The organism is Flavobacterium cheongpyeongense (assembly GCF_003202435.1).
Classification (GTDB): domain Bacteria; phylum Bacteroidota; class Bacteroidia; order Flavobacteriales; family Flavobacteriaceae; genus Flavobacterium; species Flavobacterium cheongpyeongense.
The window spans coordinates 57,672-156,672 of the sequence record NZ_QJHK01000012.1 but is presented as its reverse complement, the minus strand read 5'-3'; the positions used below and the strand labels follow the sequence as shown (position 1 = coordinate 156,672).

General features: G+C 34.0%; 91 protein-coding genes and 2 tRNA genes (1 of these 93 running past the window's edge). 54 read left to right on the top strand and 39 right to left on the bottom strand.

All coding sequences use genetic code 11. The features are described 5' to 3' along the window. The first annotated feature begins 212 nt into the window (after nt 1-212). The 4 genes from DMB65_RS14330 (at nt 213) to DMB65_RS14315 (ending at nt 1,961) form a co-directional block, all read left to right on the top strand. A complete protein-coding gene (locus tag DMB65_RS14330) occupies nt 213-743 on the top strand; it encodes an alpha/beta hydrolase (RefSeq protein WP_165834945.1) in 531 nt (176 codons plus the stop codon). 25 nt (nt 744-768) lie between these two features. Continuing rightward, nucleotides 769-1,227, top strand: coding sequence for an SRPBCC family protein (locus tag DMB65_RS14325; protein WP_110307324.1), 459 nt, complete (start codon nt 769-771; stop codon nt 1,225-1,227). Between the two features lie 101 nt (nt 1,228-1,328). Beyond that, nucleotides 1,329-1,700 (top strand): hypothetical protein, encoded by a 372-nt coding sequence (locus tag DMB65_RS14320; protein WP_110307323.1) that lies wholly within the window; start codon nt 1,329-1,331, stop codon nt 1,698-1,700. A gap of 78 nt (nt 1,701-1,778) precedes the next feature. Beyond that, the gene (locus DMB65_RS14315; protein WP_110307322.1) at nt 1,779-1,961 is read left to right on the top strand and encodes a hypothetical protein; all 183 of its coding nucleotides are present in this window, start codon (nt 1,779-1,781) and stop codon (nt 1,959-1,961) included. A gap of 259 nt (nt 1,962-2,220) precedes the next feature. On the opposite strand, the gene DMB65_RS14310 is transcribed toward DMB65_RS14315, so the two are convergent. Continuing rightward, nucleotides 2,221-3,582 carry a hydroxymethylglutaryl-CoA synthase family protein gene (locus tag DMB65_RS14310; protein ID WP_110307321.1) on the bottom strand — a complete coding sequence of 454 codons (1,362 nt, stop codon included), beginning with the start codon at nt 3,580-3,582 and terminating at the stop codon, nt 2,221-2,223. 362 nt (nt 3,583-3,944) lie between these two features. On the opposite strand from DMB65_RS14310, the gene DMB65_RS14305 reads away from it, so the two are divergent. The 5 genes from DMB65_RS14305 to DMB65_RS14285 all read left to right on the top strand — a co-directional run bounded on the left by DMB65_RS14305 (nt 3,945) and on the right by DMB65_RS14285 (nt 9,435). Beyond that, complete coding sequence (locus tag DMB65_RS14305; RefSeq protein WP_110307320.1) at nt 3,945-4,610, top strand: succinate dehydrogenase cytochrome b subunit; 666 nt, start codon at nt 3,945-3,947, stop codon at nt 4,608-4,610. Nucleotides 4,611-4,625: 15 nt separating this feature from the next. Continuing rightward, on the top strand, nt 4,626-6,626 hold the full coding sequence (locus tag DMB65_RS14300; protein ID WP_110307319.1) for a fumarate reductase/succinate dehydrogenase flavoprotein subunit: 2,001 nt from the start codon (nt 4,626-4,628) through the stop codon (nt 6,624-6,626). Between the two features lie 82 nt (nt 6,627-6,708). Then, nucleotides 6,709-7,455, top strand: a complete 747-nt coding sequence (locus tag DMB65_RS14295) for a succinate dehydrogenase/fumarate reductase iron-sulfur subunit (protein ID WP_110307318.1) — start codon at nt 6,709-6,711, stop codon at nt 7,453-7,455. A 103-nt stretch (nt 7,456-7,558) separates the two neighbouring features. Then, nucleotides 7,559-8,596 (top strand): hypothetical protein, encoded by a 1,038-nt coding sequence (locus DMB65_RS14290; RefSeq protein ID WP_110307317.1) that lies wholly within the window; start codon nt 7,559-7,561, stop codon nt 8,594-8,596. A 71-nt stretch (nt 8,597-8,667) separates the two neighbouring features. Further along, a complete protein-coding gene (locus DMB65_RS14285; RefSeq protein ID WP_110307329.1) occupies nt 8,668-9,435 on the top strand; it encodes an amidohydrolase in 768 nt (255 codons plus the stop codon). Here the strand turns inward: DMB65_RS14285 and DMB65_RS14280 are convergent. Then, the gene (locus DMB65_RS14280) at nt 9,432-11,123 is read right to left on the bottom strand and encodes an Ig-like domain-containing protein (RefSeq protein WP_110307316.1); all 1,692 of its coding nucleotides are present in this window, start codon (nt 11,121-11,123) and stop codon (nt 9,432-9,434) included. The two genes, DMB65_RS14285 and DMB65_RS14280, sit on opposite strands and share 4 nt — an antisense overlap. Nucleotides 11,124-11,305: 182 nt before the next feature. Between DMB65_RS14280 and DMB65_RS14275 the strand changes: the two genes are divergently transcribed. From DMB65_RS14275 to DMB65_RS14255, 5 genes are all read left to right on the top strand, one after another. Then, entirely contained in the window at nt 11,306-12,310 is a 1,005-nt protein-coding gene (locus DMB65_RS14275; RefSeq protein ID WP_110307315.1) for a hypothetical protein, read from the top strand. After that, nucleotides 12,270-14,627: a hypothetical protein gene (locus DMB65_RS14270; RefSeq protein ID WP_110307314.1), complete on the top strand. Its 2,358-nt coding sequence runs from the start codon at nt 12,270-12,272 to the stop codon at nt 14,625-14,627. Before DMB65_RS14275 ends, DMB65_RS14270 begins: the two co-directional genes overlap by 41 nt. Nucleotides 14,628-14,638: 11 nt before the next feature. Further along, nucleotides 14,639-15,043, top strand: a complete 405-nt coding sequence (gene mce / locus DMB65_RS14265; protein ID WP_110307313.1) for a methylmalonyl-CoA epimerase — start codon at nt 14,639-14,641, stop codon at nt 15,041-15,043. Between the two features lie 137 nt (nt 15,044-15,180). Continuing rightward, a tRNA-Ile gene (locus DMB65_RS14260) sits at nt 15,181-15,254 on the top strand. A 157-nt stretch (nt 15,255-15,411) separates the two neighbouring features. After that, a complete protein-coding gene (locus tag DMB65_RS14255) occupies nt 15,412-15,621 on the top strand; it encodes a hypothetical protein (protein WP_110307312.1) in 210 nt (69 codons plus the stop codon). A gap of 33 nt (nt 15,622-15,654) precedes the next feature. Here DMB65_RS14255 and DMB65_RS14250 read toward each other — a convergent pair whose 3' ends face one another. Continuing rightward, a complete protein-coding gene (locus DMB65_RS14250) occupies nt 15,655-16,245 on the bottom strand; it encodes a riboflavin synthase (RefSeq protein ID WP_110307311.1) in 591 nt (196 codons plus the stop codon). Between the two features lie 57 nt (nt 16,246-16,302). On the opposite strand from DMB65_RS14250, the gene pdxA reads away from it, so the two are divergent. The 6 genes from pdxA to accC all read left to right on the top strand — a co-directional run bounded on the left by pdxA (nt 16,303) and on the right by accC (nt 21,348). Further along, nucleotides 16,303-17,352, top strand: coding sequence for a 4-hydroxythreonine-4-phosphate dehydrogenase PdxA (gene pdxA / locus DMB65_RS14245; RefSeq protein WP_110307310.1), 1,050 nt, complete (start codon nt 16,303-16,305; stop codon nt 17,350-17,352). A gap of 106 nt (nt 17,353-17,458) precedes the next feature. Further along, the gene (locus tag DMB65_RS14240) at nt 17,459-18,001 is read left to right on the top strand and encodes a YceD family protein (RefSeq protein WP_110307309.1); all 543 of its coding nucleotides are present in this window, start codon (nt 17,459-17,461) and stop codon (nt 17,999-18,001) included. Between the two features lie 9 nt (nt 18,002-18,010). Further along, on the top strand, nt 18,011-18,205 hold the full coding sequence (gene rpmF / locus DMB65_RS14235; protein ID WP_031455170.1) for a 50S ribosomal protein L32: 195 nt from the start codon (nt 18,011-18,013) through the stop codon (nt 18,203-18,205). Between the two features lie 173 nt (nt 18,206-18,378). Continuing rightward, nucleotides 18,379-19,377, top strand: a complete 999-nt coding sequence (locus tag DMB65_RS14230) for a beta-ketoacyl-ACP synthase III (RefSeq protein WP_110307308.1) — start codon at nt 18,379-18,381, stop codon at nt 19,375-19,377. 23 nt (nt 19,378-19,400) lie between these two features. Then, on the top strand, nt 19,401-19,889 hold the full coding sequence (gene accB, locus DMB65_RS14225) for an acetyl-CoA carboxylase biotin carboxyl carrier protein (protein ID WP_110307307.1): 489 nt from the start codon (nt 19,401-19,403) through the stop codon (nt 19,887-19,889). Nucleotides 19,890-19,998: 109 nt separating this feature from the next. Then, nucleotides 19,999-21,348, top strand: a complete 1,350-nt coding sequence (gene accC / locus DMB65_RS14220) for an acetyl-CoA carboxylase biotin carboxylase subunit (protein ID WP_110307306.1) — start codon at nt 19,999-20,001, stop codon at nt 21,346-21,348. Nucleotides 21,349-21,731: 383 nt separating this feature from the next. On the opposite strand, the gene DMB65_RS14215 is transcribed toward accC, so the two are convergent. After that, nucleotides 21,732-22,982 (bottom strand): OmpA family protein, encoded by a 1,251-nt coding sequence (locus DMB65_RS14215; RefSeq protein WP_110307305.1) that lies wholly within the window; start codon nt 22,980-22,982, stop codon nt 21,732-21,734. Nucleotides 22,983-23,537: 555 nt separating this feature from the next. Here DMB65_RS14215 and DMB65_RS14210 point away from each other — a divergent pair. From DMB65_RS14210 to DMB65_RS14195, 4 genes are all read left to right on the top strand, one after another. After that, entirely contained in the window at nt 23,538-23,834 is a 297-nt protein-coding gene (locus DMB65_RS14210) for a hypothetical protein (RefSeq protein ID WP_110307304.1), read from the top strand. Between the two features lie 25 nt (nt 23,835-23,859). Then, complete coding sequence (locus DMB65_RS14205) at nt 23,860-24,150, top strand: hypothetical protein (RefSeq protein WP_110307303.1); 291 nt, start codon at nt 23,860-23,862, stop codon at nt 24,148-24,150. Between the two features lie 17 nt (nt 24,151-24,167). Beyond that, the gene (locus DMB65_RS14200; RefSeq protein ID WP_110307302.1) at nt 24,168-24,461 is read left to right on the top strand and encodes a hypothetical protein; all 294 of its coding nucleotides are present in this window, start codon (nt 24,168-24,170) and stop codon (nt 24,459-24,461) included. 126 nt (nt 24,462-24,587) lie between these two features. Beyond that, a complete protein-coding gene (locus DMB65_RS14195) occupies nt 24,588-25,937 on the top strand; it encodes a sigma-54-dependent transcriptional regulator (protein ID WP_110307301.1) in 1,350 nt (449 codons plus the stop codon). Here the strand turns inward: DMB65_RS14195 and DMB65_RS14190 are convergent. Beyond that, nucleotides 25,934-28,375 (bottom strand): hybrid sensor histidine kinase/response regulator, encoded by a 2,442-nt coding sequence (locus DMB65_RS14190; protein ID WP_110307300.1) that lies wholly within the window; start codon nt 28,373-28,375, stop codon nt 25,934-25,936. The genes DMB65_RS14195 and DMB65_RS14190 overlap by 4 nt on opposite strands. Before the next feature lie 137 nt (nt 28,376-28,512). Next, nucleotides 28,513-30,414, bottom strand: a complete 1,902-nt coding sequence (locus DMB65_RS14185; protein ID WP_110307299.1) for a S9 family peptidase — start codon at nt 30,412-30,414, stop codon at nt 28,513-28,515. 138 nt (nt 30,415-30,552) lie between these two features. On the opposite strand from DMB65_RS14185, the gene DMB65_RS14180 reads away from it, so the two are divergent. The 4 genes from DMB65_RS14180 to DMB65_RS14165 all read left to right on the top strand — a co-directional run bounded on the left by DMB65_RS14180 (nt 30,553) and on the right by DMB65_RS14165 (nt 33,813). Beyond that, a complete protein-coding gene (locus DMB65_RS14180) occupies nt 30,553-31,665 on the top strand; it encodes an NAD(P)/FAD-dependent oxidoreductase (protein WP_110307298.1) in 1,113 nt (370 codons plus the stop codon). Then, a complete protein-coding gene (gene mtgA, locus DMB65_RS14175) occupies nt 31,665-32,432 on the top strand; it encodes a monofunctional biosynthetic peptidoglycan transglycosylase (protein ID WP_110307297.1) in 768 nt (255 codons plus the stop codon). The genes DMB65_RS14180 and mtgA overlap by 1 nt, the downstream gene beginning before the upstream one ends. Next, on the top strand, nt 32,419-33,378 hold the full coding sequence (locus DMB65_RS14170) for a lipid A deacylase LpxR family protein (protein ID WP_110307296.1): 960 nt from the start codon (nt 32,419-32,421) through the stop codon (nt 33,376-33,378). The genes mtgA and DMB65_RS14170 overlap by 14 nt, the downstream gene beginning before the upstream one ends. Nucleotides 33,379-33,483: 105 nt before the next feature. After that, nucleotides 33,484-33,813 (top strand): YegP family protein, encoded by a 330-nt coding sequence (locus DMB65_RS14165; RefSeq protein ID WP_110307295.1) that lies wholly within the window; start codon nt 33,484-33,486, stop codon nt 33,811-33,813. Nucleotides 33,814-34,036: 223 nt separating this feature from the next. On the opposite strand, the gene DMB65_RS14160 is transcribed toward DMB65_RS14165, so the two are convergent. Then, the gene (locus DMB65_RS14160) at nt 34,037-34,600 is read right to left on the bottom strand and encodes a DUF6642 family protein (RefSeq protein WP_110307294.1); all 564 of its coding nucleotides are present in this window, start codon (nt 34,598-34,600) and stop codon (nt 34,037-34,039) included. Nucleotides 34,601-34,769: 169 nt separating this feature from the next. Here DMB65_RS14160 and DMB65_RS22165 point away from each other — a divergent pair, with 169 nt between their 5' ends. After that, nucleotides 34,770-34,946: a hypothetical protein gene (locus DMB65_RS22165; RefSeq protein WP_165834943.1), complete on the top strand. Its 177-nt coding sequence runs from the start codon at nt 34,770-34,772 to the stop codon at nt 34,944-34,946. 38 nt (nt 34,947-34,984) lie between these two features. Here DMB65_RS22165 and DMB65_RS14155 read toward each other — a convergent pair. Next, nucleotides 34,985-35,058 (bottom strand) — tRNA-Ala (locus DMB65_RS14155). Between the two features lie 104 nt (nt 35,059-35,162). On the opposite strand from DMB65_RS14155, the gene DMB65_RS14150 reads away from it, so the two are divergent. From DMB65_RS14150 to DMB65_RS14140, 3 genes are all read left to right on the top strand, one after another. Continuing rightward, complete coding sequence (locus DMB65_RS14150) at nt 35,163-35,927, top strand: enoyl-CoA hydratase/isomerase family protein (protein WP_110307293.1); 765 nt, start codon at nt 35,163-35,165, stop codon at nt 35,925-35,927. Between the two features lie 161 nt (nt 35,928-36,088). Further along, on the top strand, nt 36,089-36,541 hold the full coding sequence (locus DMB65_RS14145; RefSeq protein WP_110307292.1) for a 6-pyruvoyl trahydropterin synthase family protein: 453 nt from the start codon (nt 36,089-36,091) through the stop codon (nt 36,539-36,541). 86 nt (nt 36,542-36,627) lie between these two features. Then, nucleotides 36,628-37,371 carry a UDP-2,3-diacylglucosamine diphosphatase gene (locus DMB65_RS14140; RefSeq protein ID WP_110307291.1) on the top strand — a complete coding sequence of 248 codons (744 nt, stop codon included), beginning with the start codon at nt 36,628-36,630 and terminating at the stop codon, nt 37,369-37,371. On the opposite strand, the gene DMB65_RS14135 is transcribed toward DMB65_RS14140, so the two are convergent. The 8 genes from DMB65_RS14135 to DMB65_RS14100 all read right to left on the bottom strand — a co-directional run bounded on the left by DMB65_RS14135 (nt 37,368) and on the right by DMB65_RS14100 (nt 45,058). Next, the gene (locus DMB65_RS14135; RefSeq protein ID WP_110307290.1) at nt 37,368-37,724 is read right to left on the bottom strand and encodes a hypothetical protein; all 357 of its coding nucleotides are present in this window, start codon (nt 37,722-37,724) and stop codon (nt 37,368-37,370) included. The two genes, DMB65_RS14140 and DMB65_RS14135, sit on opposite strands and share 4 nt — an antisense overlap. 162 nt (nt 37,725-37,886) lie before the next feature. Further along, entirely contained in the window at nt 37,887-39,167 is a 1,281-nt protein-coding gene (locus DMB65_RS14130; protein ID WP_110307289.1) for an MFS transporter, read from the bottom strand. Then, nucleotides 39,157-40,857 carry a single-stranded-DNA-specific exonuclease RecJ gene (gene recJ / locus DMB65_RS14125; protein WP_110307288.1) on the bottom strand — a complete coding sequence of 567 codons (1,701 nt, stop codon included), beginning with the start codon at nt 40,855-40,857 and terminating at the stop codon, nt 39,157-39,159. Before recJ ends, DMB65_RS14130 begins: the two co-directional genes overlap by 11 nt. A gap of 86 nt (nt 40,858-40,943) precedes the next feature. Beyond that, entirely contained in the window at nt 40,944-41,288 is a 345-nt protein-coding gene (locus DMB65_RS14120) for a HopJ type III effector protein (protein ID WP_110307287.1), read from the bottom strand. Nucleotides 41,289-41,336: 48 nt separating this feature from the next. After that, nucleotides 41,337-41,921, bottom strand: a complete 585-nt coding sequence (locus DMB65_RS14115; RefSeq protein ID WP_110307286.1) for a hypothetical protein — start codon at nt 41,919-41,921, stop codon at nt 41,337-41,339. Next, nucleotides 41,905-43,149: an ATP-binding protein gene (locus DMB65_RS14110; protein ID WP_110307285.1), complete on the bottom strand. Its 1,245-nt coding sequence runs from the start codon at nt 43,147-43,149 to the stop codon at nt 41,905-41,907. The genes DMB65_RS14115 and DMB65_RS14110 overlap by 17 nt, the downstream gene beginning before the upstream one ends. An 83-nt stretch (nt 43,150-43,232) precedes the next feature. After that, entirely contained in the window at nt 43,233-43,949 is a 717-nt protein-coding gene (gene rsmI / locus DMB65_RS14105) for a 16S rRNA (cytidine(1402)-2'-O)-methyltransferase (RefSeq protein ID WP_110307284.1), read from the bottom strand. An 89-nt stretch (nt 43,950-44,038) separates the two neighbouring features. Next, nucleotides 44,039-45,058, bottom strand: a complete 1,020-nt coding sequence (locus tag DMB65_RS14100) for a hypothetical protein (protein ID WP_110307283.1) — start codon at nt 45,056-45,058, stop codon at nt 44,039-44,041. A gap of 231 nt (nt 45,059-45,289) precedes the next feature. Between DMB65_RS14100 and DMB65_RS14095 the strand changes: the two genes are divergently transcribed. Next, on the top strand, nt 45,290-45,880 hold the full coding sequence (locus DMB65_RS14095) for a thymidine kinase (RefSeq protein ID WP_110307282.1): 591 nt from the start codon (nt 45,290-45,292) through the stop codon (nt 45,878-45,880). 29 nt (nt 45,881-45,909) lie between these two features. Continuing rightward, nucleotides 45,910-46,329, top strand: a complete 420-nt coding sequence (locus DMB65_RS14090; RefSeq protein WP_110307281.1) for a hypothetical protein — start codon at nt 45,910-45,912, stop codon at nt 46,327-46,329. Nucleotides 46,330-46,404: 75 nt separating this feature from the next. Here DMB65_RS14090 and DMB65_RS14085 read toward each other — a convergent pair whose 3' ends face one another. From DMB65_RS14085 to DMB65_RS14065, 5 genes are all read right to left on the bottom strand, one after another. After that, a complete protein-coding gene (locus tag DMB65_RS14085) occupies nt 46,405-47,091 on the bottom strand; it encodes a zinc metallopeptidase (protein WP_110307280.1) in 687 nt (228 codons plus the stop codon). Between the two features lie 298 nt (nt 47,092-47,389). Then, complete coding sequence (locus tag DMB65_RS14080) at nt 47,390-47,980, bottom strand: hypothetical protein (RefSeq protein WP_110307279.1); 591 nt, start codon at nt 47,978-47,980, stop codon at nt 47,390-47,392. Then, nucleotides 47,967-48,440 (bottom strand): RNA polymerase sigma factor, encoded by a 474-nt coding sequence (locus tag DMB65_RS14075; protein WP_110307278.1) that lies wholly within the window; start codon nt 48,438-48,440, stop codon nt 47,967-47,969. The genes DMB65_RS14080 and DMB65_RS14075 overlap by 14 nt, the downstream gene beginning before the upstream one ends. Nucleotide 48,441: 1 nt before the next feature. Further along, entirely contained in the window at nt 48,442-49,287 is an 846-nt protein-coding gene (locus tag DMB65_RS14070) for an alpha/beta fold hydrolase (protein ID WP_110307277.1), read from the bottom strand. 467 nt (nt 49,288-49,754) lie between these two features. Then, the gene (locus DMB65_RS14065) at nt 49,755-52,790 is read right to left on the bottom strand and encodes a leucine--tRNA ligase (protein WP_110307276.1); all 3,036 of its coding nucleotides are present in this window, start codon (nt 52,788-52,790) and stop codon (nt 49,755-49,757) included. Between the two features lie 409 nt (nt 52,791-53,199). Here DMB65_RS14065 and DMB65_RS14060 point away from each other — a divergent pair, with 409 nt between their 5' ends. The 4 genes from DMB65_RS14060 to truB all read left to right on the top strand — a co-directional run bounded on the left by DMB65_RS14060 (nt 53,200) and on the right by truB (nt 55,980). Then, on the top strand, nt 53,200-54,075 hold the full coding sequence (locus tag DMB65_RS14060; protein ID WP_110307275.1) for a cell division protein FtsX: 876 nt from the start codon (nt 53,200-53,202) through the stop codon (nt 54,073-54,075). A gap of 82 nt (nt 54,076-54,157) precedes the next feature. After that, nucleotides 54,158-54,406 (top strand): DUF3098 domain-containing protein, encoded by a 249-nt coding sequence (locus DMB65_RS14055; protein ID WP_110307274.1) that lies wholly within the window; start codon nt 54,158-54,160, stop codon nt 54,404-54,406. A 90-nt stretch (nt 54,407-54,496) separates the two neighbouring features. Beyond that, nucleotides 54,497-55,294 (top strand): undecaprenyl-diphosphate phosphatase, encoded by a 798-nt coding sequence (locus DMB65_RS14050; RefSeq protein ID WP_110307273.1) that lies wholly within the window; start codon nt 54,497-54,499, stop codon nt 55,292-55,294. Beyond that, complete coding sequence (gene truB, locus DMB65_RS14045) at nt 55,294-55,980, top strand: tRNA pseudouridine(55) synthase TruB (protein ID WP_110307272.1); 687 nt, start codon at nt 55,294-55,296, stop codon at nt 55,978-55,980. Before DMB65_RS14050 ends, truB begins: the two co-directional genes overlap by 1 nt. Nucleotides 55,981-56,348: 368 nt before the next feature. On the opposite strand, the gene DMB65_RS14040 is transcribed toward truB, so the two are convergent. Further along, nucleotides 56,349-56,966 carry a thioredoxin family protein gene (locus DMB65_RS14040; protein WP_110307328.1) on the bottom strand — a complete coding sequence of 206 codons (618 nt, stop codon included), beginning with the start codon at nt 56,964-56,966 and terminating at the stop codon, nt 56,349-56,351. Between the two features lie 184 nt (nt 56,967-57,150). Here DMB65_RS14040 and pyrH point away from each other — a divergent pair, with 184 nt between their 5' ends. From pyrH to DMB65_RS14025, 3 genes are all read left to right on the top strand, one after another. Continuing rightward, entirely contained in the window at nt 57,151-57,858 is a 708-nt protein-coding gene (gene pyrH, locus DMB65_RS14035) for a UMP kinase (RefSeq protein ID WP_110307327.1), read from the top strand. Nucleotides 57,859-57,933: 75 nt separating this feature from the next. Then, a complete protein-coding gene (gene frr / locus DMB65_RS14030; RefSeq protein ID WP_110307271.1) occupies nt 57,934-58,497 on the top strand; it encodes a ribosome recycling factor in 564 nt (187 codons plus the stop codon). A gap of 118 nt (nt 58,498-58,615) precedes the next feature. Then, nucleotides 58,616-61,111, top strand: coding sequence for a DUF5686 family protein (locus DMB65_RS14025; protein WP_110307270.1), 2,496 nt, complete (start codon nt 58,616-58,618; stop codon nt 61,109-61,111). A gap of 187 nt (nt 61,112-61,298) precedes the next feature. Here the strand turns inward: DMB65_RS14025 and DMB65_RS14020 are convergent, their stop codons facing one another. The 4 genes from DMB65_RS14020 to DMB65_RS14005 all read right to left on the bottom strand — a co-directional run bounded on the left by DMB65_RS14020 (nt 61,299) and on the right by DMB65_RS14005 (nt 65,550). After that, a complete protein-coding gene (locus DMB65_RS14020) occupies nt 61,299-63,569 on the bottom strand; it encodes a cation:proton antiporter (protein WP_110307269.1) in 2,271 nt (756 codons plus the stop codon). Nucleotides 63,570-63,680: 111 nt separating this feature from the next. Further along, complete coding sequence (locus DMB65_RS14015) at nt 63,681-64,400, bottom strand: LytR/AlgR family response regulator transcription factor (protein ID WP_110307268.1); 720 nt, start codon at nt 64,398-64,400, stop codon at nt 63,681-63,683. Then, the gene (locus DMB65_RS14010) at nt 64,363-65,124 is read right to left on the bottom strand and encodes a sensor histidine kinase (RefSeq protein WP_110307267.1); all 762 of its coding nucleotides are present in this window, start codon (nt 65,122-65,124) and stop codon (nt 64,363-64,365) included. Before DMB65_RS14010 ends, DMB65_RS14015 begins: the two co-directional genes overlap by 38 nt. A 96-nt stretch (nt 65,125-65,220) precedes the next feature. Then, entirely contained in the window at nt 65,221-65,550 is a 330-nt protein-coding gene (locus tag DMB65_RS14005) for a DMT family transporter (protein WP_110307266.1), read from the bottom strand. Between the two features lie 177 nt (nt 65,551-65,727). Here DMB65_RS14005 and DMB65_RS14000 point away from each other — a divergent pair, with 177 nt between their 5' ends. From DMB65_RS14000 to rpoN, 4 genes are all read left to right on the top strand, one after another. After that, nucleotides 65,728-68,094 carry an efflux RND transporter permease subunit gene (locus tag DMB65_RS14000; protein ID WP_110307265.1) on the top strand — a complete coding sequence of 789 codons (2,367 nt, stop codon included), beginning with the start codon at nt 65,728-65,730 and terminating at the stop codon, nt 68,092-68,094. A gap of 327 nt (nt 68,095-68,421) precedes the next feature. After that, nucleotides 68,422-69,615, top strand: a complete 1,194-nt coding sequence (locus DMB65_RS13995) for a carbohydrate binding domain-containing protein (RefSeq protein ID WP_110307264.1) — start codon at nt 68,422-68,424, stop codon at nt 69,613-69,615. 334 nt (nt 69,616-69,949) lie between these two features. Beyond that, nucleotides 69,950-71,395: an asparagine--tRNA ligase gene (asnS, locus tag DMB65_RS13990; protein WP_110307263.1), complete on the top strand. Its 1,446-nt coding sequence runs from the start codon at nt 69,950-69,952 to the stop codon at nt 71,393-71,395. Nucleotides 71,396-71,485: 90 nt separating this feature from the next. Beyond that, nucleotides 71,486-72,946: an RNA polymerase factor sigma-54 gene (gene rpoN / locus DMB65_RS13985; protein WP_110307262.1), complete on the top strand. Its 1,461-nt coding sequence runs from the start codon at nt 71,486-71,488 to the stop codon at nt 72,944-72,946. Nucleotides 72,947-73,051: 105 nt separating this feature from the next. Here rpoN and DMB65_RS13980 read toward each other — a convergent pair whose 3' ends face one another. The 3 genes from DMB65_RS13980 to DMB65_RS13970 form a co-directional block, all read right to left on the bottom strand. Continuing rightward, entirely contained in the window at nt 73,052-73,522 is a 471-nt protein-coding gene (locus tag DMB65_RS13980; RefSeq protein ID WP_012022648.1) for an Lrp/AsnC family transcriptional regulator, read from the bottom strand. Between the two features lie 138 nt (nt 73,523-73,660). Beyond that, nucleotides 73,661-74,410, bottom strand: a complete 750-nt coding sequence (locus DMB65_RS13975) for a uroporphyrinogen-III synthase (protein WP_110307261.1) — start codon at nt 74,408-74,410, stop codon at nt 73,661-73,663. A 14-nt stretch (nt 74,411-74,424) separates the two neighbouring features. Then, nucleotides 74,425-75,102 carry a DUF4271 domain-containing protein gene (locus DMB65_RS13970; RefSeq protein WP_110307260.1) on the bottom strand — a complete coding sequence of 226 codons (678 nt, stop codon included), beginning with the start codon at nt 75,100-75,102 and terminating at the stop codon, nt 74,425-74,427. 107 nt (nt 75,103-75,209) lie between these two features. On the opposite strand from DMB65_RS13970, the gene DMB65_RS13965 reads away from it, so the two are divergent. From DMB65_RS13965 to DMB65_RS13955, 3 genes are read left to right on the top strand one after another with little or no spacing between them, the layout of a single operon-like run. After that, nucleotides 75,210-75,935 carry a polyprenol monophosphomannose synthase gene (locus DMB65_RS13965; RefSeq protein WP_110307259.1) on the top strand — a complete coding sequence of 242 codons (726 nt, stop codon included), beginning with the start codon at nt 75,210-75,212 and terminating at the stop codon, nt 75,933-75,935. A 10-nt stretch (nt 75,936-75,945) separates the two neighbouring features. Continuing rightward, nucleotides 75,946-77,286, top strand: a complete 1,341-nt coding sequence (locus tag DMB65_RS13960; RefSeq protein WP_110307258.1) for a dihydroorotase — start codon at nt 75,946-75,948, stop codon at nt 77,284-77,286. Between the two features lie 6 nt (nt 77,287-77,292). Next, nucleotides 77,293-77,811, top strand: a complete 519-nt coding sequence (locus tag DMB65_RS13955) for a DUF4296 domain-containing protein (RefSeq protein WP_165834941.1) — start codon at nt 77,293-77,295, stop codon at nt 77,809-77,811. Here the strand turns inward: DMB65_RS13955 and DMB65_RS13950 are convergent. Then, complete coding sequence (locus DMB65_RS13950; RefSeq protein ID WP_110307257.1) at nt 77,806-78,807, bottom strand: NAD-dependent epimerase/dehydratase family protein; 1,002 nt, start codon at nt 78,805-78,807, stop codon at nt 77,806-77,808. The genes DMB65_RS13955 and DMB65_RS13950 overlap by 6 nt on opposite strands. 181 nt (nt 78,808-78,988) lie before the next feature. Between DMB65_RS13950 and tyrS the strand changes: the two genes are divergently transcribed. Further along, nucleotides 78,989-80,284 (top strand): tyrosine--tRNA ligase, encoded by a 1,296-nt coding sequence (gene tyrS, locus DMB65_RS13945; RefSeq protein ID WP_110307256.1) that lies wholly within the window; start codon nt 78,989-78,991, stop codon nt 80,282-80,284. On the opposite strand, the gene DMB65_RS13940 is transcribed toward tyrS, so the two are convergent. From DMB65_RS13940 to DMB65_RS13925, 4 genes are all read right to left on the bottom strand, one after another. After that, entirely contained in the window at nt 80,285-81,265 is a 981-nt protein-coding gene (locus DMB65_RS13940; RefSeq protein WP_110307255.1) for a LuxE/PaaK family acyltransferase, read from the bottom strand. 145 nt (nt 81,266-81,410) lie between these two features. Then, the gene (locus DMB65_RS13935) at nt 81,411-81,746 is read right to left on the bottom strand and encodes a T9SS type A sorting domain-containing protein (protein ID WP_110307254.1); all 336 of its coding nucleotides are present in this window, start codon (nt 81,744-81,746) and stop codon (nt 81,411-81,413) included. 108 nt (nt 81,747-81,854) lie between these two features. Continuing rightward, nucleotides 81,855-83,045: a hypothetical protein gene (locus DMB65_RS13930; protein WP_110307253.1), complete on the bottom strand. Its 1,191-nt coding sequence runs from the start codon at nt 83,043-83,045 to the stop codon at nt 81,855-81,857. Nucleotides 83,046-83,221: 176 nt separating this feature from the next. Continuing rightward, nucleotides 83,222-86,011 (bottom strand): TonB-dependent receptor, encoded by a 2,790-nt coding sequence (locus tag DMB65_RS13925; RefSeq protein ID WP_110307252.1) that lies wholly within the window; start codon nt 86,009-86,011, stop codon nt 83,222-83,224. A 233-nt stretch (nt 86,012-86,244) separates the two neighbouring features. Here DMB65_RS13925 and DMB65_RS13920 point away from each other — a divergent pair, with 233 nt between their 5' ends. From DMB65_RS13920 to DMB65_RS13910, 3 genes are all read left to right on the top strand, one after another. Then, nucleotides 86,245-86,928, top strand: a complete 684-nt coding sequence (locus tag DMB65_RS13920; protein WP_110307251.1) for a response regulator transcription factor — start codon at nt 86,245-86,247, stop codon at nt 86,926-86,928. A 179-nt stretch (nt 86,929-87,107) separates the two neighbouring features. Continuing rightward, nucleotides 87,108-88,187, top strand: coding sequence for a sensor histidine kinase (locus DMB65_RS13915; protein ID WP_110307250.1), 1,080 nt, complete (start codon nt 87,108-87,110; stop codon nt 88,185-88,187). A gap of 167 nt (nt 88,188-88,354) precedes the next feature. Continuing rightward, nucleotides 88,355-89,653, top strand: a complete 1,299-nt coding sequence (locus DMB65_RS13910) for a porin (protein WP_110307249.1) — start codon at nt 88,355-88,357, stop codon at nt 89,651-89,653. 1 nt (nt 89,654) lies between these two features. Here DMB65_RS13910 and DMB65_RS13905 read toward each other — a convergent pair whose 3' ends face one another. The 3 genes from DMB65_RS13905 to DMB65_RS13895 form a co-directional block, all read right to left on the bottom strand. After that, nucleotides 89,655-90,725 carry a glycosyltransferase gene (locus DMB65_RS13905; protein ID WP_110307248.1) on the bottom strand — a complete coding sequence of 357 codons (1,071 nt, stop codon included), beginning with the start codon at nt 90,723-90,725 and terminating at the stop codon, nt 89,655-89,657. A gap of 318 nt (nt 90,726-91,043) precedes the next feature. After that, on the bottom strand, nt 91,044-91,511 hold the full coding sequence (locus DMB65_RS13900) for a hypothetical protein (RefSeq protein WP_110307247.1): 468 nt from the start codon (nt 91,509-91,511) through the stop codon (nt 91,044-91,046). A 62-nt stretch (nt 91,512-91,573) separates the two neighbouring features. After that, nucleotides 91,574-95,005, bottom strand: coding sequence for a hypothetical protein (locus DMB65_RS13895; protein WP_110307246.1), 3,432 nt, complete (start codon nt 95,003-95,005; stop codon nt 91,574-91,576). A 188-nt stretch (nt 95,006-95,193) separates the two neighbouring features. On the opposite strand from DMB65_RS13895, the gene DMB65_RS13890 reads away from it, so the two are divergent. Continuing rightward, on the top strand, nt 95,194-96,285 hold the full coding sequence (locus DMB65_RS13890) for a hypothetical protein (RefSeq protein WP_110307245.1): 1,092 nt from the start codon (nt 95,194-95,196) through the stop codon (nt 96,283-96,285). A 12-nt stretch (nt 96,286-96,297) separates the two neighbouring features. Continuing rightward, entirely contained in the window at nt 96,298-96,894 is a 597-nt protein-coding gene (locus DMB65_RS13885; RefSeq protein ID WP_110307244.1) for a hypothetical protein, read from the top strand. 658 nt (nt 96,895-97,552) lie between these two features. Here the strand turns inward: DMB65_RS13885 and DMB65_RS13875 are convergent. Then, nucleotides 97,553-98,812, bottom strand: a complete 1,260-nt coding sequence (locus DMB65_RS13875; RefSeq protein ID WP_110307242.1) for an aspartate kinase — start codon at nt 98,810-98,812, stop codon at nt 97,553-97,555. 101 nt (nt 98,813-98,913) lie between these two features. Beyond that, nucleotides 98,914-99,001 carry the 3' portion of a GNAT family N-acetyltransferase gene (locus tag DMB65_RS13870; RefSeq protein WP_110307241.1) on the bottom strand. Its footprint extends 389 nt past the window's final position, so 88 of the gene's 477 nt are visible here — the last part of the coding sequence; the start codon falls outside the window, past its right edge; its stop codon occupies nt 98,914-98,916.

The window sequence follows — 99,001 nt, the reverse complement described above, 5'->3', positions numbered from 1 at the left end:
TTATATTTTCCATTTATTGAATTCTAATGACAATACTAAAAAACAAGCTAAAGCAAGATAGAACCTCGTTAAGTATCTAAAAATATACAATATTTAACAAAACGAAATTATTTATCGGACAACAATGTTTTCAAAATAATAGTGCGGTTACTGTAGAAAACACAAATGACTATTATTTATTTACACCTAAAAAAGAATTCAAAAACGTTTTGATGTTTTATCCCGGAGCAATGGTAGAAACAGAAGCCTATGTTCCCCTTTGCAGAAAACTTTCAGAAAAAAACATAAAAGTATATTTGATAAAAATGCCGTGGCGTCTTGCCTCAGGAGGCTACAATAAACCCAAAGAGTTACATCTCTTCACTGAGGATTCGAAAACGTATATTCTTGCCGGACATTCACAGGGTGGAAAAATGGCAGCAGAGTTTGTTTATGAAAATCCTAAATTAATTGATAAACTGATCTTGATTGGAACTTCTCATCCAAGAGATATTTCTCTGTCAAGTGCTGAAATCCCAATCTTAAAAATTTACGGTTCAAAAGATGGCGTGGCAGATGAAGGATCTATTTTGAAAAACAAATCGAAATTACCCGAAACTGCCAAATTTTTAAAGATAGAAGGAGCAAATCATTGTCAGTTTGCTTATTATGGTTTTCAGCTTGGAGATGATAAAGCGGATATTAGCAGAGAGCAACAGCAGAAGCAAACTTTAATGGAGATATTGAAATTTATAAATGAATGATTTTGTGTAATTAAACAATCAAAACATGACTTCAGAAAATATTTCAGCAAAACCGGAAAACGAAATCATATCCACAAGAGTTATAAACTTTCCAAAAGAGCTTGTTTATTCGGCATGGGCAGATCCTGATCATTTAAAAAATTGGTGGGGACCAAAAGGATTTACAAATACCTTTACCGAATTCGATTTTCGTCCCGGAGGTAAATGGAGTTTTATGATGCATGGTCCTGAAAAAGGAAATTATCCTAACGAATGTGAGTTTACAAGAATAGAAAAACCAAGTCTCATAGCCTGGAAACGAATTTCAAAACCGCTTTTTCAGGTGGCCGTGTCATTTGAAGCGGTTTCAGATAATGAAACAAAAATTGTTTTTAAAATGATTTTTGATACGCCGGAAGAGTGTAATAAATTAAAACCTTTTGTAGTCGATAAAAATGAAGAAAACTTTGATAAACTCGAAATTGAGTTGTCAAAAATGAAATAGCAGAATCAAATTTATAATTGATTGAAATATAAAGCGTATTTATTATTCTTAAACAATAAGATGTAAATTTGGCTATAGAAATTCCTGCAAACACATACTAATTGAATAAATATCTAAAATACCTGATTTCTCTCTTTCTGGCTTTTGTACTGATTGCGAATGATGGTACTTTAGATTCTCAGGCAAAATCAGCAGATTATTACCAGTCTTCCTATGTAATTCTCAAACGGGAATTAGATTTTAAGAATTCCCGATTATATGTTTTAGGTCGATTTATTTCCCGGGTACAAGCTTCGTTTTCAATTCCTCTGCCGTCATTGGAATTTTCAGATGTTTGTAGTTTTCAAATTCGGATTCTTCTAAAATTACGAACACTTCTTTATCAACATATCAATTCATTTATAAAACAATCTGTTTTTCTAAATGAATTACTTACCTCAAACAATTTATATAAAAGTTTATACAGCGCTTAGAGAATTTCTTTCCTAAGAATTTATGCGCTTCAACGCATAAGATGATTCAATAATGTATAATCATTAATCATTTACAAAATGTATAAACACAAAAACAAAACACGTTTGGAGAAATCCAGACGACCACTTCTTTGGATAAAAAGAAAACTGATTGTAATTATGACTGCCTTTATGCTCGGAATGTCAAACGGAATGGATATGGAAGATAGAACTATGAAAGGAAATCACATACATACAGAACAACAGGATAAGAAGGATTGATTATTGTTGTTGTTCTTTTTGTCATTTCGACGAAAGGAGAAATCACACTAGTAATTCGACAAAGATTATCTAGACGAAAAGTATGTCATCCCGAGGAACGAGGGATCTTCGCAAGTAGCTCGACAAAGATTGGCGATTTTGATTGCAGAGTTTCTTGTGTGATTCCTCGTCCCTCGGAATGACAAGATTGTGATTAATAAAAAAAACCGAAGCAATTAAACTTCGGTTTTATTGGAATTTGGAATTTTAAAATTAGAGTTTAATCCACCCATTTGTAATATCTCGCCCCAATTAAATTAGGAATTTCTTTTTCGATTCTATCTAAAACCCATTCGTTTTTAGGTGTTCGGACACTTTGTTTTTGTTCTTTCTTGTGAAGACTTTCGTAAGTTTCAAAACCTATTTCTGTACTTTCTTGCAGATTTTCAAAAAGTTTGGTTTTGGCTAAAGCCGATTGCCACTCCGGCTGAATCGTCCCTTCAAAAACTTTCGATTTCGATCCGCTTCCATAAGCTAAAAAACCGAATTTATTTCCGGAGATTTCTTTTTTACTATCATAAAAATGTGCCAAGGTTGACAATAGTCCCATGAAAATAGAACCTGTATAAAGATTTCCAATCAAAGAAGAAGCTAATTCTGCAGGTTGTAATTTCTCGGTAACGAATTTTCGGTACTCATCAGATTTTGCTACTTCTTTAATTTTGTTTTGATAATCAGCAGACTCGATGTTTTCTGTAATGATTTTAGCAGCATGATCTAATGCGTAGATTTCAGATAACATTCTGCGTCCCTGAAAAGAATACGGAAGGTGCATGATGATGCTGTTCCAGGAATTGTATAAAGTATCGGTTGAGTTTTTCAATTTTTTGAATGAAAAGTAAGCAGATCGCGTACGATCCATATAACACTGATTGGAATATTGTCCATCAAAAACAGGCTGGTCTTTGTGGATTTCGATTTCGGCTTCTAAATTGTCAAACCAGGAATCGTTATTTGTATTCTTTGTGATTGCTTCTTTTGAAAGGTTTCTGTACGGTTTGAAAAAGTCGAAAACGCCTTTTGTGCTGGTTGCCCAATTATCATCAAAAGCAATAATTTTTGGATCTGAAGTGACTAACATTGCAACTGCTCCTGCGCCTTGTGTATATTCTCCGGTTGAATTTAAATCGTATTTTGCAAAATCAGTCGTAACCACAATGGCTTTTTTGGTAGGATTCAGTTTTACAAAGTCAATACAGTTTTGCAAAGCATCGACACCACCGATACAGGCAAAAGTAAAATCGACAACATCGCATTCTGCCAGCATATCCTCACCAAATTTCTGTTCCATTAAATTAATTAAATAGGAAGCAATGGGTTTTGAACTGTCAATACTGCTTTCGGTACCAACGTAAATCCGACTGATTTCGTTCAGGTTTATCTTATTGTCAATAATAAGTCTGGTTAAAGCATTCGCTCCAAAAACCACAGCATCCTGATGAACGTCTGGTAAAGTCATTTTCAGTAATCCTAGACCCTTTTCCAGTTTTTCGGGTTCAATATTTCTGGCTGTTGCCAAAGTTTTTATGGGTAAATGTATGTTGGCTACATCAAAAGAGATAGCATCAATTCCTGTTTTCATTCTCATTTTTTTTGAAGCGGGTAAAGGTAAAGTTTATGGAGTGGAATGACAATTTTTTAAGAGTATAAAATTCTCGTTTAAAGACACTTTTTTAGAAAACCAGTCAAAACTTTGATTAAAATAATAATTTAGTAAATTTTTGTTATTTTTTTCGTGCATGTATATTTTAATAAATAAACGAGGTTAATTGTGTATTTAAAATTTTTTATAATAAATAAATGCATTATTTGTTTTTTTTATACGTAAAAGTACGTATACGTAGTCTATTTTAAAATGATTATAAATAACAACGAAATGGTTGTAGTTGATTTCTAATTGCGCTATTTTTGCTTAATTTTTTAAAACAAACTACTTAAACACTTATGGCACAATCTGCACTATTGAATGCTTCCATCTTAAAGAAAGTGGCTATGGCTCTTTCGGGAATATTCTTAATCACGTTTTTAGCGCTGCATGTTACCTTAAACTTTATTTCTATTATCAGTGAAGATGTTTTTAATACGGCTTCACATTTTATGGGTTACAATCCGCTAATACAATTTGTAATGCAACCAATTTTGGCTTTCGGGGTAATTTTCCATTTCATAATGGGATTTATACTAACTGCTCAAAACAGAGCTGCTAGACCTATTGCTTATGCAAATTACAACGGAGCTGCAAACGCTTCATGGAGTTCCAGAAATATGATTATTTCCGGATTGGTTATCTTGGCTTTCTTAGGATTACATTTTTATGATTTTTGGTTTCCTGAGGTTGCCTACAAATATATTGCAGGAACTGAGCCTGATGCTACAAGGTATTATGGAGAGTTAGTTCATAAATTTCATGACCCGATTCGTACAGGATTATACTGTATTTCTTTTATCCTTTTAGGATTCCATTTATGGCACGGATTTGCATCTTCTCTTCAGTCAGTGGGGATGCACAATAAATATTCAAGGTTTTTAGCAAAAGTAGGTTACTGGTTTGCAGTTGTAGTTCCGGCTGCTTTTGTAATTATCGCCTTATTTCATCATTTCAACCAATAATTAATATCAATTATAATGGCATTAGATTCAAAAATTCCAAATGGTCCTATAGCGGATAAATGGACAAATTATAAAGATCATATTAATTTAGTAAACCCTGCTAACAAACGTAATTTAGATATTATCATTGTTGGTACAGGATTGGCCGGAGGTTCTGCTGCGGCAACTTTAGCTGAATTAGGGTATAACGTAAAAGCATTTTGTTTTCAGGATTCACCTCGTCGTGCGCACTCTATCGCAGCACAAGGAGGGATTAATGCTGCAAAAAATTATAAAGGTGACGGTGACTCGGTTTACAGATTGTTCTACGATACTGTAAAAGGAGGTGACTACCGTGCACGTGAGGCAAACGTTCACCGTTTGGCCGAAGTTTCTGCAAATATTATCGACCAGTGTGTGGCTCAGGGGGTACCATTGGCTCGTGAATATGGTGGACTTTTGGATAACCGTTCATTTGGAGGAACTTTGGTTTCCCGTACATTTTATGCACAGGGTCAAACAGGGCAACAGTTATTGTTAGGAGCTTATTCTGCAATGAACCGTCAGATTGGTCGTGGTAAAGTAAAAATGTACAACCGTCACGAAATGCTCGATTTAGTAATTGTTGATGGTAAAGCGAGAGGTATTATTGCCCGAAACTTAATTACCGGAGAAATAGAAAGGCATTCTGCTCACGCTGTAGTAATTGGATCCGGAGGATACGGTAACGTATTTTTCCTTTCAACAAATGCTATGGGATCTAATGCGACTGCAGCCTGGAAAATTCATAAAAAAGGAGCATTTTTCGCTAATCCTTGCTACACACAAATTCACCCAACCTGTATTCCGGTTTCCGGAGATCACCAGTCAAAACTGACTTTGATGTCTGAGTCGCTGCGTAACGACGGACGTATCTGGGTTCCTGCAAAATTAGAAGATGCTCAGGCAATCCGTGAAGGAAAGAAAAAAGCAACCGATTTATCTGAAGAGGAAAGAGATTATTTCTTAGAAAGGAGATATCCTGCTTTTGGTAACTTAGTGCCTCGTGACGTTGCATCCCGTGCTGCAAAAGAAAGATGTGATGCCGGATTTGGAGTAAACAAAACCGGAGAAGCAGTTTACTTGGATTTCGCAGCAGCGATCAAAAGATACGGAACAGAAGCAGCATACGTAAAAGGTTTAGATGCTAATGATGCTGCTTTAGTAACTAAATTAGGAACTGAAATTGTAAAAAGTAAATACGGGAACTTATTCCAAATGTATTTAAAAATTGTTGACGAAGATCCTTATGTAACGCCAATGATGATTTACCCGGCGGTTCACTACACTATGGGAGGTACTTGGGTTGATTATAATTTAATGACTACCATTCCTGGATGTTTCTCAATCGGAGAATCTAACTTCTCTGATCACGGAGCAAACAGACTTGGAGCTTCTGCTTTGATGCAGGGCTTAGCCGACGGATATTTCGTACTACCTTATACCATTGGGGATTATTTAGCTCCGGATATTAAAATGGGACCAATTTCTACAGATTTACCTGAATTCGTAGAAGCTGAGAAAAATGTAAAAGAGCTAATTGATAAATTTATCAATAATAAAGGGACACATTCTGTAGATCATTTCCATAAAAAATTGGGGAAAATTATGTGGGATAAAGTTGGAATGGCCCGTAATGAAAAAGGATTAAACGAAGCTATTGAAGAAATTGCCGCTTTACGTGAAGAGTTTTATAAAGATGTAAAAGTGCCTGGAACTGCAAACGAATTTAATCAGGAACTGGAAAAAGCAATCCGTGTTGCCGATTTCTTAGAATTAGGGGAATTGTTCGCAAAAGATGCTTTACACCGTAATGAGTCTTGTGGAGGTCACTTCCGTGAAGAATACCAGACAGAAGAAGGGGAAGCACTTCGTGATGACGAAAACTTTGCGTACGTAGCAGCCTGGGAGTACAAAGGAAAACCAAGTGATGCCGTATTACACAAAGAACCTCTGGTTTACGAAAACATTAAATTAGTACAGCGTAGTTACAAATAGAATTTGGTCAAAAGTCCAAAGTCCAAAGTCTTAAAGTGTTAGACTTTCGATTTAGACTTTATGACTTTTAAACTTAAAAAAGATGAAACTTACATTAAAAATATGGCGTCAGAAAAACGCCCAGGATAAAGGAGGAATCGTTGATTACCCAATTGACGGAATCGAACCGGATATGTCTTTCCTTGAAATGCTTGACGTTCTTAACGAAAAATTAATCAACAAAGGAGAAGAACCGGTAGCATTTGACCACGACTGTCGTGAGGGAATCTGCGGAATGTGTTCTTTATTCATCAATGGAGAAGCACACGGGCCAGACAGAGGAGTAACGACTTGTCAGTTACACATGCGTATGTTTAAAGATGGTGATACGATTTTTATCGAACCATTCAGAGCAAAAGCGTTCCCTGTAATTAAAGATTTAGTTGTTGACAGAAGTTCTTTTGACAGAATTCAACATGCAGGAGGATTTATCTCGGTAAATACTTCAGGAAATACAATTGATGCCAATACCATTCCAATTAATAAAGCCGATGCAGATAAATCATTTGATGCTGCAGCGTGTATTGGTTGTGGAGCTTGTGTTGCCACTTGTAAAAACTCATCAGCAATGTTGTTCGTGGGTGCAAAAGTATCTCAATATGCTTTGTTGCCACAAGGTAAAGTTGAGGCTACTGAACGTGTACTAAACATGGTTCACCAAATGGATTTAGAAGGTTTTGGTAACTGTACCAACACCGGAGCTTGTGAAGTAGAATGTCCTAAAGGAATTTCTCTTGAAAATATTGCACGTATGAACCGTGAATATTTAGCGGCAAGCTTAAAAGGATAAGTAAATAAAACTTCGTTATAGAAAAGAGGCTGTCTAAATGGTATGGACAGCCTCTTTTTTGTTATTTTTAACCATATAAATAATTGTAAACAAAATCATTTAAATGAAAAGTATTTTACTCGTAATAATGCTTGTTCTAAGTGTTAAAAATTATGCTCAGCTAGCAGTTACTCCATCAGAACGAGGTGCTAATGAAGAATTTAAAAAAGGGCAATTAGAAAATTTTAAAAAAACAACAACAGTTTTTGTTTTACCGACTACGTACAAAAAAGAAGAATATGAAAAAGTTTTAAAAGAGGTTTGGACTGTTACCTCTTTTAAAGTGGTAGATTTTAAAGATTTTAAGCATTTAGATTTTGTGAACGGGAGTTACTCGTTTGCTGAAATTTTTGGTGATCTTTTAAGAACTTCAAGTGGGACGATGTATCTTCATACTAATTTAGGTATAAAAGTTTTAAGTAAAGAAAAGTTTGAAAAAGAGTTTCGAAAGCTCCAAATCGATGACAAAAAATACGATAAGAAATTAAGAGATCTTATTAATGAAAATTTATCATATGTAGCAAGAATTCCACTTTGTCCTACTAATGAATTTTTAAGGAATGCTTTAGGGTCTTTGGATCTTATGAAATTAAAATTTCCCGATGAAAAAATGGAAAAATTATATGAAGAAATGTATACTAAAGTAAGTTTTACAAATACGAACTTAGGAATGCTTAAAAATTATTTTCAACAAATTGATCAAATTATTACTAAAGAAGAGCATTGTGGACTTTATGATAATTTTGTTAATCCGAAAATAAAAAATTTAAAAGAAAGTATACTTTATATTCCTGAAGTTTATATGATGAAATATGATGCATGGAGATTTAGTGAAGCGCTTAGAGATGAAAAAGAGATTAAGAAACTTTTAGAAGATTATAAATATAAGTTTCAGTTTATAAAAGATAAAGATTTGGAAAATAAAATTTTAGATAATGAAGATGTTTATTATTTAAGATATGTTAGTATGAATGGGAATAAATATTTACAAATTGTAAATGCTAAATCTGGTGATCCTGCATATTATGTTTATGATGCGATGAGTTATAATTTAAAAGATGATGATTTTAAGAAAATTAATAAAGCTGTAGAAGCTAAATGATTTTAAATTGTAAAGAAAACGCATTCATTAATTTGGATGCGTTTTTTTATCTTTATATGAAAATAAACAAAATGAAAATAGCCCTTATACAATCTGATCTTGTTTGGGAAGATGCTCAGGTAAACAGAATTAATTTAAATGCTAAAATAGGCAAAATATGCGATGATGTTGATTTGATTGTCCTTCCGGAAATGTTTTCAACAGGATTTACCATGAAAGCTTCAGAAGTGGCTGAGACGATGCAGGAAAAAACTGTTCAATGGATGAAAGAAATGGCTGAAGCTAATAATTGTGCTATTGCAGGCAGTTTAATAATTTCAGAGAACAAAGAATACTATAATCGGTTATTGTTTGTTTTCCCGTCAGGAGAAATTCAATATTATGATAAAAGACATTTGTTTACTTTGGCTGGAGAAGATAAAGTGTATACAGCAGGAAGCAAAAAACAAATCGTTTATTATTTGGGCTGGAAAATTTGCCTGCAGATTTGTTATGATTTGCGTTTTCCTGTATTTGCCAGAAATGTAGAAAACTATGATTTACTCCTGTATGTAGCCAACTGGCCTAAGGTAAGGATAAATGCGTGGGATATTCTGTTGAAAGCCCGTGCAGTAGAAAATCTTAGTTACACAATTGGAGTTAACAGAATAGGTTTGGATGCGAACAACCATCAGTACAATGGTCATTCTCAGGTGATTGATTTTCTTGGGAATCCAATTTTGGAACCACAAGAAAATGAAGGTGTTTTTATAGTAAATTTAGATAGAAATATCATGTTGGAAACCCGAAAAAAAGTGGATTTCCTTAGTGACAAGGATGTGTTTGAAATTAAAGACTAAAAAGCAGTTTTCTTTCTTTTCTTTTCTGCTTTTTGCTTGTCTTCTTCTTTCTTTTTTTCTAATGCAGGGTCGAAAGGGATACTTAAATCCAAAGATTCAATTTTGTCCCAATTCGCATGCAGGTCAATTTCTTCCTGATAATAAAAAACTTCTTCGGCATATTTTTTTTCTAAATAATTACCGGGGTCGTATTTTTTATTTTTATTGTCATCATAAATTATCCGGACTGAATATACACTTGGCTCTAAAAGCAAAAAATCAAATTTAGTCTCTGATTCTGAATACGCACTAGCCAGTACAACATCACCTTTTTTATTAGTTAATTCAACGATAATCGGGAAACGTTTTACATTTTGTAAATTTAGCGTAAGATTTCCGTATTCTTCTATTTCACGTGTGTTCAGCTTATAGGATAAAGTGTCATTCGGTTTTTCATTAAGATCGGTTAAAGCACCTGGCAAAAAAGTGAAATTATATTTTTGTGCGGGTTCTTTTTTAAAATCGAAATATAGTTTTTGTTCAAACTCATCATATTCTGTTGTGTAAGGAACAGCTGTTGAATCTTTATTCACTAATTGTATTTTGGACTTATCAAATTTGACAAGCGGCGTAGCAGATTCAAGCGTAAATTTGTCTCTGAAATGAATAATACCATTTTGTAAAGCAGTAATATTCAGAGAGTCTTTTTTCTGGTTTTTGATTTTAAAAGTAAACTTTTTTTCGTAGTTATCCTTACTTACTTCCATTGATAATGAATCAGCTTTTATGGGTTTGTACCAAACCTGTAGCGAATCTTTTTTAGGGAATTGAGTTATAATGGTTTCAATGACATCATTGCCGTTTTTAAGTACAATTTTAGGTTTCGAATCTTTGAAGTTTTGTTTCCCTTCATACGGAAGCAATAATCGGTTCCCCGATGCCTGTATAGGTTTGAAAACTTTTAAAGGAAGTCGTTCTTTAAATAATTCCAACTCAAAAACAGTGTCGTTTGGTATTGTTATATACTGTTTTAAAAAACCAATTTTGTCTTCTTTCGGGTTGAATTTATTATTATTTCCTTTGTCTTTTAAAGCTACCAGAAGATATTTTCCCGCTTTTAGGTTTTCTAATCGAAAAGTTGTTAAGCTGTCTAAAGTATTCGTTATATAACGTGGGTTTTCTTTATAAATAACAGAATCCTTAAATTTGTCATTAACCTCATACAACATTACAGTTACAAAATTATCGGCAGTTTTGTCGTAAGAATCTTTGATTCTTCCGTTGAGGGCAAGAGAATCAATATAGGTCCCAGTCGAGAAAACATATTTGAATTGATTATAAGGATTTCCTTCGTTATTATCCGTAATACTTTGCCCAAAATTAAGACTGTAAGTGGTGTTGGGCTGTAAAGTATCTAAAATCTTTATATTAATAAACTTACTTGCATTTGTAGGTGTAATAACAGGAGGGTTTTTCATTGGCGGTGAAATAATCAACTGTTTATTGGCATTTTTAAGTTTTACATATTCATCAAATGTCAGAATGATTTCATCAGCCTTAAAGTCAGTACTGAAATTTTTAGGCGAACTTGATTTTAAAATAGGAGCAAGTGTATCTTTTAAACCTCCGGTTATGCTGCCGCGCTTGGCGCAGCCTATCATCAAAAATATCAATAAAAAACTAAAATATTTTAAGCTGTTTTTCAACATAACGATTTGTGATTTAATTCCACAAAATAACAACTATATTTGCTTTAATTGAAATTTTTTATCGTTTTATTAGGTTTTAAAATTGGCCTTAAAATTGATTTTAATTCAAGAAAAAGATGTAGCAGTAATTTATAAGCGGGATATAATTTCTTACATTTGGTCTCCAATTTAATTTACAGGTTTTGAAAAAGAGTTTCGTTTTGGTTTTACTGTTTTTTTTACTGATTTCATGTAGTGAAAATAACAAGCCAATTGTTTCTTTTTATTATTGGAAAACCATTTTCAAATTGTCTGAAACAGAAAAGGAAACGCTCCGTGAAAATAATGTCCGTAAAATTTATATTCGCTATTTTGACATTGATTTACATCCAAAAGATACAAATCCGATTCCTTTAAGTCCAATTCATTTTAAGGAAACGATGAAGGATTTTGATGTTGTACCTGTAATTTATATCAAAAATAAGGTAATGCTGAAACCTGAAATTGATGTTAAAGATTTAGCAAAAAAAACCGTTGGACTGATAAACGAGATCAATTCTAAAAATAAAATTTACAGTAAGGAAATTCAAATCGACTGCGACTGGACCCTCAGCAGTAAGGATAATTATCTGGAATTTATTGAGGTATTCAGGGAGATTTCAAAGAAGAAAATTTCAGCAACAATTCGGCTTCATCAGATTAAATATTTTAAAAAAACTAAAATACCAAATGTTGATTCCGGTGTTTTGATGTATTACAATATGGGGACAATCGCAAATGATTCTTCAAACTCTGTTTATGATAAGAAAATTGCAGAACGTTATCTGAAAAGTTTGAAAAAATATCCTCTGCATCTTGATTTTGCTTTGCCAATATATTCCTGGGCAGTTCATATCAGAAATCAAAAGGTGATTGGGCTTCGTTCAAAAATGAGTATTTCGGAACTCAAAAGAGATGTGAATTTCAAACAAATAAATTCCAATTTTTTTAAGGTGATACATTCTAATTATAAAAATGGCATGTTTTATGAAGAAAATGATGTGCTCAAAATCGAAGCTGTTTCATCAGAAGATTTAACAGAAATGGCAGAAGACCTATGTGAATGTGCTGCCCAAAAGCCAAACGAAATTATTTTTTACGACTTAGACGAATTCAATATAAAAAACTATGAAAAGAATATTTTTAAACAAGTTGTTTCTTGCTTCTAGCGGCATTTTACTTTTTGCTTACAGTATTATTTACGCTTGCGCAGATGGTTATGACTGGGATTATTTTGGTTATAATTCAAATTTTACCCCAGAAACATTTGCAGATAAATCGTATTCGCCGCTTTTTTTATCTGGTGATATTTTCTACGGAATTAGGTTTGATAGTGAACACAATTCTCGTTTTAATGACAACATAAAATCAGATTGGGAAACGTTTTTAAAAGGAAAAGCAGATGCTCCAACAGTAAAATATTTCATGATTGGTCTGGATGACGAGAGGTCGTATGAAAAACGAGATAAACGACCAGAAAATAAAGTTGAGATTGAGCAGCTTCATGTTTTTTATAAAACCAAAAAAGAGAATAAAGCTTCGCTGAAATGGGGTAAAAAAATTAGTTTGAAAGATAATAAAATAAAGAGCTTTATTGAATTTCTATATTTAGCTCAAAAAATAGAAACTGTTTCTTTAGGCGATAGTTATTGGAGTTATGAGCCGGTTGTCGCCAAAACATTTGATGATGCAAAAATGATTCAGTCGATCGAGAATGTTTACAATACGACCTCAGATCCCTTTCTGAAAAACCGATACTGGTTTCTGACAATGAAGGCGCGTTTTTATAGTAAGGACAAACAAAAAGCGATTTTATTTTTTAATAAAACTGAAGCTAATGTTGTTAAAAATACCTTGTATTATCGTGCACTTGCTTATGTGGCGGGTATCAATTATAAGCAAAAAAAATATGCAGTTTCTAATTATTTGTATGCAAAGGTTTTTGATAAATGCCCGGAAATGAGAGTGGTAACGGCATATTGTTTTAATCCAAAAAGCGAATTCGACTGGAATAAATCATTGGCAATGGCCAAAAATAATAAAGAGAAAGCAGCTCTTTGGGCAATTCACGGTTATCATAAAGATGAAAAGCAAGGTATTGAAAAGATTTATGAATTAGATCCAAAAAGTGAACACTTAAATTATCTGGTAACTCGTATAGTTAATAAACAAGAGGAGAGTATAAACAATTCCTTTACGCAGGATGCAGGGGGAAATGTTTCAATGAAGCAACAATCAATTGCAGAAAACAGAACTGAAAATTATGCGAAACTGGATAAGAATGCATTTGATTTAATTGCTAAAATTTCTGCTGCAGGAAATACCCAAAGACCTTATTTGTGGGATATTGCATTAGGATACCTGCAAACATTAAAAGGGGATTATGAAAATGCCGACAGAAATTTTGATAAAGCTGAAAAAACACTTCCGAAAACAGAATTGGCAGGTTATCAGTTAAGGTTATTGCGGTTTGTGAACAATATGAGTAAAATCGATAAACTTACAGATAAAAATGAAAAAACAATTCTGGCAGATTTGAACTGGCTTTACAATGAACTTCCAAAAACTTATAAAGGACAGGATTTTCGTTATCAAAATGCATCTTCATGGAGCAGAAATTATTTGTCTGTACTTTATAGAGCAAAATCTGATCCGGTGATGGAAGAGATATTCCGTGAATCGCGTTACAGTTATTGGAATGATGGGAATGCTTTTTATGATAATGAAAAAAACCTGCAGGCTATAAAAACATTTTTATCCAAACCAAATAAAACCGAAATAGAGAAAATAGGCGCAGGAATTTATAATTTAAAGCTAAAAGATATTAATAATTTTCAGGCTGTTCAGGCGACCTTTCAAAATAAAATTTCAGAAGCAATTGGATTTATGCAACAGACAGATTCTGTTCAATATCAAACTTTTTTAGGGAATCCGTTCAATGGAAATATTAAAGACTGTCACGACTGCGATCACGCTGCTTATCAAAAAAAGAAATACAGTTACCTCGATTTTTTAAATACAATAAAAATAATGCAGGAAAAACTGGCTCAAAAAGAGGATGTTTACACCAATAGTTTATTGCTTGGAAATGCATTTTACAACATTACCCATTTTGGTAACGGAAGAACTTTTTATGAAATAACGATAATAGGTTACGGATCAAGTCCGTATTCTTTTAGGGATTCGATGGAACAAATGATAACCAATTGCGATTTGCCAAAAATGTATTATCAAAAAGCATTTGAAGCAGCAACGACTAAAGAGCAAAAAGCAAAATGTATTTATTTAATGTCAAAATGTGAGCGCAATCAATATTACAATGATAAATATAATAAAGTCAATAGCTGGTGGGAAATCCAGGAAGATAAAGTTAATTTTATTGCCTGGAACGGATTTAAAACGTTGCAAAAGGATTATTCGGATACAAAATATTATCAGGATGTAATTGCAGAATGTGGTTATTTTAATACATACGTCAATCAATAAATTGTTAGGATATGGTAAATAAAATTGAACATATTGGAATTGCAGTAAAAAACATAGATGATGCCAATGTTTTATTTGAAAAACTATTAGGTGTTCCGTCGTATAAAACGGAAACGGTAGAAACAGAAAGTGTGGTAACTTCTTTTTTTCAGACAGGAACCAACAAAATTGAACTTTTAATGGCTACTGACCCCGAAAGTCCAATTGCAAAGTTTCTGGAGAAAAAAGGAGAAGGAATTCATCATATCGCTTTTGATGTAGATGATATAGAAACTGAAGTAATCCGATTAAAAAAGGAAGGTTTTGTTTTGATAAACGAGCATCCAAGGCCTGGAGCAGACAATAAAATCGTTGTTTTTTTACACCCTAAAAGTACAAACGGTGTTTTAATCGAGCTTTGTCAGGAAATAACGTAAGTTTTGATGTTTTAATAATTAACTGATAATCAATTTGGTTTTAAAGAAGAATTGTTAATATTTAAATTAAAGACAAATGAGGTCTTAAAATATTTGGAACGAATGAAAAATAGTAGTAATATTGCAAACTCTTAACCGGTCCTATAGCTCAGCTGGTTAGAGCACCTGACTCATAATCAGGTGGTCCCTGGTTCGAGCCCAGGTGGGACCACAAAAAAGCTTCATAGATTTGTGAAGCTTTTTTTGTATGATAGTTTTTTTTCAATAAAAAGCAATATATTTGTTCCGGATTTTATGAAAGAACCACGCTTTGTTAATCCATTAAATCAAATTTAAGGTAAACTAAGATTTAAAATATTTCGTTTTTTATGAAAATGATGAATAAGATTTTGACTGTTGTTTTTTTACTATTAGGTAATTTTACTGTTTTTGCTCAGCCCCCTGGTCCTGGTAATGGTCCTCCTCAGCCTCCTGCTCCAATTGATGGTGTTGGTTTGTTGATTCTGGTGTTGGCGGCAATTCTATTAGGAATGTATGTAATATATAAGCATAAATTAAAAACAAAAGCTTCAGAATAAACTGAAGCTTTTGTTTTTGTAAATAAGTTTTGTTTATTTGTTGAGTGAGTAAAGTCTCGCAATATATTTCCCTACTACATCAAATTCTAAATTAATCTTTGTTCCGATCTGGAAACTTTTGAAATTTGTATTTTCAAAAGTATAAGGTATTATAGATACACTAAATTCGTTTGACTTAGAGTTTACTACTGTTAGGCTGACCCCATTTACGGTTATTGAGCCTTTTTCGATTGTAATATTGTTAAGGTTTTTGTCGTATTCAAAAGTATAATTCCAGCTTCCATTGGCTTCTTCAATTTTCAGACAGGTTCCTGTTTGGTCTACATGGCCTTGTACAATATGTCCGTCAAGACGGTCACCAAGTTTCATTCCTCTTTCTAAATTAACAATGTCGCCCGTTTTCCAGTCGCCAATATTGGTTTTCAAAATGGTTTCCTCAATTGCAGTTACCGTATAAAAAGAATCTTTTATGGCAATAACCGTTAAGCAGATTCCGTTATGAGATACACTCTGGTCAATTTTTAATTCGTTTGTAATGGATGAATCAACGGTTATGTGCAGATTGTTTTGGTCTTTTTGTATTTCGTGAATCCTTCCTAAGGTTTCTATAATTCCTGTGAACATTGTTGGTTTTATTTACTAAATTTGCACATCAAAATTAGTAATAAATAATTGGAGCTCATGAATAAAAAAGCAGAAAATATAATTGTTGGGATTTCGATTGGGGATTTAAACGGTATTGGAAGCGAAGTTATATTAAAAACATTCGAAGATTCCCGTATGTTGGAATTATGTACGCCAGTTATTTTTGCAAATGCCAAAATACTTTCTTTCGTAAAAAAAAGCTTTACATCAGCAGTTCAGTTTCACGGTGTTGACAGATTAGATCAGGTTGTGCCCGGAAAAGTAAATGTTTTTAATCTTTGGCGGGAAAGTGTTGATATAAATTTAGGGGCAAACGATGAGAAAATAGGGCAGTACGCTATAAAATCTTTCGTAGCTGCTACAAAAGCACTAAAAGATGGGGAGATTGATGTTTTAGTGACTGCACCGATAAATAAATATAATATTCAATCAGAAGATTTTAAATTTCCGGGACATACAGATTATTTGGGTCGGGAATTAGAAGGGAATGCATTGATGATGATGGTTCATGATGATTTGAGAGTTGGCCTGCTGACAGATCATGTTCCTTTAAATGAAGTTTCTTCTCATTTGACAGAAGAATTAATAACAAGAAAAATCGAAACAATCAGAAAGTCTCTGATTCAGGATTTTAGTATTGTGAAACCTAAAATTGCTGTATTGAGTTTAAATCCACATGCAGGTGATGGCGGTGTGATAGGAAAAGAAGATGATGTTGTATTAAAACCTGCATTAAAGAAAATATTTGATGCCGGAACTATGGTTTTTGGTCCTTTTCCTGCAGATGGTTTTTTTGGGAGTGGTCAGTATGAAAAATATGACGCTGTTGTGGCTACCTATCACGATCAGGGTTTGATTCCTTTTAAAACGTTATCATTCGGAAAAGGGGTAAATTATACTGCTGGGTTAAATAGGATTAGAACCTCACCGGATCACGGTACGGCTTATGATATAGCAGGTAAAGACATGGCGGATTATAATTCGTTTAAAGAGGCTGTGTATCTGGCAATAGATGTTTTTCGTTCACGTAATCTATATAAAGATATTAGTGCAAAACCACTAAAAATAAAAGAAAAACAGTTATAAACAAAAAAAGGTGAATAAGATTATTAGTTTTATAATAATTTTATATCTTTGCACCCCAATTCAGGTATCTGAGTTTTAGAACCTAATTGTAAAAATTGATGTTGAAATGCGCAAATCAAAAGAATTTTTAATTCCTTTCGTTGGATTAAAGCTGGGAAAACACCATTTTGAGTATCAAATAAATAAGAAGTTCTTTGAGGACTTTGATTATGATGAATTTCAAAGTTCAGCTATCAAAGTCAGTTTAGTTTTAGATAAAAAAGCTAATATGCTGGAACTGGATTTCAAACATAAAGGGACTGTAAATGTTCCTTGTGATTTAACCAGTGAAGATTTTGATTTGCCTGTAAAAGGAAAGATGAAGCTTATCGTTCGTTTTGGTGACGAGTTTAATAATGATAATGAAGAGCTGCTAATTTTACCTCATGGAGAATTTGAATTGGACGTATCGCAATATATTTATGAAATGATTGCGCTGTCTGTTCCGCTAAAACGGGTTCATCCAGGTGTGAAAGACGGAAGTCTGCAAACCGAAGCTCTCGCAAAGCTAAATGATTTAAAGGTCAAAGAAACAAAAGAAGAAAGTAAACAAGAAGAAGATATTGACCCGCGTTGGGACAAATTAAAGAAACTATTAACGGATAAATAATATAGTAAAATGGCACATCCTAAGAGAAAAATCTCGAAAACAAGAAGAGATAAGAGAAGAACACATTATAAAGCTACAGTAGCTCAAATCGCTACATGTCCTATTACAGGAGAAGCACATTTATACCACAGAGCTTACTGGCATGAAGGTAAAATGTATTACAGAGGGCAAGTTGTTATCGATAAATCTGAAGCGGTTGCTTAATACGTTTTTGTAAATGATATTAGAACTCTCACTATGTGAGAGTTTTTTTTGTTGGTTATAATTTTCTTTTTTAAGGAAATTTACGACAATACGTTTAGAATTTTTTTTGTAATTTTCAAGTCTTTTAAAAATTTTTCAAATACGTTGTATTTGAGAGGAAATAATAGAATATAATGAATACAATCACAGCCGCAATTACCGCTGTTGGAGCTTATGTTCCAGACTTTGTGCTTTCAAACAAAGTACTAGAAACAATGGTCGATACTAATGATGAATGGATTACTACTCGTACCGGGATAAAAGAAAGAAGAATTTTAAAAGATGCTGACAAAGGGACTTCGTACCTAGCCATAAAAGCAGCACAGGATTTAATAGCAAAAGCGAATATTGATCCTTTGGAAATTGATATGATTATCATGGCGACAGCTACACCAGACATGATGGTCGCTTCTACAGGTGTTTATGTGGCAACAGAAATTGGGGCAACAAATGCATTTTCATACGATTTACAGGCAGCATGTTCCAGCTTTTTATATGGAATGTCAACTGCAGCTGCCTATGTTCAATCGGGAAGATATAAAAAGGTGTTATTAATTGGTGCTGATAAAATGTCATCAATCGTAGATTATACAGACAGAACAACTTGTATTATTTTCGGAGATGGAGCCGGAGCTGTTTTATTTGAACCAAATTATGAAGGTTTAGGCTTACAGGATGAATATTTGAGAAGTGATGGTGTAGGACGTGATTTTCTAAAAATTCCTGCAGGAGGGTCTTTGATTCCTGCGTCAGAAGAGACAGTGAAAAACAGGCAGCATAATATCATGCAGGATGGTAAAACTGTTTTTAAATATGCAGTAACCAATATGGCTGATGCCAGTGAGTTGGTTTTAAAAAGAAACAACCTGACTAATGAAGATGTAAACTGGTTAGTTCCGCATCAGGCTAATAAGCGAATAATTGATGCTACAGCTGGCAGAATGAATCTTGAAGATTCAAAAGTATTAATGAATATCGAAAGATATGGTAATACAACTTCTGGAACTTTGCCATTAGTATTGGCTGATTTTGAGCACCTGCTTAAAAAAGGAGATAATGTTATTTTTGCCGCTTTTGGTGGTGGATTCACTTGGGGATCTATTTACCTGAAATGGGCTTACGATAAAAAATAAATTAAAACTAAAAACGAATCATTATGGATTTAAAAGAAATTCAAAACCTAATCAAATTTGTTGCAAATTCGGGAGTTGCAGAGGTTAAGTTAGAAATGGACGATGTAAAGATCACTATTAGAACAACTTTGGAAACAAATGTAACTGAGGCTACTTATGTGCAGCAGTTGCCTGCTCAGGCGGCATTACCACAAGCAGTCGCACCTCAACAAACTGCGCCGGTAGTTGTAAACGTAAATAGTGAAGCGGCTGCTCCTGCTGAAAATTCTAAATTCATTACTATAAAATCTCCTATTATCGGAACATTCTATAGAAAACCATCACCAGACAAACCCGTTTTTACAGAAGTAGGAAGTACTATTGCAAAAGGTGATGTTCTGTGTGTAATTGAAGCAATGAAATTATTTAACGAAATCGAATCAGAAGTTTCAGGTAAAATTGTAAAAATTCTTGTAGATGATATGTCTCCTGTAGAATTTGACCAGCCTTTATTCTTAGTTGATCCATCATAAATAAATTTAGATTTTAGATTTTAGATTTTAGAATGGTTTTCGTAAATTTTTTGTTAATCATCTAAAATTATCTAATTATCAAATTGTCTAATTATCTAATTAAAATAAGATGTTTAAAAAAATATTAATTGCGAATAGAGGAGAAATTGCACTTCGTGTAATTCGTACTTGTAAGGAAATGGGAATTAAAACTGTAGCAGTTTACTCTACAGCCGATGCAGAAAGTTTGCATGTTAAATTTGCTGATGAAGCGGTTTGTATTGGTCCTCCTCCGAGTAACTTGTCGTATTTAAAAATGTCAAATATCATTGCTGCTGCCGAAATTACCAATGCAGATGCAATACACCCGGGTTATGGATTTCTTTCAGAGAATGCTAAATTCTCAAAGATTTGTCAGGAACATGGGATCAAATTTATTGGTGCAGCTCCTGAAATGATTGACAGAATGGGAGATAAAGCTTCTGCAAAAGCAACGATGAAGGCTGCAGGAGTTCCATGTGTACCAGGCTCTGACGGATTATTAGAATCTTTTGAGCAAACACAAAAATTAGCTAAAGAATTTGGTTATCCGGTCATGCTTAAAGCTACTGCCGGTGGTGGTGGAAAAGGAATGCGTGCTGTTTGGAAAGAAGAAGAATTATTGAAAGCATGGGAAAGTGCTCGTCAGGAAGCTGCTGCAGCATTTGGAAATGACGGTATGTACATGGAGAAACTTATTGAAGAACCGCGTCATATTGAAATTCAGGTTGTTGGGGATTCATATGGAAAAGCGTGTCACCTTTCTGAAAGAGATTGTTCTGTGCAACGTCGTCACCAAAAATTGACAGAAGAGACACCTTCGCCTTTCATGACAGATGAACTTCGTACTAAAATGGGAGAAGCTGCCGTAAAAGCTGCTGAATTCATTAAGTATGAAGGTGCAGGAACAGTAGAATTTTTAGTGGATAAACACAGAAATTTCTATTTCATGGAAATGAATACCCGTATTCAGGTAGAGCATCCAATTACAGAACAGGTTATTGATTATGACCTGATCCGTGAGCAGATTATGGTCGCTGCAGGTATTCCAATTTCAGGCAAAAATTATTTACCGGAATTACATGCTATAGAATGTCGTATTAATGCTGAAGATCCTTATAATGATTTTCGTCCTTCACCGGGAAAAATCACTACGTTACATATGCCAGGAGGACACGGTGTACGTTTAGATACTCATGTTTATTCTGGTTACAGTATTCCGCCAAATTACGATTCTATGATCGCTAAGTTAATTACAACAGCTCAGTCCCGTGAAGAGGCTATTAGCAAAATGCGAAGAGCTTTGGACGAGTTTGTTATTGAAGGTGTGAAAACTACAATACCTTTTCATAGACAATTAATGGATGATCCAAGATATATTGCAGGCGATTATACAACTGCTTTTATGGATACTTTCAAAATGAATCCTATAGAAGAATAAATTTATTTCAGTATATTTTATAAACCGCACATTTCTGTGCGGTTTTTTTATATATGATTATGAATTTAGAATTCAAATCAGATCCTAAACTAATATTACGCTATACAAAATATGTAAGTTTATAAATAAAATAGATTGATTTATAAAAACAAAAAAGCTCCCAAGTTGGGATGTGCTTTTAAAATTATTTAGTTGCGGGATAATTAATTACAAACTCCAAGTAGTATAAAAAACTTTGTGTTAATCTTTTATTTTGAAGTAGCCCTTCTGCTGGTTTTCTGGCTAATCCTATGCCTGTACATAAAAGAAAAAGAGGGGCTTTGAGCCCCTCTAAAAATAAATTTATACACTATAAATTGCATAGTATAAAGTGTCTAATAGTTCTATTCTTTTATTTTAAAAGTAACTCTTCTTACTAATTTTCTCGCTGTAGCAGAATCTTTATCGACAGAAGTATCTACACCACCACTAATAACATTTATTCTTTCAGCCGCAATTTTTGCTTTCAGTAGAATATCTTTTACGCTGTTAGCTCTTTCAATAGCTAATTTTTCATTGTATAAAGCATTACCAATTTCATCAGCATAACCAGTAATCTCAACAGAAGCTGAAGGGTTGTTTTTTAAATAGTTTAATACAAAATTAATACCATCCATAGAAGAATCAGTAGGTGTAGATTTGTTGAAATCAAAATAAGCTGCAACATAACCTCCGTTAACTAATTTAGTTATGGATTCACTATCGCTTATTGGAGCGCTGGATTTATTTGAATAAGTTTTCTTTAAGTAATCCTCTAATTCATCAGGTATACCATTATTGTTCAAATCAACAGCTCTTCCTTTAGAATCCACCATAAGTCCGGCAATAGTATTAGGTTCTAAATCTAAATAATCGGCCACACCATCTTTGTCACTGTCGATTAACATTTTTTCAAGATTGTCAATTCTTTCTCTTTGAGCAATTATCTCGTTATCAGTAAGAGTAACCCAGTCAGCATGTTTTTCTTTTTTTCCAAGGTATAATGTTAAACCGATAGTGCCATTAAACAAAACTCCGTTGAAGCCTTTTTCTGTAGTTACTGCAGCTGCATCATATGTATAGCGTTGAAAAGCATTCATGATGGTTGAAAAATCTCCAGTAAGAACCAATTTGTTGGATAGTTTAACCTGTCCCGTTACACCAATAATAAAATTAATCACTCTGTCATTTAATGAAGAGTTTTTATCCTCAAAGTAAGCGGCTCCAAAACCGGTATGTCCTAATAAACCAATTGTTTTGGTCCAACTCTCGAAATTCATGATTCTTCCTAAATTGGCTACGCCCTGAATATCAAATCTATAATATTTGGTATCAAAAGGAGTTGTGTTTTTTTGTTCCTGAAAACTATTGTAGCCAAAATCAGCTTTAAAACCAAATTTATTATTGAGCATATAGCGTACTCCCAAATCAACAACATAAGGACTTATAGTTGAAGTGTAATATTTCATCGGTTTTTGCGGCTTGTTAAACCCGCCTGCAAATTCGATAGACCATTTGTTGAAATTCCCATCAGTTAAACTTTCTCCAGTGCTTGTTTGAGCATTAGTTATTGTGACTGTTACAAGTAAAACAAGTAATAGTATGATTTTTTTCATTTTATATTGCAATTTTAAAATTCCGTGCAAATTTACAATATAATTTTTAACATTTTAATATAGGTAATACAATTATGCTGAATTGTTAGTAAATATGTTAAAAAAGTATTTTAAATCGTAGTTTGGTCTAGTTATTCTATTCGCAACCTTCTTTTGTTAATTAAAATGGAATCAATAAACTTCTGCTTTTCAGGTGTTTGTTCTGTAAAGTAAGCTTAATATGTTAATTGAACTGTTTTTTAAAAATTTATATTCATATCAGATTTTACTCTAAGGCCAAAAAAAGTAGTAAGTCCAATTTTGTTTCTACATATACTTATAGTTTAAGATCTGGATATAATACAATTACTTAAGATGATACACTTTTGTGTGTACTTTTTACACACTAATTTTCAAAAAATACACAGTTATCTTCTCTGAAAAAAAAAGTTTTCATTTGTTAAGTTGTTCAAAAATAGTTGTTTATCTGTTTTTGGATGTGTAATTTTAGTTGCGGCATGATAATTTCATTATTTAAAGTGTAAACAACTATCAATAATTTAAAATATACACATTATGAAAAATTTATTTTTATCAGCCGTAATCGTTTTGGGAGGTTTAACTTCATTTGCTTCAACCTCTTCAGTTTCAAATACTATTGTAAAAACAATTTCAATTCAGGACGAATATACCGAAGTTAAATTAGAAGAAGTTCCTGTCGCAATTACAGATGCTCTTAAAAAAGCATACCCAGATGCAGTACTTTCAAAAGCATATAAAAATGAAAAATCTGAATATAAATTAGATGTTACTGTTGGCGACAAAGTAGGAAACCTGTTTGCAAATGCAGATGGAACGTGGATTAAAAAATAATTAAGTAACTTTAAATAAACTTATTATGAGAAGGCTAATCTTATCAACAGCAATAGTTTTAGGAAGTTTGTCAATTCAGGCATTTGCGCCTGTTGGAATTAGCGTTAATTCAGATATTATTCAGGACGAATATACAGAAGTCATTCCAGATACAATACCGGCAGCTGTAAAAGCAACACTAGAAAAATCTTTTCCCAATACTAAACTCGAAAAAGCATATAAAAACGCAAAAAATGAGTACAAATTAGAAATTTCAACCGGAGATAAGAAGTATATTGTTTTTACAGATGCATTAGGAAATATAATTAAAAAATAATTTTAAAAAACAGCATTATGAAAAAGTTAGTATTATCAGCAGCGATCATTTTTGGGAGTTTATCAATTTACGCAACAACTACTAAAGTTGGGCCTGTACAAACGATTGTAAAATTCCAATCAGAGTATAAAGAAATAAAAGCAGAAGAAGTTCCGGGAGTTGTGACAAAAGCACTGGAAGCAGCTTATCCGGGAGCAAAACTCGAAAAAGCATCTGTAAACGAGAAAAAAGAATACAAATTAGATATAGCAGTTGGGGATCAAAAGGCTACTGTATACTCGGATGCCAATGGTAACTGGTTAAAAATATAATTAGGTGAATTAGATTTATGTTTTTGGTGAAAAAGAGATTGCATTTAGCAGTCTCTTTTTTTTGCATAATTTTATGAAAATACTGTATTATTAGTGGTATTTTAGCAAAAAAGTCCCCAAAATGCGATGCTAAAGATATTATTAATTGAAGACGATATTTCATTTTGTAAATTATTAGAAAAATTTCTGATAAAGAAAACCTATGAGGTAAGAATTGCTTTTTCAGCTACCGAGGCCAGATTATGTATCAAAAAAGAATCGTTTGACTTAATTTTGACAGATCTTCGCCTGCCTGATTGCGACGGGATTGTTTTAATGAAAGAAATTAAAGAATCTTATCCACAAATTCCGGTGGTTTTAATGACGGGCTATTCTGATGTAAGTACGGCTGTAAAAGCCATTAAAAATGGTGCTTCAGATTATATATCGAAACCCTTCAATCCTGATGAGGTATTGTTGGTGATTACAAATGCATTACAGACTTCAACTCCTGTAGTTGAAAAAGAAACAAAAAAGGAGAAAAAAAATCCTGCGAAGCAAAATAATACTGCAGAAAATGATTTTGTAAAAGGAATTTCGGTTGCATCCAAAAAATTACTGGAACACATTAAATTGGTTAGTCCCACAGATATGTCTGTTTTGATCATTGGAGAAAGCGGTACCGGTAAAGAAATTATCGCAAAAAGCATACATCAGCAAAGTCATCGTAAAAACAATAATTTCATTGCAGTTGACTGTGGAGCCATTCCGAAAGAACTGGCAGCAAGTGAATTTTTCGGTCATTTAAAAGGATCTTTTACCGGAGCGATAAGCGATAAAACAGGTTATTTTGAAGCAGCTAACGGAGGGACTATTTTTTTGGATGAAATAGGAAATCTTTCTTATGAAAATCAAATTCAGCTACTAAGAGCCCTACAGGAACGCAAAATCAAACCTGTTGGCAGTAATAAAGAAATCAATGTTGATATTCGAATTATAACGGCGACGAATGAAGATTTACGTGAAGCAGTTAAAAATGGTGATTTCCGCGAAGATTTATACCACAGGATTAATGAGTTTTCAATTCAATCACCTTCACTGACTGATAGAGCAGAAGATTTAATGATTTTTGCCGATTATTTTTTAGAAAAAGCAAATCAGCAATTAAACAAAAATATTATTGGATTTTCATCTGAAGTAGTGGCTATTTTTCAAAAATACAGCTGGCCGGGCAATTTACGGGAACTCCAAAACTGTATCAAAAGATCAACGCTTTTATCTCAGGGTGCTTTTATTGAAACAGATGTTTTGCCTGCCGAGTTTTTTCAGACAGAAAAACAAAGTAATTTGGATAGTTTTTCTTTATCTGATAATGAAAAAGAAGCTATCATTCATGCTTTGTCCAGAACACAAAACAACAAAACAGAAGCAGCAAAGCTTTTGAAGATAACACGAAAAACGCTTTATAATAAACTGAAACATTATAATCTCGATTAAATATTTTCTGTTTCCAATATTTCAAAAAGCGAATCAATTTTGCTTTTTAAAGTTTTAAAAATACCTTCAACATCAGAATTTTCTAAATCATTTTCTTCCAGTATTTGCAAAATCCTTCCTATTTCATGTGCCTGAATTTGCCTGAACATAGGTGCAATTCGATGAGCTATTGTGTTTATTTCGGCAATGTTTTTTTCTTTAACAGCATTTTCTAAAACTTCTAAATTTAGTTTTGTGCTCGCTATAAATGATAAGATGAATTCTTTTGAAGATTCTGTATCATGGCCTAAAAATTCTTTTAGTGTTTTTAACGAATATGTTTTTGAAGAAATTTCTTCTTCGGTTTTTACAATTTTGTCATCAGAGTTTATAGTGTTGTCTAAAATGCGCTGAATGGTTTCAAGCAGTATTTTTGGGGAATATGGCTTTTTTATGACCGTTGAAAAACCTGCTTTCGCATAGACTGAAAAATCCAAATCTGTTCTTCCGGTTATGGCAATAACAGGTTGGTTTTTATAAAATGTACTGCTTTGGGTTTTTATTTTTTCAAAAAACAAAAACCCGTCGATTTCCGGCATTTGAATATCTGTAATAATGAAATCAAAATCAGTGTTTTGAATTGATTTCAAGGCTTCTGCCGGACGGCTAAATGAGTAAACCTCATGACCATGTTGTTTTAAAATAGTGCTGGTTAGGCTTAATAAATTAGTGTCATCATCCAGAACAATAAACGTTAGTTTTTTTGAATGGTGAATGACTTCTTTTTCTGTTTTATCAGCCAGGTTTTCAGTTGTGTAGTGAAGTAACGGAAGTTTAATTTCAAACGTACTTCCTTTTCCAAACGTACTTTCAAGTTTTAGGCTGCCTCCTAAAATCGAAATGATTTTTTGACATATTGACAACCCTAAACCGGTTCCGCCGTATTTTTTTTCAATGCCTTCATTGGCCTGAGCAAATTCTTCAAATACTAATTTTTGATTTTCTTTTTCGATTCCGATACCTGTATCTTGTATTCTTATTTGGAAAAAGTCGCCTTCCGGGTCAAGATGGGTGCTGATTTTAATAAAACCTTCTTCTGTAAATTTGTATGCATTCCCGATAATGTTGCTTAAAATTTGTTTCAACCGAAACGGATCACCCACAATTTTACTATTTAGTTTTTCATCAATATCAATGATAAGTTCTATCTTTTTTTGTTTATAAACGGTCTGGATACTTTTAGCAACTTCGTCAATAATTTCAGGTAACAGAAAGGGCACTTTTTCAATAGTTATTTTTCCGGCCTCTATTTGAGAAAAATCAAGTAAATCCTGAACCAGTTGCGTAATATATTCAGAAGAGTTTTTGATATTCTTAATAAAATACGACTGTTTTATATTAACATCAGAATTTCCCAAAAGTTCTGAGTAACCTACAATTGTACTCAATGGTGTTTTTAAATCATGGCTTACTGTAGAAATAAGCTGTTCACGGCTCTTAAGCAGGTTTTTGGTTTTGAAATTGGCAATTTCTAATTGTTTTTTATACAATTGCGATTTCGAATAATCACTTACAATGATAATTGAAAACAACACCGTAAGCAATAAGCCAATAATAGCAGAAACAGTCACAATTTCGTTTACTTTTTTAAGTGATCTTTCTTTAAGTGAATTGTTTTTTATAGAGTTTATTATAATTTCTCTTTCAATAATCCGAAGCACTTTTCGGAGTTGGTCAGAGATTGCAATTTCGTTTTTAAGGAGTTTGTTTTCTTCAATATTCAGGGATTCTTTTTTCTTTTCTGCCTTTAGCTTAACATTGCTCAAAAGCTTTTTCGAATTGGCCAGAATAGAATCAGAAGCTTGTTTGCTTAAAGTATTGGTACTGTCATCCGGAATATTCTTATTTAAATAATCCACATATTTTTGAAGGACATTTCGTTGATAACTGCCTAAATCATTGGGGTTTTTGGTGAAATCCTGAAGTTCCAGCTTTCTTAGTTTAAACTCCATTTTGGTAATTTCATTGATAGCAGTATTTACAGAAACCTCGTCATCAGCCTTGTTTTTGATGCTTTTTAATTTTCTGATATTTTCTGTTTTTTCAGTCAGTAAATAATTGACGCTGTCTAATAGGACTTTTTCATATTGTGAATTAACAACCTGTTTTAAGGTATCAATTCTTGATTTTAAGGAATCTGTTTCAATGAGATAGCTTTTAAAATCTTTTTCAGAGTTAGTCTGGATTGTTTTGCGGGCCAGGCTTTCCGTTTTATAAACGTTCGAATAAAGTTTACTGACTCTTACTATTTTTGTTTTTTCAAAAGCAATTTTATCTTCTAATTTGTTGTAGACTACATTTTCAGAATATAAAAACCATCCCACAGTAGCTACCAAAGCTACTAATGCAACATAACTAAAAAGAATCTTAATGGGCATATAGCTTTTTCTGCTTTCCATAAATTGTATGAAAGAGTTTGTTTTTTGAAACGGTTACTGCAATTTATTCAATATTTTCTGTTTTAAAAAGCCAAACTTTCTATAAAAAATTAGCCACAGACCATACATCTGTGGCTAATTATTGTTTTAGTTTTTAATTAAAGGGTTTCGTTGAGCCATTTAAAAAATTCGTTTTGCCAAACCTGAGCATTCTGAGGTTTTAAAACCCAGTGATTTTCATCCGGGAAATAGAGCAAACGACTTTTGATGCCTCTTAGCTGAGCCGCCTGAAAAGCTTCCTGACTTTGTCCGATTGGCACGCGGAAATCTTTTCCTCCCTGAACAATTAAAATGGGTTTATTCCAGTTCCCAACCAAAGTTGCGGGATTAAATGTGGTGTACGCTTTTTGCGCAATCGCATTATCTTTTTCCCAATAAGCACCACCAAAATCCCAATTGTTAAAGAAAACCTCCTCGGTTGTTCCAAACATACTTTGTGTGTTAAAAACACCATCATGAGCGATAAATGTCTTAAAACGGTTTTTATGAATTCCGGCTAAATAAAATACAGAGTACCCTCCATAACTTGCCCCAACACAACCCAAACGCCCTTTGTCAACGTAATTTTCTTTGGCTACATCATCAATTGCAGAAAGATAGTCATCCATAACCTGACCTCCCCAGTCCTTACTGATCTGTTCGTTCCATTCAACCCCGTGACCCGGCATTCCGCGACGGTTAGGTGCTACAACCACATAACCTTTAGCAGCCATTAAAGAGAAATTCCAACGGAAAGAATACGATTGTGTCAATGCAGCTTGTGGACCACCCTGACAGAATAATAAAGTTGGATATTTTTTTGAAGCATCAAAATTTGGAGGTAAAATCACCCAAACCAGCATTTTCTTCCCATCGGTAGTAGTAACATAACGTTTCTCTGTTTTGCTTAAAGTGAGTGTTTTGTATGTTTCGGTATTTACATTTGATAATTGTTTCCAAGTGTTTTTCTTCAAATTGTAAGAAAAAATTTCTGCAGCATGATTCATGTCTGTTCTGGTTACAATAATGTTATCTTCTGAAAAACCAATTAAATCATTTACGTCAAAATCCCCATTGGTAATTTGATGTACCTGAATTGCAATTCGGGTCGCCCCAGGAAAATTAACTTCAAAAAGTTGTTTTGTACCATCAACAGCTGCTGTAAAAAACACTTTTTTACCATCTTTACTCCAGATAAAACTATCTACAGTACCATCCCAATTAGCGGTTAAGTTTTGTTTGATGCCTTTGAATTCAACAATAATATCATTTTTGTCAGATTCATAACCATCGCGTTTCATTTGCAGCCAGGTCAGGTTTCCAGTTGGAGAAAATTGCGGGGCTGTATCATAACCTAAGTTGCCTTCGGTTCTGTTTACTGTTTTTTGAGTTTCCAGATTGTACTCGTAAATATTGGTATCAGTAGAAATTGCGTAAGCGGTTCCTGCTTTTTTCTTGCACACATACAAAATACTTTTACTGTCCGGAGACCAAATGTAATCTTCGTCTCCGCCAAAAGGTTTTTGAGGAGAATCGAAGTTTTCGCCTTTTAGAATGTCAATTCCGGTTGCATCTTCTTTGTTTTCCTTATAAAAAACGTGATTGAATTTGCCTTCGTTCCAGGTATCCCAATGACGATAATCCAGACCATCATAAATTTGGGCTTCGGATTTGTCAAGGTTTGGGTAGAAATCTTTACCTAAGACTTTTTCCAGTTTCACCTCTTCATTGTAAACTAAAAATTTTCCGTCAGGGGAAATGTTTTTATCTGCCAGAACATCTTTGGTATCCCTGATCTCTGTTGCATTTCCACCATTTACAGGCAAAATATAATATTTCGAATTGGATTTGTTTTCTTCAACAGAAGGAGTTGAAACCTTAAAAACAATATTTTTAGCATCTTTTGAAAGTCCAAGTGGTGTTACTCTTCCTAATTTCCATAACAATTCCTGTGACATTACATTTTGTCCGATAGCATTTAAACTCATCATTAATAAGGTTATAAATAATACTTTTTTCATAATAAAAAATCTAATTTTCGTAGTGCTAAAAATACAACATTTGAAACCTTATTAGTTAAATTCTGAACCTTAATAATTGTTAAAATTGAAATTTATTTTTTGGAACAAAAAATCAGTATTTTTATAAAAAATTGATAAATGGAATTAAGTTATTGGGAACTAAAAAACTGGTTCACAAATGTAGATTATACCATAGTTGGAAGCGGAATTGTAGGTCTTCATACCGGATTGCGCCTACGCGAAAGATTTCCGTCAGCAAAAATTCTCGTTTTAGAAAAAGGAATATTACCTCAGGGTGCGAGTACCAAAAATGCCGGTTTTGCCTGTTTCGGAAGCCTTTCTGAAATTATGGATGACCTGAAAACACACACCGAAGAAGATGTGGTTCAACTCATAGAAAAACGCTGGCAGGGATTACAATTGCTTCGAAAAAGGGTAGGAGATACCGTAATAGATTTCAGGCCTCATGGCGGATATGAATTGTTTTTGAAAGATGATGAGAGCGCTTTTAACGAATGTATGGCAAGACTACCGTTTATCAATGAAATTTTGAAGCCACTTTTTAAAGCAGAAGTTTTTACCAAAGAAATTGACCGATTTGGATTTCAAAACATAAATGAGTATTTGATTTTTAATCCGTTTGAGGCACAAATCGATACCGGAAATATGATGCAGGAATTGCTTAAACAAGCTGTTGCTGCCAATATTTTAATTTTGAATCAGCAAACCGTAACTTCTTATGCTGATGCAGGAAACCATGTTGAAGTTGTGCTGGGGGATTTTAGTTTTAAAACACAAAAAATACTTTTTGCGACAAATGGTTTTGCAAAAGTGCTGACTCAGGGAGCCGTTCAACCAGCCAGAGCTCAGGTTTTAATTACAGAGCCAATTTCTAATTTAGATATAAAAGGTACCTTTCATTTAGATCGCGGGTATTATTATTTCAGAAATATTGGAGACAGAATTCTCCTTGGCGGAGGAAGAAACTTAGATTTTGCAACAGAAAATACTACCGAATTCGGTCAAACCAAAATTGTACAAAATAAATTGGAAGATTTACTGAAAAACGTAATTTTACCAAATCAGGATTTTCAGATCGCCCATCGCTGGAGTGGCATTATGGGAGTCGGAAACAGTAAAAAACCTGTTGTTTTGCAACTGTCTGAAAACGTGTTTTGTGGCGTTCGTTTAGGCGGTATGGGAGTCGCAATAGGCAGTTTAATAGGAACAGAATTAGCAGATTTAATATAATGGCAACTAAAAAACCAATACCCAAAAAAACAACTGCAGGTAAATCGAAACCTGCTTCTAAGAAATCAAACCGCTCTTGGGGACAAAAAATCAAATGGTTTTTCATTAAAGCCGCCTTATGGTTTTTCGGGCTTTCGATTGCATCAGTTGTACTATTCAAATACGTTCCGGTGTTTTTTACGCCACTTATGGTGATACGGGTAATCGAGAACAAAATGTCTGATAAAGAAGTGTATTTCGATCATAACTGGGAACCAATAGAAAAGATTTCCAAGAATCTTCAAAAAGCCGTTATTGCCAGTGAAGACGGAACTTTTTTATACCACAACGGTTTCGATTTCAAAGCGCTCCAAAAAGCCTATAAAAGCAATTCACGCGGGCGCAGGATTCGTGGTGGAAGTACCATTTCGCAACAAACAGCCAAAAATGTTTTTCTCTGGCAGGGAAAAAGCTATTTCCGTAAAGGTCTCGAAGCTTATTTTACCGTTTTAATTGAACTTATTTGGGGCAAAGAACGGATCATGGAAGTTTACCTCAACAGCATTGAAATGGGTGATGGCGTATACGGTGCTTATGCAGCAACAGAGTATTGGTACAGACGTGACGCTTCGAGTCTGACACCAATGCAGGCAGCCGGTATTGCTGCTATTTTGCCCAATCCACGTAAGTTTAAGGCAACAGGGTCTTCAAGTTATATCAACAGACGAAAAGAAAGAATTGTTCGGGAAATGCGAGCCGTTGGTAAAATAAATTATGAGAGTAAGTAAAAAAGGCTTCTTTCAGCTTTTGGTGCTGACATCGGTTTTAGGTTTTTCTCAGGGTAAAACTTCAGAATTGGGTTTTATCACGGATAATGATTTGTACACTTCATTTAAAAATGATATGTATTATACCAATGGACTGGAGTTTTTTTACAGGTTTTTGTCGAAAAACAGCAACGAAAAAATCAATAAAAAAATTACCGAATTCAGAATCGGGCAATATATTTATAATCCGAGATTTATTAATCAGGAAGCAGTAACAATTAACGACCGCCCTTTTACTGGGTATCTTTTTGCAGAAGCAGGACGTAGTTTTTTCTACCAAAGCGAATCGGTTTTGAAAACTGACTTTCAGATTGGTTATATGGGGGCTAATGCCTTGGGTAAAGAAACGCAGGAAAATTTCCATAAGATCATTGGATATAAAAAAGTATATGGCTGGGAAAATCAGCTTCATAATGCATTGGCACTACAGGTGCATATAATGTATTCGAAAAAACTATTTTCAAAAAAACACCACGATTTTATTGATGCCCACTTTCAGTCTGAAGCCAGTTTGGGAACGATCTTCACAGGAGTTTCCACAGGGGTTTTAGCCCGATTTGGTTTAAAAAAATTACTGCCCATCTACGATTCTAACCTGCATGATGCTTCGGTAAGTTTTGAATCGCAACATACTATTCGTGAATTTTACTTTTATGCCATGCCTGGTGTTAATTATCAATTTTATGACGCAACGATTCAGGGCAGCATGTTTAATGATACAAGTCCGTTGACTTTTGATTTGCAACCCTTGCGGTTTAATGCCGAAGCCGGTTTTAAATACCGTCATAATAATTTTAATATTTCGTATTCTTTCATGTACCGCGGAAAAGAATTAAAAGACCCGGATACGAATACCAATACAGGCTATTTTTACGGATCGATTCGATTGGGATTTTTATTGAAGTAGTTTATAATTCAATAATTTAAGGGTAATCGTAAAAATGTATTTCTAAGTTTTGTAATTTTATAGAAGCAAAATAAAAATATTTTTAATTTAAATCAAAAAAACAGTATGGGCAAATTTGTCATTACCAAGAGAGCTAACGGGGAGTTTCAATTTAATTTAAAAGCCGGCAACGGACAGACCATCTTAACAAGCGAAGGGTATTCCAGTAAAGCAGCTTGTTTAAACGGAATAGAATCTGTGAAAACAAATTCGCAGGATGATTCGAAATTTGATAAGAAAGAATCTTCAAATGGAAAGCCTTATTTTAATTTAAAAGCATCAAACGGCCAAATCATAGGTGCAAGCGAAATGTACGAAAGCACGGCAGCCAGAGATAATGGTATTGCCTCGGTAAAAACAAATGCACCGGAGGCTGCAACTGATGACCAGGCGTAAAGTGATTTGTAATGATAGAATTGAAAGGCTCTCTTAATTGAGAGCTTTTTTATTGGCGGAGGGCTTAAAAAGATAAAATTTCTAAGCTAGCCCTGATGGAAGGGGCATCCTTTTGTGCCGGGGTTCGGCAGAAAAGATTACTTCGTCAGTTCACTATAGGCTTGGGTAAAACGGATAGCGGGACAAAAACTTCTTTTTGAGAACAGATAATCTGTTCCTGAAACTAATAATACAGCCTAAAATCAAGCAATTTACAAAGATCATAATGCTTTTCGTAAAGTGTTTCTACGATTTCAATAAGGTCATCTTGTTCCTGGCATAATTTGAAAAAGGCCTTATCAACAGAACCCGTGCTGGTAAATTTGTTAGAAAAAGTTCCGTAGCCGGAAATTGCACGTGCCCCTGTAATGTCCAGAAAATATTGCGCTTCCTCTTCATTAAGATCCAGTATTTTTGAATTGGCAAAATGCAGTATTTTACCTTTCATTTTGCCTTCAAAGATTTCGGCAATCTCCTCAAGGCTGTAATAGTAATTATTCAGGCAAATAGTATTGGCTTCGCCTTTCATTACCAGGTAGATAATTTCGTAATCCTTAAAATTATGATCGTCATAGAGTAACGTATTCAGGCTCTCTTCCAGTCCTTCGATAGTATCACAGGTTTTGTAAATACTCGAAATGCCCTGATTAAAGGCCAGTTTTTCTAAGCTTTTAACAACCTCAGTAGCGATGTCGTTTTCTACATCTAAAACGCCTTCAAGGCAGAAAATAAATTGATCAGAATCCATGACGATTGGTTTATTATAGTCGGGTTTGATTTTATCCCTGACAGCAATTTAATTATAATAGTCCGGATATAAAAGGCTCTTAAAGGAGTTTAACATAATGGAGAGGTTTAACTTTTAGATAATATTCCGGGATTTTAAAAGTTGTATTTTTGATTTAAAAATTAGGGTTATGGAAATCAACTGGATAGTATTAGGCGCTTTTGCTGCGGGATTAATAGTTTTGATTTTGTTTATGATTAAAAAAAATCAAAAAGAGAAACAGAAACTGACAGAGTTTCTAAACAATGACTATAAAAAATCTGAAGAAGACGAACCGGATTTTGAAGATACTGCTAATGAGAAATAAAAAAAACTCAGGTCTTTTGAACCTGAGTTTCTAGTTTGTGGAGAATACCGGATTCGAACCGGTCACCTCTTGCCTGCCAGGCAAGCGCTCTAGCCAAATGAGCTAATCCCCCAATTCCACAGCAAATAAAGTCAATTAATTTTCAAAAAACAAATTTAAGACAGTTTCAGGCAAAATATTTTTCAAAACCGTAACTTTACGTTTAAAACTATTTTTATGAGTTCTGAAAAATTAAACGGAAGTTTACAAACTTCCTTCAAAAATACAGTCGCAACCCTTCAGTTCGGACATCCCGCAAGTAACTCTTTTCCTCGTAAATTACTGGATCGACTGACAGCCGAAATCAATTTATTAAGCCGAAATGAAGCCGTTTCCGTTATTATTCTGCAAAGCGAAGGTTCAAAAGTATTCTGTTCCGGAGCATCGTTTGATGAACTTCTGAAGGTACAAAACGAAGAGCAGGGAACCGAATTTTTCTCTGGTTTTGCGCATTTGTTAAACGCAATGCGAAACTGTACCAAACTCATCATCGGACGGGTTCAGGGAAAAGCCGTTGGAGGAGGAGTTGGTATTATCGCCGCCTGCGATTACGTTTTGGCAACACCCGAAAGTGCCGTGAAACTCTCCGAACTTGCTATTGGCATCGGACCGTTTGTCATCGAGCCTGCTGTTTCCCGTAAAATCGGTAAAGTGGCCATGACCGAAATGGCGTTGGCGGCCCACGAATGGAAACCGGCAAGCTGGGCCTTGCAAAACAGACTTTTTTCAGCTCTTTACAATGCCGATTTACTTGATGCAGAAGTCGAAAATTTTGCGCAAAAACTCAGTTTGTACAACCCCGAGGCTTTACTCGAAATGAAGAAAATTATTTGGGAAGGTACAGAACAATGGGAATCCCTACTTATCGAGCGTGCTAAAATTACCGGAAAACTGGTTTTGTCCAATTTTACAAAAAAAGCTTTATTGCAGTTTAAGAAGTAGTTTTTTCAGGAGCAATTTCCTGCTCTTCGCTGTATCTTTTGTGCCGAACACCGGCACAAAAGGATGCCGCTTCGATCAGGGCTAAAACCGAAATCGAGACGTTTTATCATTAAAAGAATATTTCTCGCTTCTATTTCCTAAATTTGCACAAAAAACAACCGATGAGTAATATCAGAATTACAAAACAATTTAGTTTCGAAACCGGACACGCTTTATACGGTTACGACGGAAAATGCAAAAACGTTCACGGGCACAGTTACAAATTATCGGTAACAGTTATTGGTTCGCCAATCACAGACCGGTCGAATGTAAAATTCGGAATGGTAATCGATTTTTCGGATCTAAAGAAAATTGTAAAAGAAGAAATCGTCGATCAGTTTGATCATGCTACTGTTTTTAACGAAACAACACCACATATTGAACTGGCAAATGAACTAAAAAACCGTGGTCATCATGTAATTTTGGTCGATTATCAGCCAACCAGTGAAAATATGGTGGTGGATTTTGCCAAAAGAATTGTGGCAAGATTACCTGACAGAATCCAACTTTTCTCCCTAAAACTTCAGGAAACCGATTCTTCATTTGCAGAATGGTACGCCTCTGATAATTTGTAAAAAGTAAAATGAGAGAAGCATGAAGCAAAATGGTTTAGTCTCACGTTTTACATCTCACAAAATACATCTCACAAAAAAAACAATAAATGAAAAAAATATATTTTGCTTCTGATCAGCATTTTGGGGCTCCAAGCCCGGAAATGAGTTTGCCTCGCGAAAAGAAATTCGTAGCCTGGCTTGATGAGGTGAAAGAAGATGCTGAAGCTATTTTTTTAGTAGGCGATTTATTCGATTTTTGGTTCGAATATAAAACGGTTGTCCCAAAAGGTTTTGTTCGTGTTTTGGGGAAACTGGCCGAAATTCGCGACAGCGGAATTCCAATTTATTTTTTCGTGGGCAATCATGATTTATGGATGAACGATTATTTTGAGACCGAATTGAATATCCCGGTTTATCATGACAATAAAGAATTTACTTTTTACGGAAAGACATTTTTAATTGGTCACGGTGACGGAAAAGGTCCCGGTGATAAAGGTTATAAAAGAATGAAAAAGGTATTTACCAACCCGTTTTCAAAATGGCTTTTTCGCTGGCTGCATCCGGATGTTGGTGTAAGTCTGGCGCAATACTTATCCGTTAAAAACAAACTGATTTCCGGTGACGAAGATGTCAAATTTTTGGGTGAAGAAAACGAATGGCTGGTATTGTACGCCAAACACAAACTCGAAACCAAACATTACAACTACTTTATTTTTGGTCACCGTCATTTACCGATGATTATTCCGGTTGGAGAAGACTCCAAATATGTAAATTTAGGTGACTGGATTGGATATTTTACATACGGTGTTTTCGATGGTGAAACTTTCGAACTAAAAAAATTCGAAAACTAATTTTTACCTGCTCCATACACATATTCATCAAGATCTAATCTAAACAAAGTCCCTTCAACTAAATCTTTTATTGATTTTATTTCTTTCATTGAAACCGCTAAATCAACCTGAGGCAAAGGGGTTTTAAGTAAAAACTTATGACAGCTGTTTTTTAGCTGACAAGATTCACAACAAGTATTTTCAATAAGGCTGTCTTCAATCAAATCACAAAACTGATTTAATTCGGCTATCGTAAGGTAGAATCCGGTTTCCCTAAAAACCAATTGTACTTTGTCTAATATTGTTTTGTTTTCCTTTTTCCAGTAAAAGGCAACTCCAAAATTGTTATAGTATATCTGCTCAATATCTTTCATTACAAAATCCTTTATTTCAACAAATATAAATATTATTTATATTAATTCTAAATAAAAAATTGATAAAATTGTGAAAAACTAAACCCTATACGTTATATAAGTTCATTTTAGTTTATCGTAATTTTTTATAAGAACTTACATAACATATATGATTTAAAAAAATTACTCCATATTTTGATGATCTTCCATGTCTTTTTGAAGATCTAAATTTCTAAAAGTTGGCGAAGCAGCTCCAAAACCTAAAACGGTTAACAAGGTCATGCTTCCTCCAAAAACTACCGAGGTCACGGTTCCCATTAATTTGGCTGTTAATCCGCTTTCAAAAGCACCTAATTCATTTGATGATCCAACAAACATTGAGTTTACAGCTGCAACACGCCCTCGCATATGATCTGGGGTTTTTAGCTGTAAAATGGTCTGGCGGATCACTACCGAAATTCCGTCGGCAACTCCGCTTAAAAACAATGCCACAACCGATAACCAGAAAATGGTCGAAATTCCGAACAGGATAATGCATAATCCGAAAACAAAAATAGCAATTAAGAGTTTCATTCCCGCTTTTTTATACAAAGGCACATAAGCCGAAATTAGCATCGTAATAAATGCGCCAATAGCTGGAGCGGCTCTTAATACTCCAAATCCTTCCGGTCCGACTTTTAAAATATCCTGAGCAAAAACAGGTAATAAAGCTACAGCACCACCAAAAAGAACGGCAACCATATCTAGTGAAAGAACACCTAATATCGTTTTGTTGTTGAACACAAATTTGATTCCTTCTTTCAGGCTTTCCATGACAGGCTCTCCAATCTTAGGATTTAAAATTGGCTTTTTGCTGATTTGTGAAAGGGCAAGCAAAGCAAAAACAGAACAGCCAAAAACAGAACACATCGACCAGTGAACGCCAATGTAATTAATTGAAAATCCTGCAACTGCCGGTCCTAAAACGGCTCCAATCTGCCAGACAGAACTGCTCCAGGTAGCCGCATTTGGATAAGCTTTTTTAGGGATAATTAAAGACAATAGTGAGAAAATCGTGGGCCCCAGAAAGGCACGCACCAATCCGCCTAAAAACACTAAAGCATAAATAGAATATAAAATAATATCTGCTGAAAATCCTCCGACTACCTTTGGCCAGGTCAGTAAAAACAATCCGAAACTAATTACGGAAAATCCAAGAATGCATTTTACCAATAAACTTTTTTTCTCACGCTGATCGACTATATGCCCGGCAAATAACGCCATCGAAACAGCCGGAATTACTTCCATCAATCCGATCATTCCAAGAGAAAGAGGGCTTTTAGTCAAACTGTACACTTCCCACTCAATTACAATGAACTGCATGGACCAGGCAAAAACCATGGCAAAACGCAACAATAAAAAAACATTAAATTCTCTATAGCGCAACGCCTGATACGGGTCGTTTTTCTTTTCTTTATTTTTCATTTGTTCTGATATCTTTCAGCATCAGCTGATTCGTAATAGTTTCGTTCCATTCGTTCTGAGCAATGGTATATACGAGCTGAAACGGAGTTTGATTATGTGTAATATTTATTTTTTTTCCGAGCCCAAAACCAATCGCAGCAATGCCTTCAGAGTTGTTTTGTTTGACAAAAAGTCTCAAATGTTCATCATCTGCACCTAAAGTTTTTGCATAGCCTGTATCTTTTACGTTTTTAGTCATAAAAACAGGTGTCATATTTTGTGGACCAAAAGGCTCAAATTGTTTTAAAATCCGAATTAATTTAGGGGTTATGTCAGAGAAATTTATCTCGGCATCAATTTCGATTTCCGGAGTGCGCATATCGGGATGGATCGTTTCTTCCACACATTTTTCAAAAGCAGCTTTGAAAGCCGGATAGTTTTCTGCTTTTAATGTCATTCCGGCTGCGTACATGTGACCTCCAAATTGCTCCAGATGTTCAGCACAGGCATCGAGTGCATTGTAAACATCAAAACCTTTTACAGACCGTGCCGAAGCGGCATATTTGTCGCCACTTTTAGTAAAAACCAATGTAGGGCGGTAATAGGTTTCGATCAGTCTGGAAGCCACAATTCCGATTACACCTTTGTGCCAGTCTTCCTGAAAAACCACGGTTGAAAAACGCTCTTCTTCCTGATTTTCTATAATTTGCTGAAAAGCTTCCTTGGTGATTTTTTTATCTAAATCTTTTCGGTCTGCATTGTATTGTTCTATTTCGGATGCAAATTGCTGTGCCTGTTCAAAATTAAATTCGGTCAACAATTCCACTGCATGATTGCCATGTTTGATTCTTCCTGCCGCATTAATTCTGGGAGAAATAATAAAAACAACATCCGTAATATCTAATGTTTTCTTTTTTACCTGATGAACCAAAGCTTTTATTCCTGGTCTTGGATCTGAGTTAATAACCTGTAATCCAAAATAAGCCAGTACACGGTTTTCTCCTGTAATAGGTACTATATCGGCAGCGATTGCTGTAGCCACCAAGTCCAGATACGGAACCAAATCTTCAATGGTTTCATTTCGGTTTTGACCTAAAGCCTGAATCAGTTTAAAGCCAACACCACAGCCGCACAATTCATCGTAAGGGTAGGAGCAGTCTTCTCTTTTTGGGTCTAAAACCGCTACTGCATCCGGAAGAGTTTCTCCGGGCCTGTGGTGGTCACAAATAATAAAGTCAATGTTTTTTGCTTTTGCATAGGCGATATGATCAACGGATTTAATACCACAGTCGAGTGCAATAATCAGTGAAAATCCGTTGTCGTCGGCAAAATCAATTCCTTTAAAAGAAATTCCGTAACCCTCATCATAACGATCCGGAATATAAGTCGCAATATTGGGGTAATGCGATTTCAGGTAAGATGAAACTAAAGAAACCGCCGTTGTACCATCTACATCATAATCGCCAAATACCAGAATGTTTTCCTGATTTTCAATCGCCAGTTCAATTCTGGCAACGGCTTTGTCCATATCTTTCATCAGATAAGGATCATGCAGATGTTCTAAAGACGGGCGAAAGAAATTTTTAGCATCCTCAAAAGTTTCAATTCCACGCTGAATCAAAAGTGTGGCTACAAAGTCTTCTACATTTAAGGCTTGTGCCAGATGCTTGATTTTTTCTTCAGAAGGTTTTGGTTTTAAGGTCCAGCGCATTATTGATTTGTGATTTTTGAATGTTGATTAACGATTTTTGATTGAATAAAGATGATTTTAAATCGAAATCAAAAATCTGAAATAATTTATTTTTGTTCCAAAGCATTCCCTTCAAACTGAATTCCTTCCCAGCCAAGGTTAATGAAATTTCGAATGTTTTGGTGGTTTGTCCCGTTTGGATCTTTTAGAACTTCTTCAAAATAGAAGGCGCCAAAACAAGCTAACGTTTCTTCTTTGCTTAAATTCTGCAATTTTGCGAAAGCAAATAATTTGCAGGAACCAGAATTTTCTCCGGCAGCATTATGTTGTGTTCCGTTTTGGAAAGCAGTTGGAGTAAAATTGTAACTTTCTTCGATTACTGCAATAGTTTCAGGAAATGTGATTTGGGTTGGAGTTTGTTTTACTTTTTCTAAAAAGGCGTTTATGCTCATGATTATTCTAATTGAATTTAGCTAAGTTATCTTTAATGTAATGATTTTTTAAATTTTTATAGTTTTTTTAGATTTTATAACTGCTTCATTACTAGGGCGTAAAATGATTTTGTATTTCTCTAAAATTTCTTCGCGAGTCATTTCACTTCTTGTAAAGAATGCTTCACTAAAACTTTCAATTAATTTAGGGAATGATACTATAGCATGAACTTTTTTGTTTTCTGGAATAATTTGCTTGTCTCTGAAATATTTTACTGTGCTGATTATCTGATGTATCATTGTGTTTGGATAATCTACTTTTTCATCTAAAGCTATTTTAAGATTTTCTGTATATTTAGTTTCAATGCATAATATCCAATCTGTTTCATTTAAAGTCTTTGGGAACAATATACATTCACATTGCTTAACTTGTCCTTGTGGAGTATTTACTCTTAATGCATTTTCTTTAAATGCAACATAGTGAATAAAGATGTTCCTTTCATTATATAAAATAACACAGTCGTGTTCAGGTCTTTCAGATAAGATTTCAACATCACCTCCATTAATTTTTTTATAGTCAATTACAAATATTTCTTTTGAATTTGTTTCACCATTGTTTTGAGCCCTTATGACTGCATTAATCTCTTGAATCATATTCGAAGTAATTAAGCATTTCGTAATACTCATCCATTATATCTTTTGTGATTTCGTTGAAATAATGTTTTGTGACAGTTTTTGTTGAATTATCTTTAACAGAAATTAATTGGCCATCTTTGACTTGCCAAATTGAAACAAGATCAGGGTTTATCCAAGATGCTTTGTTTTTGATTTCATCGATATCTTCATCAGTAATATTATCTTTAATATTATACCCCATAAGGCAATTATTAATTGCATAAAGTATATATGGACTGTGGGTAGTTAATATAAGAGAATGATCTCTTTTATCAGTCATTTTATGAAAAAGATAGTTTACCAAATCTCTTTGTGTTGTGGGAAATAAATTCTGTTCTGGTTCTTCAATTATAAAATTGGTAAAATGATAATTTTCTAAAGCTTTTGCTTTTTGGTACGAGTTAAAAATTTTTTTTATGTCATCATTATGTAGTTCAATATCTCCTAAATCGATTGGGCTTTCTCCATATTTTGAAAAGTCAATTATTCGAGTTAGATTTTTTAATAAATAATCTTTTAAAGCATCCTTCTCGTCAACAGAATTTGAAATATGTCTATTATAAATGTAATCTGTAAGATATTCTATTAAAATAATTAATGGAATAATAGATTGCAAACCACTTGAGCCTTCCCGTAATTGAATTTCTTTTTTGTTTTTTAAGACTAGCATATCTACATCACTTTCAGATTTACTGTAAAATTTGATGTCTAAATTTAAAATAGATAAATTATTACTTTTGTTAAATATTCTCTTGGCACTAAACCAATCATAAACAAAACTCATTATATTATCATTTGTTTCCTTGAATTTTGATAGATTGGGAATAACTGAAACAAAGTTTCTTTCTGAAGGAATATAAATATTTTTAGTTTTTTGATATACTTTATTTGTTTTCTTTTTTCTAAAGCTTTTTTTAAGCTTTTTTCCTTTATATGATATTGTTATAAAATCTGAGGAATACGAAAAATATGAGTTGTCATTGAAATAATTTTCACTTAGCCTATGAAATTCTAATAATTGTTCTTTGATGTCATAGTCAAAATTCCCATCTATTAAATATCTTTTTTCTGCCCATTGACAAAAACTAATAATTTTTGCTAATGTGCTTTTTCCGCTACTTTGAGGTCCCATCAAAATATTAACCTTGTTCAATTCAAAGATTACATCTGATATTGGGCCAATATTTTTTATTTCAATCCTAGTCATATTCTATCTGTTGATTAACAAAGGTACTACAATTTATTATACTGATTATTTAGGTTGTCATGAAGTTTAGACAGTAAAAAAAGTTAATTGTCATCCTTAGAATATTTACTTTTCTTAGCTTCTTTTTCTATTGTTTTTCCTGCAACCACCACAACAATTTCACCGCGTGGCGCTGTTTTTTCAAAATGGGTTAGTACTTCTTTTGCGGTTCCGCGGACATTTTCTTCGTGCATTTTTGATAATTCTCTTGAAACACAAACTTGTCTGTCTTCTCCAAAATACTGAATAAATTCGGCTAAAGTTTTGACTAATTTATGTGGAGAAACATACAAAATCATCGTTCGGGTCTCTTCGGCTAAAGCCAAAAATCGGGTTTGGCGTCCTTTTTTATCAGGCAAAAAACCTTCAAAAACAAACTTTTCATTTGGTAATCCGCTGTTGACCAAAGCCGGAACAAAAGCTGTTGCACCTGGAAGGCATTCTACTTCTATTTTATTTTCGACACAGGCACGCGTCAATAAAAATCCCGGATCTGAAATCGCCGGAGTTCCGGCATCTGAAATTAAGGCGATGGTTTCGCCAGCTTTCAAACGTGCAATTAAATTTTCGGTTGTTTTGTGTTCGTTGTGCATATGATGGCTGTGCATGTGCGTGCCAATTTCAAAATGCTTCAGGAGTTTACCGCTCGTTCTGGTGTCTTCGGCCAAAATCAAATCGACTTCTTTCAAAATCCGAATGGCTCTGAAAGTCATGTCTTCAAGATTACCAATTGGTGTTGGAACGATATATAATTTAGACATAGTTTTTATTTTATAACACGAATTGCAAGTGTTTTTAAAAATGTCACAGAGCAAGAATTCGTGTTAATTCGTGCAATCTGAGTTTTGTTTTACGAGAATTTTTTTTCAATAATTCCAAGAAAACGTTCTTCGTAATCTTCTTTTCCCTGCCAGTCGTTATAATCCGGTTTTACCATGGTATCGATAAAATCTTTTGCTTCGCTATAATCATTAAAAGTAAGTAATTGATTTAAAACTCGGCTGTAATCTTCGGTACTGTTTCCAAAAAGATTTTTTGTGAAAGCAATTCGGTCATTCAGATCAATGTGGAAGCCTTTGGCTAGTTTTTCGTTTAACGGAACAGTTTTAGGTTTTACTGGCTCTGCAATTGTAGTCTGAGCTGGTGCCTGTTTCTCTTGAAATTCATTTATTGTGACTGTGCGTGCAGGAGAGACCTCTTTAAAATCATCTACTTTCACAAATTGAGCATCGGCATAATTAGGCCCCAGAATGTCTTCAAAAGAAATCGAAACAGTATCTGGTTTTGTAGTGGTTTCTGCTTTTGTTTTTTCTATTATTATTTCTTCTTTTTCTAATTCAAAAGCAGGTTTGAAATTCAGGATTGGTTTTAAATCGCTTACTGTTTTAAAAGAAAGTTCTTCTGCTGGTTCTGTTTCTTTTTGAATTTCAGAAACAGGTTCTTCTATTTTTGCAGCAATTTCTTCGACTACTTCTACGGGAATATTCACTACGGTTTCCTGCTTTTCAGCGTTTACTTCCTGGTTTTTAGCAGCGATTTCTATCGGGGTTTCTTCGATGATTTCAGGTTCTGCAATAACTTCTGCCGTAATTGCAGTTTCTTCAACGGGAGCCGGAAGTGTTTCCTCAGCTTTAATTTCTACAGGAAGTGTTTCCTGTTTTTCAAAAATACTTTCAATTTGTGATTCTGTTTCCCTGTATCCTATGGTTGGTTTTATATCGTCGAAATTTTCTTCTACAAATTTCAAAACAGTTAATTTTTCATATAATTTCTGTGTTTCCAGATACAATTGATTGATATCGGATTTGTTTTTAAGTTTTAAAATTCGATGTGCAATGCTGATCAAATCGGCTTCCAGTTTTTTTTTCATAACTATTGAAATTATAATGAATAGGGTATTTTAGTATATTTTGACTCTTTTTTTAATTTGCGAAAGAAATCTGCTGAATATTTATTTTCTGTTAATAAACGTATACGAATCTTCGATTTGATAAAAATTATCTACTTTTGAAAAAGTGTAAAATCAGCAATTTTTCACATCAATTTATTACCAGTACAAAGTAATAAAAACTATTCATTTTTAAAGGTAGAAAAATACAAAATGTTTCTCGAAAATACAGTAAATCACAAAGAACAATTTGGCTGGATTGAAGTTATTTGTGGATCAATGTTTTCGGGTAAAACCGAGGAGTTAATCCGCAGATTAAAACGCGCCCAGTTTGCCAGACAAAAAGTCGAAATCTTCAAACCTGCTATTGATACCCGCTATCATGAGGAAATGGTCGTATCGCACGATGCTAACGAAATTCGTTCAACGCCGGTTCCTGCAGCTGCCAATATTGCTATTTTAGCGCAAGGCTGTGATGTTATCGGGATTGATGAAGCCCAGTTTTTTGATGATGAAATTATTACAGTCTGTAATGATCTTGCCAATCAGGGAATTCGGGTTATTGTTGCCGGACTGGATATGGATTTTAAAGGAAATCCCTTTGGTCCAATGCCCGGACTTATGGCAACAGCCGAATATGTGACTAAAGTTCACGCCGTCTGCACCAGAACCGGAAATCTGGCAAATTACAGTTTCCGAAAAACCGATAACGATAAACTGGTCATGCTTGGGGAAACCGAAGAATATGAACCGCTCAGCCGGGCAGCGTATTTTAATGCGATGAAAAAAATCCAGGAAAAATAAATTTTCAGTTCTATTAAAAATACCATAAAATGAGAAAACAGCATATTCTATTTTTAGCAATTATGGTAATTGCGGTGGGTATAGTAGGTTATTTTTGTTTTTTTCTTGCTGAAAATACTGAAGGAGTAAATAAAAAAGTAGTTGAATTGGTTGAAAAATACAATAAAAACTGCCCTTTGATTATTCAGGACGGAATTCGTTTAGACAGTGTAAATTTACCCGAAGAAAGAACTGTTCAGTACAACCTGACTTTGCTGAATGTTGTAAAGGAAACGGCTGAGGTAACTGTGATAAAAACAGAAATTGAAAAAAGCCTGATTACTACAGCAAAAGCAAATCCGGGACTCAAAGTTTTTAGTGATAATGATTATAAACTGGTTTATAGTTACAGTGATAAAAAGGAAGTGTTTTTATTTCATGTAAAAATATTTCCGGATCAGTATGAATAAGCTTTAAGTCCAAAATAAAAAACCCGACAGATTTAAAAACTTGTCGGGTTTGCCATAAATTATCTGATTAACAAATTAATTTCTTCTGTTTCCTGAGTAAATCGAAATATAATATAACAAGGTAGCAATTGAACCAATAGCCGCTACAACATAAGTTCTTGCAGCCCATTTTAAAGCATCTTTTGCACCGGCCTGCTCTTGCTGAGTCAGCATTCGTTTATTTTCCAACCAAGCCAGAGCACGGTTACTTGCATCATATTCTACAGGCAAAGTAATGATAGTAAATAACGTTGTTGCTGCGAAAATAACAATACCCACTAACAATAATTGAGGGAAAACTCTAATCATTAAAATTCCAGCCAGCAAAATCCATTGTACATAATTTGACGCTATACTTACAATAGGAACTAACGCAGAGCGCATCGACAGCCATTCGTAACCAATTGAATGCTGAACAGCATGACCACATTCATGTGCTGCTACAGCCGCTGCTGCTGCATTTCTGTGATTGTAAACGGCCTCACTTAAATTAACCGTTTTATCTGACGGATTATAATGATCTGTCAATTGTCCCGGCGTCGAAATAACCCGAACATCACGAATACCATTATCTGCCAGCATCTTTTCGGCAATTTCCTTTCCGCTCATACCGTTTTGCAATTGTAGTTTCGAATACAACTCGAACTTACTCTTTAACTTTGAACTCACCAGCCAGCTAATCAGCATTATCGCACCGGCAAGTATTAAATATTCTCTTCCCATATTTATATTTTTTAGTTTATGTTTTGTCTTGTAACGTCACAACAATTTACGAACCATTTTTCTAAAATGTCAAAATGACTCACAACTTTAGATTTTAATTATGAATTGTTTCGCAAAAAACTAAACACAAACGTATTACTCCAAAGAAATCTACACATTAAGTCAATCGAACCGTGAAATTCCTACGGAATGACAAACTTTGCACAAAACCAAAAAAAATCCAAACCCCAATCGTAAAATTGGAATTTGGACTCGAGCGATAGCGAACAGACGAAGCAATTTTAAAATATTGATTTTATTAATCCAATTGCTTATTTATATCTTCAAACTTTACAATCAGTTCATTAATTTTTGCCTGTTGTTTTTTAATTTGTTTCGGACGCATATAAAACCAGTTAAAACCAATCCAAAGCAAGGTTATGCCATATGTAATCAGCGCATAAAAAACGGTCATTCTTGAAGCGTATTCATACATATACAAACAAATTCCCGCAAGAAGTAAAACAAAGTACCAACTCAATATAGTAGACTGCATAAATTGTTGTTTTCTTTTAATTAAAATTAGTTTCTGCAAAAATTCCTGATTGGTTTGGTTTGTATCAATATCTTTATAAATACGCAATAAACCATTGTAAACTCCCACATACATTATCATTGCCACGATTGCCAAAACGATTCCGATTTTAGTCGAAATAAATTGCGGCTGATAATAGTACCAAATAAAAACAATAAAAGCAGATGTGGCAAAAAGCAGAATATTGGTTTTCCATAAACTTCTCAAACCTGCTTTTTTGAATTGTTTTAGCCTTGCCATCAAATCCTCTTTATTGGGCTGATTTACGGTTTGTTTTTTCCATAAATCCTTAAAGTCTATATTATTGTTGTCCATTTTCTTTGAATTTTTGAGTCAGTTTTTCTTTTATTCTGTGAATTTTCACTCTAACATTAGCTTCAGAAAGTCCAACGATTTTTGCAATTTCTGCCTGCTTTACATCTTCCAGTTCCAGTGAAATAATGATACGCTCTGTTTCGGGCAATTCGGCTATGCATTTGTACAAATACTGAATTTGTGGTTCAATTGAAGCTTGCTTTTCTTCCGAAAGATGAACAGGCAAGTCTGATTTTGGAAAACGTTTTTCTTTCTCGATCTGCCTTAAACAGGTATTAGAAGCAATCCTGAAAATCCAGGTTCCAATAGCCGATTCGTTTCTAAAAGTTTCCAGCTTCTGCCATACAATGATAAAAGTTTCCTGAGCCAAATCCTGAGCAGCATCATAATCATTTACAAATCCCATGCAAAGCCTGAAAATCCTGTCCCAATATGTTTTGTAGATTTCTTCGAATTCCATCTTACGATTTTAAAAAATGATTTAATTGTTCCAAATACCATGCTGTATCATCATACATTATAAAATGCAGGCCTTTGTTTGCGTATTTAAAATCAGCTGTTTTCAGGTTTTTATATTGTTCGTCGATTATAGGTTTTAAATTTATAAAATAAGACTCTAATAAAATTAACGACGGACATTTTATCTGTGCAATCCTGTTTCTCAAATCGGTATTATAAAAATCACAATACATTTGTCCGAAAGTGGTTCTGTCTGATTTTACACTCCAACCTACAACCAATTCCAGTTTTGTAGCATCCTGCAAAAGTCTCGGCATGGTTTGTTTCTGCATCTCATAAAACTGAGTTTCATTCATCGCCGTCATTTGGTTTACAGTTGAAGAACAATTATTGTTTTCTTTTGATTTGAAAGAAGGATCACTCAAAGCTGCCAGACACGGAAGTGCATCCACAACCACAATTTTTCCAATCAATTCCGGATAGTCTGCCGCAAGAGCAAGCGCCAGTCCACCACCCATACTGTGTCCAATAATTATTGGTTTTTCAATTTTATTGTTTTGGATATAATTAGCAATTTCTGTTTTCCAGTTTTCGAATGATGGATTTAACTGTGGTTTTACTCCCGCGAAACCAGCCATTGTAAATGTGTAGCAAGTAAAATCTTTTTCGAATGCGGTTTTGGTTTCGTTCCAGACTTCTCCGGAAGAAGCAAATCCCGGAATAAATAGTATAGATTGTTTTCCTTTTCCGGTTTTAAGAACTTCAAAAGGATATGATTTGGTTTGTGCAAAAACATTGAAACATAATACAGAAAATAAAAGGGCGATAATCAAAATATACTTTTTCATTTTAATAGTTTTAAGTTGTTAAATAATCGGATCCGTGCTTTGGATACGAGAACTATTAAAATGTTACAACTGAAATTAAAATTTCAATAAAAAAAATCCAAATTCCAATATTGAAACGGAAATTCTGACGTGATTTGCGTGCGGAGATTCCTCCTTCGTTGGAATGACAAACTGGGTGTTGGCTAGGGTTTAACGCAAGAACTTTGCATTTTTGTCATTCCGACGAAGGAGGACACGAGTGATAGCGAACTGGCGAAGCAATCTCCACAAGTAGCTCGACAAAGATTGGCGACATTGATTGCGGAGCTTCTCGCGAAGATTCCTCGTCCCTCGGAATGACAAACTATGTGTTTTAGAAAAAAATCTGTGAAAATTAGTATAATTGGCAGCAAAAAACACGCACAAAAAAAATTCCAAACCCCAACAAAAATTGGGATTTGGAATTTTCATGTTTGGAATTAATTTGGTTAGCCAACCAAATTAATAATCTTCCCGGGAACGATAATCACTTTGTTTGGTGTTCTTCCTTCTAATTGTTTTTGGGTTCTTTCGTCTTTCATAATGATTTCTTCGATTTGTGCTGCGGTTAAATCCAAAGGCAATTTGATCGTAAAACGCATTTTTCCGTTGAAAGAAACCGGGTATTCTTTTTCTGATTCCACTAAATGTTTTTCTTCAAAAATTGGGAAAGCCACTTCTGATATTGAAGTTGTATGTCCTAACTGCGACCATAATTCCTCAGCAATATGTGGTGCATAAGGCGAAATCACAATAGCCAATGGCTCCAAAATCGCACGAGAATGACAATTTTGAGAAGACAATTCGTTTACACAAATCATAAACTGAGAAACCGAAGTATTGAAAGAGAAACTCTCAATATCTTCTGCCACTTTTTTGATCGTTTTATGCAATGATTTTAAGTTGTCTTTTGTAGGTTCGTCATTGTTTACGATTAAACCGTTATCATCAAAATACAATCTCCATAATTTTTTCAGGAAACCAAAAACACCAGAAATACCAGCGGTATTCCAGGGTTTTGCCTGCTCTAATGGCCCTAAAAACATTTCGTACAAACGCAATGTATCAGCTCCGTATTCAGCACAAATATCATCCGGAGTTACGACATTGTATTTGGATTTTGACATTTTTTCGACTTCGCGGCCAACGATAAATTTTCCATTAACATCTATAAATTTAGCATCTGCGTAATCTTCTCTCCATGCTTTGAATTTTTCAATATCTAATTCATCTGAAGAATTAACAAAATTCACATCAACATGAATTGGAAAAGCCGAATTAGAAGCTCCATGTGCCGCTAAAACTGTTTCAATATTAATATCGTCCAAAACAGATTTATCATTAGATGATATTTCATCTAAAACTTTAATGCCTCTAACAAATTTCGGATCTATAAAAGGCTTATCTTTAGGTGACAATATTGTGTTGAAAGAATAAAACTCGTTAGTATCATTTCTCCTGTAAACATAAGCACTCGTCCCCAAAATCATTCCCTGATTAATCAGTTTCTTGAATGGTTCTTCGGTTGGAGCAAAACCTTTGTCTTTTAAGAATTTGTTCCAAAAACGAGAATATAATAAATGTCCCGTTGCGTGCTCGCTACCTCCAATATATAAATCTACACTTTCCCAATAAGCCAAAGCTTCTTTGCTTGCAAATTCGGTTTCGTTGTGTGCATCCATATAACGCATCCAATACCATGAACTTCCCGCCCAGCCTGGCATAGTGTTCAATTCTAGAGGAAAGATCGAAACATTATCAACCAAATCAGTATTGACAACTTTGTTTTGATTGGTATCCCAAGCCCAAACTGCGGCGTTTCCTAAAGGAGGCAAGCCGTCTTCGGTTGGTAAATATTTTTCAACTTCAGGCAAAATAATCGGTAAATGTTGTGCATCAATCATTTTTGGCAAACCATTTACATAATATACCGGGAAAGGCTCCCCCCAATAACGCTGGCGGGAAAAAACAGCATCACGCAAACGGTAATTTGTTTTTCCGGTTCCCTGTTCTATTTTCTCTAATTCAGCAATTACTTTTTGAGTCGCGTCTTTATAATTCAATCCGTTTAAGAAATCCGAATTTGCGATTTCAACGTTATCTTTTGAACCGTAAGCCGATTCAGAAATATCAACATTGGCGAAGATATTTTTGATTTCCTGCATTCCGTTCTGACCTTTAAAGAAATTAGCAAACGCATAATCTCTTTCGTCTCCACAAGGAACTGCCATTACAGCACCGGTTCCATAACCAGCCAAAACATAATCACCAATCCAAACCGGAATCGCTTCTTTTGTAAATGGATGTTCAGCATAAGCTCCCGTAAATACTCCAGAAATGGTTTTTACATCGGCCATACGCTCACGCTCAGAACGTTTTGCGGTTTTTTCGATATACGCTTCAACTGCATCTTTTTGTTCTGGAGTTGTAATTTTAGCCACCAAATCATGCTCTGGCGCCAAAGTCATAAAAGTCACTCCGAAGATGGTATCAGGACGGGTTGTGAAAACTTCGATAAAAGAGTCCTTAGTCCCTAGTCCTAAGTCTTCACTCTGGACTAAGGACTCTGGACTAAGGACTTTAAACTTAACCATCGCCCCAACAGATTTTCCGATCCAGTTTCTTTGCGATTCTTTGATAGATTCGCTCCAGTCGATATCATTTAGCCCCTGAAGCAGACGCTCGGCATAAGCAGAAATTCGCATACTCCATTGTGTCATTTTTTTTCTGATGACAGGATAGCCTCCACGCTCCGAAACTCCGTTTACGATTTCGTCATTTGCCAGAACTGTTCCTAAACCGGGACACCAGTTTACTTCGGTTTCGGCCAAATAAGTTAATCTGTATTGTAAAAGGATTTTTTCCTGCTCGTCTTTTGAGAATGAGTTCCATTCGCTTGACGAAAAAGCAATAATATTATCATCAGAAACTGCATTTACATTTGTATTTCCTTCTTTTTCGAAAATAGAGATCAGAGTCGAAATGTCTTCGGCTTTGTCAGAATCTTTATTGTACCACGAATTAAATAACTGAATAAAAATCCATTGTGTATGTTTGTAATAATCCGGATTTGAGGTACGTACTTCACGCGCCCAGTCAAATGAGAATCCGATTTTATCTAATTGTTTTCTGTATCCAGCGATTTGTTTTCCTTCTTTATCAACACCTCCATCAATGTTTACGCGAGTTGTATCTTCCGGACGCTGTCCGGTCTGAATCGCATATTGTTCTGCCGGCAATCCAAAACTGTCATATCCCATTGGATGCAAAACATTGAAGCCCTGATGTCTTTTGAAACGAGAATAAACATCTGAAGCAATATAACCCAGTGGGTGCCCCACGTGTAATCCCGCTCCGGATGGATAAGGAAACATGTCTAGCACATAATGTTTAGGTCTTTCAGAGTTATTTTTTGCTGCAAAAGTTTGATTTTCTGCCCAATACTTTTGCCATTTGGCGTCTATTTCGTTTGGATTGTATTTCATTTCTAAGTTACTAAGGTTGTAAGTTGCAAAGATACTAAGGCTTTCCTCTCTTTGTGACTGGATTATAAGTTGGCAAATTTACATTTATTACAGATTGTACCAAAGCTATTTCATTGGCAAACAAATAAAATAACAAATTACGTATTTTAATTAAGTAAAAACACGTACTATTGTACTGTGTGATTACAGCTATTCCGTAAAGTTGGCAAAAGCTTAATCAGTATAAATTAATGCGAACTTTGTGTTTTTACTGCAACTAAGTATAAAAATCTTTGCGGCCTTTGCGGTCAAAACATTTCTCTGGTGTCGTATTTCAATATCTAATCGTACATTTATAGTATAAAAGTTCGTTAATAACTTTAAAGAAAGAAATTCTTTGATTATTTTTACCACATAATTTAAGTAAACTATGAGTTCTAAATTTGATAGATTTCAAAAACGCAGGTTAATTTCCTCTTATTTTTCGGTTGTATTGAGTGTATTTTTGGTATTATTCCTTCTGGGTGTACTGGGATTATTCATTATCAATTCTAAAAAGCTGGCCAATGATTTTAAAGAAAAAATTGCTATGACGGTATTCTTTAAAAACGAAGCAACAGATAGTATTACCAAAGCTTTTGATGCCGAATTAAAAAGAGCTCCTTTTGCAAAATCGTATGTTTACGTTACCAAAGAAAAAGCGGCAAAAGAGCATACAGATATTATTGGAGAAGATTTTCTGACGTTTTTAGGTGAAAATCCGTTATTGAATTCTTACGACATTCATTTAAAAGCAGATTATGTAGAAAGGGACAGCATCTCAAAAATTGAAAGCAATTTGCGCAGGAACACGATGATCGAAGACATTGTTTATGATAAACAATTAGTAAACTTAGTAAACGACAACATCAAAAAAGTGAGTATGTGGATTTTAATTATCAGTGGTTTCCTTGCGGTAATTGCGGTTTTATTAATTAACAGTTCATTACGTTTGTCCATTCACTCTAACAGATTTATCATTAAGACCATGCAGATGGTTGGTGCTACTAAATCGTTTATTCGTAAACCTTTTGTAGTGCGTAGCGTAAAACTTGGAATGCTGGGTGCCGGATTGGCAATTGTGGCTTTGATAGCTCTTTTACTTTATGTAGAAAACAATTTCCCGGGATTAGGAATTTTAGAAGACAAAGCTTTAATTGGCTTAGTGTTGTTAGCGGTGTTCGGTTTAGGGGTTTTGATTACCTGGGTAAGTACACACTTTGCGACCCAACGATTCCTTAATCTAAGAACAGACGATCTTTATTAAAGAAGTATTCAGTCGCAGTTTTTAGTATTCAGTAATAATAAATAAAGCCTTCGACTTCGCTCAGGGTGACAAAAAAATAAAAATGAAAAATAATAAAGAAGTACAACAACAAAAACAGGAATTCCTTTTTGACAACATCAACTACAAAATTCTATTGATTGGAATTGGCGTTATCGTGTTAGGTTTTATTTTAATGTCTGGTGGCGGAAGTGATAATCCGAATGTTTTTAATGAGGATGTTTTTAGCTTTAGACGTATTCGTTTAGCTCCAACAACTGTCCTGATTGGTTTTGGAATCACGATTTATTCTATTTTCAAAAAATCTAAATAAATAGCTTTTCTGGATTTCAAATTAGAACGTCCTTCGACTTTACTCAGGATGACAAATCTGAAATCTGAAATCTGAAATCTAAAGTCCTCCATGAATACATTACAAGCTATCGTTCTTGCCATTATTGAAGGAATCACAGAATTTTTACCTGTTTCTTCAACTGGTCATATGATTATTGCATCTTCTTTTTTCGGAATTGCCCAGGAAGATTTTACCAAACTTTTTACGATTGTTATTCAGCTTGGCGCTATACTTTCGGTTGTTGTTTTATATTTTAAACGTTTCTTTCAGACACTTGATTTTTACTTTAAACTTTTAGTTGCATTTATTCCCGCCGTAGTTTTGGGATTATTGCTAAGTGATTTTATTGATGGTTTACTCGAAAATCCGGTTACAGTTGCAATTTCACTTTTAATTGGAGGATTCATTTTATTGAAAGTTGACGAATGGTTCAATAACCCGATTACTGTTGATGCTTCTCAGGAAATTACTTATTTACAAGCTTTAAAAATAGGATTGTTTCAATGTATCGCTATGATTCCGGGGGTTTCACGAAGCGGCGCCAGTATTGTAGGAGGTATGTCTCAAAAATTATCAAGAACAACTGCTGCTGAGTTTTCATTTTTCTTAGCTGTACCAACAATGTTAGGCGCAACGGTAAAAAAATGTTACGACTATTATAAAGCCGGATTTGAATTATCGCAGGATCAAACCCAGATATTGATTATCGGAAATATTGTAGCGTTTATAGTAGCACTTTTGGCTATTAAAACTTTTATTGGGTTCTTAACTAAAAACGGTTTTAAAGTTTTTGGTTATTACCGTATAATCGCCGGAATCATTTTATTGTTGATTCACTTTTTCATTCACCCGCTTACCATTATATAATGACACCCGAAGAATATTTAGACGGACAAGTCTTACTGATAGACAAACCTTTAAAATGGAGTTCGTTTCAGGCAGTCAATAAGCTAAAATATCTTTTAATTAATAAAGTCGGACTTCCAAAAAAGTTTAAAATTGGTCATGCCGGAACATTAGATCCTCTGGCTTCCGGTTTATTATTAATCTGTACCGGAAAATTTACCAAACGAATATCGGAACTTCAGGGTCAGGCAAAAGAATATACAGGTACTTTTTATATTGGTGCGACTACTCCATCGTATGACCTGGAAACAGCAATCGATCAGACTTTCCCAACGGAACATATTGATGAAGCTTTGATTTATAAAACCGTTAAACTGTTTTTAGGCGAAATCGATCAAAAACCACCTATATTTTCTGCAATTAAAAAAGATGGTGTTCGCTTGTATGAGCATGCCCGCGCAGGAGAAACTATTGAAATTGAAAGTAGAAAAACGACAATTCATGAATTTGAAATTACGAGAATTGCATTGCCGGAAATCGATTTTAGGGTCGTTTGCAGCAAAGGAACTTATATTCGCTCATTGGCTTACGATTTTGGAAAAGCAATGTATTCTGGTTCGCACTTAACTGTTTTGCGCCGAACTAAAATTGGTGATTACGATGTTAAAGATGCTATTGATATTATGATGTTTGAAGAAAGCATTTAAAGAATAAAAAAAAGCACATTACAAATAAGACGGGAGTAATGTGCTTAAACTAATTTTGGATAAAAATAATATTATTTCATACTTCACGCAGTTAATAATGCGGTATATTTTTTCCTCCAAACAAAAATCTTGAAAATAAATCATAGAACTTTTCGAATAACTTCTTCATAATAGTGAATTTTTTAATGGTTAATTAGTAAAGACACCTATAAAAAAAGCAAGTCAAATAATAGAAATGGGATCTATGGCAGCAAGATACAAAAATATAATTTAAAAAATAAATATTTTACTACTTTTTTAACATTATATTGTTTGTTTTCAGTGTATTAACAAATTTAAACTTTAGAGTTTCATAATATTTATAAAGGTTATAATCGATTATACCTGATGTTCTCCATCATATTGAGCAATTCTTCCTGAACCGAAATTCCTTTATCTGCTAAATACCACAATTGCAAATCGGTTTTGATTTTTTCATCCATAACACCAAAATCCCTTTTGTAATTTGCCATCAGCTCTGTCGCTCCTTTTGGTCTCGGTCCCCAGTGTGTCCGCACAATTCCGGCTTCTTTACAGATTACAATAACTTTTGGGATTGCTTTGCCCCCATTTGTTAAATACTGGTCCATTAATTCCTCATTTTGATCTCTTAAAACAATTCGAAGGTCAATTCTTTTCTCCGATGCTAGAGCCATCTTATTTAAGACAGGAAGTATTTGGGCAGCATCGCCACACCATCCTTCAGAAATAACCATCCAAATATAATGTTTGTCTAAATTTTGCAGTTTCGAAATTACATCTTCGGAAATTTTAATGGTTTTATCCAGACGATTCATTCTGGCTTCATTCAGACTGGTATAATGTGTAAGGCTTTCCGATTGTTCAGTACCGGTAGATTTTCCTTCTGATAATAAATCTTTTACTAATTTTCGATATTCAGGATAAGAATGACTATTGAATAATGCTTTGGCTACAATACTTTTCATATTTGTTTCGTTTTGATTCATAAAAATACATCTTTTGAAAAGATCGCTTAATGACTTTTATCACATTCAAAAAAATAAATCTTTAAAAGGGTAGAAATTTAATTAGAAAGAACAATTAATTTTTTAAAACACTATTTTAAAAAAACAGAATATGTCTATATTTGCACAAACAAACGCAACAGACATGAAATATAAAAGAATTCTTCTAAAACTAAGCGGAGAAGCCTTAATGGGCGATTTACAATACGGAATTGACCCGAAAAGATTAGCCGAATACGCCGAAGAAATTAAGCAAATTCACAGTAAAGGAGTAGAAATTGCTATTGTTATTGGAGGAGGAAATATTTTTAGAGGAGTTTCTGGAGTAAGTTCAGGAATGGACAGGGTACAGGGCGATTATATGGGAATGCTTGCTACCGTTATAAACGGAATGGCCTTGCAAGGTGCACTTGAAGATCAGGGAATGAAAACCCGTTTGCAGACCGCCTTGAAAATGGAATCTATTGCAGAACCATACATCAAAAGAAGAGCCGTTCGGCATCTTGAAAAAGGAAGAATTGTGATTTTTGGAGCAGGAACCGGAAATCCTTATTTTACTACCGATACAGCTGCTGTTTTAAGAGGAATCGAAGTCGATGCTGATGTCATCCTAAAAGGAACACGTGTAGATGGGGTTTACGATTGTGATCCTGAAAAAAATGCTTCAGCTGTAAAATTTGACTTTATTTCTTTTGATGATGTAATCAAAAAAGGATTAAATGTAATGGATACCACCGCTTTTACTTTAAGTCAGGAAAATAAATTACCAATCGTTGTTTTTGATATGAACAAAGGAGGCAATTTATTAAAAATCTGCGATGGTGAAAACATCGGAACTGTTGTAAATATATAGTCCTCAGTAACAGTTCAAAGTTACATTAGCTGAACAAACTGAAAAACTGAGATTACAAACTGAAAACTTAAAAAAATGAGTGAAGAAATAGATTTTATATTAGAAAGTACTGAAGAATCAATGAATGGTTCGATTGCCCATTTAGAAAAAGAGTTTCTTAATATCCGTGCAGGAAAAGCTTCACCGGCAATGCTTGGAAGCGTTTTTGTAGATTATTACGGATCGGCAACACCTCTTTCTCAGGTTTCAAAAATCAGTGTACCTGATGCAAGAACCATAACCCTGCAGCCTTTTGAAAAAAACATGCTGCAAGTTATCGAAAAAGCAATTATGATTGCTAATATTGGTTTTAATCCAATGAACAACGGTGACGTAATTATTATTAGTGTTCCGCCATTGACAGAGGACCGACGCAGGGAATTGGCAAAACAGGCAAAAGCTGAGGCTGAAGATGCTAAAATTGGTGTTCGTAATGTTCGTAAAGATGCCAATACTGATATTAAAAAATTAGAAAAAGAAGGAACATCTGAAGATATTTGCAAGTCTGCAGAAGAAGAAGTCCAGAACCTAACAAATACTTACATTAAAAAAATAGATGAATTATTGGCTGCAAAAGAAGCCGAAATCATGAAAGTGTAACTTATTTGATATAAAATTAAGAATCCGTTTGGTTAAAATTATACCTGACGGATTTTTTTATTGTTATTTTTGCATACCAAAAACCAATTACCTTGGTTTCAAAACCATATCACTCTTTATGAAGCTATTCTGTTTATTTACTTTGTTTTTTACGCTTACCCTGCAGGCGCAATTTCAAATAAACGGAATTGTAAACGACCCAAAGAACAAACCGTTGCCGTTTGCTACCATTACAACTTTAGACAATAACAACACGATTACGGATGTTGATGGAAAATTTACACTTTCTTCAACTGTAAAAATCAACTCTTTTACAGTTTCTTACATTGGCTATCAAACGAAAAATATTAGTGTTTCAGACAACAAAAAGTTTTATTCCGTTTCGCTCAAGCAGAGAACCGACAACCTGAAAGAAGTTTTTATTTTAAATGAAAATCCTGCATTAGCGATTATAAGAAAGGTTATTAGTAACAAAAATAACAACAATCCGCAGAAAAAATTAAGCAGTTTTGAATATAAAACGTACAACAAACTGATCGTATCAGCGAATCCTGATTCAATTCAGGGAAGGATTGACTCTTCTGCATCATACAAGGATTTAAAGAAAAGAAGGATCAATGTTGATTCTTCTGATTATAAGTTTAAAGAAATTATAAGTAAACAGCATTTATTTCAGACAGAGAAAGTATCTCAGTATCAATTTGGAAACAACAAGCTCAAAGAAACGATTCTTGGAACTAAAATAGCCGGTTTTAAGCAACCAATTTATGAAATTATTGCATTCAATTTACAATCTATTTCTGTTTATGATTCGAAATACGAACTTTTTGAAACTAAATACAATAATCCTGTTTCGAATGATGCATTAAAGGATTACAATTATAAAGTACTGGATACTGTACCTATTAAAGGCCGAAATACTTTTATGATTTACTTTAAGAACAAGAAAAAGAGGAAGTCATCGGGTTTAGAGGGTGTTTTATACATAGATCAGGAAAATTACGCAATTGCAAAAGCTGTAATGCGTATAAAGGGCGTACTCGATATTAGTGGGATCCATGAATTTGATTATGTTCCCGAAGAAAAAATATGGTTTCCGGGAAATACTGCTTTTAAAATTGTAAAAGGGAAAAATGAAGATGATGTTAAAATTTTAGGAGGAACAATTCAGTTTGACGGAGATTCAGAAGATGCTTTTACATCCAGAAAAAAAAGTGCCTCAGATTTCACTTTTTTACTTTCCGAAAGCAATAATTTCGACATTCATTATAACACGGCTACTCCAATAAAAGACCCGTCGCTTTATATAGAAATTAAGGATGATGCCAGTAAAAAAACAGATACATTCTGGAACAAGTACCGAAAGGACAGTTTAGATTTTAAAAGCCAGAAAACATACCTGTTGCTTGATAGTATTTCAGTAAAAAAGAGAATTGAGAGTCGTTTACGCTTCGGAAGAAAAGTAATAAATGGATATATACCGCTTGGTCCGATTGATTTTGATTTGAAAAAACTCATCAGCTACAATAATTACGAAGGTTTTAGAGTAGGTCTTGGAGGTATTACGAATGATGCTTTTTCCAGAAATTTCAGAATTGAGGGTTATTCTGCATACGGCACAAAAGATGGGAATTTTAAATATAGTTTAGGTTCCGGAGTACAAATTGGAAAAACGACTAACACCTGGCTTAATGCTTCTTATGCTGAGGATGTCCGCGAAATTGCAAGTACCTTTTTTGCAGTTGATAAACGTATTTTTAAAATCTATGATCCCCGACCAATCAATATCAGTACATTTTATAAATACATTAGCTGGAAAGCCAATATACAATCGAAAATAATTCCGAAAACCGAAGGAATCTTTGAATTGTCCCGTACTTATGTCGAACCAAAATTTGATTATCTTTTTAATTTAAACGGCAAGATGTACTCCAGTTACATCATGACAACTGCTATGGTATCACTAGTCTGGGCTCCTTTTAGTGGTTTTATGCAGACACCAACAGGAAGAAACGAATCAGATAAACGGTTTCCCAGATTTACTTTTCAGTACACACAATCTTTGTCTAATGTACTAGAAAATGATTTCAGTTTTGCCAAAATAGATTTTAAAACCGAGTATGAGAAAAAATATTTAGACGGTCAGAAAACCAGTATCAGATTACAGGGAGGTTACTCCATTGGGGATGTACCCCTAACACATTTGTATAATACCATGCCTAATAATCTGAACAAGGAAACCATCATTCAACGTATTACTTTTTCAGGAAGGAACAGTTTTGAAACGATGTTTTTTAATGAATTTTTTTCGAGTGAATATCTTTTTTTTCAGGTAAAACATGGTTTTAAGAGAGTGAAAATCCTCAAAAAAGTCCGTCCTTCATTAGTTTTGGTTACCAGAATGGCCTGGGGGAATTTGGAACATCCTGAACAGCATGTTGGTCTGGTTTACAAAACACTTAATAAAGGTTTTTTTGAATCCGGGATTGAATTAAACAAAATTTACAAAGGCATTGGTTTAGGAGGTTTTTACCGCTACGGACCAAATCAATTGTCGAGATTCGAAGATAATATTGCCGTAAAGATTTCTTATGTATTAGATTTAGGATTGTAAATTAGAATAGTTAGGAGCTGTTTCCTGATGTACACTATATCTTTTATGCTCTCGTCTCAAAAACGAGAGCATAAAAGGATGCCGTTTCCATCAGGGCTAGGGCTTTCGGTTTCAAAAGACGTATATCAAAATTCCCAAATCAATCGTCATAAATTGGAATTTGGTTTTTAATATTGGATTTTCAAGCTTATGGTTTTAAAATCAACACTGATGGTGTATTATTCAGCCATATACTTTGTGATTCAATCAGTTTTTTCCAGCTCTCCAAACTTATTATCATTAAATTCTGAGTTTCTAAAAACTCTTTTTTAATAGTTCTGTCGTGCATAATCATAATATGGTTTGGTGCAATTTGTTCAATCGAACGTATACTTTCCTGCGTATCACGGGAGCTTTTTACTTCACCACCAGCATCCAGTACTGTAATTTGCGAACCGTTATTATTGATTAATTTTTTGGCATAATCAATCAAAAAAGAATCTTCTTTACTAAAGATTGGCATAAATATCCGATCTACTTCTTCCAGTTCTTTGTCAATAAAAATTCCAACCGGCATTTTAGTTTTCGCAATAATATGTCGTGTTCTTTCATCAAAAGGAGAATTTTCAAACAAACCTTCTTTTCCGGTAAATTTATCAATCAACCGATCCGGATTTACAATTCTGGTTGTAAATCCAAGAATCTTTCCTAGCAAAGTTCCATCAAAAATAGACTGCCCTAAACCAACCAGTAATAAGTCATATTCTCCCTGATTTGCCGTATCTATAATATCAGTATCAATATCATTTGTGACTTTAAAAACACTCAGCATATTTTGATTCAGTCGTTCAGATTCTTCAATAACAGGAATAAGCATTTTGCGTTCATGATCTTTTACATCAAAAGAATGAATCTCTGTACTTAGCGATAAATGAATTGCTGTTACGATCGAATTATCGGGCTGTTTTTTGACTAAACTGTTGGCAATCTGCAGGAGTTTCTTGCCTTTTTCCGGAGTCGCAAACGAAAGCAGGATTTTGTACTTGCTTTTATTTCCAATTTCCTGAGGGACAACTGTTGGTTTGTCTTTAAATATATAACCAATAAAATCAAGCGCCGGACCGGTCATAAATGTGGTTACCAAAGCCATAATAACCATCATGGTAAAAATTTCAGTCGACAAAACCCCCAGGTCATAACCAATATTTAAAACTACTAATTCCATCAATCCGCGCGTGTTCATTAAAGCTCCAATCGCTAAGCTGTCTTTCCAGTTTTGACCCACAAATTTTGCAGCCAAAGCGCTTCCAAAGAATTTTCCAACAACGGCAACTGCAATAATCACTGCTGTTACTTTCCATAAATAAGGATCATTAAGAAGACCAATCTGAGTGCGTAAACCTGTAAATACAAAGAATAATGGCAATAGTAGAATGATGGAAACATCTTCAACTTTTTCAATAAAAATATTTCTGAACTTATTGTTTTCAGGCATAATGGCTCCGGCTAAAAATGCGCCAAACAAAGCGTGTATTCCGATTAATTCTGATGCATAAGAAGAAATCAGGAGTGTAATAAAAAAAATAGCCACCACCGGTTTGTTTAAACTTTCACGGGTTGAATTTAAATCGCCTACACGCTTTAAAAACGGACGAACGATTTTAAGCATGATGATTACATATAGAATTGCAAGACCAATGACATAAAGTGAACTGGCAAGTGAACCCGCTTTTACAATTGCAATTACAACCGCAAGTAGGCACCAGGCCGTAATATCATCTGCTGCTGCACAGGTAATCGCAATAGTTCCAAGTTTTGTTTTTTGCATACCGCGTTCCTGAACAATTCGGGCAAGTACCGGAAATGCCGTTATACTCATAGCGATTCCCATGAATAATCCGAAAGAAGAAAATGCTATTCCCACTGGAGCAAAAGTTGTATAAATAAAATAAGCCAGCGTTAATCCTAAAGCAAACGGAATCACAATACTGGCATGGCTGATTACCACAGACTCGTGTGCTTTATTTTTTAATACTTTTAAATCCAGCTCCATTCCGATGACAAACATAAAAAGTATCAAACCAATTTGACTTAGGAATTGCAGATTGCCTAAAGACGCTGTTGGAAACAGTAAAGCTGAAAACTCAGGAAAATACATCCCGACCAAAGAAGGACCTAAAACAATTCCGGCAATCATTTCGCCAATTACAGAGGGCTGTCCAATTTTCCTGAAAATCCATCCAAATAAACGTGCTGCTAAAATAATTGTGACAATTTGAGCCAGTAAAATAGCCAGAGGATGTTGCAGGTTTTCGATCATAGAATGTAAAAAATCATTCCAGTGGTTGCTTTCTATTTTTTTCTGAACGACTCCCCTTCCTGATTCAAGTGAAGATCCCTTCGAAATCATCCAATATATCAGAGCAGTAAATCCACCAATTACTGTAACGTAGAATAAAGAATTTTTAATATTATTCATAACCCGTATTTTAAATTATGGGGCAAATATCAGCACTGAAAATCTAGTGAAGAAGTAAATTTACAGCTAATTTTTAATCTATGTAACAAGTCCGGAAAACTTTGTAATAAGTTAGATTTTGACTTTCTTTAAAAAGTCAGAACGATACGTTTCGCTTAGGATTAAAGAACTGTTTTTATTGTTTTTTTCTAAATGATGCAAAACAATTTCGTTGTGGTTAAAAAACTTTATCGCTTTTACCGCTACAATTTCTTTTTTATTTATGCGGCAAAAATCAGTTTCAGGTAATTCTTTTAACAGTGTCTCGAATTTAATATTTTTCAGGGTCAGAAAACTCCCGTCTGCAAGCCATACTGTTTTATCGCGGCTATCACTCACCGCCGTTTTGATGTATTGAATCTGATCAAAATACAGTAAGGTTTTTCCTTTATCGGTATTGAATTGTACGAATCTTTTAGCTGTGTGAGGTTTATTAAATCGCTCAAAAGCTTTTGAGACCGCTTTTTGCAAGCGCTCTAATTTTACTGGTTTTGTAATATAATCAACAGCATCAATGTTAAAAGCATCGGCTGCATAATCTTTATACGCTGTGCAAAAAATCACCAATTTACCCTGAATCATTTCTGCCAGATGCAAGCCGTCGATTCCGGGCATTTCGATATCTGAAATCAATAAATCAAATTCGATATCCGGAATTTCGGCCAATAGTTTTTCAGGATTATTAAACGTTTTTACGATTTCTACTTCGGGTATTTGTTCGCAAAGCATTTTCAGGTACGTTAATCCGGGCAACTCATCGTCCAGAAGCAAGCATTTCAGTTTTGTATCCAAGTAAATCTATTTTTAGATGAGCAATGTAAATATTGTTTTCTGTAAACCTTTCGAGTTTAAAGTTGTTTTTGTAAATGATTCTTAAACGGTGTTCCAAAGTTGTATTTCCTAAACCGCTTCGTTCCTTTTTCAGGACTTTTTTATCAGAAATTTTATTCGAAACCGTCATAAAAAAAGCATTGTCTTTAAACTCGAAAACAGCCGAAATAAAGGCATCGGAACTTTGAAGGTCGGCATGTTTGAAAGCATTTTCAATTAAATCGATCGAAATTAGCGGTGCCAGTAAAGCCTGATCGTATAATTTATCTTCTTTGTTAATGTTGGTTTTTATCTGCAACTCAAAAAGCGGACTGATTTTAATTTTATTGATTTCGATTAAATTCAGTGCAAAATCAATTTCGTCCTTAGCGGTGACAAATTTCTTTTTGCTTTCGTATAAAATGTAATCCAGGACATTGGCCAGTTTATCTAAAGCAAAATAAGTCTGATAGGCATGGGACTGAATCGAATTTAGGATATTTTTAAACAAATGTGGATTCAGTTTGGACTCCAAAGTCTCCAATTGCAGGTCATTCACTTTTCTTTCAAGAGCATAAAAATTCTCTTCGGCATTTTCTTTTGATTTTTTGGCTTTCATTAATTGAAAAATCATCAAACCAATAATGACAATTAGCAATATAATAATTGCTATTAGTGTAAAAGTAATCATGTTGTTTTTTTGCATCTTAATGTTTTTCAAAAGAATTATCATTCAAAAGATTCAAAGCCGATGATCTGATATAAATATTTTTTTAGATACATAATTTTCCGGCTTGTTTTTTTAATGACTCGAAACAAACTTCAACCCAATAATCGAAGTTATTAAAGTTGAAAGAAAAAATATCCTCCAGAAAGTCGCCGGTTCCTTGAAGATAAAAATTCCAACGAGAACAGTTCCTACGGCACCAATTCCTGTCCAAACCGCATAAGCAGTTCCAATTGGCAAAACCTGAGTAGCTTTATAAAGTAAAATCATACTAATAGAAAGGCAGACAAAAAAACCACCCATCCAATAAGTTGATGCCATTCCGGTTGTTTCTTTGGCTTTGCTTAAACAGGATGCGAAACCTACTTCAAAAAGGCCGGCAATGATTAATAAAATCCAATTCATTTCTTTTGTTTAAAATTGAATTACAAAGATGAGAAAAGCGGATGGCAAATCACACTTAATCTTTAAATTATCTAAATCTTACGGATGTTAATTAATGTTAACAAGTCTCAAAAACTATAGCCATAATTTATAGTTTTTAACACTTTTCACTACATTTGCAACCATTTTACAAATTTTATGAAAAACTCAATACAAGTAGGTTTTTGGGAAAAATTAGCCCGAATCATACTTAAAAACAGAATTACGATATTAATTATCCTCACAGCTTTGACTATCTTTTTGACTTTTCAATGGAAAAATCTTGCTATGACATATACCGAAGCGAACTTGCTTCCTAAAGATCATATTGCCAATAAAGAATATCAAAAGTTTCTGGACAAATTTGGCGAGGAAGGAAACCTTATTGTTATTGGTTTTAAAGATCGAAAGTTTTTTACCCCTAAAAATTATGCTGCCTGGAACGAACTGATGACAGGTTTAAAAAAATCGAAAGAAGTTGATTTGGTGGTATCTTTAAATGATTTGAAGAAATTAGAAAAAGATACCGTTAACGAAAAATTTGTTTTAGCACCGTTTATCGATCAAAGCAAAACACTCAATCCGGATTACCTAAAAAGCGTTCAGTACGATTTATTTCACAATTTGCCTTTTTACGAAGGATTGTTGTTTAACAAACAAAGCGGAAGCGTGCGCTCTGCCATTTATATGAACAATGCTTTAGTAAATACAGCGCAGAGAAAGACTTTTATTCTCGAAAATTTAGTCCCAAAAATTAATAAATTCGAAAAAACGACAGGAGTTGATCTTCGCGTTTCGGGAATGCCCTATATCAGAACTATCAATGCTGATAATATGAAAGGCGAAATTGGGCTTTTTATTGGTGCGGCCTTATTTACCGTTTCTTTAATTTTCTTTTTCTTTTTCCGTTCGTTCAGAGCGACTTTTATTTCGATTTGCATTTTGATTGTTGGTGTAATCTGGTCATTCGGGACTCTTGGATTGTTTCATTACAGGATTACGATTTTAACGGCAATTATTCCGCCCTTAATTATTGTAATCGGAATTACGAATTGTATTTTTCTGATTAATAAGTACCAACAGGAAATTAAACTTCACAACAATCAGGCAAAGGCTTTACAGCGTATTATTTCTAAAATTGGCGTTTCGACCTTAATGACCAATTTGACAACTGCAATAGGGTTTGCAACGTTTATGATTACGGGAAATGATTTACTTTTTGAGTTTGGTCTGGTAACTTCTATCAATGTTATTTCGGTTTATTTGCTTACACTTCTAATTGTCCCGATTGTGTACAGTTTTATGTCTATGCCAAACGAAAAACATTTATATCACCTGACTAAAACTTATATCTCAACATTGCTTGATTTTGTAGAAAATGTGGTGAAAAACAAACGAAAAGTAATTTATACAATTTACGGATTACTTTTGGTTTTTAGTATTATAGGCATTTCTCAAATGAAAGTTTCAGGAAGTTTGATTGGTGAAATGCCCAAAAACGCATCTTTTTTTAAGGATATTTTATTTTACGAAAAAGAATTCAACGGTGTAATGCCTCTTGAAATTATGATTGACACCAAAAAGAAAAAAGGTGTAATGAAGGCTTCAACGATTCGTAAAATGGATGAGTTGCAAAACACAATCACCGAAATGCCTGAACTGGCAAAACCAGTTTCAATTGTAAATTTAGTTAAATACTCAAAACAGGCTTTTTATAATGGTAACCCTGAATATTATCAGTTGCCAACTTCACAGGAGCAGACTTTTATTTTGAGTTATGCAAAAAATGCGACGAAAAACAGTAAGGATAATTTGATGAAAGCTTATGTTGATTCAACTGGGCAATACGCTCGAATCACCACTTTTATGAAAGATATTGGTACAGATGAAATGGCAAAAGTTGAGAAAAAACTACACTCAAAGATTGATGAAATTTTCCCGGCTGATCGTTATGAAGTAACCGTTACCGGGAAAGCATTGGTTTTCCAGAAAGGAACATCTTATTTGGTAGAAAACTTAATCGAATCGTTGATTTTTGCAATTTTAGTAATTGCCGCTTTGATGTTGTATTTGTTTAGATCGTTCAAAATGGTATTTGCATCGGTAATTACAAATGTTTTACCGCTATGTATCACATCAGGATTAATGGGGTATTTCGGAATCCCGCTTAAACCGTCAACTATTCTGGTTTTCAGTATCGCATTTGGAATTTCGGTAGATAACGCTATTCAGTTCATGGCGAAATACAAACACGACTTATTACAGAACAACGGAAAAATAAAAAAATCTGTTTTCAGTGCATTAAGAGAAACCGGAATTAGTACTTTTTATACTTCGGTAGTGTTGATTTTAGGTTTTGCAACGTTTACGCTTTCCAGCTTTAGTGGAACAATTGCACTTGGCGGATTAATATCCTGTACATTGGCGTTTGCGATGTTTGCGAATTTATTGGTTTTACCGGCTTTGGTTTTGACTTTTGAGAAGAAAAAAGCAAAAAGTGAAGATTTGGAGCTTTTGAAAAAATAGCTTTTGTAAATTCAAAAATCCTGATGTGTAGGATTACAAATTATTACATTATAAACTACAGCTTTTCGGTTGTAGTTTTTTTTTATCCGAAAAGTTTAATAAAATTCATTGATTTTAGGGTTTTTATACTCAAAATCCTCAAAATTACACAAACGGTTGTTTTTGTTTTTTGTAATTCAATAATACTTTACAAATGATTGATTATTAACAATTAAAAAAGATTAATTGAAATAAAAAAATATATACATTTGTTAGTAATATTGATTATTTACGCAATAGATTGTTTTTAAAAATTCATAAACTAACTAACCTTTAAAAAACTAACCAATGATTAAAAAACTACTTTTTTTATTTTTAGCTGCAGGATGTTTTTCATCAACTTTAAATGCGCAGAACTTAATTTTAAACGGAAATCTGGAGGCAGGAACCGGAGACGTTTTCACCAACTGGACAAAAACTAACGGAGGTGCTAACTTAACAGCAGATCTTGTAAATGTACACGGTGGTTCAAGATCTCTAAAAGCAATTTCTACAGGAGCAAATGAATACAGTGTCCAACTTCAATCTGATGATATTACTACCGTAATTGGGCACAATTATGAAGTAAGTATGTGGATAAAAGGAACTACCGGAGGAAATACAGTTCGTTTTTCAACTTCAGGAGGAACTGCTGTTTACGGATCTGCCTTTACAGTTACTACAGGATGGCAAACGTGTATTTTAAGTTTTACTGCTACTGCCACAACAACTAAGATAAATTTAGATTTAGGAAAAGGGACAGATACCTTTTATGTTGATGATGTTGCACTATATGATGTATCTACTGCACCAACCTCAGATTTTATCTTAAATGGAAATCTTGAAGCCGGAACAGGAGACACGTTTACCAACTGGTCAAAATATAACGGAGCAGCTAATCTGACAGCAGAAACGGTAGAAGTTCATGGTGGTGCAAGAGCTCTTAAAGCCATATCTACCGGAGCAAATGAATACAACGTACAACTTGTGAGCGATGCTATGAATCTGGTAGTAGGAAGGAATTATACTGCAAGTATGTGGATCAAAGCCTCTGTAGCTGGAAGCACAGTAAGATTTTCAACTACTGCTACAAGTGCGAACTATGGCCCAAACACAACAATAGGTACATCATGGCAACAAATAAGTTATACTTTTGCTGCAAAAAGTACTTCAACCAGACTTAATCTTGATTTAGGAAAAAGTACTACTACCTTCTATATAGACGACATTACTTTTATTGGAGCCAACATCACTCTGGCTAATGAAAAATTTGAAAACCAAACCAATAAAGTGGTATTTTACCCGAATCCGGTTCAAAATGATTTGAATATCAGTTCTAATGCAGCTATTAAATCTCTAATTATTACAGATAGTACCGGAAGAACGGTTAAAACGATTAAAAATGCAGAAAACATTGAGTCTGTTGATGTGTCTGCCTTAAGACATGGTTTGTACATACTTTCTACAGACACTAAGCAAAAAATTAAGTTTATAAAAAATTAAAAAAACAAAATCTCAATATAGAATTTAAATTAGATCTAAGACCTTAGGCTTTAGACTACTCAAAAAGCTACAACTCCTCCAGGTTGTAGCTTTTTTTAGTATTGGAGAATTTAAGTTTCTTATATTAAAATCATTTTTCTTTTCCATGCTCAATTGCCCTAATCACTCCTGGTCTGATAATGGCAAAACATCTTGAGGCAGGATCCGACTCCAGAGATATAACGAATAGCAGTAAATAACTCCTTACTTCTTTAACCCATGTGGCAATTACAAACAAATCGATTATATTTGCATTTCAATTGAAATACTATATAAAAATCAATTTTATAAACAAATGAAACACACAAAGGTTAAAGACTTATTAAACAGTACGACGACGCTACAGGAAGTGAATGCAAAAGGATGGGTGAGAACTTTTAGAAACAATCAGTTCATTGCGCTTAATGACGGTTCTACCATTAATAATATACAATGTGTTGTTGATTTTGAAAATACGCCGGAAGAGACTTTAAAAAGAATCACAACCGGAGCCGCAGTTTCTGTAATCGGAACTTTAGTTGAAAGTAAAGGTGCTGGTCAGAAATATGAAATTCAGGTTAACAAACTTGAAATTTTAGGAGATTCTGATGCGGAGAAATTCCCAATGCAGCCTAAAAAGCACTCTTTAGAATTTTTACGTGAAAATGCTCACTTGCGCGTACGTACAAATGCTTTTGGAGCTATTATGCGCGTACGTTCGGTATTGTCATTTGCGGTTCATAACTATTTTCAGCAAAAAGGTTTTGTGTATGTAAACACGCCGATTATCACGGGAGCAGATGCTGAAGGAGCGGGAGAAATGTTTCAGGTGACTTCATTGCCTTTGGACAATTTACCAAAAACAGAAGAAGGAAATATAGATTTCAAAAAAGATTTCTTCGGAAAACATACCAACTTAACGGTTTCCGGACAATTAGAAGGAGAAACTTTCGCAATGGCTTTAGGTCAGATTTATACGTTTGGGCCCACTTTTAGAGCAGAAAATTCAAATACTTCCCGTCACCTGGCAGAATTCTGGATGATCGAGCCGGAAGTTGCTTTCAATAATCTGGACGACAATATGGATTTGGCTGAAGATTTTATTCAGTATGTAATCAAATATGCTTTGGAAAATTGTGGAGACGATTTGAAATTTTTGGAAGGAAGACTTCTTGAAGAAGAAAAATCAAAACCTCAGGCAGAAAGAAGCGAAATGGCTTTGTTGGAGAAATTAAACTTCGTTTTGGAGAACAATTTTAAGCGTGTTTCTTACACGGAAGCAATTGATATTTTAAGAGATTCAACTCCAAATAAGAAGAAGAAATTTCAATATATCATCAACGAATGGGGAGCTGATTTACAATCAGAACACGAACGTTATTTGGTTGAAAAACATTTTAAATGTCCGGTAATTTTGTTTGACTACCCGGCAAACATTAAAGCGTTTTATATGCGTTTGAATGACAACACCGAACCAGGAAGAGAAACGGTTCGTGCAATGGACATCCTTTTCCCTGGAATCGGAGAAATTGTGGGAGGTTCTGAAAGAGAAGAGCGTTATGATGTTTTAGTCGAAAAAATGAAAGCATTAGAAATTGATGAAGAAGAATTATACTGGTATTTGGACACCAGAAGATTTGGTTCTGCAACTCACGCAGGTTTCGGTTTAGGATTTGAGCGTCTGGTATTGTTTGTTACCGGCATGACGAATATCAGAGATGTAATTCCTTTCCCGAGAACTCCCGGAAGTGCTGAGTTTTAAAAAAAAATTGTTTCAGGTTTCAAGTTTCAGGTTGTTGGACGTTCAGCACTTGAAACTTGAAACATTAAACTAAAAAGAACAAAAAAATAAATGCTTAAGCAATTTTTAAATTTAAAATTATCCCAAAAATTATCTCCACAGCAAATTCAGCTGATGAAGTTAATTCAATTGCCTACGCAAGCTTTTGAACAGCGTTTATTAGAAGAAATGAACGAAAACCCGGCTTTGGAAGCTGGTCAGGAAGACGAATACGAAGCCGACGAATTTGCTAACGAGGAATACGACGATTATGATGATGCAGAATCAGACAGAATTGAAGCAGAAGACATTAATATTGACGAATACTTAAGTGACGACGATACGCCTGATTACAAAACTCAGGTTAATAATTATGGAGACGAAGAAGAACGTGAAACGCCTTTTGCATCGCCAATTAGTTTTCATCAGGATTTAATCAATCAATTGAATACTTTTATTCTGAATGATGAAGAGCGCGAAATCGCTGAATTCCTTGTCGGAAGTATTGATGATATGGGGTACATCCGCAGAAGCATTCCGGATATTGTAGACGATATGGCTTTTACGCAGGGAATTTATACAGATGAAGCAATGGTTGAAAAAATGCTTCATGTTATTCATGAACTGGAGCCTTCAGGGGTAGGAGCACGCGATTTGCAGGAATGTTTATTATTGCAATTGAAACATAAAACCCCAACTGAATACGTGGATCTTGCGATTGATATTATCGAAAATCAGTTTGATGCTTTTACAAAAAAACATTACGACAAACTTTTACAGAAATACAGCGTTTCAAACGAGCAGCTAAAAAAAGCGATTCACGAAATTGAAAGACTCAATCCAAAACCAGGAGGATCTTATACAGGAAACAACAAGGTGACCGAAAATGTAGTTCCGGATTTTGCGATCAGAATTATTGACAATGAATTAGAACTGACCTTAAACGGACGAAATGCACCCTCTCTGCACGTTTCTAAAGATTATCAGGAAATGATGCAGACCTATAAAGATTCCCGTGATAAATCGACTGCGCAAAAAGATGCGGTTCAGTTTATCAAACAAAAACTGGATTCCGCAAAATGGTTTATCGACGCGATCAGACAACGTCAGGAAACACTTTTTGTAACGATGAATGCGATTATGCATTATCAGGAAGAATTCTTTTTAGACGGCGATGAAACCAAACTAAAACCAATGATCTTAAAAGACATTGCCGACATGGTTGGTTTGGATATTTCGACAATTTCGCGCGTAGCCAACAGCAAATATGTAGAAACGCCATACGGAACAAAACTGATCAAGGAGTTTTTCTCTGAAGCAATGAAAAACGATCAGGGAGAAGATGTTTCGACTTTAGAGATCAAAAAGATCCTTAAAAACACCATTGAGGAAGAAGATAAAAGGAAGCCCCTTCCGGACGATCAGCTGGCGGAAATCTTAAAAGAAAAAGGCTATCCGATTGCGAGAAGAACAATTGCTAAATACCGGGAACAATTGGATATTCCGGTGGCAAGAATGAGGAAAAAGATCTAATCGCTATTTATAAAAATCAAACCCGACTGATTAATTTTTAAATCAGTCGGGTTTCATTTTTTATGGGTTTTAAATGTCAAATTACCCCATTATCATTATCTAATTTTAAAGCTGAATCTGCCTGTCAATCTGCTGGTCAAGTGAGATAAAGGTTTCTGTTCTTGATACGCCTTCTATTGCCTGAATTTTGGTGTTTAAAAGCTGCATTAAATGTTCGTTGTCCCGACAGATGATTTTAATCAAAACCGACCAGTTTCCGGTGGTGTAATGGCATTCTAAGACCTCAGGTATTTTTCGCAGTTCTTTTACCGCCTCAGAGTTTCGTGAAGCTTTATCCAGATAAACCCCAATAAATGCCATGGTGTTGTAACCCAGGACTTTAGGGTTTACGGTGAATTTTGACCCCGAAATAACACCCGATTGTTCGAGTTTTTTCAAACGCTGATGAATTGCAGCTCCTGAAATACCAATTTTGTTTGCAATTTGCAAGATAGGTTTTCTTGCATCATCCATTAAATAGCGAAGAATTTCTTTATCGATACCGTCAATTTCAATTAGGAGAGAGTTGATTTTCATGAATTACGATTTGAAACTAACAGAGGTTATTTGGTATAGAATAGAAATCAAATATAGTTAAAATGTTTTAAAAAGAAAATTCCAAATCCCAAATGATTAGTTTGGAATTTGGAATTTAAATAATTTAAGGATGTAGGTTTATTTTCCTTTATTTGCATCAATAATATATTTTTCTAAAGCCATTGTCATAGATGGTGTTTCTGGTGTAGGCGCAAGAATATCAATTCTCAAGCCATGATCCAACGCTTCTTTTTGGGTTGTACTTCCAAATACTGCTATTCGGGTATTGTTTTGTTTAAAGTTAGGAAAGTTCTTAAACAATGATTTGATACCTGTCGGACTGAAAAAAGCCAGTACATCATAATAAACATCGGCTAAATCAGATAAATCGCTCATTACAGTTCTGTAAAAAACGGCCTGGGACCAATCTACTTTCAAGGCATTGAGTGTAACAGGTGCATCTGCATTTAACTGGTCAGATGCAGGAAGCAGGAATTTTTCGTCTTTGTACTTTTTGATAAGTGGGGATAAATCCGCAAAATCTTTAGCACCAACGTAAATTTTACGTTTTCTGTATACTACATATTTTTGCAGGTAAAAAGCAACTGCTTCAGACTGACAAAAATATTTTAGACCTTCAGGGACTTTGTAGCGCATTTCGTCAGCCACCCTGAAAAAATGATCAACCGCATTTCGGCTCGTTAAAATAATTGCAGTGTAATGATTAAGATCTATTTTTTGTAATCGGATCTCCTTTGCATTAACCCCCTCCACATGAATGAAAGGTCTGAAATCAATTTTTATTTTGTGTTTTTGTTGGAGCTCAAAGTAAGGAGAATTTTCCACTTTAGGTTCAGGCTGTGACACCAAAATTGTTTTCACTTTCATATTATAAACATTTACTAAGCCACCTCTTTTGTTATCCAGTAATAAAGGAAATAATAAGGGGCTATTTCAAGAGTGCAAAGATATAAAATAAAATAAAATAATTTATTGATTATTGTATTTTGATAAGTTTTAATTGAAATAAAATAGGAAAACATACTTATACATGCCGAAAGACCGATTATAGTTAGCGGTATGAGTTTAGGAACATCGTCGTAGTAAAATAAAATAGCATTAACAGGAAGGATTAAAAGACCAATATAGCTCCTGTATGTTACTTTTTGTAAGTTAAAAAGATCTACAAACTCATTAATGTTGAATGAAGTTCCTATTATTTTTTCAATTAAATATTTTACTAATACGAAGTAGGTCAAAAAAGTGACAATCCGGGTAAATAGTATCCAGTCTGTTTTTTCTGTTTTTACCGGAAATTCAAAAATATGCATTGTCAGTTGTATGAAAAACGCATATGAAACAATTTGCACAAAAAATATGGCAACGGTAAAGCTACTTTTCAGATGTGAAACGTCCCGGTAAATTTTAACGTATTTATCTGAGAAAATAAGTTTTGTAAATTCACTGAACCGGTTTTCATAAGCTGATTTAGTAATAGCAACAATGGCAAAAGTCAACACAAACAACAGTGTTGCCCAATCTTTGTTCTCTATAATTCTGGGATGGAGCTGTTCAATCATAACGATACAAAATTAGTAATTTTTTGGCTCAATACTTTTATTATAGATTTATTATGAAACATGTGCTATAAAAAAGTTTACTTTTGCGGTGAAATTACGCAGAAAAAATGAATGATTGTATTGTCATAATTCCAACTTACAACGAAATCGAAAATATTGAAAGCATAGTACGTGCAGTGCTTTCGCAACATAAATCCTTTCATCTTTTGATTATTGATGATAACTCCCCTGATCATACCGCTAACAAGGTTATTGTACTTCAGGACGAATTTCAGGGAAGATTGTTTCTCGAAAAAAGGGAAAAAAAATCCGGTCTAGGAACAGCTTATGTGCATGGTTTTAAATGGGCTCTTGAACGTAAATATGATTTCATTTTTGAAATGGATGCTGATTTTTCGCACAACCCAAATGATCTTGAAAAATTATATGACGCCTGTCATTTTGGAGGTGCTTCTTTAGCAATAGGATCCCGCTATGTTACTGGGGTCAATGTGGTAAACTGGCCTTTAAGCCGAGTGCTAATGTCATATTTTGCCTCGGTTTATGTAAAGTTTATTACCGGAATGAAAATTCACGATGCTACTGCAGGTTTTGTATGTTATAAAAGAGAGGTTCTGGAAAAGATTAAACTTGATAAAATTAAGTTTGTTGGATATGCTTTTCAAATTGAAATGAAATATAGAACTTATTGTGCTAAATTTGAAATAACAGAAGTTCCGATTATTTTTACTGACCGTACGAAAGGAGTATCAAAAATGAGCAATGCTATTATTAAAGAAGCGATACTTGGAGTTATTTCTCTTCGATTAAAAAAATTATTCAATACACTATAAACGAACGGCGATGAACAGGATTTTAATCAAAAATGCTAAAATTGTAAACGAAGGATCAATTTTTGAAGGGGATGTTTTAATAGAAAACGACTTAATTGTTGAAGTGGCAGATAACATCAGTCTGAAATCATCCGATTGTAAGGTGATAGACGCAGAAGGAAATTATCTGATTCCCGGTGCAATTGACGATCAGGTACATTTTAGAGAACCAGGATTAACACATAAAGGAGATATTGAATCTGAGTCCAGAGCTGCTGTTGCCGGTGGAATTACTTCTTTTATAGAACAGCCTAATACGGTTCCGAATGCAGTTACGCAGGAAATTTTAGAAGATAAATATCAAATTGCCGAAGTAAAATCATTTGCGAACTATTCGTTTATGATGGGAGCAACCAATGACAATCTGGAGGAAGTTTTAAAGACAAATCCAAAAAATGTTGCGGGAATCAAGATTTTTCTGGGTTCTTCAACCGGAAATATGCTGGTAGATAATGAAGTAGTCTTAGAAAAAATATTCTCAAGTACACCAATGCTGATCGCTGTTCATTGTGAAGACGAAACAACGATCCGGAATAACCTGATAGAATTTAAAGAGAAATACGGTGATGATGTTCCTGTAACGGCTCATAACCTGATCAGAAGTGCTGAGGCATGTTATATATCCTCTTCAAAAGCAGTGGCTTTGGCCAAAAAAACAGGAGCAAGACTCCATATTTTTCATCTTTCGACTGCCAAAGAAATGGAATTGTTTACAAATAAAATTCCGTTGGAAGATAAAAAAATCACAGCTGAGGTTTGTGTGCATCATCTTTGGTTTACCGATGAAGATTACAAAACAAAAGGGAATTTTATTAAATGGAATCCAGCTGTAAAAACCGATAAAGACAGAAAAGAACTCTGGAAAGCCTTAAACGACGGGCGCATAGATGTTATTGCAACAGATCATGCACCGCATACCAAAGAAGAAAAACATCAATCGTATTTAAAAGCGCCTTCAGGTGGGCCTCTGGTTCAGCATGCCGTTATTGCGATGTTTGAAGCCTATCATCAGGGAAAAATCACTGTTGAAAAAATCGTCGAAAAAATGTGCCATAATCCGGCTAAGATTTTTAAAATCGAAAAAAGAGGTTTTATCAAAGTTGGCTATTACGCTGATTTGGTTATTGTGAATCCAAGCTTGCCGTGGAGTGTCAAACCTGAGAATATTTTATACAAATGTGGCTGGTCTCCTTTTGAAAATTTTACATTCAAGTCAAGAATCACACATACTTTTGTAAATGGTGAAATGGTGTATAATAACTTTAAAGTAAAAGATGTCCGTGCCGGAAAACGATTATTATTTAACAGGTAAATTGATATGAAGAATTTTGTATTTGTAATATTGGTTTTATTTTTTTCTGTAAGTTGTAAAAAAGAACTGGTCAAAGAACCTGCAAGACTTATTGCGAAAGAAAAAATGATGGATATTATATATGATTTGTCTCTTTTGGAAGCTATAAAATACCAGCAACCTTTATCCCTGGACTCTGTAGAATCAAGTCCTGCTAAGTTTATTTTCAAAAAATACAAGGTTGATAGTATTCAATTTGCCAAAAGCAATATGTATTATGCCGCTGATTATGAAAGTTACAAAGAGATGTTTGATGAAATAAATGCAAGGCTAGAAAAAGAAAAAAAGAATACAGAAATAAAGCTGAAAGCGGAAGAAAAAAAGGCGGCTAAAGCTAAAAAGGTATCCGATGCAAAAAAAGCAGCAGAAGCAAAAAATAATAAACTAAAAGAAACCTTTGAAGATTCTGTAAAAAAGAAAATTGTAAAAAAAGTGAATATCGATTCTATAAAAAGAATGAGACGACTTGGTCATAAAGGATTATAACTTCGAAAAATCTTTTACATATTGATGAACATCTGAAAAAACCGTTCCCAGAGCGGTTTTTATTTTTTCATTAGAGTACAGGTGTTTAGAATAAGATGCTTTTGCTGTTGCGCGGGTAAGACTTCTTTTTTGAAATAATAAAGTTGAAAATAGGCTATCTGCAATCCAAAGAAAATTCATAAATAAAGGAGTTGCGTGAATTGTCGGTTTTTTTACTTTTAAAACTTGGGCAATTGTGCTTAATATGTCGCTGAAAACAATATTATCTGCAATTAGCGTAAAACGTTCGTTTTTTATATCGCTTTTCATTAACTCCAAAGCAATTCTGACCACATCATTTATAGTGATAAACCCAGTATTTCCAAGAGTGTAAAATGAAAGTCCGTTAGCTACTTTTGCATACAATTCATTACTTCCGTGTTCAAAAATGGATCTTGTTGAAGCAGGGGCTAAAATAACGCCCGGATTTATGATCATTACATCTAAGCCCTCCTGGACTCCGCGCCAGACCTCCATTTCGGCACCGTATTTTGAAATGGCATAGTCACTGTGTGGTTTTTCCGGATTCCAGTCGGTTTCTTCGGTAATATAAGTTTCATGTTGAGGCAAATCTCCCAAAGCAGCAATAGAACTTACAAAACAAAATTTCTTTACTCCTTTGGCTAAAGAAAAATTAACCATGTTTGCCGTTCCCTCAATATTGGTTTTTCGAAGTGCGTCTTCATCCTTTGGATCAAAAGAGATTAATGCGGCGCAATGATAAACGTACTCTATTCCGATAAAAGCAGTTTCAAGGGAAGGTACATCTAAAATATCGGCTTCAAGCCAATTGATTTTTTCGAATAAATCGCCTTTTTTATACAATTCAAAAACCGATTTTGTTTTTTGGATATTTTTTAGATTTCGGTAAATCGCCTTTACATTTTCTTCATTTTCAATTAAATGAAGCAATAAATGTGCGCCAACTAAACCGGTTCCTCCTGTTACTAATATCATTTTGTAAAGATAACTTTTTGCTTGAAAGGTGCAAATTTACAGAAGATCAAAGTTGAAAAGGTTTTTAATTTTAGAATTACTTTTTAAGATTACCCATTGAAATTGTTATTGCCATTGATTTTTGCCATTGAAATTGAAATTGCCATTGACATTGATTACATTTGCGCAAAAATATTTTAAAATGAAGAATCTAGTTGAAGAATTAAAGTGGCGCGGTTTGTACCATGATAGCATGCCAGGAACGGAAGAACAATTGCTAAAAGAGGTAACATCGGCTTATATTGGTTTTGATCCAACGGCAGATTCGCTGCATATTGGCAGTATGGTTCAGATTATTTTGTTGGTTCATTTAAAAAATTTTGGTCATCAGCCCGTTGCTTTAGTGGGTGGTGCAACCGGAATGATTGGTGATCCTTCCGGAAAATCTGATGAAAGAAATCTGTTGAACGAAGAAACTTTAGCTAAAAATGTTGCAGGAATCAAAAGTGTTTTATCGCGTTTTTTAGATTTTAATTCAAATGAACCAAACGGACCAATCATGGTAAATAACTATGACTGGATGAAAGAATTCTCGTTTATTGATTTTGCCCGTGAAGTTGGAAAACGTATTACGGTAAATTATATGATGGCGAAGGATTCTGTTAAAAAGAGAATTAACGGAGAGGGTGAAGGAATGTCTTTCACAGAATTCACCTACCAATTAATTCAGGGATACGACTTTTATCATTTATATAAAAACAACAACTGCCTTTTGCAAATGGGAGGTTCTGACCAATGGGGGAATATTACCACAGGTACAGAATTAGTACGCCGAATGGGTGGCGAAAATGCAAAAGCTTTTGCGCTGACAACACCTTTAATTACAAAAGCGGACGGATCTAAATTCGGGAAATCTGAAGGAGGAAATGTCTGGCTGGACGCTGATAAAACTTCGGTTTACAAATTCTACCAGTTTTGGGTCAACGCTACAGATGCTGATGCTGAAAAATACATTAAAATATTTACTTTTTTAGATAAAGAAACGATCGATGCATTAATTGCAGAACATCAGGCAGCACCGCATTTAAGGGTTTTGCAGAAGAGATTAGCAGAAGAAATTACGATTTTTGTTCACAGTAAAGAAGAATTAGAAAAAGCGATTCAGGCTTCGAATATTCTGTTTGGAAATTCTACTGCAGAAGATTTAAAACAATTGGATGAAGCTACTTTCTTAGAAGTTTTTGACGGAGTTCCTCAGGCAGAAATTGCAAAAGCAGATTTAGAAAACGGATTGGATATTATCTCAGTTTTAAACGAAAAAACAGGTTTCTTTAAATCAAACGGAGAAGCAAGACGTGCTTTAACAGCAAATTCAATTTCAGTAAACAGAGAAAAAATTAAAGAAGATTTTGTATTGACTACAAATGATTTAATCAACAATCAGTTTGTTTTATTGCAAAGTGGAAAGAAAAATTATTTTGTGATTCGGGTGGTTTAATTACAAAACCATCAAATTACACCCACGAATATCAGAATTATCAAAACGTCCCAATACTTCAAAAGAGTTGTTGGGATTTTTTTTGCCTAAATCTTGCGTAGCGATAAATGAGCAGGAATTGATGTTGGCTAAATCAATAACATTGATCCCACCTGTTTTTCCGTCTTTTACATAAGTGAGGGCATCTTCGGGATCGCGAACTAAAATGTGCATCCATGACGGACATTCAAAAATACCTTCACCAAGAGAATAAGCTTGTGCCAGAAGTTCTGTCATGCCATATTCAGAATGAATGGCTGAAACGCCAAAACCTTTGCAAAGCTGGTCGTGTAGTTCTTCCCGAATCATTTCTTTACGTTTGCCTTTCATTCCTCCGGTTTCCATAATAATAGTATTCTGAAGCTGAAATTTATGTTTTTCGATCAGGTCTAATAAGGCGTAAGTGACCCCAATTAGAATTACATTTTGTCCGGATTCGTCTAAAGCAGTCAGTTTTTTAATTAAGTCGTCGTGATTGTGTAAATAAAAGCCACTTTCAGGCTGACTGGAGAGTTTTATTAAGTCTTCGACCATGTAAATAAGCGAAGATCCCTCGCGTTCGAGATAGGACGGTAAAAGGGCTAAAACAACGTAATCTTCGATATTGCCGTAAAACTGTGAAAATCCGTTGCGGTAACTTTCTTCGTAAAGAGAAACATCGGTTACCAAGTGTCTGCTGGTAATCATTCCGGTAGTTCCGCTGCTGGTAAAAGTTACCTGAGCAAAATCTGTATTGGATACAACTTCGTGGCTTTTGAAAAACTGAATAGGTAAAAAAGGAATTTGTTCTAATGATTTTACCTGCTGTGGATTTACTTTTAAGAAATCACAGAAATCACGATACACTTTATTATTCTCGTGCTGAAAGCGAAACACCTTAAGTGCTTTTTTTTCAAATTGTTTTTGATTCGAAATGGTAAAGATATCGTTGGCTGTGTTCAAAACTTTTTTTGTGCAAAGATATTATTTTTAGTTTTTAGTCACGGTTTTCCATCACGGTTTTCAAGTCACCTTTTTAACGGTTTTACAAAATTGAAAACTGTGACTGAAAACTAAAAAAGCTCCACAAGGAGCTTTTTATATTGTTTTATCGAACAATTAGTTTTCGTGTCGCCGAACTGCCTTGTTCACTTATTTTTATGATGTAAACTCCAGGAGTTAAATCAGGAATGTTTAGCTCTTTTGTAGTTAAATGTACCTGAAGAACTTTTTTGCCTAAAACATCAAATATAATAATTTCTTTTTCCAGATCATTTTTGGAGGTAATATATACTTTTCCATTTACCACAGGGTTAGGATACAAGCTTAAACCCTCTATAGGAGTACCCTGAGTTTTTGGCGTTGCTTTACTGTCTTGTGCTGAGACACTTAAAGTAAAGAAAAAAGCCAGTAAGAAAGTAATATAAAAGTAGTTTTTTGCCATCGCATCATTTTAGATATCGTAAATATACAAAAAAAAGTTTTCAAAAATTACCCCCAAAAAAAAACATCCTAAATATTTAGGATGTTTTTAACAGTTTATAAGTAAATCTTATAATTTTTCTAATAAGTTTACACCGTCAACAATTGCCCATGCACCAGGAGTTAAAGCAGCTCCGGTTGCTGTTGTACTTGTTGTAAAATTTCCTTCAGGGAAAGTAATTGTGAAACCTGTTGCTCCAGTTCCTGTTAAAGTAGTAGCTGCATCTTCAATTTTTGCGTTCAATATTTTAATTTTACCACCTGCTACTTGGTTAGTATTTGTAGTTGATTCCTGTATTCTAACTGCAACTGCATTAGTTGTAGTGTATCCTGATATTACAATATTAGAATATTCACCGTTTCCTTCTTTTTTGAATTGGATTGCGTCATATTCTACAGAACCTGCAGCTTCAGTTGTTGTTCCGACAGCTCTTCTTAAAGTAATGTTAGAAACTTTAGGGAAGAAGGCATTGTTGACACTTTTTGCTTCGATTTCCATTCCGAAGTTTCCTGCACCTGTTTGGTAAGCATACCAGTTAGTGTTAGACTGACCTTGCCATCCATCTTGCCAGTCAAAAGAATCATCTGTATTACCGTAAGAAACTAGGTTTTTACCACTTACAGTTCCACCATAAAACTCGAAACCATCATCAGCTCCTTTGTAAGCTACTAAATTTTCTAAAACCGTACCAGAACCAACAGCGTAGAAAGAAAAACCATTCATTTCTGAGTTACCATCTAAGATTTTCTTTCCGGCATATTCAACACGAACATATTTTAGTGAACCACTGCTGTGAGTGGCATTTGAGCCTCCATAAACAATGTTCGTACCGTCTTCTGAAGTTGCTGTTGTAATTGGAGTACCGTCAGCTGTTTTTCCGGAAACGATTGGTGCATCACCAAATATGATAATTCCACCCCAAGATCCTGGAGTTTTAGATTTTTCTGTAAAAACAACTGGTTCTGCAGCTGTTCCTGCAACAATTAGTTTTCCATCTTTTTCTACTAATAAAGCATCAGGTCCGTTTGTTGCATCTGCTGTAATAACTGATCCAGCTTCAAAAGTTAAAGTTACATCTTTCTTTACTCTTACGGTTCCACTTATTGTATAGGTACCTTTGATATATGTTTTTGAAGCAGTAATGTCTCCTGTGATTTCTCCAGAACCTGATACAGGAGGAGTTACAATATCATCATCGCTAGAAGAACAACTTGCGAAAATTAAGCTTAAAAAAGTAAGACTGATTGCTATTTTTTTCATTTTTTAATGATTTTGATTATGTTTTTTTTGTGTTATTATTTACTTCAAAAGTACTGTCGTGATTCTTAAATTTAGTTAGCTAATTGTTATCAAAGTATTATATAACAATCAATTTGATGTAAAATTTATGTTACGTACTTAAATAAAAAAAGAGCCGTAAAGCTCTTTTTTGTTCATTAAAATGTGTATCCGATATTTACTGAGAATCCAACTCCTTTTTTATATTCACGAAGTACTAATGAATCCTCGGTGATGTCTATAGTGCTGTTTTTTCCTAATTCTTTTCTGTAATACGGATTGAGTAAATTTTCTGCTGAAAATTTTAAATCGATGTTTTTAGAAAGAGTGCTTGACCAGACAAAATCTAATTTGCTAAATGATTTTTCATAAATATGATCCATTCCTGATGAACCTACTGCAAAAATTCTGTCTCCGTAAACATTGTAAACCAATGTCATTGTGTTTTTCCACTCTTTGTTCAAAGTAAACTCATATTTCAGGTCTGTATTAATCATCCAGTTTGAAGCTCCCTGAAGTTTACGGTTTTTGCTGTTTTCTAATTCATTCCCTTGTTTGTTCAAATCAATTTTTACATCAGTATTCATTAATGAAGTATTGAATCCAAAAGTGAAGTTAGACAATGACTCACTAATTCTGTTTAAAGTTAAAATCATTTCGATTTCAGCACCATAAATTACAGCTTGTTCAGAGTTTTTGAAAGTTGTAATTTGTCCTCCACTATTTGCAGTTGGTTTAAAAACTCTCTCGATCGGATCTTCAATTAATTTTCCGAAAGCTCCAATGGCAAAAAATTCTTTGCTGTTAGGGAATAACTCATATTTAAAGTCTACATTGTAATTATTGCTGTTCAATAAATTGGAATTACCACTTACTGAAGTCGCATCCGGGTTAATATAGTTGATAGGCAACAATTCCATAGCAACTGGTCTTGTAATGGTTTTGCTTACAGAAGCACGCAGATTGCTGTTCTCGTTTACGGCATATTTAGTATTTATCGACGGCAGTATGTCTAAACTTTCATCCGTTTTTTTGCGATAAGCGCTTCCAAATGGATCCCCCTGCTCTCTGTACTTAATCTCACGAGTAGAATTTTCAGCTCTAAGACCCGCATTTAAATCCCATTTTTCTCCAAAAGTATAGTATAAATTGAAGTATCCGGCATTTACAAACTGATTCAGTTTTACCTTGTAGTCTCCATTGGATTCTTCCTGAACATATACAATTCCGTTGTTAATATCATCATTGATTAGCGCACTGATGGTGTTTAAATCAGCGGTGTAATTTTTCTCTAAGTTTCTTCTTCCGGAAAAGAAACGGTAACTTGATTGCATGTCGTTTAGAAAATTATTATATCCAACAGATAAATTGTTTTGTTTTTCTTTATTTCCAAATTTCAAATTATATTCTGCTAAAGCAGAGAAGTAAAAGTTTCCGTTTACATCTAAGTACTGACGGTTTAAGTTGTTTCCTCCGTAGGACATGTTGATTTCGGTATCACTCACTTTCTGACCTGTAATGAATTTTCTGTCCGGCTGCTGAAAACCAGTTTTCACATAAGATCCTCCGGCTTTTATAGACTGTTTTCCGTCTTCTGTCAATTTATAATCTCCAAAAAGCTGAGTATTCCAGTATCTGGATTCTTCAAATTGATTTCCTCTGATAAGATTGTTGGTTACATTTGCCAAACTGTTGGTATATCCTAACTGATCCTGAATGATGCTTTCGGTAGCCTGAATAAACAAACTTGTAAAGTTCAGGTTCAGTCTGTTTGTCTTATATTTTAAGCCTGCTAAACCAGAAAAAGTAGTTTGATAAGCATATTGTGTGTTATACAAATTATTATCATAATTACCCTGACCTAAGTTAAAAGTTCTGTCAACTCCTTCTCTGAAAACATATTTATTATCAAAGTTAAAAGATATGATGTAACTAATGTTTCTTTCTTTTTCAAGATCAAATTTTTGTGAATGTAAAAAACCAATGCTTGAATTTAATGGACTTGCAGTTTCATTAACATCCCAGTTTTTATCATCATAAGCATTGTGATATTCATCCGGGGATAACTTTTTTCCGTTAGGGACAGAGCCGAAAACTCCAGACAATTCTCTGTCTTTTCCAATTAATCCGAATGTACCTTTTGTACTGTTCGCATCATCTGAAAGTAAGAATTTTTTAAGATTGTTATTTGTAGTATATCCAAAACCTATATTAAGTTTGGTTATGTTTTTAGGCTGTGTAGTTTCTATATTTACTGTTCCTCCTGCAAAATCACCTGAAATATTCGAGTTGAATGTTTTGTAGATATTTAAAACTCCGACAATATCGGTCGGAAATAAATCCAATGGAATGATTTTCTTGAAAGGGCTGTTTGATGGCGTCTGTAAATCATTAACCAGTAAATTATTGTAACGGTCTTCAAGTCCTCTGATAAATAAACCTCTTCCGTCTACTTTGGTAATTCCGGTTACTTTTGTTAATCCATCCTCAACGTCGCTAACTCCTTTTCTGGACATTTCCTGTGCTCCGATACTTTGTTTAATAACCACAGCATTTTTTTGTTCCAAAAGCAAAGCAGTTTCTTTTTCTCTGTTTCCTCCAGACGATTTTACCACCACATCCTTCAGTGTATAGCCGCCAGCTGATAACACCTGGTTAACAGTAACTGTTTCATTTGCTTTAACAGTAACAGGTTTTTCTACAGATTCGTATCCTACGAAACTAAAAATAACAGTATACGTTCCCGGATTTACAGATAGGGAATATTTCCCTTCAATGTCAGTGTTGGTGCTAATGTTTGTTCCTTTAATTAAGATATTTGCAAAAGGAAGTGATTCATTATTCGTTTCTTTGTCGGTTAATACTCCAGAAATTGTACCTTTGTTTTGCGCGACCGAAATGGCGCAGATAAATAATGCAATTAATAGAAATCTTAAATTGAATTTCATTTCAGTGTTGTGTTTGATTTATTTGGGTGCAAAGAAATACATACACTGTAAAGTTCATGTTAGCTACTTGTTATGTTTTTGTGTCTTGCAGTTTATCAAATTGTTACCAAATTAAATTACCGTTAACACGACTTTTTAACCGTTGTTTTTATATTATATTTACCATCGCAATTCAAAAACATCAAATATGTAATAAAGAAAATTTGATGTAAAAAATTCAATTTTTGCTATTTATGAAAAAAACACAAACCAAGATTTTATTAGTCGACGATGAACCGGATATCCTTGAAATTGTTGGCTATAACCTTGCCCAGGAAGGCTACCAGATTGTAACAGCTTCAAATGGAAAAGAAGCAATCGCAAAAGCTCAAAAAGAATTGCCAGAACTTATCATTATGGATGTCATGATGGCTGAAATGGATGGAATGGAAGCGTGTGAACACATCAGAAAAATTCCGGAACTAAATAACGTTATCATAACATTTTTAACGGCAAGAAGCGAAGACTATTCTCAAGTAGCTGGTTTTGATGCAGGTGCTGATGATTATATTACTAAACCAATTAAACCAAAAGTACTAGTAAGCAAAGTGAAGGCTTTGTTAAGAAGGCTAAAAGAACAAGAAGTAGTTACCGATACCTTAAATGTAGGCGGAATCGAAATTAACCGCGAAGAGTATAAAATCATCAAGGATAATATTGAAATTTCACTGCCCAGAAAAGAATTCGAATTGTTTTATTTGCTTGCTTCAAAACCCGGAAAAGTATTTAAAAGAGATGAAATTCTGGATAAGGTTTGGGGAAATGAAGTGGTTGTTGGCGGAAGAACTATTGATGTGCATATTCGAAAATTACGCGAAAAAATTGGCGAAGACCTTTTTAAAACCATAAAAGGAGTTGGCTATAAGTTTGAAGCTTAAACATTCTAATAAATTTAAACCAAAAGTGATATAAGTTCGTTTAAATTTATATTTTGTACTCAATCAAAGTCAATCTTTGTCAAAATCTAAACTTTGACAAAGATTGACTTTTTTCAATGAACTTATATCACTTAATATGAAAAAAATGACACCTTGAATCTTATTATTTTAAAATAGCAATGAAAATCAATTTCAAGAAAACCTACAAATTTGCTATCAAATCAGCGTTGTACATCAGTCTTTTTACAACTGGATTTGTCTTGCTGCTGATGAATATGTTTTATAAAAATCAACTAAAATATCAGGTTGGGTTTGGAATAATTTTTATAATTTCAGTTTATATTTTTTCTTTTTTAGTGTTGCAATATCGTGTTGAACGTTTTATTTACAGAAGGGTTAAGAAAATCTACGATGAGGTTTCGTTGCTTGAATCTACGAAACTTATCAATCAGCCAATAACTACTGACATGGAAACACTTTCGCGGGAAGTGAAAAAATTTGCAACCGACAAAAAACTCGAAATCGAAATGCTCGAAATCAGGGAACAATACCGAAGAGAGTTTTTGGGGAACGTCTCGCACGAACTTAAAACTCCTTTATTTACAGTTCAGGGATATATTTCGACTTTGCTGGACGGTGCAATGGATGATAAAACAATTAGAAAGAAATATTTAAAGCGAGCAGAAAAAGGAGTAGAACGCCTGATCTACATTGTTGAAGATCTGGATATGATTACCAAATTAGAATCAGGAGACTTAGATTTGAATATTACTGAATTTAATATTGTTAATCTGATTCAGAATGTTTTTGATTTACTGGAAATGAAAGCTGATAAAAAGAAAATCAAATTAGCATTCGAAAGCAAGAACGTATTATCCTTAATAGTAAAAGGCGATCAGGACAGAATACAACAGGTTTTGGAAAATTTAATCGTAAACTCTATTAAATACGGAAAAGAAGGAGGCTTGACTGAAGTGGGAGTTGTGAATCTAACCAAGAAAAAAGTTTTAATCCGTATTAGTGATAATGGAGAAGGGGTAGAGAAACAAAATATTCCAAGGCTTTTCGAACGTTTTTACAGAGTTGATAAAAGCGGAACCCGTTCTGAAGGCGGTTCTGGTTTAGGTTTAGCAATTGTAAAACACATTATTGAAGCTCATAAAGAAAAAGTATATGTAGAAAGCGAGTTCGGAATTGGTTCTGAGTTTTCTTTCACGCTTGAAAAAGCGAATAAAATAACAAAAGCTGAGGTTAAATAATTGTAAGCTCTGTTTTCTCAAAAGCTGTAAAACAACGATTTTAACATTAAATCAACATAAGGCTTTTGCTCATAACATTAAATTTTTATTATGATAACATCTTGTTAATGATTTCTTAACACAGGTAGACGCATCTTTGCATCCTGAAATTAAGGACGTAAGAAAAAATGATAAAAAGAACAATAATGGCAGTTTTAGTACTGTTTGGCTGCGGAGCAAATGCGCAGGAATTAAATAAGCAGGATGTTAAAAAGGAAGTCATGCGTATTTTAGATTCTATTAATAGGGCAAAACTCCCTGAAACTAAATCTGGTGGCGGTATTGAAGAACACTGGTATGACAAAATATCTTTAAGAGGATATGCACAAGTAAGATACAATGGCTTATTTTCTACCAACGATAAAGTTTCGTGCGACCAGTGTGATAAATCCTGGGGGACAACTTCTACTGCTCCGGATGCAAAATCAAACAACGGACTTTTTATCCGTCGTGCACGTTTAGTATTTTCAGGTCAGGTACATCCAAATGTTTTTTTCTATTTTCAACCGGATTTTGCCAGTTCACCAAGTAGCGGAATTCAAAATTTTGTTCAGATTCGTGACTTATATTTTGACCTTTCGTTTGATAAAAAAAGAGAATATCGTATACGTATCGGACAGAGTAAAATTCCTTACGGATTCGAAAACATGCAGTCCAGTTCCCAGCGTCTGACTTTAGACCGTGCCGATGGAATAAACAGTTCAATAGCAAACGAACGTGATTTAGGGATGTTTTTTTACTGGGCACCGGCAGAAATTAGAAAACGTTTTGAAATGTTAGTAAAAAATGGCTACAAAGGCTCTGGCGATTTTGGGGTTTTTGCTTTAGGGGCATACAATGGACAAATTGCAAACAAAATTGATGGCAACAGAGATTTAAATGTGGTTGCAAGAGTTACCTACCCATTTGTTATTGGAAACCAGATTATCGAACCGGGAATTCAGGCTTACAAAGGAAAATGGGCTTTTACCGGCGAAGTTTCTTCTGGAGTTGTGGTGAATGACGATCCTAAATATATAAAAGACGAAAGGATAGGAGCCACTTTTGTTTTGTATCCAAAACCTTTTGGGATCCAAACGGAGTATAACATTGGAACAGGTCCCCGCTATAATCCAGCCACCAACACTATTGAGGTAACCGATCTCAATGGAGGTTATGTTTTATTAAATTATAAGTGGGACATAAAAAAACAGTATATTTATCCTTTTGCCAAATTTCAATATTATGACGGAGGAAAAAAATATGAAAAAGATGCCAGAAGTTACGTAGTAAGAGATTATCAAATTGGTGTTGAATGGCAGCCAATAAAAGCGTTCGAACTAACGGCAGAGTATGTTATTGCCGACAGAACATTTGAAGACAGCGCACTTCCAATTAACAGACAGCAGGGTAATTTACTACGATTACAGGCACAGTTTAATTTCTAATTTATTTTTCAAAAACAGAAAATAGCGAATCCCAGTCGATATTGTTATTAAATTGCGACAAACCTTTAAACGATTTTACTTTTGAAAGATCTTCAATCGTAAAGTCGTTTTGCGTTGCATAAGGTACTAATTGTTCATTTTGAAGTTTTACCGCTAAATATTCCTGCTCATATTGACCTGGAGTAGGTATAAAAAATGCTTTTTTTCCTAATTTCGCCAAATCCATGACAGTAGTATAACCCGATCGGCATAAAATCAAATCACTTTCGTTAAAAGTTTGTTCCAGCTGTTTGGTATTCATGAAATTGTAATATGTCACGTTTTTGATCTGCTGTTTGGTTTGTGTTTTTTCGACAACGCCTTTCACAAAAACAACTTCACCTCTATAGCGTACAACTTCTTTTTGTAATTTCTCTTCCAGCATAGTACGTTGCGGTTCCGGACCAGACAAGATAATCATTAAATCATATTGTTTTGAAGCTTCTTTTTGGCGAATTCTGCTCAAAGGACCAATGTATTTCAGATTTAATGCATTGTTCTTCAGGTGTCCCAGTTCACCTGTTAAATTTGGGGTTCCATCTGTATCCGGAATCCAGCATTCATTATATTTTTTTATAAAATACTGGTGGCATTTACTGGTAAATTTTGTGGTATTTCCAGTCATTACATTCAGTTGATGCGTGATAAACACAGAAGGTACCTTTTTACTGAAAACTCCTAGTCGGTTATCTGAAATAATACCGTCAATATCATATTTTTTAATCCAGGAATTCACTATTTTTTTTTCATCTAAGATTGCGGTAATCATTTTAGGGAGACTTTTAATCAGTTTCCACTTAAAATTTTTGCCATTTTTAGCATATTCAATATGATAAGAAGGCAGTTCTAAAGTTTGAATGTATGGGAATTCTTTTTGTAATAGCGCCAATGCGATTCCGTCTGAAGCAATTATGGGTATATAATTGTTATCCTGTAATGCCTTAATAATTGGTATACATCGTGTTGCATGACCCAATCCCCAGTTTAAAGGAGTTATTAAAATAGTTTTATTGGCAGTATATTCGATGCTCATATTCGGCGATTTTTCAAACGAAGATAAAAAAAACCTCTTTTTTTGTTATTTCGCATACATTACTAAATTATTAACTCTGGTGATAAAATTCAAAATTCAGTAAAATTAAATTTTATACCTTTAACTTTTGCCGTGATAATACCGCTTATAGGTTTCATATTGCCGAATAAAATTAGCCTGTTTTCATATTATAAGGGTATTAAAACCAGAAAATTTCCGAACTGTTAAATAATTATAATTGGTATCATTTCTTAAATGTAAACTAAAAAGCCCGGGTCTCTCAATAGAAACCCGGACTTTTTGGTAAGACAGAAAGTTTTAATCCTGAATATAGGTTTTGTTTCCGTTTTTATTGATGTAGTATTTTCCGCCTTTTGGTCCGGTATAGACTTTTTTGCCATTATACTCCCCTGTTACTTTATCGGCAACTTTTGGTGCTTTTTCGTTTGTTTCTTTTATTTTTTTTGTACTGGTTTTTTTAGTTGAGGTTGCGTCTTTTTTAACGGCTTTGGCTTTTGCATCCGTTTTGGCTTCTGTTTTTTTTATGTCAGCTTTTGTACTTTCTGTTTTTGCTTCTTTAGCTTTTTCAGCATCAGTCTTAGCTTTTTTCGATGCATCAGTAGCTTTCTTTGCTTCTTTTTTTACATCAGTTGCAGCTTTATCTGCTTTAGCTTTTTTCTTTTTAGCAGCCGTCTCGCTTTTGGCTTTCTTGGTTTTTGTTGTTTCCTGTGCGTAAAAATTACCAGATAAAACAATCATAAGGCAAAGCAATAATAATTTTTTCATAGTTTCAAAGGTTAAAATTTTAATTAAAAATAATCAATTTAGGGTTACGATTTTAGAATGTGTTAAAAATAAGCTCTTAACTGAATATTTCCTGTATGAACAGTAACTCCGGTTTCGCTTTTTCGTCCCTGATAATTCAGGTTAACATCGAGAAACTGGGTTATGTTTTTCTGTAACAGTAATTTCCAGACTAAATTCTGTCCTGCCTGAAGCCCTTCCAGCATTTGAAAACCTACAGATGAAAATTCATCTCCCATAAATTTGTTTTCATAAAACGAGAATTCTCCATTTACCGTCACTTTTTTATCTCCGGCATACGAAAACGAAGTTCCCAGGCGGTTTTGGGTTAAAGTTTCCAAATTTCCAATTTGGTTTTCCTTCTTTTGTACTTCGTAAAAGATATCCAGACTTGTGTTTTTCGAAAACAAATATCCTATTTTCGGAGCAATCTGATAACCTGTTAAGTCATAATTTTTAGCTGTAAAATCTTCAGAGGTTAAGGAGGTCTTGATCGTTTTGGAGAATAAATTTAACAACCAGCTTTTTTGGTATAAATGTGTGTATTGCAATTGATGCGAATTGTTTTTTACAGATTGTGAACCAATAGTAAGCAGGTTCTTTCCGTCATTAATGAGAAAAGAATATGTGACAGAATGTTTCTGCTTGCCTCGGTTATAAAACAAACTGTTTCTAAAACTCGAATTTAATCCTAATATATTTTCTCCGGAAGTGCTAAAAGGGTTCAATTCAAAATTATCTCCGTCACTTTTCGCTTTTTTGTCCAGAATAAACGATGTTTGGTTGTAAAAATAGGAAACTATTTTTTTGAAGCCTTTTTTATTCTGCCATTGCAAAGGATTTATCGTAAGGGACTGTGAAAATTTATTCTGATTGGTTTTGATATAGACCCGATTGGGTAAAAATATTCTAACGAATTTTGCCTGATCCGGAAAAGGCGCAATTTCAAATTCATCCAGTTCCTTAATGTCATTATTGTTGTAATCGTTCCATGCATATATACCCTGACCTGCGGCAACTTCTACATAATTGTATTCTTGTTGTGCTATGGTCCCGGAACTTGTTTCATAAACGGTTCCGATTTGAAAAAACTGATTAAAAAAACGATCGTTGTACAAAATCCTTGAATTCAGTGAAGGTTCCCTTCGTCTGGAAGCGTCTGTAAAATCTAAATTTCGGTAACTGGCGTAAACGGCCAAATCTGTTTTTTTATTCTGAATCAGCTTAGATTTCAAAAAATAGGTTTGCGAATTGCTTACATGCTCTAATAATCCGTTTTGTAAACTGTCATTTTTTCTTCGCAAATAGCCCAGTTCTACAAAAACCTTAGTGCTGTCACCTCGTCCTGCAAAAACACCATATTCTGAAAATCGCTGACTAACTAGAGAAAATTGATGGGTAACTTTATCTTTTTCCTGATTGTCTTCAATTTGAAAATTGCCTCCAACCCAGTTTTTGCCAAAATGATATTTGGTTTTGCTCAGGTTTCTAATGAATTTTGAAGTCAAAGTTGTTGCATCAGAATTTAAAAAACTACCCTGATTTTCGATCGTCCAGTTTTTTAATTTGAAGAAAGCAGTTGTCGTGTGTCTGCTTCCTGTATAACTTTCGGTAAAATCTAATTTTTCGAACTGATAGGTAAACAAACCGATATTCGAAGTTTTTTTCTTCGAAAATAAGTCAAAATTTAAACCTGTCACCAACAGACTCTGATTACCTGAAAGTGTCGTGTTTAAATTCCAGTCACGGTTAAATTCAATATTGTACAAGCGTTCTACCGATTTAAAATTTTCATCTATAAATTGGTAATTAGCGAAAGCATCCAAGGTCCATTCTTTAGTAAAAAGACGTTTTTTAGTATTTAATTTCAAGGCAATCCCTTTATTGTTTCCGTCATCAATGTCCGAGAATAAATTCTGGTCATTGTTGCTGATGCCAATTTCAAAATCAACCAGTGTTTTTTCATCAGGATTGTATTTTCCTAAAAAAGTCGCTGCCTGAAGTTTCATCGGAGCTACTAATTGTACAATGGGCTCGTAATTTCCCTGAAGAATTCCGTTTACCGGTGCAATATATTCATAGATCCGCTCAACAGAATTGGTGTTTTGTATCACATAATTTCCGGAATTGGTTCCCACAAGACTAAACTTTACACTGTACAAAACATCGTCGGGATTATTCGAGTATTGGTAAATTTCAACAGCGTTCTCAATTGTTTTTTTGTACAAAATTTTCTTCTCGGAATAAGTGTCTTCATAAGCTGATGGTGCTTTCATCAAAGTGCTGTTATCTCCGGCTCCATTTAAAATCTGAACCTGCTCTTGAGAAAGATTTTGTTGCAAAGGCTGGTTTTTTAAATCATTTTCAGAATATAAATAACCGGCAAAACTCCATTTTTTATTGTCATGAGAAGCTCCTGCATACGTTACCATCCGGTTATAATTTCTATCTGAATATTGGTATTCAATGTTAATTCGCATTTCAGAAGTAATGGTGAAAAGCGATGTAAAAACAATTTCGCCTGCGTTATAGTCAATTACGTAATCATTGTTTTCGCCTCTTTTCAGCAAAATACCATTCACATATACACGTTCAGATCCTGAAATAACCAAAACATACAATTCGCCATTTTGTCCTTTTAGTTTATAAGGTCCCTGATTTCCTTCTTGTCCTGTAAAAGTACTTTTGGCATATTGCCCTTTGGCGAAAGCCACTGATGCAAAAACATTGGTTTTATTGTCCTCTCCGCCAAAATCAAAACTGGCCGAAAGTCCCTGAACTTTTTTGTTAAAACTTAAAAATTGAGTTTTTCGGTTTTCTAAAAATACATCTCCGGCTCTGATATTCCAGTCATCACTGAATAATTCCATAAAAATATTGTCGAACTGATCCAGTTTTTGTGAGTAACCGCCTTCCTGTAAAGGAATATTATTGTCCTGAAGCGAGGCTCTTAGGCTTACTTTGTCTGAAATTTTTCCTGTAATCTGAAGATCTAAATTGGAGTTTAAAACCGTATTCTGATTATTTCCAATGGTGACACCACGGGTAATACTTCCGGAGGTGTTTAAGCCATCAAACGGAGCGGCCTTTTTAGTGTTGGAATTGTCTATTTTGTATAATTTATCCGAACCAACATCATTGCTTACAATCTGACTGGAGTTGTAAAGGCTATATTCTTTCGTCAAAAAATCAGGGTATTTTAAGTAATTGACAATTAAAGTATCTGTTTGTAAAGTGAATTTTTCGTTTAATAGAAGATTCCCTTTTTGGAAATTAATTTTATAAAAAGAAGAATCAATAGGTTCATTTTTAGAATTTAAAAGCTGAAAAAAACCGGAATTAATACTCACATTTTCCAGATGAATCGTATCTCTTGTGACTGCTATTTTTTTGGTTTTATAGAGCAAATCTGTTTCCTGGGCCTGAAGTCCGGAACAATAAACAAAAGCCATTAAAAGCAGTAATTTTTTTAGCATAAATACTTTAACTCTAAAAAGCCAAAAGTAGTATTTATAATTGGGAATATAAGAAATGGGATTTTGGGTATAATTAACTAATATTTCTGTTTTCAATTTTTTTATTTTAAAAAGATCACTTTTTGTAAAATGTTTCTTTTTTATATTTTTATAAGTTTTTATTTGTTATATTTAAAAACCTTAAGAAAATGAAAAATTTATTACTTTATTTATTTGCATTGTTTGCTTTTCTTGAATCTTGTAGTACTGAGGAAGCTGTAAAAAACGAGCAAAATTTAGCCGTCACTGAAACAAATAAATGGTTTGAGGAAAGTGGCGTCAATATTCCTATTTTACACTATACTAAATCAATTAAATGGGAAGATGCTATAGTTTCAAAAAATGAGTTTGAAACAATAATTGAAGTACCTCTCTTGTTAAATGAAAAGTTAAAAGTTCAAAACGGAGTTGGACAAACATATATGCGCTTATTATTTACTAAAAACAAAGAAAGTAAATTTCAAGTGTATCAACTTGTATTATCGACATCGAAAGAGTTTGATAATGGTGATAAAAATCTTAGTTTTGAGGGATTGCTTCGATCATTTGAAGGAAACATAAATTTAGTAAATACAAAGGGAGAAGTTGTTGATCCAGTAACAAAAATATCTAAAAAACATTCATCAAATCCCACTGGAAGAGAAGAGCAAACTTGTACGTATTTGATTGAAATGTATGACGACGGTTCATATGATTTAATTGAAAAGCTATTTTGTGGTGGTGCTGGTGGTGGTACTGGTACAAGTGGGGTACCTCCAAAAACTGGTGGTGCTGGAGGAGGTGGAGGAACATCTACTGAAGAAACTGCACCTCCTAGTTGTGAAAGTTTTAATTTCACCTCTAAAGAGGGAGCTAATTGGCAAGAAGCTGTGGTTAAAAATATAAATTTTAGAATTGTTATTCTTGATAATAAAGGCATCAGAGTTAGCCATTATGTGTCTTTTCCTCAAGGAGTACTTTTCGGTATGGCAATTAATTTTCATAAAGGTAATGGTGACGTGACTCCAGGAGCAGCTGCAACTGTTTCTGCAATGGTTCTTAATAAAGTTATGGATGCTATGGACAAAAAGTATGCATTAAAAAATGTTAGTGATATGATTTTGCATACAGAATTTCAAACATTATTGAAAGCCGAGTATAGGACTTATACTAATGGGGGTACAGTAAATTTTAATACTACATCAACGCTTCCAGCCACAAATTATAAAACAAATCGAAGTGAAACAGGAATTTGTGATTAAAATTTAATAATTATGATAAACAATGTTTTATTGAAGTTTACGCATCTTTATTATCCTAAGAATATATGTCCTTGGAATGAGAAAGAAAAATATAGACAAACTGTAGAATATAAAAGGTTACAATCTACAATTGATTATTTCAATTCGGACGAAAATCTAATTATACGCGATCACATAAAGAAAGTATTTGTGAATGATGAAATTTTAAAGGATTTTGAAGACTTTTCAAGATTAGATTCTAATAACGATAGGTGTTACACTTTTTTTTTAAATATTTTTGAAGAAGGCGAATTGTACTCAATTACTTTGTACATAAGTGTTTTAATTCCTTATTATGTAATTAGAAAAGATTGGCATTCACCTGAACCCTTTTTTTCTAAATCACGAGTTGAAGAATTAGAGAAAGAGAAATTTGACAAAAGAACAAGTGATGAACTTATTACCGATATTGAAAAAATTGTAGAAGAGAAACTTTTGTATAAAAAATTTCCATCATCATTGATGAATAATTTAATCAGTGACATAAGTTTCGGTGACATCCATTTAGGATATTTTACAATGTTTAATGCATTTTTTAATAATAACAGAACAAATGAAAACAATAATTAAATACTATTTAATATTTACAACAATCTGTATTTTATTTACTATCTATTTTTTCTTTAGTAATGATTATTTTTATCGTTATCCTTATTATGATACTTACTACCACATAAATTATTTTTATTTCAGTTTACTGTTTTTATTAATTGGTAGTTTGGTTTTTTTAATGCTTTTTTTTCTAAATAGGAAATATAGAAAATAGTTACAAACTCTAATTTTCGATTTGAGTTTTTTATAATAGTAGAAATGTCATTTACAATGCTGAGTATTTATAAAGAAAGTAATACAGCAACAATATTTGTTAGAAATTTACGTTAAAAAAATATTAAATAATAAAAAAAACTTAAAAAAGAGGCTGTCCTTACTTTTCGGAAAGCCTCTGGTTTATTGTCCAGTCAAATTCTTTGACTTTTTTTGGGCAGAAATAATCTTAGATCTTTTCGGTTGTAATAAAACATTCCCAGGCTCAATTGTCCGGATCATGATGCCATCTGTTTTTGGTTTCTTCAGAAGGAGCGTTATAATTCATAATTTGGAAAATTAGAAATGAATACTTGATTTAGAGTGAATTTAAGTTTTTTTAACAGATGAAATTCATTTTATTAACAAAAAAAAGCCTCACTTAAGTGAAGCCTTTGTAGAATTAATAATTAACTGTAAAATATTAATTGAGTTCTTTAGTAACAATCTGCATTGTTTCACGGCTTACTTGTTTTAGTAAAACTTCTTTATTTTCTACAACAGTTTCTGCAGCCTGTTCGTTAAAGTGACGAATGGTATACAATGTTACATTTTCGTTATAATCTACTTTGAATTTTTTAGAAAGGATGGCATTGAGTTCATTGAAGTTTCCAAATTTATCTTCTACACAAACAGAGAAACTAATCGCAGAGTTCTGAATCAAATTTACTTTTAATTTAAATTGATGAAATAATCCGAAAATTTCGCTGATATTTTCTTCCATAATAAAAGAGAAATCAATAGAAGAAAGCGAGATTAAAAGCTGCTCTCTTTTTACAATAAAACATGGCAGGTAAGGCTCTAAATCTACTCCTTTAGAAACACAGGTTCCTTTTAATAACGGATTAACAAATGATTTTACGTATAATGGAATTTCTTTTTTCTGTAAAGGCTGTAATGTTTTCGGGTGTATAACGGTCGCTCCGTAAAAAGCCAGTTCAATTGCTTCACGATATGAAATCTGGTTTAACAAACTTGCATTCTCAAAATATCTTGGGTCGGCATTCATAACTCCGGGTACATCTTTCCAGATTGTAACACTTTCTGCATTTAGACAATAAGCAAAAATTCCGGCAGTATAATCAGAACCTTCACGGCCTAAAGTCGTGGTAAAATTGTTTTCATCAGCACCTAGAAATCCTTGCGTGATGTTTAATATTTTGCGAGGCACATTTTTGCTGATATTTTGCTGGGTAGTTTCCCAGTCTACTTCGGCATCTCTGTAATTTGCATTTGTTTTAATGAAGTTACGAACATCAAGCCATTGTGTCTGAATGCCCATAAAATTCATAAAATGACTTAAGATATTGGTCGAAATTAATTCACCAAAGCTTACAATCTGATCGTAAACGAAATTGTAATTCGGGGATTTGTTATGTGCTAAAAAATATTCTAATTCTGAAAACTGCTCATTAACAGCTGCAAAAACGGCATGTTTTTCATCTGCAAATAAATCCAGTAATATTTGATTGTGATATTTTTTTATCTCTTGTACAGAAGAAGTAAGTTCTGCCGATTTATCAAAATAGTTTTTAATAACGACCTCCAATGCATTTGTGGTTTTACCCATAGCCGAAACGACCAAAATCACATCTTCATACCCAACTTTTTGTAAAACGTCATAAACGTTTTTAATTCCTTCAGCATCTTTTACCGATGCACCACCAAATTTAAATACTCTCATCTTTAATTTGTATTGTTGAGACCCACTGCAGTGCGTCTCTGTCCTTTTTTTAAAATTTTAATATTTGACAGGAGCACTCCTTATTATCCTGTCGCTTTTGTTTAATTAATTTTTTCTAAGTACGAATTAATTCCTGCTTCATCCATTTGGACTACCCTCCATTCTTCGATAACTCTTGCGCCTGAGTTT

Excerpts from the sequence above, each read along its gene's own strand:
- DMB65_RS14330 (WP_165834945.1), top strand. The coding sequence starts at position 213 with ATGTTTTATCCCGGAGCAATGGTAGAAACAGAAGCCTATGTTCCCCTT.
- DMB65_RS14325 (WP_110307324.1), top strand. The coding sequence starts at position 769 with ATGACTTCAGAAAATATTTCAGCAAAACCGGAAAACGAAATCATATCC.
- DMB65_RS14315 (WP_110307322.1), top strand. The coding sequence starts at position 1,779 with ATGTATAAACACAAAAACAAAACACGTTTGGAGAAATCCAGACGACCA.
- DMB65_RS14310 (WP_110307321.1), bottom strand. The coding sequence starts at position 3,582 with ATGAAAACAGGAATTGATGCTATCTCTTTTGATGTAGCCAACATACAT.
- DMB65_RS14305 (WP_110307320.1), top strand. The coding sequence starts at position 3,945 with ATGGCACAATCTGCACTATTGAATGCTTCCATCTTAAAGAAAGTGGCT.
- DMB65_RS14300 (WP_110307319.1), top strand. The coding sequence starts at position 4,626 with ATGGCATTAGATTCAAAAATTCCAAATGGTCCTATAGCGGATAAATGG.
- DMB65_RS14295 (WP_110307318.1), top strand. The coding sequence starts at position 6,709 with ATGAAACTTACATTAAAAATATGGCGTCAGAAAAACGCCCAGGATAAA.
- DMB65_RS14290 (WP_110307317.1), top strand. The coding sequence starts at position 7,559 with ATGAAAAGTATTTTACTCGTAATAATGCTTGTTCTAAGTGTTAAAAAT.
- DMB65_RS14285 (WP_110307329.1), top strand. The coding sequence starts at position 8,668 with ATGAAAATAGCCCTTATACAATCTGATCTTGTTTGGGAAGATGCTCAG.
- DMB65_RS14280 (WP_110307316.1), bottom strand. The coding sequence starts at position 11,123 with ATGTTGAAAAACAGCTTAAAATATTTTAGTTTTTTATTGATATTTTTG.
- DMB65_RS14270 (WP_110307314.1), top strand. The coding sequence starts at position 12,270 with ATGAAAAGAATATTTTTAAACAAGTTGTTTCTTGCTTCTAGCGGCATT.
- mce (WP_110307313.1), top strand. The coding sequence starts at position 14,639 with ATGGTAAATAAAATTGAACATATTGGAATTGCAGTAAAAAACATAGAT.
- DMB65_RS14255 (WP_110307312.1), top strand. The coding sequence starts at position 15,412 with ATGAAAATGATGAATAAGATTTTGACTGTTGTTTTTTTACTATTAGGT.
- DMB65_RS14250 (WP_110307311.1), bottom strand. The coding sequence starts at position 16,245 with ATGTTCACAGGAATTATAGAAACCTTAGGAAGGATTCACGAAATACAA.
- pdxA (WP_110307310.1), top strand. The coding sequence starts at position 16,303 with ATGAATAAAAAAGCAGAAAATATAATTGTTGGGATTTCGATTGGGGAT.
- DMB65_RS14240 (WP_110307309.1), top strand. The coding sequence starts at position 17,459 with ATGCGCAAATCAAAAGAATTTTTAATTCCTTTCGTTGGATTAAAGCTG.
- rpmF (WP_031455170.1), top strand. The coding sequence starts at position 18,011 with ATGGCACATCCTAAGAGAAAAATCTCGAAAACAAGAAGAGATAAGAGA.
- DMB65_RS14230 (WP_110307308.1), top strand. The coding sequence starts at position 18,379 with ATGAATACAATCACAGCCGCAATTACCGCTGTTGGAGCTTATGTTCCA.
- accB (WP_110307307.1), top strand. The coding sequence starts at position 19,401 with ATGGATTTAAAAGAAATTCAAAACCTAATCAAATTTGTTGCAAATTCG.
- accC (WP_110307306.1), top strand. The coding sequence starts at position 19,999 with ATGTTTAAAAAAATATTAATTGCGAATAGAGGAGAAATTGCACTTCGT.
- DMB65_RS14215 (WP_110307305.1), bottom strand. The coding sequence starts at position 22,982 with ATGAAAAAAATCATACTATTACTTGTTTTACTTGTAACAGTCACAATA.
- DMB65_RS14210 (WP_110307304.1), top strand. The coding sequence starts at position 23,538 with ATGAAAAATTTATTTTTATCAGCCGTAATCGTTTTGGGAGGTTTAACT.
- DMB65_RS14205 (WP_110307303.1), top strand. The coding sequence starts at position 23,860 with ATGAGAAGGCTAATCTTATCAACAGCAATAGTTTTAGGAAGTTTGTCA.
- DMB65_RS14200 (WP_110307302.1), top strand. The coding sequence starts at position 24,168 with ATGAAAAAGTTAGTATTATCAGCAGCGATCATTTTTGGGAGTTTATCA.
- DMB65_RS14195 (WP_110307301.1), top strand. The coding sequence starts at position 24,588 with ATGCTAAAGATATTATTAATTGAAGACGATATTTCATTTTGTAAATTA.
- DMB65_RS14190 (WP_110307300.1), bottom strand. The coding sequence starts at position 28,375 with ATGGAAAGCAGAAAAAGCTATATGCCCATTAAGATTCTTTTTAGTTAT.
- DMB65_RS14185 (WP_110307299.1), bottom strand. The coding sequence starts at position 30,414 with ATGAAAAAAGTATTATTTATAACCTTATTAATGATGAGTTTAAATGCT.
- DMB65_RS14180 (WP_110307298.1), top strand. The coding sequence starts at position 30,553 with ATGGAATTAAGTTATTGGGAACTAAAAAACTGGTTCACAAATGTAGAT.
- mtgA (WP_110307297.1), top strand. The coding sequence starts at position 31,665 with ATGGCAACTAAAAAACCAATACCCAAAAAAACAACTGCAGGTAAATCG.
- DMB65_RS14170 (WP_110307296.1), top strand. The coding sequence starts at position 32,419 with ATGAGAGTAAGTAAAAAAGGCTTCTTTCAGCTTTTGGTGCTGACATCG.
- DMB65_RS14165 (WP_110307295.1), top strand. The coding sequence starts at position 33,484 with ATGGGCAAATTTGTCATTACCAAGAGAGCTAACGGGGAGTTTCAATTT.
- DMB65_RS14160 (WP_110307294.1), bottom strand. The coding sequence starts at position 34,600 with ATGGATTCTGATCAATTTATTTTCTGCCTTGAAGGCGTTTTAGATGTA.
- DMB65_RS22165 (WP_165834943.1), top strand. The coding sequence starts at position 34,770 with ATGGAAATCAACTGGATAGTATTAGGCGCTTTTGCTGCGGGATTAATA.
- DMB65_RS14150 (WP_110307293.1), top strand. The coding sequence starts at position 35,163 with ATGAGTTCTGAAAAATTAAACGGAAGTTTACAAACTTCCTTCAAAAAT.
- DMB65_RS14145 (WP_110307292.1), top strand. The coding sequence starts at position 36,089 with ATGAGTAATATCAGAATTACAAAACAATTTAGTTTCGAAACCGGACAC.
- DMB65_RS14140 (WP_110307291.1), top strand. The coding sequence starts at position 36,628 with ATGAAAAAAATATATTTTGCTTCTGATCAGCATTTTGGGGCTCCAAGC.
- DMB65_RS14135 (WP_110307290.1), bottom strand. The coding sequence starts at position 37,724 with ATGAAAGATATTGAGCAGATATACTATAACAATTTTGGAGTTGCCTTT.
- DMB65_RS14130 (WP_110307289.1), bottom strand. The coding sequence starts at position 39,167 with ATGAAAAATAAAGAAAAGAAAAACGACCCGTATCAGGCGTTGCGCTAT.
- recJ (WP_110307288.1), bottom strand. The coding sequence starts at position 40,857 with ATGCGCTGGACCTTAAAACCAAAACCTTCTGAAGAAAAAATCAAGCAT.
- DMB65_RS14120 (WP_110307287.1), bottom strand. The coding sequence starts at position 41,288 with ATGAGCATAAACGCCTTTTTAGAAAAAGTAAAACAAACTCCAACCCAA.
- DMB65_RS14115 (WP_110307286.1), bottom strand. The coding sequence starts at position 41,921 with ATGATTCAAGAGATTAATGCAGTCATAAGGGCTCAAAACAATGGTGAA.
- DMB65_RS14110 (WP_110307285.1), bottom strand. The coding sequence starts at position 43,149 with ATGACTAGGATTGAAATAAAAAATATTGGCCCAATATCAGATGTAATC.
- rsmI (WP_110307284.1), bottom strand. The coding sequence starts at position 43,949 with ATGTCTAAATTATATATCGTTCCAACACCAATTGGTAATCTTGAAGAC.
- DMB65_RS14100 (WP_110307283.1), bottom strand. The coding sequence starts at position 45,058 with ATGAAAAAAAAACTGGAAGCCGATTTGATCAGCATTGCACATCGAATT.
- DMB65_RS14095 (WP_110307282.1), top strand. The coding sequence starts at position 45,290 with ATGTTTCTCGAAAATACAGTAAATCACAAAGAACAATTTGGCTGGATT.
- DMB65_RS14090 (WP_110307281.1), top strand. The coding sequence starts at position 45,910 with ATGAGAAAACAGCATATTCTATTTTTAGCAATTATGGTAATTGCGGTG.
- DMB65_RS14085 (WP_110307280.1), bottom strand. The coding sequence starts at position 47,091 with ATGGGAAGAGAATATTTAATACTTGCCGGTGCGATAATGCTGATTAGC.
- DMB65_RS14080 (WP_110307279.1), bottom strand. The coding sequence starts at position 47,980 with ATGGACAACAATAATATAGACTTTAAGGATTTATGGAAAAAACAAACC.
- DMB65_RS14075 (WP_110307278.1), bottom strand. The coding sequence starts at position 48,440 with ATGGAATTCGAAGAAATCTACAAAACATATTGGGACAGGATTTTCAGG.
- DMB65_RS14070 (WP_110307277.1), bottom strand. The coding sequence starts at position 49,287 with ATGAAAAAGTATATTTTGATTATCGCCCTTTTATTTTCTGTATTATGT.
- DMB65_RS14065 (WP_110307276.1), bottom strand. The coding sequence starts at position 52,790 with ATGAAATACAATCCAAACGAAATAGACGCCAAATGGCAAAAGTATTGG.
- DMB65_RS14060 (WP_110307275.1), top strand. The coding sequence starts at position 53,200 with ATGAGTTCTAAATTTGATAGATTTCAAAAACGCAGGTTAATTTCCTCT.
- DMB65_RS14055 (WP_110307274.1), top strand. The coding sequence starts at position 54,158 with ATGAAAAATAATAAAGAAGTACAACAACAAAAACAGGAATTCCTTTTT.
- DMB65_RS14050 (WP_110307273.1), top strand. The coding sequence starts at position 54,497 with ATGAATACATTACAAGCTATCGTTCTTGCCATTATTGAAGGAATCACA.
- truB (WP_110307272.1), top strand. The coding sequence starts at position 55,294 with ATGACACCCGAAGAATATTTAGACGGACAAGTCTTACTGATAGACAAA.
- DMB65_RS14040 (WP_110307328.1), bottom strand. The coding sequence starts at position 56,966 with ATGAAAAGTATTGTAGCCAAAGCATTATTCAATAGTCATTCTTATCCT.
- pyrH (WP_110307327.1), top strand. The coding sequence starts at position 57,151 with ATGAAATATAAAAGAATTCTTCTAAAACTAAGCGGAGAAGCCTTAATG.
- frr (WP_110307271.1), top strand. The coding sequence starts at position 57,934 with ATGAGTGAAGAAATAGATTTTATATTAGAAAGTACTGAAGAATCAATG.
- DMB65_RS14025 (WP_110307270.1), top strand. The coding sequence starts at position 58,616 with ATGAAGCTATTCTGTTTATTTACTTTGTTTTTTACGCTTACCCTGCAG.
- DMB65_RS14020 (WP_110307269.1), bottom strand. The coding sequence starts at position 63,569 with ATGAATAATATTAAAAATTCTTTATTCTACGTTACAGTAATTGGTGGA.
- DMB65_RS14010 (WP_110307267.1), bottom strand. The coding sequence starts at position 65,124 with ATGCAAAAAAACAACATGATTACTTTTACACTAATAGCAATTATTATA.
- DMB65_RS14005 (WP_110307266.1), bottom strand. The coding sequence starts at position 65,550 with ATGAATTGGATTTTATTAATCATTGCCGGCCTTTTTGAAGTAGGTTTC.
- DMB65_RS14000 (WP_110307265.1), top strand. The coding sequence starts at position 65,728 with ATGAAAAACTCAATACAAGTAGGTTTTTGGGAAAAATTAGCCCGAATC.
- DMB65_RS13995 (WP_110307264.1), top strand. The coding sequence starts at position 68,422 with ATGATTAAAAAACTACTTTTTTTATTTTTAGCTGCAGGATGTTTTTCA.
- asnS (WP_110307263.1), top strand. The coding sequence starts at position 69,950 with ATGAAACACACAAAGGTTAAAGACTTATTAAACAGTACGACGACGCTA.
- rpoN (WP_110307262.1), top strand. The coding sequence starts at position 71,486 with ATGCTTAAGCAATTTTTAAATTTAAAATTATCCCAAAAATTATCTCCA.
- DMB65_RS13980 (WP_012022648.1), bottom strand. The coding sequence starts at position 73,522 with ATGAAAATCAACTCTCTCCTAATTGAAATTGACGGTATCGATAAAGAA.
- DMB65_RS13975 (WP_110307261.1), bottom strand. The coding sequence starts at position 74,410 with ATGAAAGTGAAAACAATTTTGGTGTCACAGCCTGAACCTAAAGTGGAA.
- DMB65_RS13970 (WP_110307260.1), bottom strand. The coding sequence starts at position 75,102 with ATGATTGAACAGCTCCATCCCAGAATTATAGAGAACAAAGATTGGGCA.
- DMB65_RS13965 (WP_110307259.1), top strand. The coding sequence starts at position 75,210 with ATGAATGATTGTATTGTCATAATTCCAACTTACAACGAAATCGAAAAT.
- DMB65_RS13960 (WP_110307258.1), top strand. The coding sequence starts at position 75,946 with ATGAACAGGATTTTAATCAAAAATGCTAAAATTGTAAACGAAGGATCA.
- DMB65_RS13955 (WP_165834941.1), top strand. The coding sequence starts at position 77,293 with ATGAAGAATTTTGTATTTGTAATATTGGTTTTATTTTTTTCTGTAAGT.
- DMB65_RS13950 (WP_110307257.1), bottom strand. The coding sequence starts at position 78,807 with ATGATATTAGTAACAGGAGGAACCGGTTTAGTTGGCGCACATTTATTG.
- tyrS (WP_110307256.1), top strand. The coding sequence starts at position 78,989 with ATGAAGAATCTAGTTGAAGAATTAAAGTGGCGCGGTTTGTACCATGAT.
- DMB65_RS13935 (WP_110307254.1), bottom strand. The coding sequence starts at position 81,746 with ATGGCAAAAAACTACTTTTATATTACTTTCTTACTGGCTTTTTTCTTT.
- DMB65_RS13930 (WP_110307253.1), bottom strand. The coding sequence starts at position 83,045 with ATGAAAAAAATAGCAATCAGTCTTACTTTTTTAAGCTTAATTTTCGCA.
- DMB65_RS13925 (WP_110307252.1), bottom strand. The coding sequence starts at position 86,011 with ATGAAATTCAATTTAAGATTTCTATTAATTGCATTATTTATCTGCGCC.
- DMB65_RS13920 (WP_110307251.1), top strand. The coding sequence starts at position 86,245 with ATGAAAAAAACACAAACCAAGATTTTATTAGTCGACGATGAACCGGAT.
- DMB65_RS13915 (WP_110307250.1), top strand. The coding sequence starts at position 87,108 with ATGAAAATCAATTTCAAGAAAACCTACAAATTTGCTATCAAATCAGCG.
- DMB65_RS13910 (WP_110307249.1), top strand. The coding sequence starts at position 88,355 with ATGATAAAAAGAACAATAATGGCAGTTTTAGTACTGTTTGGCTGCGGA.
- DMB65_RS13905 (WP_110307248.1), bottom strand. The coding sequence starts at position 90,725 with ATGAGCATCGAATATACTGCCAATAAAACTATTTTAATAACTCCTTTA.
- DMB65_RS13900 (WP_110307247.1), bottom strand. The coding sequence starts at position 91,511 with ATGAAAAAATTATTATTGCTTTGCCTTATGATTGTTTTATCTGGTAAT.
- DMB65_RS13895 (WP_110307246.1), bottom strand. The coding sequence starts at position 95,005 with ATGCTAAAAAAATTACTGCTTTTAATGGCTTTTGTTTATTGTTCCGGA.
- DMB65_RS13890 (WP_110307245.1), top strand. The coding sequence starts at position 95,194 with ATGAAAAATTTATTACTTTATTTATTTGCATTGTTTGCTTTTCTTGAA.
- DMB65_RS13885 (WP_110307244.1), top strand. The coding sequence starts at position 96,298 with ATGATAAACAATGTTTTATTGAAGTTTACGCATCTTTATTATCCTAAG.
- DMB65_RS13875 (WP_110307242.1), bottom strand. The coding sequence starts at position 98,812 with ATGAGAGTATTTAAATTTGGTGGTGCATCGGTAAAAGATGCTGAAGGA.